The 115,343-nt window shown below is 57.6% G+C and carries 86 protein-coding genes, 1 pseudogene and 1 other annotated feature (2 of these 88 cut by a window edge); of the genes and pseudogenes, 44 read left to right on the forward strand and 43 right to left on the reverse strand.

Annotated features, from left to right (window positions below; genetic code table 11):
- The 3 genes from MKFW12EY_RS08140 to MKFW12EY_RS08150 form a co-directional block, all read right to left on the reverse strand.
- A protein-coding gene (locus MKFW12EY_RS08140) for an endonuclease/exonuclease/phosphatase family protein (protein WP_245006464.1) crosses the window boundary here: on the reverse strand, window positions 1-407 show its 5' end (the start). Its footprint begins 433 nt before the window's first position; only the first 407 of its 840 coding nucleotides appear in the window; it begins with the start codon at window positions 405-407; its stop codon lies beyond the left edge, outside the window.
- Window positions 408-430: 23 nt separating this feature from the next.
- Window positions 431-643 (reverse strand): DUF6447 family protein, encoded by a 213-nt coding sequence (locus MKFW12EY_RS08145; protein ID WP_054763010.1) that lies wholly within the window; start codon window positions 641-643, stop codon window positions 431-433.
- A gap of 705 nt (window positions 644-1,348) precedes the next feature.
- Entirely contained in the window at window positions 1,349-3,571 is a 2,223-nt protein-coding gene (locus tag MKFW12EY_RS08150) for a hypothetical protein (RefSeq protein WP_221054333.1), read from the reverse strand.
- 459 nt (window positions 3,572-4,030) lie between these two features.
- On the opposite strand from MKFW12EY_RS08150, the gene MKFW12EY_RS08155 reads away from it, so the two are divergent.
- The 3 genes from MKFW12EY_RS08155 (at window position 4,031) to MKFW12EY_RS08165 (ending at window position 9,202) form a co-directional block, all read left to right on the forward strand.
- Window positions 4,031-5,815, forward strand: coding sequence for a hypothetical protein (locus MKFW12EY_RS08155; protein WP_221054334.1), 1,785 nt, complete (start codon window positions 4,031-4,033; stop codon window positions 5,813-5,815).
- 2 nt (window positions 5,816-5,817) lie between these two features.
- Window positions 5,818-6,351: a hypothetical protein gene (locus MKFW12EY_RS08160; RefSeq protein ID WP_054763007.1), complete on the forward strand. Its 534-nt coding sequence runs from the start codon at window positions 5,818-5,820 to the stop codon at window positions 6,349-6,351.
- Window positions 6,352-6,535: 184 nt separating this feature from the next.
- Window positions 6,536-9,202: a zinc metalloprotease gene (locus MKFW12EY_RS08165; protein ID WP_221054335.1), complete on the forward strand. Its 2,667-nt coding sequence runs from the start codon at window positions 6,536-6,538 to the stop codon at window positions 9,200-9,202.
- Between the two features lie 298 nt (window positions 9,203-9,500).
- Here the strand turns inward: MKFW12EY_RS08165 and MKFW12EY_RS08170 are convergent.
- Window positions 9,501-10,729 (reverse strand): IS3 family transposase gene (locus tag MKFW12EY_RS08170; protein ID WP_245006465.1). Its coding sequence is split into 2 segments (ribosomal slippage): window positions 9,501-10,438 and window positions 10,438-10,729, totalling 1,230 coding nucleotides; the frame shifts between segments, so codons are not numbered across the junction.
- Window positions 10,329-10,445, reverse strand: a sequence feature (AL1L pseudoknot). (Overlaps the previous gene by 117 nt.)
- Window positions 10,730-10,748: 19 nt before the next feature.
- Here MKFW12EY_RS08170 and eutC point away from each other — a divergent pair.
- Window positions 10,749-11,504, forward strand: coding sequence for an ethanolamine ammonia-lyase subunit EutC (gene eutC, locus MKFW12EY_RS08175; RefSeq protein WP_221054337.1), 756 nt, complete (start codon window positions 10,749-10,751; stop codon window positions 11,502-11,504).
- Window positions 11,505-11,635: 131 nt separating this feature from the next.
- On the opposite strand, the gene MKFW12EY_RS08180 is transcribed toward eutC, so the two are convergent.
- From MKFW12EY_RS08180 to MKFW12EY_RS08190, 3 genes are all read right to left on the reverse strand, one after another.
- Complete coding sequence (locus MKFW12EY_RS08180) at window positions 11,636-12,067, reverse strand: desulfoferrodoxin family protein (RefSeq protein WP_221054338.1); 432 nt, start codon at window positions 12,065-12,067, stop codon at window positions 11,636-11,638.
- A 285-nt stretch (window positions 12,068-12,352) separates the two neighbouring features.
- Window positions 12,353-12,520 carry a hypothetical protein gene (locus MKFW12EY_RS08185; protein WP_172680372.1) on the reverse strand — a complete coding sequence of 56 codons (168 nt, stop codon included), beginning with the start codon at window positions 12,518-12,520 and terminating at the stop codon, window positions 12,353-12,355.
- Window positions 12,517-14,229: a glycoside hydrolase family 17 protein gene (locus MKFW12EY_RS08190; protein WP_054763463.1), complete on the reverse strand. Its 1,713-nt coding sequence runs from the start codon at window positions 14,227-14,229 to the stop codon at window positions 12,517-12,519. Before MKFW12EY_RS08190 ends, MKFW12EY_RS08185 begins: the two co-directional genes overlap by 4 nt.
- Window positions 14,230-14,448: 219 nt before the next feature.
- Here MKFW12EY_RS08190 and MKFW12EY_RS08195 point away from each other — a divergent pair, with 219 nt between their 5' ends.
- Complete coding sequence (locus MKFW12EY_RS08195) at window positions 14,449-18,912, forward strand: PAS domain S-box protein (RefSeq protein ID WP_221054339.1); 4,464 nt, start codon at window positions 14,449-14,451, stop codon at window positions 18,910-18,912.
- A 657-nt stretch (window positions 18,913-19,569) separates the two neighbouring features.
- Here the strand turns inward: MKFW12EY_RS08195 and MKFW12EY_RS08200 are convergent.
- From MKFW12EY_RS08200 to MKFW12EY_RS08235, 8 genes and pseudogenes are all read right to left on the reverse strand, one after another.
- Window positions 19,570-21,156, reverse strand: a complete 1,587-nt coding sequence (locus MKFW12EY_RS08200; RefSeq protein WP_245006466.1) for an Eco57I restriction-modification methylase domain-containing protein — start codon at window positions 21,154-21,156, stop codon at window positions 19,570-19,572.
- Window positions 21,153-21,338 (reverse strand): plasmid-related protein, encoded by a 186-nt coding sequence (locus MKFW12EY_RS08205; RefSeq protein ID WP_082410005.1) that lies wholly within the window; start codon window positions 21,336-21,338, stop codon window positions 21,153-21,155. Before MKFW12EY_RS08205 ends, MKFW12EY_RS08200 begins: the two co-directional genes overlap by 4 nt.
- A gap of 551 nt (window positions 21,339-21,889) precedes the next feature.
- Window positions 21,890-22,969, reverse strand: coding sequence for an SGNH/GDSL hydrolase family protein (locus MKFW12EY_RS08210; RefSeq protein WP_221054340.1), 1,080 nt, complete (start codon window positions 22,967-22,969; stop codon window positions 21,890-21,892).
- A gap of 124 nt (window positions 22,970-23,093) precedes the next feature.
- Window positions 23,094-24,302, reverse strand: coding sequence for a glycolate oxidase subunit GlcF (gene glcF, locus MKFW12EY_RS08215; protein ID WP_221054341.1), 1,209 nt, complete (start codon window positions 24,300-24,302; stop codon window positions 23,094-23,096).
- 4 nt (window positions 24,303-24,306) lie between these two features.
- A complete protein-coding gene (gene glcE, locus MKFW12EY_RS08220) occupies window positions 24,307-25,356 on the reverse strand; it encodes a glycolate oxidase subunit GlcE (protein WP_054763793.1) in 1,050 nt (349 codons plus the stop codon).
- Window positions 25,356-26,813 (reverse strand): FAD-linked oxidase C-terminal domain-containing protein, encoded by a 1,458-nt coding sequence (locus MKFW12EY_RS08225; protein ID WP_221054342.1) that lies wholly within the window; start codon window positions 26,811-26,813, stop codon window positions 25,356-25,358. Before MKFW12EY_RS08225 ends, glcE begins: the two co-directional genes overlap by 1 nt.
- Before the next feature lie 189 nt (window positions 26,814-27,002).
- Window positions 27,003-27,991 (reverse strand): annotated as a pseudogene (locus tag MKFW12EY_RS08230) (response regulator).
- Between the two features lie 3 nt (window positions 27,992-27,994).
- Entirely contained in the window at window positions 27,995-32,914 is a 4,920-nt protein-coding gene (locus MKFW12EY_RS08235; RefSeq protein WP_221054343.1) for a response regulator, read from the reverse strand.
- Window positions 32,915-33,436: 522 nt separating this feature from the next.
- Here MKFW12EY_RS08235 and MKFW12EY_RS08240 point away from each other — a divergent pair.
- Entirely contained in the window at window positions 33,437-33,892 is a 456-nt protein-coding gene (locus MKFW12EY_RS08240; RefSeq protein WP_221054344.1) for a hypothetical protein, read from the forward strand.
- A gap of 147 nt (window positions 33,893-34,039) precedes the next feature.
- Here MKFW12EY_RS08240 and MKFW12EY_RS08245 read toward each other — a convergent pair whose 3' ends face one another.
- A complete protein-coding gene (locus tag MKFW12EY_RS08245; RefSeq protein WP_221054345.1) occupies window positions 34,040-36,286 on the reverse strand; it encodes a bifunctional diguanylate cyclase/phosphodiesterase in 2,247 nt (748 codons plus the stop codon).
- A gap of 337 nt (window positions 36,287-36,623) precedes the next feature.
- Between MKFW12EY_RS08245 and MKFW12EY_RS08250 the strand changes: the two genes are divergently transcribed.
- Together MKFW12EY_RS08250 and MKFW12EY_RS08255 are read left to right on the forward strand one after the other, a co-directional pair.
- A complete protein-coding gene (locus tag MKFW12EY_RS08250) occupies window positions 36,624-37,085 on the forward strand; it encodes a hypothetical protein (RefSeq protein WP_054763126.1) in 462 nt (153 codons plus the stop codon).
- Window positions 37,079-37,702 carry a glutathione S-transferase family protein gene (locus MKFW12EY_RS08255; RefSeq protein ID WP_054763127.1) on the forward strand — a complete coding sequence of 208 codons (624 nt, stop codon included), beginning with the start codon at window positions 37,079-37,081 and terminating at the stop codon, window positions 37,700-37,702. The genes MKFW12EY_RS08250 and MKFW12EY_RS08255 overlap by 7 nt, the downstream gene beginning before the upstream one ends.
- 753 nt (window positions 37,703-38,455) lie before the next feature.
- Here MKFW12EY_RS08255 and MKFW12EY_RS08260 read toward each other — a convergent pair.
- The 4 genes from MKFW12EY_RS08260 to MKFW12EY_RS08275 form a co-directional block, all read right to left on the reverse strand.
- Complete coding sequence (locus tag MKFW12EY_RS08260; protein WP_221054346.1) at window positions 38,456-39,418, reverse strand: GNAT family N-acetyltransferase; 963 nt, start codon at window positions 39,416-39,418, stop codon at window positions 38,456-38,458.
- 76 nt (window positions 39,419-39,494) lie between these two features.
- Complete coding sequence (locus MKFW12EY_RS08265) at window positions 39,495-40,493, reverse strand: HD domain-containing phosphohydrolase (protein WP_245006469.1); 999 nt, start codon at window positions 40,491-40,493, stop codon at window positions 39,495-39,497.
- A 22-nt stretch (window positions 40,494-40,515) separates the two neighbouring features.
- A complete protein-coding gene (locus MKFW12EY_RS08270; protein WP_221054348.1) occupies window positions 40,516-42,291 on the reverse strand; it encodes an ATP-binding protein in 1,776 nt (591 codons plus the stop codon).
- A gap of 216 nt (window positions 42,292-42,507) precedes the next feature.
- Entirely contained in the window at window positions 42,508-43,020 is a 513-nt protein-coding gene (locus MKFW12EY_RS08275; protein ID WP_064026611.1) for a hypothetical protein, read from the reverse strand.
- Window positions 43,021-43,654: 634 nt separating this feature from the next.
- Here MKFW12EY_RS08275 and MKFW12EY_RS08280 point away from each other — a divergent pair.
- The 3 genes from MKFW12EY_RS08280 to MKFW12EY_RS08290 all read left to right on the forward strand — a co-directional run bounded on the left by MKFW12EY_RS08280 (window position 43,655) and on the right by MKFW12EY_RS08290 (window position 48,039).
- Window positions 43,655-45,553, forward strand: coding sequence for a GspE/PulE family protein (locus MKFW12EY_RS08280; RefSeq protein WP_221054349.1), 1,899 nt, complete (start codon window positions 43,655-43,657; stop codon window positions 45,551-45,553).
- Between the two features lie 19 nt (window positions 45,554-45,572).
- Window positions 45,573-46,409: an HDOD domain-containing protein gene (locus MKFW12EY_RS08285; protein WP_064022075.1), complete on the forward strand. Its 837-nt coding sequence runs from the start codon at window positions 45,573-45,575 to the stop codon at window positions 46,407-46,409.
- Window positions 46,410-46,509: 100 nt separating this feature from the next.
- Window positions 46,510-48,039: a hypothetical protein gene (locus MKFW12EY_RS08290; protein WP_054762094.1), complete on the forward strand. Its 1,530-nt coding sequence runs from the start codon at window positions 46,510-46,512 to the stop codon at window positions 48,037-48,039.
- 124 nt (window positions 48,040-48,163) lie between these two features.
- On the opposite strand, the gene gpmI is transcribed toward MKFW12EY_RS08290, so the two are convergent.
- Window positions 48,164-49,807 (reverse strand): 2,3-bisphosphoglycerate-independent phosphoglycerate mutase, encoded by a 1,644-nt coding sequence (gpmI, locus tag MKFW12EY_RS08295; RefSeq protein WP_221054350.1) that lies wholly within the window; start codon window positions 49,805-49,807, stop codon window positions 48,164-48,166.
- Window positions 49,808-50,192: 385 nt separating this feature from the next.
- Here gpmI and MKFW12EY_RS08300 point away from each other — a divergent pair, with 385 nt between their 5' ends.
- Both MKFW12EY_RS08300 and map read left to right on the forward strand, forming a co-directional pair.
- Entirely contained in the window at window positions 50,193-50,621 is a 429-nt protein-coding gene (locus MKFW12EY_RS08300) for a hypothetical protein (protein ID WP_054762105.1), read from the forward strand.
- A gap of 270 nt (window positions 50,622-50,891) precedes the next feature.
- Window positions 50,892-51,638 (forward strand): type I methionyl aminopeptidase, encoded by a 747-nt coding sequence (map, locus tag MKFW12EY_RS08305; RefSeq protein WP_054762096.1) that lies wholly within the window; start codon window positions 50,892-50,894, stop codon window positions 51,636-51,638.
- 517 nt (window positions 51,639-52,155) lie between these two features.
- Here the strand turns inward: map and MKFW12EY_RS08310 are convergent.
- On the reverse strand, window positions 52,156-53,010 hold the full coding sequence (locus tag MKFW12EY_RS08310) for a ribonuclease T2 family protein (RefSeq protein WP_221054351.1): 855 nt from the start codon (window positions 53,008-53,010) through the stop codon (window positions 52,156-52,158).
- A 306-nt stretch (window positions 53,011-53,316) separates the two neighbouring features.
- Between MKFW12EY_RS08310 and MKFW12EY_RS08315 the strand changes: the two genes are divergently transcribed.
- On the forward strand, window positions 53,317-55,725 hold the full coding sequence (locus MKFW12EY_RS08315; RefSeq protein ID WP_221054352.1) for a TonB-dependent siderophore receptor: 2,409 nt from the start codon (window positions 53,317-53,319) through the stop codon (window positions 55,723-55,725).
- Between the two features lie 12 nt (window positions 55,726-55,737).
- Here the strand turns inward: MKFW12EY_RS08315 and MKFW12EY_RS08320 are convergent, their stop codons facing one another.
- Window positions 55,738-57,153, reverse strand: a complete 1,416-nt coding sequence (locus MKFW12EY_RS08320; protein ID WP_172680300.1) for an Nramp family divalent metal transporter — start codon at window positions 57,151-57,153, stop codon at window positions 55,738-55,740.
- Between the two features lie 243 nt (window positions 57,154-57,396).
- On the opposite strand from MKFW12EY_RS08320, the gene nhaD reads away from it, so the two are divergent.
- The 3 genes from nhaD to MKFW12EY_RS08335 are packed head-to-tail and all read left to right on the forward strand — an operon-like array spanning window position 57,397 to window position 61,130.
- The gene (nhaD, locus tag MKFW12EY_RS08325) at window positions 57,397-58,842 is read left to right on the forward strand and encodes a sodium:proton antiporter NhaD (RefSeq protein ID WP_221054583.1); all 1,446 of its coding nucleotides are present in this window, start codon (window positions 57,397-57,399) and stop codon (window positions 58,840-58,842) included.
- 30 nt (window positions 58,843-58,872) lie between these two features.
- Window positions 58,873-60,435: a DUF4118 domain-containing protein gene (locus MKFW12EY_RS08330; RefSeq protein ID WP_082409847.1), complete on the forward strand. Its 1,563-nt coding sequence runs from the start codon at window positions 58,873-58,875 to the stop codon at window positions 60,433-60,435.
- Entirely contained in the window at window positions 60,432-61,130 is a 699-nt protein-coding gene (locus MKFW12EY_RS08335; RefSeq protein ID WP_221054353.1) for a response regulator, read from the forward strand. The genes MKFW12EY_RS08330 and MKFW12EY_RS08335 overlap by 4 nt, the downstream gene beginning before the upstream one ends.
- A gap of 17 nt (window positions 61,131-61,147) precedes the next feature.
- On the opposite strand, the gene MKFW12EY_RS08340 is transcribed toward MKFW12EY_RS08335, so the two are convergent.
- On the reverse strand, window positions 61,148-61,357 hold the full coding sequence (locus tag MKFW12EY_RS08340) for a DUF1289 domain-containing protein (protein ID WP_054762100.1): 210 nt from the start codon (window positions 61,355-61,357) through the stop codon (window positions 61,148-61,150).
- Between the two features lie 328 nt (window positions 61,358-61,685).
- Here MKFW12EY_RS08340 and MKFW12EY_RS08345 point away from each other — a divergent pair, with 328 nt between their 5' ends.
- Both MKFW12EY_RS08345 and MKFW12EY_RS08350 read left to right on the forward strand, forming a co-directional pair.
- Window positions 61,686-64,130 (forward strand): TonB-dependent receptor plug domain-containing protein, encoded by a 2,445-nt coding sequence (locus MKFW12EY_RS08345; protein WP_221054354.1) that lies wholly within the window; start codon window positions 61,686-61,688, stop codon window positions 64,128-64,130.
- 477 nt (window positions 64,131-64,607) lie between these two features.
- Window positions 64,608-65,795, forward strand: coding sequence for a nidogen-like domain-containing protein (locus MKFW12EY_RS08350; RefSeq protein WP_054762102.1), 1,188 nt, complete (start codon window positions 64,608-64,610; stop codon window positions 65,793-65,795).
- Between the two features lie 210 nt (window positions 65,796-66,005).
- On the opposite strand, the gene cysZ is transcribed toward MKFW12EY_RS08350, so the two are convergent.
- The 5 genes from cysZ to MKFW12EY_RS08375 are packed head-to-tail and all read right to left on the reverse strand — an operon-like array spanning window position 66,006 to window position 74,886.
- A complete protein-coding gene (cysZ, locus tag MKFW12EY_RS08355) occupies window positions 66,006-66,740 on the reverse strand; it encodes a sulfate transporter CysZ (protein WP_221054355.1) in 735 nt (244 codons plus the stop codon).
- On the reverse strand, window positions 66,734-67,771 hold the full coding sequence (mtnA, locus tag MKFW12EY_RS08360) for an S-methyl-5-thioribose-1-phosphate isomerase (protein ID WP_221054356.1): 1,038 nt from the start codon (window positions 67,769-67,771) through the stop codon (window positions 66,734-66,736). Before mtnA ends, cysZ begins: the two co-directional genes overlap by 7 nt.
- Before the next feature lie 18 nt (window positions 67,772-67,789).
- A complete protein-coding gene (locus MKFW12EY_RS08365; RefSeq protein WP_221054357.1) occupies window positions 67,790-69,436 on the reverse strand; it encodes a bacteriohemerythrin in 1,647 nt (548 codons plus the stop codon).
- Between the two features lie 17 nt (window positions 69,437-69,453).
- Complete coding sequence (locus MKFW12EY_RS08370; RefSeq protein ID WP_221054358.1) at window positions 69,454-73,749, reverse strand: PAS domain S-box protein; 4,296 nt, start codon at window positions 73,747-73,749, stop codon at window positions 69,454-69,456.
- A gap of 27 nt (window positions 73,750-73,776) precedes the next feature.
- Window positions 73,777-74,886, reverse strand: a complete 1,110-nt coding sequence (locus tag MKFW12EY_RS08375; protein ID WP_221054359.1) for a response regulator — start codon at window positions 74,884-74,886, stop codon at window positions 73,777-73,779.
- 116 nt (window positions 74,887-75,002) lie between these two features.
- Between MKFW12EY_RS08375 and MKFW12EY_RS08380 the strand changes: the two genes are divergently transcribed.
- The 8 genes from MKFW12EY_RS08380 to MKFW12EY_RS08415 all read left to right on the forward strand — a co-directional run bounded on the left by MKFW12EY_RS08380 (window position 75,003) and on the right by MKFW12EY_RS08415 (window position 82,916).
- Window positions 75,003-76,316 carry a TRZ/ATZ family hydrolase gene (locus tag MKFW12EY_RS08380; RefSeq protein WP_221054360.1) on the forward strand — a complete coding sequence of 438 codons (1,314 nt, stop codon included), beginning with the start codon at window positions 75,003-75,005 and terminating at the stop codon, window positions 76,314-76,316.
- A 30-nt stretch (window positions 76,317-76,346) separates the two neighbouring features.
- Window positions 76,347-77,885 (forward strand): MBOAT family O-acyltransferase, encoded by a 1,539-nt coding sequence (locus tag MKFW12EY_RS08385; RefSeq protein ID WP_054758608.1) that lies wholly within the window; start codon window positions 76,347-76,349, stop codon window positions 77,883-77,885.
- Window positions 77,886-77,887: 2 nt separating this feature from the next.
- A complete protein-coding gene (locus MKFW12EY_RS08390) occupies window positions 77,888-79,129 on the forward strand; it encodes a hypothetical protein (protein WP_054758610.1) in 1,242 nt (413 codons plus the stop codon).
- An 88-nt stretch (window positions 79,130-79,217) separates the two neighbouring features.
- Window positions 79,218-79,925: a bifunctional 2-polyprenyl-6-hydroxyphenol methylase/3-demethylubiquinol 3-O-methyltransferase UbiG gene (gene ubiG / locus MKFW12EY_RS08395; RefSeq protein WP_054758611.1), complete on the forward strand. Its 708-nt coding sequence runs from the start codon at window positions 79,218-79,220 to the stop codon at window positions 79,923-79,925.
- 2 nt (window positions 79,926-79,927) lie between these two features.
- Complete coding sequence (locus tag MKFW12EY_RS08400) at window positions 79,928-80,599, forward strand: HAD family hydrolase (protein ID WP_221054361.1); 672 nt, start codon at window positions 79,928-79,930, stop codon at window positions 80,597-80,599.
- Window positions 80,590-81,318 (forward strand): SDR family NAD(P)-dependent oxidoreductase, encoded by a 729-nt coding sequence (locus MKFW12EY_RS08405; protein WP_064022054.1) that lies wholly within the window; start codon window positions 80,590-80,592, stop codon window positions 81,316-81,318. The genes MKFW12EY_RS08400 and MKFW12EY_RS08405 overlap by 10 nt, the downstream gene beginning before the upstream one ends.
- An 8-nt stretch (window positions 81,319-81,326) precedes the next feature.
- Window positions 81,327-81,875: a putative Fe-S cluster assembly protein SufT gene (gene sufT / locus MKFW12EY_RS08410; RefSeq protein WP_054758613.1), complete on the forward strand. Its 549-nt coding sequence runs from the start codon at window positions 81,327-81,329 to the stop codon at window positions 81,873-81,875.
- Between the two features lie 153 nt (window positions 81,876-82,028).
- Window positions 82,029-82,916: a GGDEF domain-containing protein gene (locus MKFW12EY_RS08415; protein ID WP_064022052.1), complete on the forward strand. Its 888-nt coding sequence runs from the start codon at window positions 82,029-82,031 to the stop codon at window positions 82,914-82,916.
- 48 nt (window positions 82,917-82,964) lie between these two features.
- On the opposite strand, the gene MKFW12EY_RS08420 is transcribed toward MKFW12EY_RS08415, so the two are convergent.
- The 3 genes from MKFW12EY_RS08420 to mrcB form a co-directional block, all read right to left on the reverse strand.
- Entirely contained in the window at window positions 82,965-83,438 is a 474-nt protein-coding gene (locus tag MKFW12EY_RS08420; RefSeq protein WP_054758615.1) for a copper resistance protein NlpE, read from the reverse strand.
- 75 nt (window positions 83,439-83,513) lie between these two features.
- A complete protein-coding gene (lolA, locus tag MKFW12EY_RS08425; protein ID WP_054758617.1) occupies window positions 83,514-84,137 on the reverse strand; it encodes an outer membrane lipoprotein periplasmic chaperone LolA in 624 nt (207 codons plus the stop codon).
- Between the two features lies 1 nt (window position 84,138).
- Window positions 84,139-86,466, reverse strand: a complete 2,328-nt coding sequence (mrcB, locus tag MKFW12EY_RS08430; RefSeq protein WP_064025081.1) for a penicillin-binding protein 1B — start codon at window positions 86,464-86,466, stop codon at window positions 84,139-84,141.
- A gap of 160 nt (window positions 86,467-86,626) precedes the next feature.
- On the opposite strand from mrcB, the gene MKFW12EY_RS08435 reads away from it, so the two are divergent.
- Window positions 86,627-87,853: a glutaredoxin family protein gene (locus MKFW12EY_RS08435; RefSeq protein ID WP_221054362.1), complete on the forward strand. Its 1,227-nt coding sequence runs from the start codon at window positions 86,627-86,629 to the stop codon at window positions 87,851-87,853.
- 63 nt (window positions 87,854-87,916) lie between these two features.
- Window positions 87,917-88,186, forward strand: coding sequence for a PilZ domain-containing protein (locus tag MKFW12EY_RS08440; RefSeq protein ID WP_054758732.1), 270 nt, complete (start codon window positions 87,917-87,919; stop codon window positions 88,184-88,186).
- A gap of 65 nt (window positions 88,187-88,251) precedes the next feature.
- Here the strand turns inward: MKFW12EY_RS08440 and MKFW12EY_RS08445 are convergent, their stop codons facing one another.
- Both MKFW12EY_RS08445 and queG read right to left on the reverse strand, forming a co-directional pair.
- Entirely contained in the window at window positions 88,252-88,755 is a 504-nt protein-coding gene (locus MKFW12EY_RS08445; RefSeq protein WP_054758625.1) for a putative metalloprotease CJM1_0395 family protein, read from the reverse strand.
- Between the two features lie 55 nt (window positions 88,756-88,810).
- On the reverse strand, window positions 88,811-89,878 hold the full coding sequence (gene queG, locus MKFW12EY_RS08450; RefSeq protein ID WP_054758627.1) for a tRNA epoxyqueuosine(34) reductase QueG: 1,068 nt from the start codon (window positions 89,876-89,878) through the stop codon (window positions 88,811-88,813).
- Between the two features lie 156 nt (window positions 89,879-90,034).
- Here queG and MKFW12EY_RS08455 point away from each other — a divergent pair, with 156 nt between their 5' ends.
- The 7 genes from MKFW12EY_RS08455 to MKFW12EY_RS08485 all read left to right on the forward strand — a co-directional run bounded on the left by MKFW12EY_RS08455 (window position 90,035) and on the right by MKFW12EY_RS08485 (window position 98,194).
- The gene (locus tag MKFW12EY_RS08455) at window positions 90,035-91,498 is read left to right on the forward strand and encodes a bifunctional ADP-dependent NAD(P)H-hydrate dehydratase/NAD(P)H-hydrate epimerase (RefSeq protein ID WP_054758629.1); all 1,464 of its coding nucleotides are present in this window, start codon (window positions 90,035-90,037) and stop codon (window positions 91,496-91,498) included.
- Window positions 91,495-91,965, forward strand: a complete 471-nt coding sequence (gene tsaE, locus MKFW12EY_RS08460; protein WP_054758632.1) for a tRNA (adenosine(37)-N6)-threonylcarbamoyltransferase complex ATPase subunit type 1 TsaE — start codon at window positions 91,495-91,497, stop codon at window positions 91,963-91,965. Before MKFW12EY_RS08455 ends, tsaE begins: the two co-directional genes overlap by 4 nt.
- Before the next feature lie 35 nt (window positions 91,966-92,000).
- A complete protein-coding gene (locus tag MKFW12EY_RS08465; protein ID WP_221054363.1) occupies window positions 92,001-93,536 on the forward strand; it encodes an N-acetylmuramoyl-L-alanine amidase in 1,536 nt (511 codons plus the stop codon).
- 98 nt (window positions 93,537-93,634) lie between these two features.
- Window positions 93,635-95,527: a DNA mismatch repair endonuclease MutL gene (gene mutL, locus MKFW12EY_RS08470; protein ID WP_221054364.1), complete on the forward strand. Its 1,893-nt coding sequence runs from the start codon at window positions 93,635-93,637 to the stop codon at window positions 95,525-95,527.
- Window positions 95,528-96,466, forward strand: a complete 939-nt coding sequence (gene miaA, locus MKFW12EY_RS08475; protein ID WP_221054365.1) for a tRNA (adenosine(37)-N6)-dimethylallyltransferase MiaA — start codon at window positions 95,528-95,530, stop codon at window positions 96,464-96,466.
- Entirely contained in the window at window positions 96,459-97,058 is a 600-nt protein-coding gene (locus tag MKFW12EY_RS08480) for a 5-formyltetrahydrofolate cyclo-ligase (protein ID WP_054758638.1), read from the forward strand. Before miaA ends, MKFW12EY_RS08480 begins: the two co-directional genes overlap by 8 nt.
- The gene (locus MKFW12EY_RS08485; protein WP_342394034.1) at window positions 97,052-98,194 is read left to right on the forward strand and encodes a type III PLP-dependent enzyme domain-containing protein; all 1,143 of its coding nucleotides are present in this window, start codon (window positions 97,052-97,054) and stop codon (window positions 98,192-98,194) included. The genes MKFW12EY_RS08480 and MKFW12EY_RS08485 overlap by 7 nt, the downstream gene beginning before the upstream one ends.
- Before the next feature lie 9 nt (window positions 98,195-98,203).
- Here the strand turns inward: MKFW12EY_RS08485 and MKFW12EY_RS08490 are convergent, their stop codons facing one another.
- Genes MKFW12EY_RS08490 through MKFW12EY_RS08510 form a run of 5 tightly spaced genes read right to left on the reverse strand, consistent with a single transcriptional unit; the run spans window position 98,204 to window position 101,414 of the window.
- Window positions 98,204-98,596 carry a hypothetical protein gene (locus MKFW12EY_RS08490; RefSeq protein WP_054758734.1) on the reverse strand — a complete coding sequence of 131 codons (393 nt, stop codon included), beginning with the start codon at window positions 98,594-98,596 and terminating at the stop codon, window positions 98,204-98,206.
- Window positions 98,597-98,607: 11 nt separating this feature from the next.
- Entirely contained in the window at window positions 98,608-99,537 is a 930-nt protein-coding gene (locus tag MKFW12EY_RS08495) for a class I SAM-dependent methyltransferase (RefSeq protein ID WP_245006470.1), read from the reverse strand.
- 41 nt (window positions 99,538-99,578) lie between these two features.
- Entirely contained in the window at window positions 99,579-99,983 is a 405-nt protein-coding gene (locus tag MKFW12EY_RS08500) for a hypothetical protein (RefSeq protein ID WP_054758641.1), read from the reverse strand.
- Window positions 99,980-100,732 (reverse strand): tRNA threonylcarbamoyladenosine dehydratase, encoded by a 753-nt coding sequence (locus tag MKFW12EY_RS08505; RefSeq protein WP_054758642.1) that lies wholly within the window; start codon window positions 100,730-100,732, stop codon window positions 99,980-99,982. Before MKFW12EY_RS08505 ends, MKFW12EY_RS08500 begins: the two co-directional genes overlap by 4 nt.
- Window positions 100,725-101,414, reverse strand: coding sequence for a TatD family hydrolase (locus tag MKFW12EY_RS08510; RefSeq protein ID WP_054758643.1), 690 nt, complete (start codon window positions 101,412-101,414; stop codon window positions 100,725-100,727). The genes MKFW12EY_RS08505 and MKFW12EY_RS08510 overlap by 8 nt, the downstream gene beginning before the upstream one ends.
- Window positions 101,415-101,564: 150 nt before the next feature.
- On the opposite strand from MKFW12EY_RS08510, the gene ettA reads away from it, so the two are divergent.
- From ettA to MKFW12EY_RS08545, 7 genes are all read left to right on the forward strand, one after another.
- Window positions 101,565-103,229, forward strand: coding sequence for an energy-dependent translational throttle protein EttA (gene ettA, locus MKFW12EY_RS08515; protein ID WP_054758644.1), 1,665 nt, complete (start codon window positions 101,565-101,567; stop codon window positions 103,227-103,229).
- A 196-nt stretch (window positions 103,230-103,425) separates the two neighbouring features.
- Window positions 103,426-103,668: an RNA chaperone Hfq gene (hfq, locus tag MKFW12EY_RS08520; RefSeq protein ID WP_054758645.1), complete on the forward strand. Its 243-nt coding sequence runs from the start codon at window positions 103,426-103,428 to the stop codon at window positions 103,666-103,668.
- 11 nt (window positions 103,669-103,679) lie between these two features.
- Window positions 103,680-104,945, forward strand: a complete 1,266-nt coding sequence (hflX, locus tag MKFW12EY_RS08525) for a ribosome rescue GTPase HflX (RefSeq protein ID WP_064022035.1) — start codon at window positions 103,680-103,682, stop codon at window positions 104,943-104,945.
- 167 nt (window positions 104,946-105,112) lie between these two features.
- Window positions 105,113-106,306, forward strand: a complete 1,194-nt coding sequence (gene hflK, locus MKFW12EY_RS08530) for an FtsH protease activity modulator HflK (RefSeq protein WP_221054366.1) — start codon at window positions 105,113-105,115, stop codon at window positions 106,304-106,306.
- 1 nt (window position 106,307) lies between these two features.
- Window positions 106,308-107,162, forward strand: a complete 855-nt coding sequence (gene hflC / locus MKFW12EY_RS08535; protein WP_064025109.1) for a protease modulator HflC — start codon at window positions 106,308-106,310, stop codon at window positions 107,160-107,162.
- A 73-nt stretch (window positions 107,163-107,235) separates the two neighbouring features.
- A complete protein-coding gene (locus tag MKFW12EY_RS08540) occupies window positions 107,236-108,426 on the forward strand; it encodes an ATP phosphoribosyltransferase regulatory subunit (protein ID WP_054758649.1) in 1,191 nt (396 codons plus the stop codon).
- Window positions 108,427-108,437: 11 nt separating this feature from the next.
- Complete coding sequence (locus tag MKFW12EY_RS08545; RefSeq protein ID WP_054758735.1) at window positions 108,438-109,733, forward strand: adenylosuccinate synthase; 1,296 nt, start codon at window positions 108,438-108,440, stop codon at window positions 109,731-109,733.
- A 78-nt stretch (window positions 109,734-109,811) separates the two neighbouring features.
- Here the strand turns inward: MKFW12EY_RS08545 and MKFW12EY_RS08550 are convergent, their stop codons facing one another.
- A complete protein-coding gene (locus MKFW12EY_RS08550; RefSeq protein ID WP_221054367.1) occupies window positions 109,812-110,681 on the reverse strand; it encodes a sulfurtransferase in 870 nt (289 codons plus the stop codon).
- A gap of 2 nt (window positions 110,682-110,683) precedes the next feature.
- The gene (locus MKFW12EY_RS08555) at window positions 110,684-111,661 is read right to left on the reverse strand and encodes an NAD(P)H-quinone oxidoreductase (RefSeq protein WP_221054368.1); all 978 of its coding nucleotides are present in this window, start codon (window positions 111,659-111,661) and stop codon (window positions 110,684-110,686) included.
- A 77-nt stretch (window positions 111,662-111,738) separates the two neighbouring features.
- Between MKFW12EY_RS08555 and argC the strand changes: the two genes are divergently transcribed.
- Entirely contained in the window at window positions 111,739-112,770 is a 1,032-nt protein-coding gene (gene argC / locus MKFW12EY_RS08560) for an N-acetyl-gamma-glutamyl-phosphate reductase (RefSeq protein WP_054758652.1), read from the forward strand.
- 80 nt (window positions 112,771-112,850) lie between these two features.
- Here the strand turns inward: argC and xdp1 are convergent, their stop codons facing one another.
- Both xdp1 and prsT read right to left on the reverse strand, forming a co-directional pair.
- Window positions 112,851-113,606: an exosortase-dependent surface protein XDP1 gene (xdp1, locus tag MKFW12EY_RS08565; RefSeq protein WP_082409611.1), complete on the reverse strand. Its 756-nt coding sequence runs from the start codon at window positions 113,604-113,606 to the stop codon at window positions 112,851-112,853.
- A gap of 220 nt (window positions 113,607-113,826) precedes the next feature.
- Window positions 113,827-115,343, reverse strand: partial view of an XrtA/PEP-CTERM system TPR-repeat protein PrsT gene (gene prsT, locus MKFW12EY_RS08570; protein ID WP_221054369.1) — the 3' portion only. The gene runs 1,297 nt beyond the window's last position; the window shows 1,517 of its 2,814 coding nt (coding positions 1,298-2,814); its start codon lies off the right edge, out of view; its stop codon occupies window positions 113,827-113,829.

Here is a 115,343-nt window from a genome sequence, read left to right on the forward strand (position 1 = left end):
CTGACGGTGACGTTGCGCGACATGTAGTGGTCTTTACTGCAATTGTGCGAGACGTAAGCGGAATAATTGTGTCGTAGCGGATGCCGGCTCAATATCGCCGTGCCTTCCCGCCACCGTTGAAAGCCGATGTGGCTCCAGTCCTGATGAATGTGGAACCAATGTCCCCATTCCCGCAAGCGCCGGCAAATCCGAAACGCCATGTTCGACGGCACCTCGCCGTAAGGCTGGGCGATGGGGTCGTGCCGGTATTCGCCGACCTCCTGAAAGCAAATCGCGTCTATGCCTTGCTGGGCCACCGCCTCGGCGATGATGTGCACCTCGCGTTCGTGCAGGTGCATGGTTTCGAAACCATTGTGGCGCGGGTGCTGCTGGTAAGTATGCAGATTCAGCGTCAACAGCGAAAACACCGGCGCTCCGACAGCCGTGCGGCTTAACCCAATTTGGCGAATTCGGTTTGCAGCGTGGCCAAAAAAGTCTCCCGCGCTACCTGGGCGATGCCTAATTGTTGTTGCAAGCGCTGGATTTCGGCATCGACGATTTGCAGATTGGCCAGTTGGGCTTTGGCCAAGTCGCTGAGGCTATCGATAGGATGGGTTTTGTCGCCTATGGTCAGGGTCGGAGTTGCGGTGTTTGCGTCGGTCATCGAAGTTTTACTGAAAGTAGTCGAAAATGCCGGTTCGGGCGCTGCGCCGAACCGCATTCCAGTCTAACCGCAAAATGTTACAGCTTCGTTATTACCTATTCCGATCAAGCCAGCCACTGATCCCAAGCCAAAGCCGGTCCAGGGATTCCAAGCGCAGAGCCAATAACCATTTCGATATGGTTGCGCAAGTACGACGTAAGGTTTTTAGCGGCTGAGAATTGTCGTAATCGACCCATAACTTCCGGTCGCCTATGATTTTACGCTTCCCTAAACCGGTCATTCGAGACGTATCGAAAACAAATGTCTGATCATTAAAGAAAAGCAGTCTGTCAGTTTCAGAAAATAATCTTCAGTTATCGCCCTCCTTCAAAGTTTGTACTGTTATTTAGAGCTATAGGCTTTCTTGCACGTTTTATACTGTGCGTTAACGTTTCCCATGCAATGCTGGCCCAGCGCTTTTTAGCGGTAGTTATCTTTGCTCGCTCGATATTGCCATCCCAATCAAAAATGGTAACGGAAATGTTGCATCTGTTGAAAGCAGCGACTTCCGTAATGCTCGGTACTTCCTGATGTAGTAGCAATCGGAATCACTGCACGGAATTGACACCTCGAATAACTCAGTCTTACTCTGATAGGATAGCCGGATGCCTACGGTTTCCTCACTGCCGACCACCTGTGATGAATGGTCCTGCCGGACGTATGTTTTTATGCACGAGGTAACCGCAGTTCTCCAAGCGCCTTGACTCCCGCGTGGGTAAATTGGTCAACAGCGAACCCTGTTACGAATGCGGTCAGATAAGCCTGCCAGCCTCCCCATGAGGGATTGTCAATCCATACGCCCTGGACAATGACAATAGATGCCACGACAAGAACAATCAAGCTGATGACAAAGTCCATGATGCCGATCTTCTGCGCAATATCCGTTGGGGAACTGAGGCTTAACGATTCCAATGGAGGCAAATAATCAATTACGCCGATGATATCGAATGCAGTTGCAGGTCTGGATGTCATGTCGCCAACAAGATCCACGGGCGCGCCAAGATCCATAGCCGCTCCAGCAGGATGGATGACTGCATCGTTGAAAAGTTTTCGTGCTTCGTCAAGCTTTGCCCACGCCGTCTTGTAGTCTTTGCTTTCGCTCGCCACCTCCATCTCATTTAAAGCATTCTCAATTTTGACTTCTGAACTACCGGCGGGAAGGCTATCTCTTGACGCCCGCCTGATAGCCGCACCGAATGTGTTGAGGTAATTTTGTGTTGCCTCAACCAACAGATCCATCGCCTTTTCCGGCTTCGACGCAAGCCTGATTTTTTCACCGAGCTCAGAGGTGGAGGCCAGCAGTTTCTTCCAGTCTTCCGGATCAAGGCCTGGTGGCTGCTGAATGGGAGGCTGACCGGCAGGCGTTTCGACACGGGCACGGAGGTCTGCTGCCATGATGTTGATGTAACGAAGATGAACCACGTCGAATGCACCTACTGCGGCATCCAGTTCTCCGGAGTTCACTTTCGCCAACACCGGTTGCAGGGAGTTACGAAGATCGACAAGGATTTGACGTGGGTCTTTCGCCAGTTCCGCGTCCAGCGTATCTACAGCAAGAGTGAGCGCGTCGATGACCTTTGTCCGTAGGGTCTTTGGGAGTTTATTTATTTTATCGATTGCATCCTTGACTGTCGCAGCGTCGGGTTCATCCGCTATGAATGCATCGCGCGCAGTATCGAGATCCTTCATCAGAACATCCCGGACCGATACCGGCCGCACAGCTAAGAGTTGATTATGGAGTCCGGTCCATTTCGTGAGCGAGGGGATGATGCTCTCATAGACATCAAATTCATTGGTGATCGGAATTCGGCTCGATCTGGCCTTCTCCCATTTGTCCTGCATGCTCTGCTTGACCTTGGCAATGATGTCGACCGCTTCCATATTACCTTTAGCTCTCTCGGCAGCTTCGGCAAGCTGCACAAGCAGACTGGCGACCCGTTGCTGTACGAGGAGGCGTGGGCGGATCTTACCAGCATAGTCCTGAACGATCAGGGATAGGAATACCCCTAGGAAAACCAGCAAAAATGCGACCCAAACAGACCTTCGCGCGTATATCTTTATCGGTATGTCAATTGGAGAATAATCAGTCGATTGAAAACGAAGCTTTGCCTCATAAAACCCTGGCTTACCAAGATTGACCAGCTTTGCCTCGAACTTCTTTGTTTCATTGGCTGACACCTGAATATTCTTGCCGTCCCCGTAGGATTTTAAGGCCATCGTAGAAGATATGCTGGAAGGCGAATCGGCTTTTGTTGTCCATGTTGGATAGATGAGTTGCGGACTGCTGATGGTTGTTTGCCTTCCTGTACCATAGATGCTTATTGTTAATGGGACTGTATCGATATCGTCGAACCAAAAGTTTTCAATTTGCATTGCAAATGGTCCAAGAACTTCTATCGGTGGCGGCGTTAGTTTCCGTGTAACAGTTATCACTACCGTCAAAAGCGGTTTCTTTGGCTCTGAGTCAAGCGATGCATGAACAAGGGCTCTGTAAGTGCCAGCAGCAGTGAACCTCGCCTTTAGGAAAATGCGCTTGGGGGTTTTTGAAACAAGCTCAAACTGGCACGGAGTTTTGTCCTTGTCTGTTTCTACTGTGGAACACCCTTCAAATTCCGGTTTAATCAAATCGACAATTCCGAGGGAAAACTCTGTTGCGTTAATTTGCAGGCTCACGGGATCCTTAGAGTCGGTCTTAAACGTGAGAGGAATGGCGACGTCTGAAACCGTGTCAGCAGTTAGGGAAATCTCATTTTTGCCATCCATCTCTGAAATACTGATAGATGGCTTTGCCGGGTTCTGATCTCCGTTAGCTGTAGCTACTGTGAGTACTGCCTCAACCGAATAAACGACGATGAGCAACGCAAAAATGGACAGAGAATGTTTGAGCATAAATCAATCTCCTGATTATCAGATAAGTCACTGCTTATAAAAGGCTACCAGATTTTGTTCTTGCCCCCGGTTTACTGATTTCAGACTCCGATTCAAGCCATTTTCAGACACGTGTAAATCGAATCGGCTTTTCAACTACAAACTGCCGTAAAGTAAGATCCCTCTTTTTAGAATCTTCCTTGAGATGTCATGCCAACGACCTTATCAGACTCAAAGTTTCGTAGGACTAGCTTAGGACACGTGACAAGTTCATTTCCTGGAGTTTATGACGTCGCTGCAAAGCCAATTAGGTCGGCTCATTTAGTTCAGCAAGGTTTTAGCATCGAATCTTAACAGGCAGATTGATTCGCTGAAACCAGTACGTTTGTACTGGTACGATTATGTTATGGAAAGAAACGTTTGAAATTCATAAAATCAAATCAAAATGAAATCAGATGCAACAAGAGCGCGTGTTGTCTTATGCAAATTAGCACTTGTTCCAATTCTTCAACCCATATCCAGATTATTGGTGGCTACGTGATAACACTATTTATACCGGAATCTTCGCGGCTTCATACTGACTCAGGAATTCCCGGAATTATTACGATATACCGGGCCGCAAATCGGAAAGGGATTTCGAAGTGCTTGGCTTTGAGTGTTCTGTGCATCGGATTATGCGGTTGCAGTTCGCTGTACTTTCATAGCGATGGCGATCAAAAACTGATAGATGAAGCGCAGAAGGGATTTGCTGCCGCCAAGACAGCGCAAATTGCCGCTCTGGATACGCGCTCGGGCTTAGTTGCAACGGAGATTGCCCGACAGCGACAAGCCGTGATAGAAGATCAATTGGCGCTTCGCGACAATCAAATAGCTTTGCTTCTAGACAGCAAAGATGCTCAAAATGAAGTGCGCAATAACCTTGTTATGCGGATGGAAGGCATTGTTGGGAAAAATAATGTGAATGTTGTTTTTAAGGATAAAAAAAACATTAGAGTCGCCTTAAACACCAGGGAGAAAATGCATCAGCATGTACAAGCTTCCAGGGAAAATGTCCTACTTAATGCCATAAAAGAAAATATTTCGATACCTAAAGATGATGTTGAAGGCTATTGCAATCAATCTCAGGGGTCTATCGATTCTAAGTTGTCAACTTGGTGTGATATTTTTAATGACGATGTCCAAAATTACGAGACGCAAGTCCAAAAGTTGGAAAGCTCTGATCCAGTTGTTTTTGCAAAAGGAGCGCAAGGTGAATTAGGAACGGTGAGTAACTTGCTTCTTCAAGCAACAAATGTGGCGAAGGCTCAGGAAAAAGTTATTAAGTCGACCAAAGCATCTCTCGAGGATGCGAAGAGTTATTATGAGTGTCAGTTAGAGGCCGATAAAAAGTCGGGGATTGATGACAACTTGCAAAAGGCTGCGGCCGTTATCACCCGGTTTGCCAATCCTACCGGGCAGAAGGCCGATCCGGCTTCAGGAAATGCTCCGGCGACGGCCCAAAATGCATCAAATTGTCCGCAGGCTGACAGCCTTTGGAAAACCGCTTTTGAAAATAATGGATTAACACCAGAGGTTGTCAATCTTATTAACAAAGTTGCTCCGCAAATACTTGCGGCAACAATGGAGCATACCCAAGCAAAATTCACCCAAAGCGTACTGGGTAGAAGCATTATGGCTGTCGCTGATTCCCAGGCGCAGACTCAAGATACTTCAGCGCAAGCGGATACCCGTGCGGCCAATAAAACAAAAACCGAGGTCATCGCGGTTGAAACCGTCAAACTACTTGGTTACATAGAAGATTACGAAAACGCGGCGGAGGGAAAACTCCCCGATATTCCGGTTGCGCTGATTGGCTTATCCCGAGCCCAACTCGCATCCGATTTGGCATCCATCGCATTAACCCGTTTTGAGCGCGAGAAGGAGCTGCTAACAGCACAACGCATTGGACTTCTTAATGAAATCGATTTGCTTAAAAAGGCCAACGAAACGTTGATAGCCAAGCACACTAATCGAGCAATCCTTCTACGCGGAGATGCTTGGAGTAACGGTGAACTACCGGCCCGTGTCGCAGAATGGGATCGCAAAAACCTGCTCTACGAAGATTGGGCTGCCCAGCAGCGTGCCATCGCAAAAGCTAATTACGAGACACTAGAACCGATGGTTTCCTTGCTACAAGAGTATGGTGCAGGAGGCGTTTCAGGCAAAGATATTGCCAATTGGGTGGGTGCCTTAGCGGCTGTCGCAATCGCCTTTGGAGTGAACTAACAATGAACAAATCATACTTATACGGCAGCCTCCTCACCAGCATATGCCTGGCCGGGTGTATGAGACCTCAACCCGTTGTGACCGCCGCGAACCTCACCGCTAATCAACTCGCGTTGATGAAAGTCGATGCCACTAACCAGATGGACATTCTCGCTATCCAGAGATCGACGCTTGAACAAGAAACCAATTCATTGAAATCAAATGCTAGGGCGGTTTCCTCGCCGGAATCCGTCATTGAAAGGGATTGGCGGGCTAGCGGTTCTAAAGAAAAGCTAGAGATTTTATCGGGCATTCGTCAAAACGATGTGGCCATTCGCGCCGATCCCTTCACCGCAGTTCGCATTAATGCAAACCTTTTACCAGCGCCTTCGGCGGTTGATTTGTCTGGACTCGACAAAGCGCTTGCCGGAATCTCTAGACTTAGCGGGTCTCGTCCCTTCGACATTGAGGACATAAAGCCGTTTGCCATAGAGATTGTAAAAGCTTATCAGGATCTTAAAAAACAACAGGACGCAGAAAATGCCAAAGCAAATTAATAGGTTCTTAGTCACGTGGTGAAATCAAAATAACCCATAAGGCAACTCGAAAATTTTGGGGATTTACGACATCTGTCAGATAGCAGGCAAACTTGTTATATAGTTTTTCCCATTCTTAGTCTTGGGTTTTGAGTGCCCCGATTAAAACACTTTTTTGTTCAATCACGAATAGCAGGTAGGAAACATGGCAAGCGACTTTCAGCTCAGACTATTAGAACTCAAGATTCGAAATAAATCGCTTAGTGATTCCCAAGGTTATCTCAGTCTTGGATCGCTCTCAGGGCAGGATGAGCAAGATTTCTATTATCAGGAAAGGCAATGGCGGTTGGTACGAGCCGAGTTGGACGCTCTCGCCAGAACGGGATATACCAGTTATGCGATGTCGCCAAGCGCAATTGATGCTCTCAAGGAGTCGGCCAGGCAACTGAATCAACTGATCAAGGCGGATGCTGCAGCTCGGAATATCCTCAACTCCGTTGCATCAATAATGCAATCATTTGTCGCAAACCAGTCACAGGGGGCTGCGGCCTCTATCGGATCAGTCTCCGCCCAGCCGTTGGTGCAATCTACAATACTGGAGACACGCCGGAAAATTCCAGTACTCGATAATAACCGATCAGTTGATAATGCCTTTCAGCTTAGGTTATCAGAGCTCGGAATTCGGAATGACGCACTTAGTGATTCCCAAGGTTATCTCAGTCTTGTTTCGCTCTCAGGGCAGGATGAGCAAGATTTCTATTATCAGGAAAACCAATGGCAATTAGTACGAGCCGAGTTGAAAGCTCTCGCTACTACGGGGCACTATGGAGGTGCTACGATGTCGCCACCAGAAATTGATGCACTCAAGGTGGCAGCTAGGGGGCTTAATCAACTTATTAATGCGAATGCCGCCGCTCGAAATATTCTTAATTCCGTCATGGTGATTATGAAGTCATACGTTCCATCACAATCTTTGTCAGCATTGGCTGAACCCAAAGAATTGCCACCCAAACAGCTATTGAATACTGACTCGATCGCCGCTGGGTGCGATTTCACTGCGAATATCAGGCGTGCAAGTTTATCTGCTTTCGCGAAAGGACGATATGGCGGGAATACACCAGAACTGGCAGTGGAACTACGAGTCGATACTTCTGACAGCATTATCAGCGCCGACCTTTCTCGTCTCGATCCTGCGAACCAAAAGACTTGGGTTGCCGCCTTCAGGACAGTCCCCGACGGGCTTTCAGGCAATGGCGGGCCACTTGTAGCGACTGACCGCTACGGTGCCGTCTCGAATGGGTATATAACGATTGTCCCTGTTGATGAAACCAATATTCAGGTGACGTTGTGGTTCGATCATCCTCTCGACGGCCTGCCGTTTGGCCGTAATATCGTCTTTATCGCCCGTTTCGCCGGCACCGCGTTGCGCGAATTGGGGATCGAGATGGAAACCGAAAAGGATGTTCCACTGCCACCGACAACCTCGTTCGCCGGGGAACCTGTAAATATCGAGACAGCTCTTCTCAATACGGGTATTGCCGTCATTAGTGCCGGGCGCCAAACTGAGCTCGAGAAAGCGCCAGCCGAAGGATGGAGTGAAAAGGATCTCGAAGAGTTAATGTATAAGTCTGCCCAAAGCCCGCTGGATCGTCCTGAATTTGCAGTTCACCTGCTCTGGCTCTCGAAATCGAATCGGCCTGGTCTTCTAGGTGTGATGTTTGATATCGGCGATGATCTGCCTCGGCAGGGATTGGCAGTTTTCGCCGATGAGATCGCTAATAACGTCGCGCCTGATGCCTTGCCGCGTAAGTTGATTCAAACGGCAGTCCATGAGATCGGCCATGCGCTTAATCTCGCCCATCGCTTCGAGCGGGAAGTCGGGCGTGCTGATTCCACTTCGTTTATGAACTACGACTGGCGATACGCGGGTGGTGGTCGAACATCGGCTTTCTGGCAAAACTTTGCCTATCAATTTGATTCCGACGAGATTGCCTTTCTGCGTCATGCGCCCTTGCCTCAAATCGTTCCTGGTGGAGCCCCATTTAGATCGGTTCGCTATTGGGCCGATGGCAATGGCGGCTATTCACCCTACGTACCAGAACAACCCTTGCCTGGCTATAAATTGGAACTGTTGGGGCCACCCCAGTTCATCTTTGAGTTCGGACAGCCGGTCCTGCTCGGAATCAGCCTCACCAACCAAACCCGCCGCAGGCTAGACTTACCAACATCGGTGCTCGATCCAAAAGCTGGCCTGCTGGAGATTCTGATCCGCCGGGTGCAACCCGGAAGACCGCCGGAAGGCCCGCCGGCCAGTTTTGTTCCCATCACGACCCGCTGTTTCGATATTAGCGGTGACGGTCTTCAACGGTTGGAGCCGGGTGAGTCGATTGAAGACAATCTCCAACTCACTTTTGGCGCTGCGGGATTTCCTTTTGCTGAACCCGGGTTATATGACGTTACGGCCGTACTGGTCTTTTATGACTCGAGTAGAGGGATTGACTTCCTTGCGCCGTCAAACACCTTGCGACTGCGTGTAGCCTATCCTGCCAATAGTAAGGCGGAGCGAGTTGCTCATGATGTGCTGCTACGGCCAGATGTGGGTCGCTGGTTTACGCTCGGCGCACCAACTCGCCTGAAAGAAGTGGGAAAGGAATTGACTGAGTTGGTTGCACAATCAAAGGCGCAAGATGCAGTCGCCGCAAATATTGAAAGAACTGCTATGTTTGGTTTTGCTCGCGGGAAAACGACTCAAAAGCAGGTCATAGGCCATGCCCAAAAAGTCAGTTCAACGTTGAGCCAAGTATTTGATGTAATAACTGCCAAACAAACAGAAGAATTCATCAAGGGACTTCTGCCAAAAACGAAGCAATAGCATTTTTAATCTGCAGGACGTTCAGGAAAAATTGCTCCATTCTTCAAGTCTCCGAACGATTTACGGAATAATCGAAGCGTATACAATAAATCGGAAGTAAGTCTTTCAGAGCTTCTAGATACTGATGATCCCTGACTTCATAGGAGATCGTTATATGGGAAATCGTCTGGCATTACGCCCCCGCGTGAATCGGATTGCTGAATCAGCCATTCGTTTTTACCCAAGACAAGATTTCATGATGGATGCAGATGGCGGATAGTGAATCGCCCCGGGAATCTCGGAGGCCATAGGTTGTGAGTCACGCTGCCATGACGGACTCGGGAAGTTGCCGATAATAGTTAGCCTCCGCTTCGGCTGGTGGGATATTACCAATCGACCCAAACAGCCGTCGATGATTAAACCAATCCACCCAAGTCAATGTAGCGAGTTCAACGGCTTCGCGGCTCTTCCAGGATTGCTTGTGAATCAGCTCGGTTTTGTACAAACCATTGATGGTTTCAGCCAAGGCATTGTCATAAGAGTCACCCACACTGCCTACCGAAGCTTCAACGCCGGCCTCGGCTAAACGCTCGGTATAGCGGATCGAAACGTACTGAACGCCTCGATCGCTATGGTGAATCAAGCCGCCATCGCGCTGGGGTTGCCGGTCATGAAGCGCCTGCTCCAGTGCGTCCAGCACAAAGTCGGTATGCGCCGATGACGATACCTTCCAACCGACGATGTAGCGGGCAAACACATCGATCACGAAGGCCACGTAAACGAAGCCCTGCCAGGTTTTGACATAGGTGAAGTCCGCCACCCACAAGGCATTCGGTCGTACGGCGCTGAACTGCCGATTCACCCGATCCAGAGGACACTCCGCGTTGGCATCGCTGAAGGTGGTCTTAATGGTCTTGCCACGCCTGATGCCTTTCAGTTCCAGGCTTCGCATGAGGCGTTCCACCGTACAACGGGCCACGGTTAAGCCCTCGCGTTTCAATTGAATCCAGACTTTACGCGCGCCGTAGTTTTGGAAGCTATCATTCCAAACCCGACGAATTTGCTGACTGAGGGCCTCGTCCTGCTTGGCGCGATTCGACCGCAGCTCAGGCTTGGCTTTGCGCGCCGCATGCAGGTAATACGTCGATGGGGCAATCGGCGGAACTTTGCAGATTGGCTCGACCCCATAGCCATCGCGATGATCGTCGATGAACGCTTTCATGGCTTGAACCGGCGGTCGAGCTCCGCCTGCGCAAAATACGCCGAGGCCTTACGCAGGATCTCGTTGGCCTGGCGTAACTCCCGGACTTCCCGCTCCAGCGCCTTGATGCGTTCCGCGTCGTTGCCGGACACTTCTTTGCCCGAGCTAGTGATCGGTTGTGTTTGCCTCAGCCAGCGACGTAACGTCTCCGCCGTGCAGCCAAACTTGGCCGAAATTGATTGGATAGCGGCCCATTCCGACGGGTATTCACCTTGATGCTCTCGCACCATGCGAACCGCTCGTTCTCGAATTTCCGATGAATAATGCTTGCTCGTTTTCTCGTTCATTGCTCCATTCTCTCAAAGGTTGGAGCCTCCGAGAAAACCAGGGCGATTCAGCCAGGGCCGAGCCGGCTGCGCCACGCCGAGCAAAGCGCAACTGGAATTCCAATTGGCGCATGCGCTGGCGCGGGATGCGGTGCACCAGCCCTGGCAGGTCGGCGCGTTTGCCGAGGCGTTGGCGGAGAAAGGTTGGCCTAGCTTGCAATTGGCAACGCCGATCCACAGCCGCCAGCATTATTTGCAGCGGCCCGACCTGGGTCGCCGGTTGGACCAAGCCAGCCGCGCTACCCTGCAAACGCTGGCCTTGCCGGCGGCCGACGTGGCGCTGGTGGTCAGCGACGGTCTGTCGTCCACCGCGGTCGAACAGCACGGCTTGCCGTTATTGGCTGCGGTTATCGCAGCCTACGCGGAGCGCTCGTTAAGCATCGGCCCAATCTGCTTGGTGCCGAACGCCCGCGTCGCCGTCGCCGACGAAATCGGCGCGTTGTTGGGGGCGAAAACGGCTGCGATTATCGTCGGCGAACGGCCGGGACTGAGTGCGGCCGACAGCCTGGGCATTTACTTGACCTACGCTCCGCAACCGGGCCGCACCGACGCCGAACGCAATTGCTTGTCCAATATCCGCCCGCCGGCCGGAATGGTGTATTCGGCGGCAGCGGCCAAATTGGCCTATTTGACTGGCCAGGCCCTGCAACGGCAACTGTCCGGGGTGGGCTTGAAAGACGACCTTAACCAAGCCGTTATCGGCACAGACGCGGGCTTGGCTTGGGATAAGCCTTAACCGCAGCGTTGGGCTAACAAGGTGCGGCTACACATTGGGGGGAGCGGCCGCAGAACAGTCAGGCCGGAGCTGAGCGGGAATGGACCCCGGATATCGGTCTCGATATCCGGGGCGAGTCGGTGCGAACGGTTTTAGGCTATTTCTGCGCTGCTAACCCACAAATCGTGCTTGTTGCAAAAGCTCAGCGCATACAGCGTGCCGCTGTAGCTATCCAAGGTAAACGTCGATACCGGCACCGGCTCTTTGGCCGGGTCGAACATGTGTTCGGCCAGGAATTTGTAATCCTTGTCCAGCAGCACGTGTTTGACGATGTAATGCTCGTAGCCTTTCATTTCGTGCGGCGTCGTGACTTTCACCGTGGTTTTGCCGCCTTCTTTATTAGCCTCGATTACCGGCAAATGAGTGGCGGCTTTGCCGGCCCAGCGGCCTTGGGCGTCCTTGGTGTAGTACAGGTCGCCGGGCGGCGTCGGCACCGGGCCGGCAGCCGCCGGCGCGGTGTGGGAGAGGGCCAAACCGGCGACCGCGCCGGCCGCGCTGAATTTAATAAAATCGCGACGTTCCATAGTAATGTTCCTGAGTTGATGGTGGCTGGATGCGGGCGCTTAGGCCAATGCCGTTAAGTTAACAGATTCAATTTTCACACCCCTCTTCAAAAAAGTACCTATAGGGCGGAAGAGGTTCGGAGGGATTTTTCAAATAAATCTCCCTCTATCCCCCTTTGCTAAAGGGGGAGGCAGGCTGGCTCAACTTTAACGGCATTGGCGCTTGAGCCCGGCGGCTAACGATAAAGGATAAACCCGGCCGGGTAAACCGCTGATCCGGGCCGGATGCGGCGAGCAAAGCAGAGCTCAGTCGTCGGCGTAGACTTTGGCCACCAGTTCCTTGAACCAGCGCGGCCGAAAAATAACCACGTACAAGCCCAGCGCGCTGGTGATCGGAATCGGTCCGATGCTGAAAATAATGAATACCACGAATACCGCCGCGCATTTGAGCCGGGCGCCGGTCGATGTTTTCACCGATTTTCTCCGCCGATCCGGATACCGCCGTTCTGCGCCTGCTGCTTGGCGTCCGGTCTGCGCCAGAACGGTAGCGCCAGAATCAGGATGCACAGCAGCCAGCTCAGCAATTGCCGGTTTTGCACCACGTAACCGAGCGCGACCGGCAGGCCCTCGCCGAAGCTGGGGTGGGCCTGGATGAAGTCGTAGGCCGACATAAACGAATAGGTTTCGCCGGCGACGACGCCGAAGCTGCCGATACCCAGCAACAACGCCAGGCGGCTGCTGTGTTTGCCGGCAACGGCGTCCGAATCGGCGGCCGCTACCAGATGGTTCAAGCGCCGGCAAAACGCCAATTGGAAAATGCCCAGCGCCGGAATCGCGAATTGTTCGACCGGAAAGCTCAAATAACGGCCGTCGAACGCCAGCAAATAGGTCTTAACCACGGCCAAGGCCATGAAAAACAGGTAAGCGGTCTGCAGTGCTTTGCGGTAAGGGCCGGCAACGGCGCTGCCGGCCGCCGCCGCGTGGGCCTGGACCAACAGTAACCCGGCCAGCGCCGCATTGGCGGCAACCAAGGCCAGTGAATACGCCTGCTGCCATGGGCTGTAACTGGTTTCCCAGGACAGGTCGGCCAGATGCACCAGACCCGCGCCGAATAGCTGGCCCAGCGCCAGATAGGCCGCCAGTTTGGCCGCCGGCAGGCGTTGCAGGCTGCGCCAAGCGCAAGCGGCCGCCGCCAGGTTCAGCGCCGCCGCCCAGCCGAACTGCACCAGCCAGTCCGGATTTTCCCGTACCGGCCCGGTCAGCGGAAATACCGGCTCGCGGTCGATGTCGAGCAAGCCCCAATTGGCGCCGACCACGCCTTCGTTATGGCTTTTCCAGGGCTGATTGAAGGCCTCGACGATGTTGTAATCGAAGCCGTGGCGGTTGGCGACCTGGATCAAATCGCGGATGTATCGCGCCGAATTGACCACGCCGGGCACCGCCGCGCCACGTTGCCTGCCGACCGAAGGCCAGCCGGATTCGCCGATCAGAATCGGTTTATCCACGCCCATGCTGTGCGCTTTGTCTTCGATCTGGCGCACGATTTTCTCGACGTGCTCCGCCGCGTGTTCTATCGCAACCGGCTCGTCTTCCCAGTAGGGCAGGATGTGGATGGTAATGAAATCCACTTCCCGGAACAGTTGCGGATATTGCAGGTAACTGGACCAAACGTCGGCATAGGTCACCGGCTGCTGCACCGCTTGTTTGACCTGGCGGATGTAGCCGATCAGCGTGTCGATGTCCATGTCCTTGCGCAGCAACACTTCGTTGCCGACGATCACCCGTTTCACCACGTCCGCATGTTGGTTGGCGGCCTGGATCAGGGTCTGGATTTCCACTCGGTTTTCCGGATGTCCGTCGCCCAGCCAGGCGCCCATCATCATGTCCAAGCCGTATTGGCGGGCGTAATCCGGTGTCGGTTGCATGCCGCCGCGCACCGAATAGGTGCGGATCGTATACGTTTTGTCGGCGATCAGCCGGGCGTCGTGCTCGATATGCTCCGGCAACGGAAATTTCTGGGCGATAGGACTGAAGCCGGCATGGTAGGGCGCGAACGACAGGCTGCGCAACTTGCCGGACGGTACGTCCGGGCCGGCGGCTTGCGGTTGGTTTTGGTACCAGGCCAGCGCGGCGTGGGCGAGAAACACGAATAACAGGCAGAACGGAATTTTCAGCAGCGACATGCGGCAAATGCGGGTAATCAAGGGCGAAGCCGCATTATACACCGGCCGGCGCGCGGCCTGGCTTCGCCGGCAGGCGGCCAACCCGTCGGCCGCTTTGGTTGGGCTTAATCCTTACGGCCGCTGCCGGTATTGCAAACTGTGCCAAAATACCGGTATTCGAAGGGCCCGGGCGCGCCCGGAGAAGGCGACCCACGTTCCGCAACCTTTCTATCATTTGCCATGGCACGAAACCCCTTTATTTTATTGGCGACAGCGGCTTATCTGCTGTTCGGCCTGGCGTGGATATTTCTGTCAGACCGCTTGTTGGCGTATATCCCGGATATCGAGTCGCTGGTCTGGTTATCGACCGCGAAAGGGGCGTTGTTCGTCGTCGCCACCGCCGGTTTTCTGTTTTTCGCGTTGAACGCAGTGCCGCCGGCGGCGCTACCCGGTCAAACCGAAACCCAAGCCGGTCTGGCTGCCGCGGCCGGCCGGTTTCTGGATAAACCGCGGCGCTGGCCGATGTATCTGTTTGCCGTCGGCGTGACCTTGGCGACGTTGTGGGTCAGGCAGGCGTTGGTTGTGCCGTTCGGCGAGCGGCCGATGTTGGTGTTATTCATGCTACCGGTGGTGTTCAGCGCCTTGCTCGGCGGCAGCGGTCCCGGATTCGCCGCGACCTTACTGTCGGCCGCCTGCGTCGATTACTGGGGCACCGCGCCGTTCAATAACCTGGCGGTGGTATCGGCCGTCGACGGTTTGCAACTGGCTATTTTCCTGGTGTCCGGCCTTACCGTATCCTGGCTCTGCGGCCGGCTACAGCGCTCGTTGCAGGAGGCGCAATCCACCCGTTACATGCTGCAAGCCATCGTCGAAGGCACTTCGGACGCGGTGTTCGCCAAAGATGCCCAAGGCCGCTACCTACTGGCCAACGCCGCCACCTGCGACTTGGTCGGCAGACCGCGGGAGGAGATCGTCGGCAACGACGATCTGGCGTTGTTTCCGCCGGAGATCGGTCAGGCCTTCATGGCGAACGACCGCGCCGCGATGCTGAGCGGCAAAACCATCATGGTCGACGAGCATTTGGAGAACCGGAACGGGCTGGTGTTGGAATTCCAGACCATTAAGGGACCGATCTTCGGCCGCAATGGCCTGCCGGTCGGCATGTTCGCCGTCGGCCGCGACGTCACCGAGCGCAAGCGCTTGATCGATACCATCGAGCAACAGCGTGCGGCGTTGGCGGCCAGCGAAGCCCGCTTCCGCCAGTTATACGAACAATCGCCGATTGCCTTCGCTACCAGCAACCGCAATGGCGAATTCCTGTCGATGAACCGCGAATTCGTCAAGCTATTCGGCTATGCGGCGGACGAATTGGCCACGGTCCAGGCTTGGCGGGACAAAACCATTGCCGATCCGGAACAGCGCGTGCGCCAATTCGAAATTTGCGAACGAAACTGGAACGATCCGGCCTCAACCGAACCGGTTCAGCCCGAATTGCCGGTGCGTTGTAAGGACGGTAGCCTGAAAACGGTATTGCTGAGCCGGGTCCGCTTGGGCGACGAAATGTTGTTGGCGGTGTTGGACATCAGCGAGCGCAAGCGGGCCGAAGATGCTTTGGCGGACAGCGAAGAGCGCTTGCGGGTGCTGATCGAGCATGCGCCGGCGGCGTTGGCGATGTTCGACCGCGACATGCGTTATCTGGCCGCCAGCAAGCGTTGGCGCGACGATTATCGCTTGGGCGAACGCCAACTTTACGGCGAGTCGCACTATGCCGTGTTTCCCGAGATCAACGCAGATTTGAAAGCCGTGCACCGGCGCGGCCTGTCCGGCGAGGTTGTGCGTGACGACGAAGCCTATTTCCCACGGAGCGACGGCAGCGGTCAATGGCAGAAATGGGAGGTCAGGCCCTGGCCGGCGCGCGATGGCTCGGTCGGTGGCATCGTCATCTTCACCGAGGACATCAGCGAACGCAAAGCCGCCGAAAGCGAACGCTACCGCTTGTCGGAAGCGTTGCGCCAATCCGCCGCGCCGAGCGTGATTACTGCCGCCGACGGCACCATCGAGTTTGTCAACCCGGCCTTTTTGCAATTGTTCGGTTACACGGAGGACGAAGTCCGCGGCCGCCATCCGAGTTTTTTGGCGCCGGACGACCCCGAGGTTCAAGCCGAACAACGGGATATCTTGCGCCAGGCCTTTGCCCAGGGCGGCTACGCCCGCGAAGTCGTGCGTCGGACCAAGGACGGCAGCTTGGTGCCGGTGTTCTTGACGGTAACCAGCATTCGGGACAGGCACGGCGTGTTTCTCGGGCTGATGACGACGCTGTTCGATTTGCGCGAGATCAAAGCCAAGGAGGCGGAATTAGCGGCGCGGGAAATTTTTTACCGAGCCATTCTCGACAATGTCCCGGCGCTGATCGGCTATTGGGACCGGGAGCTGGTCAACGGATTCGGCAATGCCGCCTATGCCGATTGGTTTGGTATCGATACCGCCGGCATGGCCGGCAAACATGTCAGGGAAATCCTGGCGGACGAGCTGTACCAGGATAATTTGCCGCATATCGAGGCCGTGCTGCGCGGCGAAAAACAAGTGTTCGACAAGCAATATCCGGCCCGCAACGGCCGCCCCGGCCGCCACGCCCTGGTGCAATACCTGCCCGATATCCGCGACGGCCGGGTGCGCGGATTCTATGCCATCGTTTCCGACGTGACCCATTTGAAGCGGGCCGAAGCCGAACTGGAGAAACACCGCTTCCATTTGGAGCGCTTGGTCGAGGCCCGCACCGAGGAAGTCAGGCAGGCGGAACAGCGCTACCGGCAAGTGGTCGAGTCCAGTGCGGAAGGCATATTGGAACTCGACGCCCAAGGCGCGGTGCGGATGGCGAATCCGGCCGCAGTGCGCTTGCTCGGCTACCGCGCCGAGGATTTCCTCGGCCGCAACGTGCACGACCTGATCCATTACCGCCGGGCCGACCGCTCGCCTTGCGTCGCTGCCGATTGCCAATTATTCAATGCCGTGGTCGGCGGCAAGGTGTTGCGGCTGGACAGCGAAGTATTCTGGCATGCGCAAGCGCGCGCGATTCCGGTATCGGTCGCGACTCACCCGATCTGGGAGGGCGGCCGGTTGTCCGGCGCGGTGATGAGTTTTTACGACAACACCGAGCGTTACCTGGCCGACCAGGCCCGGGAGGAAGCCCGGCGCGCGGCGGAACAGTTGGCGCGGATGAAAAGCGAGTTCCTGGCCAATATGTCGCACGAGATTCGCACGCCGCTGAACGGCGTACTCGGACTGGCGCAAATCGGTTACCGCGATAGCGTCGGCCGCGGCGAAACCCAGCAGATCTTTTCCCGCATTCTCGATTCCGGCAAGCTGTTGCTGACCATCATCAACGACATTCTGGATCTTTCCAAAATCGAAGCCGGCAAACTCGAAATCGAAAGCGTGCCGCTCGACCCCGGCTATCTGGTCGACGAATTGTTGCAAAATTTTGCCGCAGCCAGCGCCGCCAAGGGCTTGAAACTGTACGCCCGCAAAGATGCGCTGCCCAAGGCCTGCCTCGGCGATCCGGTCCGGGTTTCCCAAATCCTGATCAACCTGGTGTCCAATGCCGTCAAATTCACCGAATCCGGCGAAATTTGCCTAGCCGCCGGCCGCGAACACGGCGAATTGGTGTTCAGCGTCCGCGACACCGGGATAGGCATCGCCGCACAGGATCAGGCACGTTTGTTCGAAGCCTTCGAGCAGGCCGACAGTGCCACCACCCGCAAGTTCGGCGGCACCGGCCTGGGCCTGGCGATCAGCCGGCGTCTGGCGAATTTGATGGGCGGCACGCTCAGCGTGGCGAGTGCGTTGGGCCGGGGCAGCACCTTTACCTTACGCTTGCCGCTTCCGGAAAGCGACCAAACGGCCAGTCCGGCCGCGCTGCCGCGTACCTCCGGCGACCGGCGTCTCCGCGGGCTGCGGATTCTGGCGGCCGAGGATAATCCGATCAACCAAATGGTATTGGCAGACTTTTTGCGCCAGGAAGGCGCCGAGGTGCATATGGTCGGCAACGGCCTTTTGGCGGTGGCGGCCTTGGAACAAGCTCCGCAGGATTTCGATCTGGTATTGATGGACGTGCAGATGCCGGAGCTCGACGGTTACGAGGCCACCCGCCGCATCAAACGCATTGCGCCGGCGTTGCCGGTAGTCGGCCAGACCGCCCATGCCCTGAAGGAAGAACATATGCGTTGTCTGGCGGCGGGCATGGCGGCGACGTTGATCAAGCCGCTCGATATCGAAATGCTGGTGGCGGCCGTGCTCGAATACGCCGGAAAAACCGGCGGCCAGCAGGCACTGCCGGCGTTGGCGCCGGCTTTGGCCGAGCCGGTGCCGGTTGCGACCGTCGATTGGCCGGCGCTGCTGAAAAAGTTTCCCAACCAAACCGAATTCGTCGATCGGCTGGTACGGATGGCGGTCGATTGCCACGCCGGCGATGCCGAACCGTTGCGCGATGCGGCGGCAAACGGCGATTTAAAGGCGCTGGAGCGGATTGCGCATAACCTGAAAGGCATGGCCGGCAATATTTGTGCGCCGGAGCTGGAAGCGGTTTCGATGCGGGTGTTGCGCTCGGCCCGGCTTGGCGACGAACATGCGTTGCGCCAGACCGGCGAGTTGATCGACGCCTTGCAGCGGGCTTTGGCCGAATTGGCGCGGGGCCGTCCGGGTTGATGCCCTCCGGCCGACGGCTCGGCGCCGGCGAGTACCCGGCTAGCCGAGAAAGCTGCGCATCGCGCCGATCACCTGTTGCGCCGCGCTGAGGTGGGGGAAGTGGCCGTCGGCGTCGATAAGCTGCTACACGCTGTGCTGGATTTGGCTTTGCAGATATTCGGCGGTCGCCGGCGGCACCAATAGGTCGTTGCGGGATTGCAGGATCAGGGTGGGGATGTCGAGTTGGCCGATTTCCTGCCGGTAATCGGTACTGCAGTACCGAATACAGCACGGTCAGCAACCGCTCCGGCGGGTAAGCGTTCAGGCAATCGGTGAAATAACGGCCGAGTTCGGGCCGGTCCGGATTGGCCATCGCGGCGGAAGCGAAGCTTGCCCGCCAGCCTGGGTAACTTTGCGTGGCGGCGGCGTAAATCTCGTCGATGTCTTTTTGGGCGAAACCGCCGATGTAACCGTCGCCGTTCAAATAGCGCGGGCTGGCGCCGAGCAGGACTAATTTCGCAATTCGCTGAGGCGCTTGCAGCGCGGCCAGCACGCCGACGATGGCTCACATCGAATGGCCGACCAGGACGGCTTCTGTAACGTCGAGATGCGCTAATACGCCGGCAATGGAAGAGTCTTCGGCAAGCTCTTCCTCTGTCCATTGTGGCGGTGCATTCGTCATGCAAAAAACGTTTCCAGGTTTGGGATGCGTAGGCGCTCGATTTCTTTCGGTTCGAACTTGGTTAAGCCACCGGCATATGTTCTACCGCTACCGGTATGGATGTTGTTATTGAGCCAAACAACCAGATTTGCAATCACGTTTTCCGGCAGTGGCTCGCGCGGATACAAGCCATGCGCAATGTTGATATGTCTGGCTTCGCACAAGTTAATAGTGAACTGTGGCGGTCGCCGGGCCATATAAGTGCAGAGGATGGGTGCCGGGGCCTTAAGGCCGACCGACCACCACGCTTTGCGGTGTTGGGCAATATAACCTTGGTCTGCACCCTGGGTTTTTGCCCAGGAAAGAAATTGATCGATGCGCCGACGCTCTTCTTCGGTGAAATCGTCCAGTTCGGCCGGTAAATCAATGACGCGACGCAGTTGGGCGGTGGACTGTAAACGTTGGCCGGCATCGATTAAATCCTTGGCTTTAGTGACTGCGGCGAGTTTAACGCGCTCCGGCAAACGTTCCGCGCGTTCGCCGGCAATCCAGATGCCGTTTGCGCCGGTGACCTGGCCGCGATGCACCCTAAACAGTTCGCCGAGTTCGCTCCCGCCAGTCTGAGAATGACCGGTCGGTCGAACGACGATTGACCAACGCGGCGCCGCTCTCAATTGCTCGCGCTCGACATCCTCGCCTTTGTTCAAGCCATTCAAACTGGCGAGTTCGTCGACCGAACGAACCCTTACCGGTATCTCTTTTTCGCCAACACGAAAACAAGTAATTGCGGCTGTTGTTGCTGTTCCAGGAAATGCCTCGACCTTGGGCTCCAAAACATGAATTGCGACACCACCCAATTCGCTAAGCAGAAGCCGGCGCAAAGCCGAGCCGTAATTCACATCTAACCACTCGGCAGAAGTAATCAATGCACCCAGATCACCGGGCTTAGCCAATAAGCGCGTTTGCAAGAAAAAGTGTAAATGTAATCCCGCCAGGGCGCTGGCCTTAATGCCGAATTCCGCGAAACGCGATGTGTACCAAGACTTCCAGTCCTCGGCAATCTGGTGGTGGCGAACGTAAGGAGGATTACCGATAAAAGCCGTTACACCGGCACAACGGGGAAGTTTGACGGTACGGTAGTCTTTAACCAATACGGTGGCTCTTGCCGTCCAGCCGCGCACCGCTAAATTAGCCCTTAGCATTAACGCCGCCAGAGGGTCTATTTCAATGGCGATGAGTTGGGCATTTGGAAACGTTTCACCCGATGCAATGATGAAGCGGCCGGACCCGGCCCCAGGGTCGACGATACGAGTGGGTATTCCTTGTTCTTTTAACCACGCCATCATGGAGTGGATGATGGGCGAGGGGGTATAGACGGCACCGATACTGCGACGATGGTGCGCCGGCCGGATTATTGAAAAGGCTTCGCCGAGGGGATCGTTTCCTTGCCAAATCGACTCGCGAATCGAGTCAATATCATGCGCAGGTAAACTTTTGGCCGAAACAAGCCGTATTATTTTTCGCTCTACGCCAGATAGATTGGTGCGGTCATCAAGTAGCCCGACACAGGCAGCGATTAATTCCAATTCAGTCAGAATTTTCACTTTGGTCTTCGCGCCACTTCTACGAATAAATCCACTTGGCCTTGTTGTTTGTCAACGAACGCTCTCATAAATTCGCGCAGAACATCGGCCGCAACGCGATCTTGTTCGCGGCAAGCGGTTACGAACGCATCGCGTAGTTCCTTTTCCACCCGTATGCGCATTCCTGAATCTTTAATAGACATGTCGAAATCTTAAGAGATGGATACACGTTTGTGTATCCATACTACCTAACCAAATTTTTCATAATTTGTGTCATTAGGTTTTCACTAACGTGGCACCTATTTCATTAATAGGTCATCCGACATTTCGGACCGACAGCCGAGTTTCTTGCTTTTGTCCGGCCTCGGCAATCGCTCCTGCATTGCTCTACCTCCCGCATCCATGCAGTCGAAAAGCAAGAAGCCGAAGAAAAGGCCGCCCCACATCGCCTTGATCCTGCGCTTCTAGAAAACCATCCCTGGTTTTCGTCCCGCGGGCCAGCCTTTTGGCTGTTCAAATTTGCTCCAGGCAAATTTCTCGGTTTTGGCGAGGGTTTTGGGAAGGGCTGTCTTAGCCCTCCGAAAACGCGCGGCCTCCTTGCCGCGCCCCATGCGGGCTTATCTCGCCAAAGGCTGCGATGCTCGGAGCGGCGTAAGGAGACAAAAGCCATGCCTGCGGCATTTTTCGCTACGCGTTTTTCCTGCCACAGGCTGGAACACGCGATAAGTCCAAAGCGAGCAACTAAAACCGCAATTTACGCAGCCCGGATTGAGGTTGCCGAGGCGGCAAACGGTCTGCGTCCGAACAGCGTCAACAAGCCGGCGGCGAACAGCCAGACCGCTGCCGGTAACGGCACCTGGCTGACCATGGCGTCGGCGACTAGCGCGTGCATTGCCGCCGTCGGATGGAAGTCGTCCCAGAACACGTGATTATCCGGATCGGCGCAAGCGCCGGGCAGGGCAACGCAGGCGCTGACCGCATCGCCGAAACCGAATCCGGCCGGATTGGCGACGATAGCGTTGAATAAACCGAACGAGTCGAATTCGACAATATCGGTGGCGGCGAACTTGTTGTCGACCAGACCCAAAAGACTGGCCAGGGTTTGGTTGAAGGTCAGCGAATATTCCCGCGCCGGGTCGATCACGTCCTGGCCTTGGCCGACAACGAACGGCGTCAAGCCCAAATCGGGCAGGTTAGGCACCAGAATGGTTTCCGCGCCGAATCCGGCTAAAGCGCCGACGTAACCGGCAATATTGGTTGCGGCGGTTTGCGCCGCACTTCTGGCAACCGCGCTGGCATCGAGGCTCGGTTGCAGTGCCAACGGGATGTAGACGTCGGTCAGATAGTCGTTGGCGCCGCCCCAGACGAAATACAGTGCATTCGCGGTTGGCGTGGCGCTATTCAGATAAAAACCGATTTGCTGGGCCATGCCGGGTAGCGCGAAACCGCCGGGGGCCGACTGCGAGCCGCCGTCGCCGAAGTTGCCGATGCCGCTGGTGGCGCCGGCTACCGAGTAATTGAAAAAATTGCCGGCGTTGGCGCCGCCGGGCAACAGCGCATTCGCAACCCGCTCCACGGTAGCCGGGCCGTTGGAATAGCGGCCTTCGAAATAGGGCGGGCAAGGATGGCTGGCGTCGCAATTGCCGTTCGGGTTGACCGGCCCCGGATAACCGTTCAGAAAATTGTAAATGCTCCAAACCGACGAGCTGCTTTTACCGCTGTCGGACAACGAATCGCCGAAGGCGTAAACGCTGGAAAAATTGGCGGCTTCGGTGCGGCCTACGCCGACTGCGGCAAGCAGCAACAGGGCGGCGACGGATAGTTTGTTGTTCATGGGATTCTCCCTTTTTGGCAGTTTAGGTTAGGCCTTCCCGGCGGGTATTGCTCCTGAGTTGGTGCGATTTATCTGCCGAAAGCGCTGCGCGGCTATCGGCGGCAAACCTTCGTAAACGCCGGCGTTACCGATTCGGGCCGTCCAGCAATTCAATCCAATGCAGTACCGGCACTTGTCCGGTTTCCCGCAGATGCAGCAGGCAGCCGATGTTGGCGGTGGCGATCAACTCCGGTTGCTCTGCTTGCAGCGCCAGCAATTTGGCCTGGCGCAGGCGGTTGGACAGTTCCGGTTGCAACAGCGAGTAGCTGCCGGCCGAACCGCAGCATAAACCGGCATCGGCTACAGGCGCCAGTTCGAAACCCAGGCCGGCCAGCAGGCTTTCGACTACGCCGGCCAACGGCTGGCCGTGTTGCAGGCTGCAAGGCGCCTGAAACGCGATTTTGCGCGGCGTGGCCGCCAATTTGGCTGTGTCCTCGGCTTGGACAATTTCGGCAATATCCTTGGCCGCGGCTGAAACTCGCGCGGCCTTGTCGGCATAGTCCGGGTCGTCGCGCAAAAGATAAGCGTAGTCTTTGACCATGGTCCCGCAGCCGCTGGCGGTGATAACGATGGCTTCCGCCCCGGCCTGCAACGCCGGCCACCAAGCGTCGATCCGGCGCCGAATCGCGTCCAGCGCCGTGTCGCGCTGGTCCAGATGGTGGGCCAACGCGCCGCAACACCCGCTTTGGCCTTGAATAACGCTGATGCCGAGCCGGTCCAGCACCCGCGCCGCCGCGGCGTTGATGCCCGGCGCCAGCGCCGGCTGCACACAGCCTTGCAACATCAGCATCCGCCGCCGGTGGCGTAACGGCGGCCAGGTTTCCGGTGCCGGCTTGGCCGGTACTTTGGCCTGCAATACGGCAGGTAACAGCGGCTTCGCCAGCCGCGCCAGTGCGGCCAGCGGCGCCAGCCGGCGCGGGTAGGGCAGTATCGTCAGCAAGGCCCGGCGTAGCCAGCGTTGCCGCCACGGCCGGCGCAGTTGGCCGGCGGCGACTGCCCGGCCTGCGTCGAGCAAGCGGCCGTATTCGACGCCGGAGGGGCAGGCCGATTCGCAGGCGCGGCAGCTTAGGCAACGGTCCAGATGGTGTTGGGTGGATGCGGTGGCGGCTTGGCCCTCCAGCAGTTGTTTGATCAGATAAATCCGGCCGCGCGGCCCGTCCAATTCGTCGCCTTGCAAACGGTAAGTCGGGCAGGCGGCATTGCAAAAACCGCAATGCACGCAGCGCTGCAGCGCGGCTTGGGCGGAGGCGATGTCGGGATGGCCGGCCAGGCTCGGATCGATTTGGGTTTGCATCGGCTTAGTCCGGATAAGTGGCGAACACGCCGAGCGGATCGAAGGCATCGCGCACCCGCTGTTGCAACGCGGCCAATTCCGGCGTTAGCGGCGTTCGGGTGGGGCTGCCGTCGCCGCGAAACAGCGTCGCTCGCGCCGCGGATGCGGTGCAGGCGCGATGCACCGATTCGGCCGATTCGGCAGTTTTCAGCCAACGTTGGGCGCCGCCCCAATCGATCAGCCAAGCGCCGGCTAGCTCGGGCTGCGTCGCGGCCGGCGCGGTCGCAACCCGCCACAAATCTCCACGCTGCTGAAAAAACGGCAAGCGTTGTTCGCGCAGGTCTTGCCAGAATGAGTCGCCGCCAAGGTCGAACTCGCCGCCGATGTTGGCGGCCGCAGCGCGTACCGCCGTTGCGGCACCGGACAATCTGGCCCTGACCGATACGCCGTCGTAGGCCAGCGCCGACAACGGCCAGGGCCGGCCGGCCAGACGGTTCATGAATTCGATGGCGGCGGCCGGTTCGGCAATCGGGAAAGCGACGGTCGCTTCGGTTTCCGGCCTGGGCAATACCCGCAGCGAACACTGCAACAACAGGCCCAGACTACCGCGGGCGCCGACCATCAACCGCGACACGTCGAAACCGGCCACGTTCTTGATGACTTGGCCGCCGAAATTCAACTCCTCGCCCAGACCGTTGACGATTTTGCAGCCCAGCACGAAATCGCGGGCGCTGCCGGCGAAGGGCCGGCGCGGGCCGGAAAATGCGCAAGCCAGCGTACCGCCGACGCTAGCCGTAGCGCCGAAATGCGGCGGCTCGAAGCCGAGCATTTGGCCGTGTTCGGCCAGCACGGCTTCCAGTTCGGCCAGACGGGTGCCGGCGCGGACCGTGACTACCAATTCGCTGGGTTCGTAATCGACGATGCCGGCGTGTTCGGCAACTGCCAGCGTTTCGGCGTCTGCCGCCGGCTGGGAATAAAAGGCTTTGCTATTGCCGCCGACGATGCGCAGCGGTGTGCGGGACGCTGCCGCCTGGCCGATACGTTCCCGCAACTCGGCACTCAAGTCGGCGGCCATCAGAACCGCTCCAGTTCCGGGTGCGGCAGCTCGCCGCGGTGGACATGCATCCGGCCCAGCTCGGCGCAGCGGTGCAAGGTCGGTACCGCCTTGCCCGGATTGAGCAGGCCGTCAGGATCGAAAGCCTGTTTCAATCGCAGGAATTGCTGCAACTCGCCGGCGCCGAACTGCACGCACATATACGGGATTTTTTCGCTGCCGACGCCGTGTTCGCCGGTAATGGTGCCGCCGACCGCGACGCACAGTTCCAGAATTTTGCCGCCGAAGGCCTCGGCTTTGGCAAATTCGCCGTCGCTGCCGCTGTCGTACAAAATCAACGGATGCAAATTGCCGTCGCCGGCGTGGAATACGTTGACCACCGCCAGGCCGAATTCGGCCGACATCTCGGAAATTCGGCGCAATACCTGGGCCAAGTGTTTGCGCGGAATCGTGCCGTCCATGCAGTAGTAATCGCTGGCGATGCGGCCGACCGCCGGAAACGCGGCCTTGCGTCCGGCCCAGAAGCGTTTGCGCTGGTCTGCGTCGTCGGCGACCCGGATTTCGCTGGCGCCGGCAGCGGCCAATACGGCGACGGCGCGCTCGCTGTCGGCCGCCACTTGTTCCGGCAAACCGTCCAGTTCGCACAGCAGCAACGCCGCGGCGTCGAGCGGGTAACCGGCGTGGACGAAGGCGTCGGTGGCGCGGATGGCCGGATTGTCCATCAGTTCCAGCCCGGCCGGCAGCAGGCCGGAGCTGATCACGGCCGCCACTGCGGCACCGGCCTGTTCGACGCTGGGAAACGCCGCCAGCAGCACCCGCGTTGCCGGCGGCAACGGCAGCAGCCGGACCGTGGCCTCGACCACGATACCCAGCAAACCTTCCGAACCGATTGCCAGCGCCAACAGGTCGTAGCCCGGCGCGTCGAGGCCGGGGCCGCCCAGCGTCAGCAGCTCGCCGTCTATCGTCGCCAATTTCACCTGCAACACGTTGTGCACGGTCAGGCCGTATTTCAGGCAGTGCACGCCGCCGGCATTTTCGGCGATGTTGCCGCCGATGCTACAGGCGATTTGCGACGACGGGTCCGGCGCGTAAAACAGGCCGTGCGCTTTGGCGGCTTCGGAAATGGCTAGGTTTCTGACGCCGGGTTGTACGGTGGCGGTGCGGTTCAGCGGATCCAGCGCCAGGATGCGGCTCATTTTGCTCAGCCCGACCACGATGCCGCCGGTTACCGGCATTGCCCCGGCCGCCAGACCGGTGCCGGCGCCGCGCGGTACCACCGGCACCCGGTGCTCGCGGCATAAGCGCATCAAGCCCAAGACTTGTTCGGCCGTTTCCGGCAAGGCCACCAAGTCCGGCGGCGTTCGGTAGGCCGCCAGGCCGTCGCATTCGTAAACCCGCAAGCGCTCGGGCTCGGTAACGACGTTGGCGGCGCCGAGCAAGTCCAGGCATAGTCGGGTAAAGGTGGCAGATAAAGGCATGGCGGATTATAACCACAACTTGGCGAGCGGCGGCCAGGGTATGAATACGGAGGTTAGCTTCCACCTGTTTTTTGACCGATGCTGAATAGTTACGCTTGGATTTCCTTATTTGCGGTTATCGGAGGGGGCGCAGTGGCGGCGCCGATTCGGCCGATTAGCAAACACGCAAATTCGACCTTGGCGGCGGCATCAGGCGCCTTGCTGCGCTTCGCGACTGTCCCAACCGGCCTTGATTTCCAGAATACGCGGCAGGCAGGTTTCGAATGCCGCGACCATTGTAGGGTCGAAATGGCGTCCCGCGCCGTTGCGCAGGGTTTCCAGGGCTTGTTCCAGCGGCCAAGCATCCTTGTAAGGACGTTTCATGGTCAATGCGTCGAACACGTCGACTAGCGCGACGATTCGGGAATGGCTTCGCCAATCAAGCCATCCGGATAACCGCTGCCGTCCCACTTCTCGTGATGGCGCAGCGCAACCTCGGCGGCCAATACGAATATCGGTGCGTCGCTGGTGGACAGGATTTCGTAGCCTATCCGGCAATGGGTGCGCATAATCGCCCATTCGTCGGCATCCAGTTGGCCGGGTTTACGCAACACCGAGTCGGGAATGCCGATTTTTCCGGTGTCGTGCATGGGAGCGGCTTGTTCCAGCAGAACGCAATCCTCTTTGGACCAACCGATCGTCTCGGCCAGATGCCGGGCGTAGGCGGCGATGCGCCAGATATGGAGGCCGGTATCGCTGTCGTTGTAATGGCCGGCTTTACCGAGCATGGCGATGGCTTCGCCGTACGTTCTCTCCAACAGTTTGGTCTGCACCAGCGATAGGTGGGTCCGCACCCGCGCCCGCACGATTCGGGGGTAAACCGGTTTGATCAAATAATCGACGCAGCCTGCGTCGAAGCCGGCTTCTTCTTTTTCCAATTCGGACAGTGTGGTGATGAAAATCACCGGGATGGCTTCGGTGGCCGGATTGGCTTTTAGGGCGCGGCAGACCGCATAGCCGTCCATGTCCGGCATCTGGATATCGAGCAGGACCAGACTGGGATGGTGCTTGCCCGCCAACTCCAGCGCTTCTAACCCGTTTCGGGCCAGCATCAGCCTATGCTCGTCTTTGAGTATTTGGTGCAGAATCGCCAAATTGGTGGGCTCATCGTCTACGATGAGGATGGGACCGTAAGGCATGGCTTACTCCGGTATCGAGAAATTCAGGCGCTGCATCAGGCTACGCACGGCAGCTTCCGCCCCGCGGAAATCGAAATCGGCCAGTAGCGCGTCCAACTCGGCCAAATGGATAGGATTCGAATGCCGCCGCAGCCGGCCCAGCCAGATTTCGGCGTCATCGGGATCGTTACGGTCCAGCGCTTCCAGCATGCCCGCGAACAACGCAGGCAAGCTGTCCCCGAGTGGCGCGGCAACCGGCTCCGGCGCTGCGCCGGGATGGTCGGCTTCTTGCCAGGCGTCGACCGCCGCACATACCCGGTCGATCGCGGTTTGCAGGTCTGCCGCCAGTTTAAAGCCCGCTTCGCCCGCATTCAAGCGCATTTCTAGTTTGCATGCCAATTCCGCAACCTGGTGCAGCCGTAAGGTTCCGGCCAAGCCGCTCAATTTATGCGCCAGAGCTGCGGCGGCTTTCAGGTCGCCTTCGCCGCAGGCGTCGGCAATGGCCGATCCGCACTGCGCATAAGCGGCGACGAATTTATCCAGATAAGTGCGGTAGACGTCGAGCTGGCCCCATAGGCCGCGTGCGGCCGGCAGATCGATAGCCGGCAACTCGGGTTCGCCAGCACCGGCCGCCGGCACCGGCGGCGATGCGCTTGCTGAGCCTATGGCTGCGCTTGCGCCGCTAGCGTCCGAATTGGCCTTCTCGGCTACGCATCCGGTCCAGCGCTGGATGGTTTCCATCATCTGCGCCACGTTGAACGGCTTGGCGATAAAATCGCTCATGCCGGATTCCTGCGCCGCATCGCGCAATTCCTGGAAGGCGCCGGCGGTCAGCGCAACGATGGGTAGCTCCCGCCAGCGTTCATCCTCGCGGATAAAGCGCGTGGCGGCATAGCCGTCCAGGCGCGGCATTTGCAGGTCCATCAATACGATATCCACCGCATCGGGATGGGCTTGTAGCCATTCCAGCGCGTCCTGGCCGTCGCAGGCCGTATCGACCAGCGCGCCATCCGCTTCCAGGACGCCTTTGGCTACTTCCCGGTTAATATCGCTATCGTCCACCACCAGCACGCGTACGCCTGGAATGCGGCGCTTGCCGGCGGCGATAGGCGTCGGGGCCGGCAGCAAACCTCGCGGCCCAGCTTGGTGCAGCGAGTCGGCGACGGCGGAATACAGCGTTGAGGCGGTGATCGGCTTGCTCAGTACCTTGGCCACTTCCGCGATACCCGGTTGGGCCAATAGGTCTTCGCGCAAATGAGCGGCGACCATGAGCAGTATCGGCGGGTCGATGTCCCGGCGTTTGTCCTTCAGCGCTTGCCGTATGGCCTTGGCGGCGTTCAGCCCGCCCAGCCCCGGCATTTTCCAATCCAACACGATAACATCGTAAAAACGTTTGCCGTCCAGTCTGGTTAGCGCTTGCATCAGGGCGGCCTCGCCGGAAGCTGCGGTATCGGCCAGCCAACCCAGAGAGCTGGCGACAACGGCCAGCGCCTCGCGCACGCTGGCGCAGTCATCTGCGATCAGCAGTTCGAGCCGAGCCAGTTCGGTAGGCCGGCGTTCCACGCGTTGGTCGCGCTGCAACGGCAGCACGAACCAGAATTCGCTGCCCTGGCCGACTTCGCTGCTTACTTGCAGGTGGCCGCCCATCAGTTCCACCAATTGCAAGCTGATGCTCAAGCCCAAGCCGGTGCCGCCGAATCGGCGGCTGATTCTGCTATCGGCTTGGCCGAAAGCCGAGAAAATCAGTTGCTGCTGTGCGCTGGAAATGCCGATGCCGGTATCGCGCACCCCAAAACGCAGCTTACATTGTTGTTTGTCCGTGGATTCCACGCTAACGCGCAACTCGACTTCGCCGCGTTCGGTAAATTTGATCGCGTTACTGAGCAAGTTGATCAAGATTTGCTGGAGGCGCAAGGCATCGCCAACCAAGGCGTCGATGTCGGCGGGTGGAGTGATGATCAATTCCAAGTCTTTATTATCGGCAGCAGCCGTCATGATAGAGGCTAGGTTGTCCAACAGTTCCGTCAGCCTGAACGGCGCCCGCTCGATTTCGAGTCGGCCGGCCTCGATCTTGGAAAAGTCGAGGATATCGTTGATCAGGGCGAGCAGCGTATGCCCGGCCTTGTGGATTTTGCGCACCAAGGCCAGCGATTCGGCGTCCAAATGGCGCTGTTCCAATAGATAGCAAAAACCCAGCATGGCATTCATCGGCGTGCGGATTTCATGGCTCATATTGGCCAGAAAGGCGCTCTTGGCCCGGTTGGCGGCGTCCGTCAACGCCATGGCTTGTTCCAGTTCGGCGGTTCGGCTGGCGACCAGCGTTTCCAGTTGGTCGCGGTGCTGCTTGAGCTCGTCCTGGGCGCGCTTGGTTTCGGTAATGTCTTGAATAACGCCTACGGCGACCTGGCTTTTGCCGTCGGTTCTGGTGACGCGATAGCGGCCTGCGACCATGATCCAGCGGATTTCGCCATCCGTGCGGCGAATCCGGCATTCGAATTGTTTTTCGCCGCCGCCGGCAAACGCCTCCCGCAGTAATGCCGCGACCTTGGGCCGGTCTGCGTCCAGCACATGTTCCAAAAAGTTGTCGGTCGACCATGCCGACTCGGTGTCGGTATAGCCGAAGATGCGGGCGTGTTCGATAGAGCGATAAACCGCCTGCGTTTCCAAATCGACTTCCCAGGCGCCGGTATTCGATATCTCCAACGCAAAATGCAGCCTTGCTTCGCTTTCCCGAATAGCGGTTTCGGCTTCTTTTAAATCTTGGATGTCGGTACAGGTGCCGTACCATTTTTGAATCCGGCCTTGCTCGTTTAGCAGCGGCACGCCCCGGATCAGCCACCAGCGGTAAACGCCGTCCGCCCGGCGCATGCGGCATTCAATGGAATAGCTGTCGTTATTCTGGGTCGCGCGTTGCCAGGCTTCCCACGCGTAGGGCCTATCCTGCGGGTGCAACACGGAGATCCAGGCGTGGCCGTAACTTTCTTCGACTGTAAGCCCGGTATATTCCACCCAGCGTTGGTTGTGGTAGATATTCCAGCCGTCAGGCCGGGTGGCCCAGACCATTTGCGGCATCGTCTCCGCCAGCGAACGGAATTCGCGGTCGGCCTCTTGGTTGCGCAACCGCGAGATTTCAAGGCAGGCTCCTACATGCGCAAGCAAATCGCGCGCGCCGAACGGCTTGGTCAGATAACCGTCGGCATTGTGACGCAAGCCTTGTATGCGTTCTTCTTCTCCGGCCCGGGCCGACAGCAAAATGACCGGAATGGTGCTGGTATCCCGATTTTCGCGCAGCGCGCTCAGCAAACCGATGCCATCCAGGCCCGGCATCATGATGTCGGTCAATACCAGATCGGGCCGGCGTTGGCGTACCGCGGCCAGCGCCGCTAGGCCGTCGCGAACCGCCGTGACGGCGTAGCCCTGTTTTCGTAACAGCCGGGCGACATAGCCGCGCATGTCGGCGTTATCGTCGGCAACCACGATGTGTGCGCTTATCGCGGAATTGAACTCTGGCGAGTTGTCCGTTCCGGTTTGTTGGCCGTTGTCATGTTCGTGTTCCGTTCCCAGCTCCCATCGCAATGCTTCCTCGGCAAAAAAATCGGCGCCCAGCGGATGAGCGTGCGCCGTTTGCGACGGACGGAGCTGTTCCGCCGGCAAATGTGCGGTGCCGGTAAGAATGGTTACAGAAAAAATGCTGCCGACGCCCGGCGTACTCGTTACACCGACTTCGCCGCCGTGCAAGTGGACCAGTTCCTGCACTAAAGCCAGACCGATGCCGCTGCCCTCGTGGCTGCGCGAGCGCACGTTCGGCACCCGATGGAAGCGGTCGAATATCTGGCCTAGCTGATCCGGCGCAATGCCGACGCCGGTGTCGCGCACGGTCAGTTCGACCGCTGTTCCGCGCCAGCGCAGCGCCACCTCGATTTCGCCGGCAAAGGTATGTTTGTAGGCATTGCTCAAAAGATTGAGTACGATCTTTTCCCACATTTGCCGATCCACATACACCGGTTCCGGCAAGGCGGGGCAGGAGATGGTAAGCCGCAGACCCGCCTTGTCGGCGGCCGATCGAAATACGCTGGCGAGCTCGGCGGTATAGGCGGCCAGATCGGTCGCCTCGTAAGCCGCTTCCATCCGCCCGGCTTCGATGCGGGAAAAGTCGAGCAGCGAATTGACTAATTTCAGCAGACGCAAGGCGTTTCTATGCACCAGGCTGAGTTGCTCGTATTCGCTTGCCGCGGGATTCTGGCCTTGCGGGGCAAAGCGGGCCAATAGCTCTTCCAGCGGACCCAGCATCAAGCTTAGCGGCGTACGAAATTCGTGGCTGACGTTGGCAAAAAATCGGGTCTTCAACTCGTCCAGTTCCAAGGTTTTGGCATACAGGCGCGACAATTCCTGGTTAGCCGCCTTCAACTCGGCGCTGGCGGATGCGACCTCTTTGTTGCGGGCGAACAGCTCGACTTCCATTCTGACGGCCTGGGCGCGCAAGGTATCGTTGAGCTGGCTTTGTTCTACGCCCAGTTGTTTGACGCGGATAAACTCGGTCAAATCTTCCGCCCGATGCAGCAGGTAGGCCACCTTGCCGTCCTTGCCGAAAATTGGAATATTGATCGGACTCCAATAGCGCTCCTCGAACCCCACGCCGTCGGGTTTGGGTATGTCGTATTTTTGCACCGGCATCGTATCGGGTTTGCCGGACAGCAACACCCGCTGCAAGGACGTGCGTAAATTGCGTTGGCCTTCCGCCGTCGGGTCGTCGGGGTTGTCGGGAAACACTTGGAACAACGTTTTTCCCAATATGTCTTCCCGGCGGGTCAACGTGGCGCGGGTATACGCATCGCTGACGGCGACGATTTCCAGATTGGTATTTAAAACCAGATAGAGGTCGGGCGACGATTCGAACAGTAAGCGAAAATCCAAATCGTCATGGGTTGGGATGGAAGCATTCATTATTCGTAACGCCTGTCGGATTATTCCTACCTTTATCGGAAGAACAGAATTTTAGCGGGTTATCGAAATTGTTTTATCGGAGGCTGGCCTAGACATGGTCGAAAACCAGCCGTAGCGACCGCCGCCTTGTTTAAGGTTTCGTTGCCCATCCGCCGCTGTTGGATTCGACCCGAATACGCCGCCGGCCCAAGGAATTCGGGGCGCGCAGCGATTGGACCTGCTTGTGCCGGCCGGCGCGGCGTAACGCCCGGTACCGGATCGGCGCGTAATGCAAAGCCGACAAATTGTCGGAACCGCACGCGCAAAACGGGGTTAGGTGCGGGTTATTATGGGTCGGTTAATACCTTTATTATATTGCGGATAGTCGCTAAATATTTGTTTTTAAACATGTCGCGGCAGCGTTGATTGCGCTGCAGGCGGCATCGAGAATTGGCCGCGAATTTGCTTGCAGTGTCGATGTTCGGGAATGCCGCTACGCGCCTTCCCGTGGGTTTCGTTCAACTGTAAGTGGAGAAAGGCAATATGTTCGAGCACAACGCATTAGATGGCCAATGGAACCGGGTGCTGCCGGCGGCCGACAGTTTCGTTAACGGCGAGGTTTTGGAATGCCGCGATACCGTCGGCGAAGAGCCGGGGAAAATCAGCCGCCGCCAGTACGCGGTGGTCGGCGACCGCTTGGTGGAACGCTGCCTGCCGCCGGAAGCGGTCGGCGATTTCTGGAGTCACGACGTCGCCCAATTGCCGTGGTGGAGCTCGGTGATGAATCCACCGCACGCCGGGATTCTGGCCGATTTCAACAGCCAGTTCGGCGGTTTGCACCGCAGGCAGCTGGACACGGCCCATAATGTCGTCGGTTATGCCGGCGCCGGCGAAGAGATCACGCTGGGCAAGGCCGGCTATGCGCTAAAACGCGCCAGCGACGGCGCCGAACTGGTTGCCAAGTCGATGCTGGAATTGCGCAAACTGTATTACGCCTGATACGGCGGTTTTGGCGAAGTTGCCCGAACCGGTTTAAAACGCGTGACAAATAGTTTCCCGGTTTGAAACAGGGGCAGGTGGATTGCTTTAGCGAATCCGCCTTAGCCTTTCGGCAACTATCGGATACAGCTAGCTTTAAGCGGGAGTTTATTGATGATCGAATTCTTGGCGGTAACCGGCCAACAGCTTGGCAAATTCTGCGGCCGGTAACGGTTTGGCAAACAGATAGCCTTGGGCTTCGTCGCAGTGGCAGTCCAGCAGATGGGCGCGCATGGCTGCGGTTTCGACGCCTTCGGCAATTACGCGTTGGCCCAGGGCGTGGCCCATTTGCACGATGGCGTGGATGATGGCGTCGTTGGCCGGGTTGCCGATTTGGCCGACAAAGGAACGGTCTATCTTCAAGCGGTCGACGTTGAATTTGTTCAAATACGCCAAGCTCGAATAGCCGGTGCCGAAATCGTCTATCGCCAATTTGATGCCGAGCTGCTTCAGTTGGTTTAACTGGGCCAAGGTTTGCTCGACGTTTTCGATCAGAATCGACTCGGTCAGCTCCAGTTCCAGGCAGTGCGGCGGCAGGCCGGTTTGGCGCAGCACGTTTTCGACGATGCCGACCATATCGCCGCGGCGCAGTTGCAGCGCGGAGACGTTGACCGCGGTCACGATCGGGCCGAAGCCGAGCGTACGCCAAACGGCGGCTTGGGTGCAGGCTTCCCGCAGTACCCAATTGCCCAACTCGGCGACCAGGCCGGTCTGCTCGGCAATGTCTATGAACCTGCCGGGGTACACCAGGCCGTCGCGTGGGTGGTTCCAGCGCACCAGCGCTTCGGCACCCACCAACTGGCCGCTAGCCAGATCGATTTGCGGCTGAAAGTGCAGCACGAACTGTTTCAGCGACACCGCGTCGCGCAATTCGTGCGCCAGGCGTAAGAATTCGAAGCTGTTGGTGTTTAACTGCTCGGTGCAGTAGCGGTAGCCGTTGCCGCCGTCTTTTTTGGCCTTGCGCCTGGCCTCGCTGGCGCGCATCACCAGGCTGTCGTAATGGCTGCCGTCGTCCGGGTAAACGGCAATGCCGACCGAACACGACAGCGATAAGGTTTGCTCGGCAATCCGGATCGGTTGCCGCACCTTTTCTATGATGGTATCGACCACGGTACTGATGGTTTCGGTATCGTTACAGCCGGGCAGTGCCAGCAGAAATTCGTCGCTGCCGATCCGGCACAGGCTATCGGTGTCGGCGATGCAGCTTTTCAGCACGGTCGCCACCCGTCTGAGCAATTCGTCGCCGGCATGCAAACCCAGCGAGTCGTTCAGCAATTTGAAGTTGTCCAGATCCAGGCTCAGTACCGCGACTTTGCCGGGGCGGTTGGCCGCCAGGGCGATGGCTTGTTGCAGCCGGTCCTTGAAGGCGGTTTGATTCGGCAAGCCGGTCAAGATGTCGTGGGTGGACAGGTATTGGATCTGTTCCTCGGCATTTTTCAGTTCGCTGATGTCGCTGAAGATGCCGATGTAATGGGTCAGTTGCTCCGACTGGTCGTAAACGGCGGAAATCGACAACCATTCCGGGAATATTTCGCCGTTCTTGCGCCGATTCCAAATTTCGCCGCGCCAATGGCGTTTGGCCTCGATCTGTTTCCACATCGCCCGGTAAAAATCGGCGCCGTGTTGGCCGGAGGAAAATACTCTCGGCGTATTGCCGCGCAACTCGTCCTGGGTATAGCCGAGAATTTTGGTGAAGGTTTTGTTGACCGACAGAATCCGGGCGTTGGCGTCGGTAATCATGATGCCTTCCTCGGCGCCTTCGAACACTTGTTCGAACAGGCGCAGCGTTTCCTGCGACCGGTTGCGGTCCAGCATGATGCTGATAATCGAAGCGCCGATTTCCAGTAGCCGTAAATGAAAAGGGCTGGGGGAGCGGTGCTCGAAACTGGACAGGGCAAAGGTGCCGATGACTTTGCGTTGCCGCGAATACACCGGAACCGACCAGCACGAGCACAAGTTGAAGTTGTAGGCCAGATGCCGCAAATTGCACCAGCGCGGATCGGTAAAGGTATTGCTGACGAATTGCGGTTGCTGCGTGTAAATCACGTTGCCGCAGGAACCGCCGCCGGGGCCGGGCCGCAAACCGTTCAGTTGGGAGATGCCTTCCGGCGGCACGCTGGGCGCGGCCAGCACGTTGAGCATTTCGCCGCTCTGGTCCAGCAGCATGACCGAGCCTACCGAATTCGGCAGCAGTTGCTCTTCCAGTTTGCAGACTTGGCGGATCACGTCCAAATAGCTGTCGCCATGGGTAACCGATTCCAATATCGATTGTTGCAAGCGGAGAATTTTCTCCTGCTCTTCGCCGGTCAGCGTGCAAAATTCGGCGTTCGCCGCGGATAATCCATCATTCAGCATAATTGGCGCAATACGGGGCTAAAAGAATCGCGAACGCGCTAACGCGATCGCCGGCAACAAGTATATGCAATGTTCCGCGCTGCGGCACCGGCTTTTTCCCCGGCCGGTCGCTTGTCGTAAACCCTGCAATCCCGGCCGCATTGTCGGGCGGAGCTTGTCGCTTGTCGCCGGACGGCGGCGGTCGTAGGCGGCCAAGGTGCAGCAGTCTTGATTTTAACGGATTGATTTTACTGCTCTATTTTCGGCGGTCGGCAGTTGCCGTAGCGGTCTGGCGGCCGGCCGGAAAACTGGTCCGTATCTTGATTGGCGTTCGGTATCGCCACCAACGGACCCAACCATGAAGGCTCCAGACAACGCCGGGCTTTTGCTCGGCTTCAGTCGTTTCGTCGCCGCCGCCAAACCGATATTGCACCGCGAATACCAACAGCGCCTGGCCGCCGATTTGGCGCGGCAACAATGGCAGGGCTGCTTTCAGCGCAATCTGTTGGCGGTATTGGCAGGGTTTTACCGGCAGGCTTTACAGCAGGTTAAAGCCATGCCGTTCGACGCCGGCCAAGCGCCGGTCGTGAACGGTATGAGCGGTTTGACCGCAGAGCTGTTGGCCGCCTTTGCCGGCTTCAGCGACGAGCTGATACTGTTTGCGGTCGATAAGCACCGCACCTCCTGCGCCTTGTCCAATTTTCCCGAAGAACACAAGCCGGACCGGGATTATCTGCAGGCGACGCGCCGGGAAATAGCCGAGTTATGGCAGAACTTCGCGCTCGATTTGAACCGGCATTTGCTGGAGGAACGATGCTGAAACTGTACATGACGCCGGGTTCTTGTTCGACCGGTATCCATATTTTGCTGGAGGAATTGGAGCTGGTGTTCGAAGCCCATATCGTCAATCTGTTGGCCGGCGACCAGCACCGGCCGGAGTTTTTGGCGATCAATCCGAAGGCGACGATACCGGTTTTGGTCAAAGACGACGGTTCCGCGCTGACCGAATTTCAGGCCATCGCCTATTGGTTGGCGCGCAAGTATCCCAAGGCCGGCCTGTTGGCGGCCGATGCGGACGCGGCCGCCGCCGCGTTGGAATTGACCGGTTTTGTGGTCGGCACCCTGCACGGACAGGGTTTCCAACGCCTGTTCGTGCCGGAAAAGTACGCTGCCGGCCCGGCCGAATACGACCGGGTCAAACGGCAGGGGACGGACATCGTCAACCAGGCTTTGGCAGTGGTGGCGCGGAGCTTGCCGGAGCGGGGCTATGCCTTGGGCGGTTTCGGTATTGCCGATGCCGCGTTGTTTTACGTGGAATTCTGGGCGGATAAGTCGGGCATCGCTTTACCGGAAACTTGCCGGAAACACTACCGACTGATGTTGTCTCGCCCGGCGGTCAGGCGGGTGTTAATGGAGGAGGGGTATCGTCCGGATTGATCGGCCGGGTTTTCGCGGGCGTTTGCCGCGGCCGGCGCAAAAAGAGCCTCTATCAGGCAGCGATAGAGGCTGTAGAGTGCGCGGTGCAGGAGTTCACCGCTGTGAGCGACGGGAAGGTACGCGGATCGGTACGGCGGCGGGCGGATAGCCGGTTGGAAAATAGCCGTCGAAAACCGAGATCGCTTGCCTGAACCGGTTGGATAACAAGTTCCATAATTCGGCCATCGGGTTTGGTTGGCGTCGATGCGAAGGGTTCATGGCAAGCTCCTTATCGAACTGGGGCTGAGGTGGGTACGGCTTCACTATAGCGCGGTTGGATTAATTCACAATACCGCCTGGAATTCATTGTTTGTTTCTTTTTATAGAACAATATCGGGTGGTATTTGCCGAAGTTTATTGCTTTAATGCCGGGATTTAGCGTTTGCGTCGCGTGCGGCGGTCCGGAAGGCAATGGCCGGGTTTGCAGCAGCATAGGCGTTGCGTTGAGCGTCGGCGGAGCCGAGCTCGATCGAATTCACGCAGCCTGGTTAGTTTAAAGCAACCGCCCATGGCACCAATGTCGTTAAGTTAAGCAACAAACCGGCTGGTGCAAATCCTGTAGGAACGGGCCATGCCTGCGGCCGTAGGCGCTTGGTCGCGGGCATGGCCCGCTCCTACCATCCTTAACTCAACGTCATTGCCCGTGGCAATCAGCCGTACCGGTCGTCGCGGTTGGAATCGGCAGGGCGGAGAGGACCGGTTAGGGGTTCGCGTTCACAAGCCCAGGGCGCGGAATTCGCTGCATATCCGTGCCCGTTGCCAACTCCGCTCGAATTCTTCCGCCAATTGCCGGTTTTGCGGCGGCGAATTCGGGCTCCAATGGCCTTCGTAGCGGTCGCCCTGCAATTGGAATAAATAACCGCCGCTGTCGTTGGCGATGAATGCCGGCCGAAAATTCAAATCCTCGGCCTCGACCGGCGCCCGGATCGAAATATAAGACGGCAAGCGTTGCGCCAAATCGATCAGCGGGTGTTGTTGGCCGCGGAGCGTTTCCGGCTCCTGGACGATGATGCGCACTTCGGCGCCGCGCTGGTTGCGCAGCGCAAATTGTTTGACCGCTTCGACCGTTGCCGCGTCGCCGAACAACCGGTAGTCCAGGTTGCGGCTGTAGACGCACAGCAGGCGTCTGGCCTGCCGGATCAACGTTAAGGTTGCATCCGTCGCGGCTTCCACTGTTTGCAGCCGGCTGGCGGCTATGCTAGCTCCCGCCGCGGCCGGGCCGTGACGCGGCAACGCTGCCGGCGCGGCGATGGTCAGGCGTATCGCGATATGCGGAATGCCGGCTTCGGTAAACTCCGACCCCACCGTCTCGAAGCCGCAGCGGCGGTAAAACCCCAACGCGGCGGTCTGCGCATGGGCGCTGACTTCGCTCAAGCCCAAGTTGGCGGCCTGCTCGATCAGGCCGCGCAACAGCGATGCTCCGACCTTTTGCCGGCGCCATGCCGGCAGTACCGCCATCCGGCCGATTCTGCCCGCCGGCGACAGGCGGCCGCAGCCGATAGGCCGCCGCTCGGCATCGCGGGCAATGATATGCCGGCAATCCGGGTCCAACGCGTCGAATTCGATTTCCGGCGGAATGCCTTGTTCGATGACGAAAACCTCGGTTCTGAGGTATTGCAGATCGGCAAAGTCCGCCGCGTAATTGGCGGGTTCCAGATAAAAACTCGGGATGTTCATGGTGCAATCGATCTCGTGGGGCGGATGGAGCCAACGCCGCCGGCGGCCAAGCCGGGGTATACGCTATGCCGCGGCCTCAAACCGGTAGCCGGTAGTGCTTGTCGCGGAACAGCGCCAGACAAGCGTCGACCGCGGCGCCATCGTATAGCGTGTTGCGCTGCGTGGCAATTTCCTGCAGTGCGGCGTCTATGCCCAGGCCCGGCCGGTAAGGGCGGTGGGAAATCATGGCTTCGACCACGTCGGCGATGGCCAGAATCTTGGCTTCCGGCAGAATCTCGGCGGTCGCCAGACCTTGCGGATAGCCCGATCCGTCGAGCCGTTCGTGGTGCTGCAATACGGTCTGGGCGATAGGCCACGGAAAGTCGATCGATTTTAGGATTTCGTAGCCGGTTTGCGGGTGGCGTTTGATCAAGCCGTACTCCAAATCGTCCAGCCGCCCCGGTTTACACAGAATTTCGGCCGGTACTTTGATCTTGCCGATGTCGTGCACTACACCGGCCAGGCTGAGGCCTTCGATCAAATCGCTGCCGAGCCCCAATTCCTTTGCAATCGCTGCCGCCAGGTGCGCGGTGCGGCGTTGGTGGCCGGCGGTGTAAGGGTCGCGCATTTCCACCGTGGACGCGATGGCGGTAACGAATTTCAGCATGTTGGCTTTCAATTCGGCGGTGCGTTCGGCAACCAAACATTCCAGTCCGTGGCGCAGGCGAGCCATCTCCAGATGGGTCGCGACCCGGATCAGTAATTCTTCGCGTTGGTAGGGTTTGGTAATGAAGTCGACCGCGCCCAATTTGAAACCGTCGACTTTTTCGTTGGTTTCAGACAGGGCGGTGACGAAAATAACCGGCACGTCGCGGGTTTGCGGATGCTGTTTCAGACGGCGGCAGACTTCGAAGCCGTCCATTTCCGGCATGCGCACGTCGAGCAAGATCAATTCGGGCGGGTTGTGCTGCGCCGATTGCAAGGCCAATTCGCCGTTGATGGCCGAGCGTACCTCGTAGCCCTCCGCTTGCAGGAGTTGGGTCAATAACTTCAGCGAGGCCGGGGTATCGTCGACGGCGAGGATTTTTCCGTTCACGGGTAGCAATATCCGGTGCGGTTTACAATTGTTTAAGGATAGTCGGATAGTCGAAGTTTTCGACCAGTTGCGCCAGGATTTTTTGTAACGGCCGATCTAATTCGCCGATCCGATCCAGGGTTTGGGCTATTCGCGGATGTTCCAGGCTTTCCAATGCCGTGCGCAGTTGCTGGCGCAATTCCGCCGGCAAGCCGGCCAACATTTCTGCGGTCAGGGTGTCATCCTGTGCCGGGCCGGGAGTTTCGTTTCGGTAAACGAATTCGAGTCCGAGCTGTTCGGCCAGGCAGGCATAAATTTCCTCGGCCCGGTAGGGTTTGCGGATGAAGCCGTCCATGCCGGCGTGCAGCATTTCCTCGCGCTGTTCCATAAACGCCGACGCCGTGACCGCGACGATCTTGACCCGGTCGCCGCCGGGCAGCTGCCTGATGGCTTGAGCGGCCTGCATGCCGTCCATTTTCGGCATGCGCCGGTCCATCCAAATCAAATGCGGCTGCCAGCTTTGGAACAGTGCCAGCCCTTGCGCGCCGTCCTTGGCCACTTCGACCTGCATGCCGATATCGGCCATCAACTGGCCGAGCAAAAGTTGGTTTTCCAATTGGTCCTCGACGATCAAAATCCGGTATTGCGGCTGTCCGGGCGCCAGTCCCACGATTTCGCCGCTCCGGTCCGCTGCGGGAACCAGGGTTTGCGGCTCGGCCGTATCCTGTAACGGCAAGTCGATACGAAATAACGAACCCTTGCCAACGCTGCTTTCCAGCGTCAGTTGCCCGCCCATCAGTTGCACGAACTGGCGGGTGATGGTCAGCCCCAAACCGGTACCCTTGCTGTCGCCTTGTTCGCCGAGCTGGACGAAGGGCTCGAAGACATGTTCCCGCTCGCTTTCGGCGATGCCGGGGCCGGTATCTTCCACTTCGATCATCAAGTGGGTATGGCTGTTGCGATGGCTGCCCAGGCGCAGCGTGACGCCGCCTTGTTGGGTGAATTTCAGCGCATTGCCGAGCAGGTTGATCAAAATTTGCCGCAGACGGGCTTCGTCGCCGTAAATGAAACGCGGAAACTCCGACGATTGGTCGACCAACAGCCGCAACCCTTTGTCTTGCGCCCGCACCGACATCATGTCGCCGACGTCGCGGATCAGCGCGCCGAGATCGAAGCGGGTCTGCTCCAATTGCAGCCGCCCGGACTCGATTTTTGCCATTTCCAGCACGTCGTTGATCAGATTCAGTAAATGTTCGCCGCTGCGGTTGATGATGGCCAAATTCCGCTGCTGGCTTTCCGGGAATTGCGGATCTTTTTGCACCAGGCTGGAGAAGCCGAGGATGGCATTCAGCGGCGTGCGCAGTTCGTGGCTCATGTTCGCCAAAAAAATGCTTTTGGCTTTGTTGGCGGCTTCGGCCTGATCGCGGGCGCGTTGCAGTTCGGCCGGACTCGGCAGTTTCAACGCGCGCGGGATTACCCACCAGATCGCAAATGAAGTGGCGACGGCAACCAGCGCCGATAGCGCTTTGACGTAGGCGTCCAGCCAATACAGCGGGAGCCAGATGGTCACCACCGATAGCAGGTGGGTCGCGGCGCAGGTCAGGATGAAGGTAATAAAAAATCCGAGGTACAACCAGCGGTAGAGCAGATCCTTACGTTTCCAGACGAAATAGGCGATGCCGACCGGGTAAGTCACGTAGGCCAACGTCATCAATGCGTCCGAACTTACGGTCAACCAGAGCAGACCGGGACTCCAGGCCAGACAGTAGCCGTGCGGCATGAAGCCCTTGATCCCGAATAAATCCACCAAGCCTTGCATGCTGCTTACCTCCCAAGTTAACAGCGGGTTGGTTTCCGAGTCCGTCTGTCGGCAGACTCGCCTGGGTGAATATTACCTTAATCGAGTTAAGGTTAGCGAGCGGCCGCCGGTTGCCATGCCCGCCAATGCGGAAATGCCGGTGCGCGAGCGGGATTGCGGCGCGGCTATCGCCCAGCCAAGTCGAGAGTGGACCGGGCCCGGCCGCGCCCGCTGCGATCAGGGTTTGGCCGGCTTGTTTTGCTTTTTGACGTAATCGAAATATTTCTGCGCGGTATTGGCCGATTCGGTGCCGGCGCCGATGACCAGGCCGGTTACCAGAAAACCGAACAGGCTGCCGCCTGGGTGTTGCAGAAATCCGACCGATAGCAAATCGATTTGGCCCAGCATCGCGAACAGCGTGCCGACCACCGACGAGAAGCAAAAAATCACGGTTTTCTTGGTGACCCAGGGCCGTTTTTGGCCCCATTTCTCGGCCACGGACTCGAACCACAAATTAAACGGCTCGATTAACTGTTGGATGGCAAAGCTGAGTAAATAAATCAAGCCGATGGCGCCGGAAAAACCGTCGATTTCGTTTTTGTTGCCGCTCGCTGCCGCTGCGGCAGGCGCAGTGCCCGGAGCCGCAGCCGACACAGCGCTGCCGGCGCCGGTGTCGCTGGCGGCGAAGACTTGGCTCGGCGCCCATGCCAGCAATAAAACCAAAATGAAACCCAATAAATATTTGTCCATAACAAACTCCGAATTCAAAGCGTTAACAGGAATTGGCGAAACGGAACTGCGCAGCCATTCAAACGCAGAAAGGCGCGCGCTGTCCAATTAAATCGACGCCAGTTCGGTAGAGTCCGGATTTAGTGGCTAACTCCGGGTTAAATAAAGCGATGTTCGGGTTAACGGTCGATGTCGTCCCGGCATTTCCATCGGGCAGGACTGCCCGGACCCGGATGCCACGGCGGGCTAAGGCCTTTTCATACCTTATGTGCGCTGGGTTGCGGCCCGTAACGGCGCAAAAGCGAATCCATGCCAATCGGCTATGACGTTCTTTCGACTGCTAACGCAAACCCACCCTTAAAAAAGGCTTTGTCTGCAATGTGTGCAACGGCCGATGCGAACATAGCCTTTGCAAACGGCGAGTTATTTGTCACGAGATTGTCGGGGCCGGCGTTGGGACAGTAGCGAGCCGCGCGCTCGGCCCCGGCAAGCAGCCGCGGCGGTATTGGCCGCGCTAGCTGGGAACAACATAACGTTGTATTGCGTGGCATAAATTAGTACCTTAGTGCTAATTTCCCGGCCGCCGACTTGCCGGCACATTCCAACCCGTGTCCAATCCGTTACGATCCCGACCGATCGCCAGCTCGAAACAATCATGAAACTCAACGACGGCAGTTCGCCCGGTTCCGGCACTAACTTCACCGAATCCTTTTTAGAGCTTTTGGTCGCCCAAGGCGCGGTCGATGCCGACAAGCTCAAATACGCCCGCCGCGTGCAAGCCAAGCTGGAATCGCCCAAGCCGATTCTGGTGGTGCTGTGCGATCTGGGTTACGTCACGCACGAGCAGTTGGTCGAGGTGTTCCGCAACCATCCGGTAAAAGTCAAATTGGGCCTGTTTCTGGTCGAATTCGGTTTTATCGGCAACACCGATTTGCAATTGGCGCTGGCGCAGCAGCAACAGGACGCCGGCCGCAAGCGTCTGGGCGAAATCCTGGTCGAACGCAACCTGATTTCCGAAGCGAAAATGCTGGAGGTGCTGGCCGATTTGATGGGGATATCGGTGATCGACCTCAGCGTCGCCAACATCGATCAAAGCCTGATGAACAAACCGATGCTGAAAGCGGCTAACAAGCATTGTTTCCTGCCGGTCGAAAAACAAGTCGACGGCGTGTTGGTGGCCTTCGGCGACCCGCTGGACCAGGCTGCAATCGAAACGGCGCGGCACGTGCTCGGCGCCGAGGTGATTCCGGCAGTCGGCCGCTATTCGCAGATCATGCGCTTTCTGCTGAATTACGAACGCAATAGCCGGTCCGACAAAGCCGCCGTCGGCGAGCAGTCCGCCGTCAGCTTGGTCAACCAGATTTTCGAGGATGCGATCCGCCAATCGGCCAGCGATATCCATATCGAACCGTTGGAGCACAAGCTGCGCATCCGCTTCCGCATCGACGGCATGATGGTGCACTTCCGGGATTTTCCGATAGAGATGGCCCAGGCTTTGATCAGCCGGATCAAGGTCATGGCCGGCGCCGATATCGCCGAAAAGCGCCGGCACCAGGACGGCCGGGTGTTGTTCGAGCAGGTCGCCACCAACCACGTGGTCGACATGCGGGCGTCGTTCTTCAGCACGATCAACGGCGAGAAAATCGTGCTGCGTTTGTTGAACCGCAAGACCGAATTGCTGGATATCCACGAAGTGGGGATGGCGCCGCTGATGTTGGAGCGGTTTGTGCAGGATTCGCTGGACGTACCGACCGGCGTCGTCATCATCACCGGGCCGACCGGTTCCGGCAAAACCACGACGCTGTACAGTGCGGTCGATTATTTGAACGGTCCGGAAGTCAGTATCGTTTCGGCCGAGGACCCGGTCGAATACGTGATCGACGGCGTGGCCCAGTGTTCGATCAATCCGAAGATCAATCTGACTTACGAGGAGACCTTGCGCCATATCGTGCGCCAGGACCCGGACATCATCGTGCTCGGCGAAATCCGCGACCGTTTCTCGGCCGATACGGCGATCCAGGCGGCGTTGACCGGCCACAAGGTGCTGACCACGTTTCATACCGAAGACAGCATCGGCGGCCTGTTAAGGCTGCTGAATATGGAAATCGAGGCTTTTCTGATCTCGTCGACCGTGGTATCGGTGGTCGCCCAACGCCTGTTGCGCCGGGTCTGCCGCCATTGCGCGGAGCCGTTCCAACCCGATCCGGCCTTGCTGCGGCGCTTGAATCTGACGGCGGACGATATGGTCGGCGCCCATTTCATGTTCGGCAAGGGTTGCGACAAATGCCGCTTCACCGGTTACTCGGGACGGGTCTGCGTGTTCGAATTGCTGTCGATGAACGAGTTGGTCAAAGACGCGATCCTGCAGCGCAAGACTTCCTACGAAATCCGCCGGGTCAGCCTGGAAACCGCCGGCTTGGTGACCCTGGTCGAAGACGGTTTGGTCAAGGCCGCCGCCGGTATGACCTCTTTGCAAGAGGTGGTGCGCAATCTGCCGCGTTTCGGCAAACCCCGCCCGCTGTACGAGCTGCGCCGTTTGTTGGGCAGCCGATGAACTCTGTTAATGGAATGCCATGAGCGAAAAATCACTGACCGTTTTAATCGACGAATCCATCGCCAGCGGCGCCGGCGCATTGCCGGTGTTTCCGCGTGCCGTCACCGAGCTGCGCCAAGCCTTGCAAGACGAAAACCGTTCGCTGGATGCCATCGCCAAACAACTGGCGATGGACGCCAGCCTGGCCAGCCAGATTTTGCGGGTGGCCAATTCCTCGTTTTATGCCGGCTTGAGTACGGTCAACACGGTCAAGGATGCCGTCGTCCGTCTCGGGCTGCCGCGTATCGTCCAGATCGCGACGTTGGTGATGCAGAAGGGCATGTTTACCGCCAAAGACGCCGCTACCCAGCAATATATGCTCAAACTGTGGCAGCACAGCGTCGCAGTCGCATTGGGGGCGGAGTGGCTGGCAAAACGCTTGTCGTTCCATGCGATTGCCGAGGAAGCATTCATGGCCGGCCTGTTTCACGACATCGGCGAACTGCTGCTGTTGCGTTGTCTGGACGATTTGCGGGCCAAGGACCCGACACTGAATTTGCCGGAGGATTTGCAGCGTGAAGTGTTGATTCGCCAGCACGAAGCCAAGGGCGCCTGGCTGCTGCGTTCCTGGAATTTGCCGGAAGTGTATTGCCGCGTTGCCGAATCGCACCACCAGCCGGTCAGCGAGGAAACCGGTACCGTCGAGTTGGTGGTGCGGGTGGCCGATATGGTGGCTTACAAGTTGGGTATCGCCGCCCGGCCGCAGCCGGATTTGGTGGTATCGAGCAGCGAGGAAGCGGCCCGGCTCGGTTTGTCGGAAATCGCGCTGGCCGAATTGGAAATCGCGCTGGAAGATTCGTTGGCCCTGTCGGCCTGAAACGCCGACACGGTCGCTAACCAAGGCGGCTTTGCATTAGAATGCGCGATAGCCCGCGGATGAGGCCGCGGCTCCATCTCTCTACCAACCCGTAGGAACAATGACCATCGAATTTCTGATTAATTTTGCGATTCAGTTGCTGGGTGCCGCCGCCGCTGCGGTACTGGCCTATCGCTCGTTTCAAAAGCGGCGGATCCAGCTCGGTGCGGAACCGACCCTGCCGCAATATTTCATCCGCCGCAGCACGTACTGGACCGGAATCGGCTTGTACTGTGCGTTGATGGCGGCTTTGTTTTGTTTGCTGACTTGGCAATGGCTGCCGCTGGAGCCGTTGGTGACCTTGATTGTCAGCCATTTGCGGGCCGGCAGCCTGGTCGAACTGCTGTCCGGTTTGGACGGCAATAAGCTGCTGCCGCTGATCGCCGCCGGCACCATCCTGTTTTTGATCGGGTGGGAAAGTGCGTTCAACCCGCTGCTGATTTTGCGCGATAGCATTCACGACGCGTTTGCGATTCCGACCAAGGCCGTCGAGGTCTACAACGCCTTGATCAAATCCCGCTTGTCGGCGGTGGACGACAAAATCAAGGGCCAAATCGCCGACCGCCTGCTGGTACAAAGCGTAGACGCCGGCGATTTCGACAAGGCCGGCGCCACGGTCGAATACAAATGGGCCCATAACAGCCTGTTGTTCGACCGGATCCAGCATTACGCCGACCAGTCGTCGTACCGGCGGCTGTTCAGCGAACCGTCGTTGAAATGGGGCGAAATCTGCATTTCCTACAACGCAATGTCGGAAAAAGTTGCAGTGTGGAAGGAAGCCGAGCCGCACTACACCAAGACCGTCAATCTATTGAAGGATCTGGACCGGCTCAGCGGCTTGCTGTGCCGATTGCTGGCCGCGCTGGTGGTATTCGGCAGCGCCAACGAGAACGAGATCTGGGCCACCGTCAAGGAATTGGGCGGAAACGTGCACGAGGCGCGGCTGAAGCATACCTACAAGTACCTGCTGATTTTCGCGGCGGCGACGGCGTTCGGCGTGATTTTGGGGCGCGAGGTGTCGGTGGCGCTGCACAATGTGTTTCTGTTTCCAGACAAGCCGTTGCCGCATTTCAGTTACACCACGTTGCGCTGGATTGCCTATTCGATTGCGATTTACGTGCTGCCCATCGTGTTGGTGTTCGTGTTGCGTAGCGTCGCCTTCCGCCACCAGCAGGAGCCGGCCGACCGCTACTACGGTTTTTACATGGCGATGATGTTCGTCGGCTTCGTGGTCAGTACCTCGATTTCGACCTTCATCCTGGAATTGACCTTTTACCACCGCGACGATTTCAAGTTTCTGGACAGCTTCCTCGACCATGCCCGCTGGGGCATCATGCCGGCGCTGATCAGCGGTTTCGTCGCGTACCGGATGGATGCGCCGGCCAGCGATGCGGAAACCCTGAGCCAAACCACCATCGCCGCCGCCTTGCGCTTTCTGGCCTGGGGCGGGATCGCCGTGATTTTCATGCTATATGCGACCGACGATCTGGCGCTGGAGAAACTGAATCTGCGCTTTACTCTGGTCGGTACGGCGTTCCTCGTCACCGGCTTGTTGGGGGCTGCGGCTCGGTTCAAGACAGCAAACGACTAATCGAAAAAAAGGGCCGGATTTCCGGCCCTTTTCATTTGCGCGTGGCTAAGCTCGGCAGCTTATCCAACGCTATGGCTGCCGCTGCGGCGCACAGCGGCTGGCCCGCAGCGGTTGGCGCCGAGGCTTATGCCGGCTCGATCAGACTCGGATCGTAATCTTCCGGCGCCTCGTAGCCCAACAAATTCAACACCGTCGCGGCAATGTTGGACAAACCCGGCGCCGCCAGATCGCTGCGCAGTTTGTAGGCCGGATCGGCCTCGCCGGACACCAAAACGAACGGCACCGGATTCAGCGTGTGCGAGGTCTTGGCCTTGGTGCGGCCTTCGGCGTCGCGGGTGACGTTGCCTTTCTTGTCCAGCTCGTACATTTCGTCGGCATTGCCGTGGTCGGCGGTGATCAAGGCCACGCCGCCGGCTTCGATAATCGCCGGAATCAAGCGTGCCAATTGCAAATCCAGACCCTGCATTGCGGTGACCGCCGCTTCGAAATTGCCGGTGTGGCCGACCATGTCGCCGTTGGCGTAGTTGACCCGCAGGTATTGGTATTGGCCGCTACGGATCGCAGCGATCAGCGCGTCGGTGATTTCGGCGCATTTCATCCATGGCCGTTGCTCGAACGGCACCACGTCGCTGGGGATTTCGACGTAGGTTTCCAACGCGTCGTCGAATTTGCCGGAGCGGTTGCCGTTCCAGAAATAAGTGACGTGGCCGTATTTTTGGGTTTCGCTGATCGCGTATTGCGCCACGCCGTTTTTGGCCAGATATTCGCCCATGGTCCGACTGATTGCCGGCGGTTCCACCAAAAAGCGCGGCGGCAATTTGGTGTCGCCGTCGTATTGCATCATGCCGGCGTAGGTGACTTTCGGCAGCGGGCCGCGGTGGAACGGACAGAAGGTTTCTTCGGTGAAGGCGCGGGAAATCTCGATGGCGCGGTCGCCGCGGAAATTAAAAAACACCACGGCATCGCCGTCGCCGATTTTACCCAGCGGCTGGCCGTCTTTGGAAACGACGAAGCCGGGCAAGTCCTGGTCGATCACGCCCAGTTCGTTGCGGTAGGTCTCGATGGCTTCGTGCGCGCTGGCAAACTGGCGGCCTTCGCCTTTGACGTGGATGTCCCAGCCGCGCTGCACCATGCTCCAATCCGCTTCGTAGCGGTCCATCGTGATTTTCATGCGGCCGCCGCCGGAAGCGATGGCCACGTCGAAATCGGCGCTGCGCAGGCCGTCCAGATAGGTTTCGAACGGATCGACGTAATCCAAAGCCGAGGTTTCGCCGACGTCGCGGCCGTCGAGCAGGATGTGCAGCCGAACCTTGCCGACGCCTTCCTGTTTGGCGCGTTCGATCATCGCTTTCAGATGGTCGATATGGGAATGCACGTTGCCGTCGGAAAACAACCCCAAAAAGTGCAGCGTGCCGCCCTGTTTGGCGGTGGCGACCACTTCCTGCCAAGCGTGGCCTTGCCACAGATGGCCGCTGGCGATGGATTCGGCGACCAGTTTCGCGCCCTGGGCGAACACGCGGCCGGCGCCGATGGCGTTGTGGCCGACCTCGCTATTGCCCATGTCTTCGTCGCTGGGCATGCCGACGGCCTTACCGTGCGCCAATAATTTCGTCATCGGAAAGTTTGTCATCAGCTTGTCCAGCATCGGCGTGCGCGCGGCTTTTACCGCATCGCCGTCGTCGCGCGGCGAAATGCCGACGCCGTCCAGCACGATAGTGACGACCGGGCCGGGGCAAGGGGAGAATCGGGAAGATTTTACTAATTTCATACTGTTGTCGGATCGATGGAAAAAAGAAACCGGTTGGAATAGGGCGCCCGGCGTCATGCCGGGCCAGCCGTTTGCCGAACGATACCACTCTAGCAAACAAGCCGGATATGGTAACTCCGATAGAGCTATCAAGGAAATCGGGAAGGGGATGACAATAGCTTGCGGGTTGGTGCGAGTGTCGGTTTAGGCAGCGAATGGCGAAACTGGACCCGTTGCGGACTATCGCTCGATCTGATTGAATGGCAACAGTTCGGCCGTTACCGGCCATCATTGCTCCGCCGAATGGTATACAGAAAGGAAGACCATATGCTGATCGATAAATTATCGTGTCGAAGATTATTTTTCGGTGGATATATGGAAACTGTCTAGTTCCTTGTTAGCAACTATGAATCAAGAGAAGCGTTGGGAAATGCTTATTGCGCTTGACGAAGAATTGCTCAAGGGTGGCGTCGTTCTTTCGGAATGGTGTAGCTTCATTGTGCGTGAAGCAGACATGGCCTTTGTTAATGGTGCGCATTTGGCATCAATTCTCACGGCGGTTTCCGGAATCGAAACATACCTACGGTCTGAGTATTCCCAAACAGGAAAAGAGCGCCTGGTTGATCTCATCAATGAAGCTTCGCTTCATAGCTCGCTCAGGGACGACCTCCACAAGCTGCGGAAATATCGGAACCGTTGGGTGCATGTTGACGATCCATGGAACGACACTCGCCTTCTTGAAACACCAGAGGACACAGAGCAAGAACTAGAGGACATGGCACTTTTCGCCACTCGTGCCCTGCGCAGGACCATCTTTGAGAATCAATGGGTCTAAGCCGTTGCTAACAATTGTTTCGTGCCTCCGCGCCATCCGTCAAACCCGTGCCCGCGCGGCACAAACAAAGCGTTATGCATAGCTCGTTGACCGAGGTAAATAGGACAAATACAGAATGTTTTCTGGTTCCCACGTGCTACGTGGGAACCCTCGGCTTGCCCGCGCTGCGGTGCAATTCGCCGCAGCGCGGCGAATCTGAATTACCACGCGCCGCGTGGTAACTAGGGAGCCAAAATCCTCCCTTACTTTTCTTTCTTAGCAAGGCTCCACATGACTATCCAAACCCAGCACGACATCGTCGGCCTAAAACGTATCGGCCGAATAGTTTCATTGGTACTTCAGCGCATGCTTGATGCCGCAGAACCCGGAATTACCACTCGGGAACTCGACATGCTTGGCGAACGGTTGCTAGGAGAGCATGGCGCCCGGTCGGCTCCCAAGCTGACATATAACTTCCCCGGAACGACCTGCATCAGCATTAACGAACAGGCCGCGCACGGAATTCCCGGCGATCGAATAGTTAGAGCTGGCGATGTTGTGAACATCGATGTTTCCGCGGAGTTGGACGGATACTTCGCGGATACCGGAGGAACCACTATCGTTCCCCCTACAACTCCTCAGAAGACCCGCCTATGCCACGCTACTCGCGTAGCCCTGGCCGAAGCGATGAAAAGAGCAAGAGCCGGTCAACCGATCAACGGGATCGGTGCCGCCATAGAGCGTACGGCGAAGGCTTATGGCTTCAAGGTCATTGAGAATCTCGGCAGCCATGGGGTCGGCCGTGCGCTGCACGAGGAGCCCGAGCACATTGCGGGCTACTTCGACCCGGCTGACAAGCGTATTCTTCAGGAAGGAATGGTCATTACGATTGAACCGTTCCTGTCGACGAAGAGCCGCGTCGTAACTGAAACTGCAGATGGCTGGACGCTCGCTGGCGTACGCGGAAATCTTTCTGCGCAGTACGAGCACACAATGGTCATTACGAAGGGAGCGCCCATAGTTGTCACGCAGCACTAGATGTTTGGGGCCTAATCCTTCGTCCCAGCCGACCGCCGCAAGCGGCGTCGGTTGCTACTGGTTTTCTGGTTTTTCTGGTTCCCACGTGCTACGTGGGAACCCTCGGCTTGCCCGCGCTGCGGTGCAATTCGCCGCAGCGCGGCGAATCTGAATTACCACGCGGCGCGTGGTAACTAGGAACACTAGGAAACGACATGTATAGCGAAGCGTAAGCCAACATGTCGGCTGGAGTGCCGTAGGCCGGAATAAGTGACAGCGTTTCCGGCAAACCTCGGCTCGCCGGAAACGCCAAAAGCCCGTATATTTCTGGTTCCCACGTGCTACGTGGGAACTCTCGGCTTGCCCGCAGCGCGGCGAATCTGAATTACCACGCGGCGCGTGGTAACTAGGAAAACTAGGAAACGACACTGTAAGCGAAGCGTAAGCCAACATGTCGGCTGGAGTGCCGTAGGCCGGAATAAGCGACAGCGTTTCCGGCAAACCTGGACTCGCCGGAAACGCCAAAAACCCGTAAATATCAAGGCGCCTTTTTCCAGCCGGCGGCAAGCGCTTGTTGGGCCGTGTCGAAGCAGCGTTCGCCCTTGCTGAAGTCGATTACCACGCCGGCATAGCCAGGATGCAAGCGGTCGAAGTAGAGTTTGCGGTTCTTGCCGGAGATGTTGCCTTTGATCGGACAGGCGCCGCTATCGCCGTTCGAATCGCCGCCGCCGTTTTGGCCGCCGGGACGGGGGCAGGCGAAGGCGGCGAAATTGCGGTCGTAGCAGACCCGCCATTCCTTAGTTTTGTTGTCGAAGTAGACGCTGTCCTCAGGCAGTTGCGGATTGTTCTGCGCGAACCAGGCTTTGCCTTTGGTTTCGTTGGTGATTTGTTGGTTAGGCAGGTGCAGCGCACTGTGCAGCGCCAGCGCTTTGTCGAAATAAGCCTGCGGCGTGCGCAAATTTTGGTCGATCATGCAGGTGCCGTGGTTCTCGTATTCGTGTTGCAACAGCCAGGCGCTGGGGGTCATGCACAAATATTTCGCCATTAACGCACGGTCGATTTTGGGCTGGTCGCCGGCGCAGGCCCGCGGGTAGTCGTTGGGTTTGGCCAGGGTGCCTTGCGGCCACAAGCCGTGCAGGATGTAACCGAAACGGGCTTTGCTGCCGCATTGCAGATAGTCTTTTTGGCCGGGGCCGCGTTTTTCGCCTTTCTCGGCGCAGTAGCGCGGCGCCCAGGAATAGGACAACACGTAAAATTCCGACGGCCGGTCTTGTGCGGCGTCGGCGACCTCGTTGTAGGCCTGGTAAGTGTCTTTCGGGTCGACGCAGTCGGCACGGGCAGTGAGGGCCGCGAGCGTCAGGCAAATACAGGTAAACAGATTGGTTCCGGACATGGGGGCGCTCCTGATTATGGTTTTAGGTATAAGCCGTCAGCGCAGCACGACGCGCGCTAGGTCGATTATGCCGTAGAGGTCGCGACAATTTGAAGACTTTTCTCCGCCCAAAGGTTGGGCTGAAGTGATTTACCCGGACCTATCTAGCCGGGCGTTCCGTGCGGGGCAAGCTGTCGAAGCCCGATACGGCTAGCCGCTTGGCAGCAGGATTTAACGCCGGGCCAATGTGGATTTTTGCGCCGATTCCGTCTTTACCGTTACCAGCCGCAGTGCGGCCCCGTAACCGAGACGAAATCAGGAGTGTTCATGTCCCACGCAACGTATTGCCGTTCGCTTATTATCTGCCGTTCGCTAGTCGCGTCGGCGGCCCTGGCATTGGCCCCGGCGGCGCAGGCGGAAAACGTCGGCGCCAAACATTATTTCGACATTCCGGCCCAAGCTTTAAACCAGGCGTTGTTGCAGTTCGGCAAGCAGAGCCGGCAGCCCTTGATTTACGGCACCGACGTCGCCGAGCATTGGCGCAGCCGGGCGGTGCAAGGCGACTATACCGACGCCGAAGCGCTGAATCTGCTGTTGGCCGATTCGCCGCTGCGGGCGCAGACCACCGGCGACGGCACCGTGACGATCCAGCCGCGGCCGGCGGAATTGCACAACCAAACCCGCCCGGAGCTGATGCCGGCGATGACCGTGGTCGGCAAGCCCGTCTATGCCTGGAATGCGCCGGACAATCCGGATTACAACCGGCCCAACGCGACCACGGCCACCAAGACCGACACGCCGGTGATGGAAACGCCGATCTCGATCCAGATCGTGCCGAAAGCGGTGTTGGCCGACAAACAGACCATGACCTTGCCGGACGCCGTCAACGGCCACGTCAGCGGCGTGTTGGGGCGTACCGGCGGCGGTTACCTGTACGACAACTTCGTGATCCGCGGTCTGGCCGGCTCCGGTTTCGGCGACGCCTACCGCAACGGTTTGTACAACCGGCAGGACATTTACGATATCGCCAACATCGAGCAGATCGAGATTCTGAAAGGGCCGGCGGCGATGTTGTACGGCCGGGTCGAGCCGGGCGGTTTGGTCAATTACGTGACCAAGAAACCGCTGGATACCGCGTATTACTCGTTGCAGCAGCAGTTCGGTTCCTTCGACCAGTACCGTACCTTGCTCGACGCCACCGGCCCGCTCGATGCCGGCAAGACCTTGCTGTACCGGTTGAACGGTTCGTATACCGACCAACAATCGTTTCGCGATTTCGTCGGCAACCAGCGCTTTTTCGTCGCCCCCAGCTTGACCTGGCGGCCGAATGCCCGTTTCGAAACCAACGTCGATCTGGAATACAAACATGACCAATTCAATGCCGATTACGGCATTCCGGCCATCAACGGCCGGCCGGCGCCGATTCCGATCACCCGCAATCTGAAGGACGGCTTCCACCGCCAAACCCTGGAAAGCACCTCGGTTGCGGTGGATTGGACCTACCGTTTCAACGACGACTGGAAAATTACCCAGCGCTATTTGTTCAAGGACTGGAGCTTGAGCGGGCCGACCTTGTTCAACTTCGCCGGACTGCGCGCCGATTTGCGCACGCTGGACCGAGTGGCGTCGAAAGGGGTGCAGGACGTCATGACCCATTCCGGCAATATCGACCTGAACGGCAAGTTCGAAATATTCGGCAGCAAACATAATCTGCTGGTCGGCTTCGACGGCTTCCATGCCTTGACTAACGCCCATTCCGCGCAAGCGCCGACCGCGCCGATCGACATTTACGCGCCGGTCTACGGCCAAGTCGATTTCGATGCGTTGGCCAGAGAGAACGCCTTCTTTTACCGGCGCGAATCCTGGGCCGGCGCCTATCTACAGGACCAGATCACCTTGTTCGACCGGTTGCAAATTTTACTGGGCGGCCGTTACGACAGCGTTACCACCGGCTCGAATTTTTCGCCGGTTTCGTTGCCAGCGGCGGAATTGGGGCGCAGACCCGCCAACGACGACGCCTTCAGCCCGCGGGCCGGACTGTTGTATCGGGCGCAGGATTGGCTGTCGCTGTACGGCAGTTACAGCGAATCGTTCAGCGCCAACAACGGCGTCAGCGCCGGCGGCGAGAAATTCGACCCGCAACGCGGCAAGCAATACGAGTTGGGGATTAAAACCGAGTCGGCGGACCAGCGTTTTTCGTCGACGTTGGCGTTCTTCTATTTGACCAAGAGCAATATGTTGACCGACGACCCGAACCGGGCCGATCCCAATTTCCAAATCCTGGCCGGGCAAATCCGTAGCCGCGGGATCGAGTTCGATCTGGCCGGGCAGGTCACCGATCGTCTGCATTTGTTGGGGACCTACGCTTATACCCAAGTCAATTACACCCAGGATTTCGACGGGCTGCAAGGCCACAGGGTGGAGAACGTGCCGCGCCACCAGGGTAGCCTGTGGGGCACTTGGCAGTTTAACCAGGCCTTCAAGGCCGGGCTAGGCGCGGTTGCGGTCGGGCCGCGGCCGGGAGATTCCGACAACAGCTACATGCTGCCCGGTTATGTGCGCTTGGATGCGATGGCGGCGTATACCCACAAAGTTGGCGAACACCGTTTGACCGCCCAGTTGAACATCAACAACCTGTTGGACAAGGAATACTACGCCAACTCGGCCGGCAGCAATCTCGGCGTGATCCCCGGCGCGCCGATCAATGTATTGGGCTCGTTGAAATACGAGTTTTAAACTGATTGGCCGTTACCAGCTGGCGCGCAGATACAGCAGAGCCAGCAGCAGATACACGACAAAGCTCAATGCCAGCAGCCAGGGCCGGCCCTTGGGTTGGGCCCAGGCCGGCAGGTGCGGAGGCAGTAGCCGGTAATTCAACAGATATAAAGCCAGCGGAAACATGATGGTGCCGGCGAAGCCGATCACGGCGCTGGTCAGGATCAACGGCCCCGGCGCGTCGAGCAGCATCGTAAACGAGGTGATTACGGTCAGCAGCGCCAGAAACAGGTAATACCAGCGCCGGGCCGGCCAACGCTGGGCCTTGGGAAACAGCGTCAATACGATATCGGCTTGAATCCGGCTGACCGCGTCGGCCGTTGCCAGCCAGGTATCGGTCAAAAACGCCGCGGCCACCACCAGAAACAATAGCCGGCCGATTTCGCCCCAACTGACGGCAAAGAACTGGCTTTGCACGACGGCCAATTCGTATTCCTGCGGCAGCAAGCCCTTCGGGAACAGCAGCGCGTAGGCCAGCAGGCAGGTCATCAACGTCGTCAATAAATTACCAATGATGCCGACCAGGATGTCCGCGCTCAAAAACCGGCGCCAGGACTTCCAGTTTTGCGCGCTGCGTTCGGCATCTGCCGGCAGAAAACCGTCGCTGAGCACCGCTTCCTCGGCGCCGCCCAGGCCGGTGATGCGGCCGACCAGGCCGGCCATGCCGGCGCCTTTGTCGCGCAGCCAGTACGAGTAAAACAAGATCCAGAAGCCGCCGAGGCCGGCGAAGGTGATGGCGGTCAGCAATTTGCTGGCGTCTTTATTGTCCCAGGGCCTGGGCATGTCGCCGACCGGGCCGAACAGGCCCTGGCCGAATTCCGGCAAGGCCTTCAATACATCGGCTTGCAGGCAGGCCGACAGCAGGCCGACCACGGTGACGACGGCGACCAGCTTCATGAAGCGTTCGATCAGGGTATACACCACGCCGCTGGCCAGAATCGCCGTAACGAATACCGCAATCGAGGCATAGCCCCAGAACAGGCTTTGCCCGCGCTGGCTCCAGCCCTGCGGCCAATGGGTCAGCTCGGCCATCGCCGTGCCGCCGGCCGAGGCGAAGGCGCCGAACCATAAAAACGACACGGTCATCAGCAGCCATAAAAACACGCCGAAGCCGCGGTTCAAGCGGATGAAGCCGTGGAAAATGCTTTCGCCGGTCAACAGCGTGTAGCGGCCGATTTCCAGGTTCAACGGGTATTGCAGCAAACAGGCCGGCGCCAACAGCCACAGAAAAGTCAGGCCGTATTTGGCGACCATATACGGCCACCAGATCAGTTCGCCGCTGCCCTGGGCCAGCGCCATCCACACCACGCCGGGCCCCAAGGCGGCCCACCAGCCGGGAAACGCCGGGACGTTGTGGCGGGGCAGGTCGGCAAGGGCTTTGTTTTTCATGGTGTTGACTATCGGTGCGGGCTAAAAACCGCCCATTTCCGCAAATTTGCCGGGATTTGGCAAATCTCGCATACCGCGCCGGCTTGCCGGGCTCGGTCTTTACGCCTTTTTTACGCCCGCCTGCTTAGAATTCGTCGGCGATAGCCGCGGAAAAATTAAGGCGGATGGCGCGCCGGGGTTAGCGGAACGGTCCGCTTGTTCGGATCGGTTGCAAAGCAGCGTAAGGAGAAATGAGTGCGGATAATGATATCGGGCCTGCTGGGACTGGCGGCCTTGGCGATGCCGGCATTGGCCGCCGCCGCGGATACCGGCCAGGCGGCGCAAAGTCTACAACCTTTGGATTTGACCGGCCATTGGGCGGGTTACATTTCGCTGGTGGTTATGGTGGCCGCTTATGTCGCGGCGATGCTGGAAGAAGTGACCGAGCTGCGCAAATCCAAGCCGATGCTGCTGGCGGCGGCCTTGATCTGGTTCGTCATCGTGCTGGCTTACCGGGAACAGGGCCGCGACGAGCTGGCGGTCGCCGCGTTTCGCGGCAATCTGCAAACTTACATCGAGCTGTTGCTGTTCATCATGGTATCGATGACCTATCTGAATGCGATGGAAGACATGCGTATATTCGATGCGTTGAAAGTCTGGCTGGTCACCAAGCATTTGAGTTACCGGCAATTGTTCTGGATTACCGGGTTTTTGGTGTTCTTCCTGTCTTGCGTCGTCAACGGCCTGACCGCCGGCCTACTGATGGGCGCGGTGGCGGTGGCGGTCGGTAAAGACAACCCGCGCTTCGTGTCGTTGGCGTGCATCAACATCGTCATCGCGACCAATGCCGGCGGTTCGTTCAGCCCATTGGGCGGGATCTCGACCTTGTTCGTCTGGCAGCACGGCATCCTCGGTTTCACCGAATTCTTCAAGTTGTTCCTGCCGTGCCTGGCCAATTTCCTGGTGCCGGCACTGGCGATGCATTTTGCGCTGCCCAAGGAAATTCCCAGCATCGAAATGGCCCAGGTCGAGCTGCCGCGCGGCGCCAAGCGCTTGCTGGTTCTGTTCGGCGTGACGATCGCGTTGGCCGTGGTGTTCGATATGCAACTGCATTTGCCGGCCGCCGCCGGCATGATGGCCGGTTTGTCGTTATTGCAGTTCTTTTATTTCTACCTGCGTAAAACCGAAAAAGCGCAAGCGTTGAGCCAGTCGGAGTTCTCGCTGTTTTTCGGCGGCGGCGATATCCACGCCGCTACGGCGAATGCGGTCCGCTTCGATATTTTCGAAAAGGTCGGCCGCCTGGAATGGGACACGCTATTGTTTTTTTACGGGGCAATGATGGGTATCGGCGGTTTGGGTTACATCGGTTATCTGGATGCCGTTTCCCACCAGCTTTACGGCCAACTCAGCCCGACCCTGGCCAATATCGCGATCGGCTTGTGCTCGGCCTTCGTCGATAACGGCACGCTGATGTTCGCGATCCTGACCATGCACCCGGACATTACCCAAGGCCAATGGCTGTTGTTGACGTTGACGCTGGGCGTCGGCGGCAGCCTGTTGGCGATCGGTTCGGCACCGGGGATTGGCTTGTTGGGCCAGGCCAAGGGACAATATACCTTCAGCAACCACATGAAATGGTGTCCGGTGATTCTGCTCGGTTATTTCGCCAGTATCGGCGTGCATTTTCTGGTCAACGCCCATTCTTTCTGACGCAGATGGCCGGTGGCAAGGGTGAGGGCGATGTTCGCTAGCGGTAACAGGCGGTGGCCGGGCAAATTCGGCCCGGACGCGCAATTGCCGGCCAGAACCCGGCGCGAGCGTGTCACCGGTTACGCTTGCGGTGTCGCCGCGCCGTTTGTCTGCACGCTGGCCGCGTGGCCGTTCCGTAGCGTGTTGGAACCGGCCAGCATCCTGATGAGCTACATGCTGGGCGTGTTCCTGGTCGCCAGCCGTTACGGCCGCGGCCCGTCGCTGACCGCTTCGCTGATGAGTCCGCCGGTGTTTGCCTATTATTTCGCGCCGCCGATTTTTTCGTTTGCGATTTCCGATCTGGAGAACATTGTCGGTCTGGCGGTGATGATCGTCGTCGCCAGTCTGACCAGCAACTTGTTGGACCGCGCCCGCAGCCAAGCCGAAATTGCCCGGCAACGGGAAAACCGGGCCAACGCCTTGTACCGGTTAAGCCGGGCTCTGGCCGATGCCCACAGCCGCGAGGCGATTGCGGCGTTGGCCGCCGCGCGGATTCGCGACGAATTCGCTACCGCAGCGGCCATCCTGGCGGTCGACGATAACCGCAACCTGCCGCTGTCGCCATCTGCGGCATGGCCGGATTTCGATCCGGAATCGGCCCGGCAGGCATTCGCGGCGAACGCGCTGCGCCAGTGCCGGGACACAGCCTATTACCCGCTGGCCGGATCGCAGGCCGTATTCGGCGTGTTGCTGGTCAAGGCGGAGCCCTTCACCCGTTCGGCGCATCCGGAGGCGCTGGCCTTGTTCGAAACCTTCCGCAATCTGATCGGCCAGGCTTTGGAGCGGCTGTATCTGGCCGAACGCGCCCGCGAAGCCGGCTTGCAGGTGCAGGCCGAGGCGTTGCGCAATGCCTTGCTCAGTGCGATTTCCCATGACCTACGTACGCCGCTGACCCGAATCAGCGGCGCCGCCGGCGCGTTGATCGACAATGCCGACCGCTTAAGCGCGGTCGAGCGCCAGGAGTTTTACCGAGCGGTATTGGACGAGGCGCAACGGATGGCCGAATTGACCAGCAAGATTCTGGACATGGCCCGGCTCAGCAGCGGCGAAATTACGCTGCATTGCGAATGGAATGCGCTGGAGGAAATCGTCGGCAGCGCGTTGACCCGGCTCGATAAGGCGTTGCGGGAACGGCCGGTGCGCATCCAAATTCCGGACAGCCTGCCGTTGCTTTGGGTCGATGCGGTATTGTTCGAGCAGGTGTTGGCCAATCTGATCGAAAATGCCATCAAATATACGCCGCCCGGCAGTCCGATCGATATCGGCGCGGAACTGGCGGCGGACGGCCTGCAACTGGCGGTCACCGATTACGGCGCCGGTATTCCGGACGGCATGCAGGACAAAATCTTCGACAAATTTTACCGACTGGGCGGTGAAACCGAAACCGGCGGCGTCGGATTGGGTCTGGCTTTGTGCCGGACTATCGTCGCCGCCCACGGCGGCCGGATTCGGGCATGCAATGTTGCCGGAAAAGGTGCGTCGCTGGTCATCGAATTGCCGTTGCGCGAGCCGCCGGCTTTGGATTGGAGCGAGCCGGAGGAGCGTGGCGGATGAACCAGGCGGCGCCGTTGATTTTACTGGTGGAGGACGACAGCCAGACCCGGCGTTTTTTGAAAACCAGCCTGGCCAACCGCGGCTGGCGCATCGCCGAAGCCGATTGCGGCAAAACCGGGCTGGCGCTGCTGAAAAGCGAGCAACCCGATTGCGTGATCGTAGATTTGGGTTTGCCGGACATGGACGGTATCGCTCTGGTTCGCCGTTTGCGGCAATTGTCCGATTTGCCGGTGCTGGTGTTGTCGGCGCGCAGCCAGGAACAGAATAAGATCATGGCGTTGGACGCCGGCGCCGACGATTATCTGACCAAACCGTTCGGCAGCGGCGAATTGCACGCCCGCTTGCAGGCCTTGTTGCGCCGGGTTGCGCGCAGTGCGGCGGCCAGCGAAAGCTTTGAAACCGGGCAATTAAAAATCGATTTGGCGCGGCGTAAAGTATTCATCGCCGGTAACGAAGTGCGGATTACGCCGATCGAATTCCGCCTGCTCGGCATTCTGGTGCGCCATGCCGGCCTGGTCGTGACCCACCGCCAATTGCTCGGCGAAGTCTGGGGTGCCGAGCATGTTCACGACCAGCACTATCTACGCATCTACATGGGCCAGTTGCGGCACAAGCTAGAAGTCAATCCGGCCCGGCCGCGCTACCTGTTGACCGAAGTCGGCGTCGGTTACCGTCTGGCTGCCGACGGCGGCTGACGCTGGCGGGCAGCCGCTCAGCCGTTGGCTTTTTGCAGCTTCTTCAGAATGCTTTTGCCGATGCGGTCGACAAACTGTTCCGGGTTGTCGTAACCCTGTTTTTGGATGAAATCCACTACCGATTTGACCAACTGTTTGGTTTCGGCGATTTCCTGGTGCGAACGGCCGCAGCCTGAGCAATGAGTGCCGTCGGTGGTGCATTGGTCGACGCAAGGGCTGTATTTCATAGTGTTTTTCCGAAAAGTTAGGTGGTTGAAGGCGCGCTATTGTAAGTCTGCGTCGCCGCTTCCGCCAAAGTCGGCGTCGAGGCGGCCGGCGTTGCCGTATTTGCGATTGCACGGGCAGGGCCGCAAGGCAGCCGAAATTTTCGGCTGGAGTTGCGGCATATCACCTATTTTGCGTGTGGCAAATAACATAGTTCCGGATAATTCATAAAGCATTAAATTAGAAATTTATAATATTACAAAGCCTTACAATTTGGTGCGTTTGTTGCTTGACTTAATTTTGGCCGAACCCTGGCGTTCGCCCCGATTTCAGACTTTCGAAAGGCAAGCAATGAACAATTTCAATTCAAATTTCCCGGCGGATTTACCGCACCCTCCCACGGCTACCCCATCCGGCAGCCGGCTGCGTTGCGAAACGTGGCTCGGCACGGTATCGCTGTGTTTTGCCGCATCGGCCTTGGCGGCCGATGCGTTGCCGGAGCAAACCGCGGCCGAAGCCGACGTGGTTTTGGAAAAAGTGATCGTGACCGACAAGTTTCCCAGCGTTAAGAACCTGGGCGCATCGGAAATGGAAGCCGATATTCTGGAAAGCAAGCGTGCCGCGGTCAGCGATACCGCCAAGTTACTGGAGGACACGCCGGGCGTCAGTTTGTACGGGGCGGGCGGCGTCTCCAGTCTGCCGGTCATTCACGGGTTGAACGACGACCGGGTCAAAATCGACATCAACGGCATGACCTTGACCTCGGCCTGCGCCAACCACATGAATCCGCCGTTGTCGTATATCGACCGCAGCAACATCGGCAAAATCACGATTCTGACCGGGGTGACGCCGGTCAGCCTGGGCGGCGACAGCATCGGCGGCACGATTTCGGTACAAACCCCGGAGCCGGTGTTCGCCGAACCGGGCAAGGATATTTTGCTGGACGGTGCGGTGTCGTCGTTTTACCGCAGCAACGGCGACGCCTTCGGCGGCAGTATCGCGACCGGGGTGGCTACGCAGAACGTGCGGCTGGATTACACCGGCTCGCATACCGAAAGCATGAATTACAACGACGGCAACGGCCAGATCGTCAACTCCACCGCTTACGTCAACCAGAACCATTCCGCCGCGTTGTCCTTCAAATCCGACAACCATCTGGTTGTGATCCGGGGCGGCCAGCAGCACATGCCGTACCAGTTGTTTCCCAACCAGCGCATGGATTTGACCAATAACGACAGCATCTTCGGCAACATCATGCACAAGGGCAGTTTCGATTGGGGCACGCTGGAAAGTAAGTTCTACTTCGAATCGACCCAGCACAGCATGGACATCGGCGACGACAAGCACAACCGCTATTTGGACGGCACCCCGGCCGGCGGCGGTTTTGCTTTTCCGAACGACAGGATGCCGATGGAAACCCGCGGCCGCAACCTGGGCTACAAGATTTTGGCGGAAATCCCCTACGGCAAGCGCGATACCTTCAGAATCGGCAACGAATACCACGCCAACAAGCTGAACGATTACTGGCCGGCGGTGCATAACGACCCCGGACCGGCCAACCCCACACCGAATCCGGCATACTGGATGATGGCGCCGCAGAATTACATCAATTTAAACAATGCGGAGAAGGAGCGCGTTGCCTTTTTCGGCGAATGGGAAGCGCGCTGGAACGAACAATGGAAAAGCTTGCTGGGTTTGCGCTACGAACACACCAGCACCGATACCGGTAACGTCAGCCCCTACAACCCGAATCTGCTCGGAACCAATGGCAATCTGGCGAACAATCCCGATCCGGCGGGGGCGAAGTTAGCCTTGACGGCGGCCAACGCGTTCAACGCCCGCGATAAAGGGCGGACCAACGACACTTTCGACGTGACGGCTCTGGTGCAGTTTACGCCTAACGACATGAGCCAGTATGAATTGGGTTATGCCCGCAAGAACCGCACACCGAACTTATACGAGCGTTACGTGTGGGGCGCGCGGAAAATGGATATGGCGATGATAGGCTGGTTCGGCGACGGCAACGGCTATGTCGGCAATATGGATTTGACCGAGGAAACCGCCCATACCGTCAGTTTGACCGCAGCCTTTCACGAGCCGCAAAACAATTTGTGGGAAGTCAACGTCACGCCTTATTTCACTTACGTCAATAATTTCATCGATGCGGATCGCTGTCTGGTAAACACCAATCCGGCTCGCGATGCCAACGGCTGCCGCACCGCGGCAACGTCATATACCGGCGGGCCCACCATCAATAACTTGACGGTGGACAATCAGTACGTCTATTTACAATACGCCAACCACGATGCGCGGCTATGGGGTATGGACGTGTCGGGCCGCACCCGCCTGTATAAAGACCAAACGCTCGGCGAATTTGCTGCCCATACCACGATGAGCTATGTCCGCGGCGAACGCATGGACGGCGGCAACCTGTACCACATGATGCCGTTCAACATGAAACTGAGCCTGGACCATCGCTTGAGTAGTTGGCAGAGTGCGCTGGAAATGCAGTTCGTCGACGGTAAATCCCATGTTCAGCAAATCCGCAACGAAGTTCAGACGCCGTCCTACATTCTGCTCAACGCCAGAACCGGCTACGAATGGGGCAATTTCAGGCTGGACGTTGGCTTGGACAACGTGTTGGATAAGCAATATTTCCATCCGTTGGCCGGCTCGTATCTCGGCGACCGTTACGGCATGAATCCGACCGCAGCCCCCAACGTCACGGTGCCTTGGGGCCGAAACGTGCCGGGCATGGGCCGCTCGGCCTTCGTTGGTCTGACCGTTAAATTTTGAGCCGAATAAAATGACTCGACTATAGACTCTCAGCCGCCGATCCTCCCAGGGTCGGCGGTTTTTTAGCCGGAATCTTTCCTTGACCTAAGCGTCTAGCTGCGGGCGCTCTACTCTGCAACTCAGGGTGGTTTATAGAGTGATCGGGGGGCATGGGAGAGTTTATTTGATCTGAGCTGGACTCATGTATTTTTTCTTTGTGGTCGCCATCTTGTTTATGTCAGGCGTTTCAGCATGCCGCTGCTTTCGGAAGCGACAGGTGTCCTATCGCTCTGGCTCAGATGTCGTTCGACAAAGCGGCTCGTTGACTGCCAAACTTTTCTAGCATTAAAATTGATTCGCACCGGTTCTAAATCACTATATTCCAGGAACTGACTGCGAAATTTCTAGCTTGCGGAGTCTTTAGTTTTTCGAACATTCAAGCGAAAACACTGGGAGGCAATCTTCGCTCATTCAATCAATCTCAAACGGGAGAACTCTATGAAAAGACCGTTCCTTGCCGGAATCTTGACCTTACCGCTGTTGCTGCCGATGACTGCAAATGCGGTTCCGTTGCTAACGTTGGCTGACGATTCTTTTGGGGATTTGGTGATGGCACCCAATGATGACCAATCTAGTTCAATGTTGGATTTGCCGTTTTCAATAAATTTTTATGGAAACTCTTACAACAGTTTTTATGTAAATAACAATGGAAACGTGACGTTTAACGGTGAGTTGTCGGGATATACGCCGGAAAGGTTTCCGATCAGTTCCAGGCCGATGATTGCACCCTATTGGGCCGATGTGGATACGCGTTGCTCTGGTTGTGGTAGCGTCTATGTAGGGGCATTGAATGCAGATACCACCATTGTTACTTGGAATAACGTTGGGTACTTCTCTCGGCACGATGACAAGTTGAACAATTTCCAATTAGCCCTGCGTAATAAATCCAACGGCAACTTCGATGTAGAGTTTCGTTACGATCGGCTCGAGTGGACTACTGGTGATGCAAGCGATGGTGTAAACGGATTGGGAGGCATTCGGGCGCAGGCCGGTTTCGATGCCGGCGACAATAGGAATTTTTTCGTCTTGCCTGGCTCGTTTACCGACAACATTTTGAACATCGCCAACACGAGCAATGTCGTAAATGGCGATCCCGGCCTGTGGTCTTTTAGCATCGTTAGCGGCGTTACGCCAGGAGCCAGTCCGGAAAACCCCCTGATGCCGGTTGTAGCCGATGGATCTTTTGTTTTTGATTTCAATATTCAAGAAAACCAACAAATCTTTATCGATCCTGAAATTGCTATCGGCTACGACTATGAAGTGTTGTCCGGCCCTAATATAGCGTCGGTTTTGCTGCCGGAAAACTTGGGAGATGGAATGTATGACATTTATCTTTGGGATAGCCTGCAATACGTATTTTTAACGTCCATCACAGGTGGTACCGAATACAGCTTTGGGCCTGACGGTGTAAGCCGTTTCAGAGTTGCCGGTATTGAAGCGGACGCAGGATTGGATCCAAATAATCCTAATGCCTTCGTTACCGGTTTGACCTTTGCCGGTTCAGGTACGGTTAATCTGACTCAAACCCCCATCGTAAGCCAGGTACCGTTACCAGCTGCGGCGTTGTTTATGTTTTCCGGATTGCTTGGCATCGGCGTAACAAAGCGTTTTCGGCCGAATCGTTAATCGATAAGACCGGATTTCGAAACCGAAATCCGGCCATTCCTTTATCCCATTCTCTCCAGCGGTCATTGTGGCGTTTCCGACGGGTTGATGCTTTTGCTATCGGCCCGCTCCTGGTCATGCCGGTCAAGAACTACCGGCAACAGCTTTCTTTAAGGTGTGCGATGCTTTAGCGTTGGTAAAGCAAGCATCGGAAACACCAGCGGACCTGAATCATGGGGTATCCGATGTGTTTGCCGAAAGCCGGTAGACGTAAATCGTCGCGCCAATCACGGCGGCTTGGCCGATTAGCAGATTTACCAGCGGCAGCGTCAGGCCCAGGCTGGTCAGGCCGCCGAAACTCAACGCCCCCCAGCGCACTTGCTGTAAAAACTGCTTTTGCCCGGCAAACGCCAGGCCGCGTTGTTCCAGCGGGTAGGCCATGAATTCCAGCGCCATGCCCCAGGCGGCGAACCCGGCCCATAACAGCGGCGCCAACAAGTTCACAACCGGTATCGCGAACAACAGCAATAACGGCAGCAGCCGCAGCAGCAGGTAGCCGATGCGGTGCAGTTCGCCGAAGAAGACTTTGTCCCAGGCCAATTCCGCCGCCGGCAGCGGCTGGCCGCTGATCAGGGCCAGCGTTTTGGCGGACAGCCGGCTGTAATACGGTGCGGCAATCAGGTTGGCCAGCAGCGCGAAACTGAAAAAGCCGGCCACCAGGAAACTGACGAAAAACAGCGGCCACAGAATCCAGTTTAGCCAGGACAGCCAGTCCGGGATGAATTGGTGGATCAGGGCCGATACCATGTGGTAACCCAGCACGAAGCCACCGGTATAAAGCACCATGTTGATGAACAACGGAATCAGCAGGTAATTGCGCAATTCTGGGCGGGCCAGCATGCGCACGCCTTCCCAGAGGCATTGCACCGCAAACAGCGGACTGTTGCCGTTTTTCAAATTCAACATGGTTGCAGACTCCTGACGCCGTGCTTGCCGGGATCGGTAACGGCGCCGCGTTCGGTGACGATCGCGTCGATCAGCTCGGCCGGCGTCACATCGAACACCGGGTTCCAGGCGCCGACCAGCGAACCTTCGTGCAAATAGCAATCGGCCAGCAATTCGCGCGGATCGCGCTGTTCGATTTCGATGCCGGCGCCGTTTTCCAAGCTGAAATCGAAGGTGGAGGAGGGCGCGGCGACCATGACTTTGACGCCGTGTTGCTTGGCCAGCACCGCCAGCGAATAGGTGCCGATCTTGTTGGCGACGTCGCCGTTGGCGGCGATGCGGTCGGCGCCGACCACGATCCAGTCGATCTGGCCGGACTTCATCAACCAAGCCGCCGCCGAATCGGCGATCAGCGTGGCCGGGATGCCGTCCTGCGCCAATTCCCACGCCGTTAGCCGGGCGCCTTGCAGCCAAGGCCGGGTCTCGTCGGCATAAACCCGCAGCAACTGGCCGCGGCGGTGCAAACTGCGGATTACGCCCAACGCGGTGCCGTAACCGCCGGTGGCCAAGCCGCCGGCATTGCAATGGGTCAACACGGTCGCGGCTTTGCCGATCAGGTCGGCGCCGCGCTCGCCCATGGCTTGGTTGGCGGCCAAATCGTCGGCGTGGATGGTTTGCGCCAGTTCGGTTAAGGCCGCGACCGGGTCGGCCGGGTCGCCCGCCAGCAAGCCGCGCATCCGGTCCAAGGCCCAGAACAGATTGACGGCGGTCGGCCGCGAGGCGGCCAGTTGCTCGATGTCGCGGCCGACCGCAGCTTGCCAATCGGTTTGCGGATAATGTTGTCTGGCCGATAAAACCACGCCGTAGGCGGCGGCGATGCCGATGGCCGGTGCGCCGCGCACCCGCATCGAGGCGATGGCTGCGGCAACGCCGGCGGCGTCGCGGTATTCGTCGTAAGCGATGGTTTGCGGCAGCGCGCGCTGGTCCAGCACTTTCAGGCTGTGTCCGGTCCATTGCAGGGCTTGGACCGATAATTGCGATGTTGGGCTCATGTAGGTCGGTTGGTATGGTTAGGGGGCCGCCGGGCCGTCGGCGGGCGGGGTGGGCCCGAGCGCGGCGGTGATTCGGTTCAAAGTCAGCAAGGCATCGTCGAAAGCGTAGTTATCGATCTGCTGCGCCATGGTTTGCGCGGCTGCGGCATCGAGCGTACTCAGAAAAGGCCGCAAGTCGCCGAAACGTTTGCGGGCGACGATATTGCCCTGGCTCAGCTCCATTTTAAGCTGGTTCAGCACCGTGCTGGTAGCGTCCCAGTCCCGGCCGGCGTCGGAGCCGGCCGGGACGGCCTGTTCGTCGATCGCCGCCAGCCACAGGTTGATGCGGAACACGCTGCCGCCGCCCGACGTGCTGTCCAGCGTCAACTCGCCGCCCAGCAACTTGGCCAGGCGCGAGGCAATCGCCAGACCCAATCCGATGCCTTCGAAGCGGCGGCTGGTCGTGGCGTCGAGTTGCTCGAACGCTCCGAATAGCTGGTGTTGCCGTTCCGGGGCAATGCCGCCGCCGGTATCTTCGACTTCGAAGCCCAGCAGCAGCCGGTTGTTGTTACGGTCCAGCAGCCGTGCCCGCAGTTGCACCGCGCCGGATTCGGTAAATTTGACGGCGTTGTTGGCCAGCGCTTCGAGCGCCAGTCCCAACAGATGCTGGTCGCCGAGCAGCGCCGGCAGGGCCGGGGCGCAGTCGCAGGTCAAGGTCAAGCCTTTCTGGTAGGCCGACTTGGCCAGGCGCTCCCGCAGCCGTGCCAACAGCGTCGCGGCCTGGAACGGCGCATAGTCGATATTGACTTCGCCGGCCTCCAGCCGGGAAAACTGCAACACGTCGCCGAGCAAGGCCTGCAGCCGTTTGCCGGCGGCGCCGATGCGGTTTGCCTGTTCCTTGGCTTTCGGCGGAATCTCGGCTTGTTCCAGCAAATGGGCGAAACCGAGGATCGCGTTCAGCGGCGTCAACAGTTCGTGGCTGACCGTGCCGAGAAAACGGCTTTTGGCGTGGGACGCGGCTTCGGCGGCTTCCTTGGCCTGGCGCAGTTCGGCGGTGCGGATTTCCACCTGTTGTTCCAGCGTGCGGCGGTAGTTGTCCAATTCCCGGTGCGCGGCTTGCAATACGGCGTTCTTTTCGGCCAGCGCCCGGTTCTGTTCGGTCATCTGGCTGAACAGGTTGACCAGGGCATTGACCAGTACGTCGTTGGCGCCTTGCAGGATTTCGGCCTTACTGCCTTCGGTGCTTTCGTAGGCCTCGTTGGCCGCAATGCCGGCGCCGATGGCTTCCAATTCGCGGGCCATGCGCTGGTCTTCGCCCAGAATGTGGAACGCCAGCCAATTGGACAGAAACCTGAGTACTTCGGTGCCGTCGATATCGTCGCCGGATTCCACCCGCCGGCGTAACGCCAGCACTTGCCGGTGGAATTCGCCATGCATCGCTTGATGGTGTTGCAGATGGCGGCTATCGATGCCGGAGCTGGCCATGATCCGCTCCTCGGTCTGAAAATGGCCCGCGACGTAATCCAGCAGACCGTCGAGCAGCGGCAAGGCCACCTCGATGTCCAATGCCGGGCTGGCGGCCAGTTCCGGCGCGGCGTCGTTGATCATGGCGACCAGCGTTTTATGTTGCCGGTCTATCGCTTCGATGCCGGTCAGGTAATTGTCGCTCCAGGTCATGAAGGTCATAAGCGGTCCGTTCGGATTCAGGTGGCGGCAGGCTTGGCGGATTGATTGCCGTTGCCGGACCAGCCGGGATGGGTTTGCAATAGCCGGCGCAAGCTTAGCAGCGCATTCGGCAAGTCGTAATTCTCGATTTGTTCGGACAAGCCGGCAAGGGCGGCTTCGCCGACCGTTGCGGCCAGTGCCGGTTTCAGCCGGCGCCAGGTTGGGGTGGCGGCGAGGTTGTCGGCGGCCAGCAGGTCTTGCAATGCGGCCAAATCGCGTTCGAGTTCGGCGGCGTCCGGCAGCGGGCCGGAGTCGGCCGCCTGCTCTGCGCCGATTTCGATCTCGGCGGCCTGGGCGGCCAGTAGCCGGGCCAGTTTGTCCAGCGCGGCATCCAGCTCGCCCCCGCTGGCGGGCGAATGGCCGATGGCGGTCTCGATCTCGGCGCTTTGGGCTTGGATTCGTTCCAGACCCAGATTCGCCGCGACGCCGCGCAGCGCATGCGCCAGCAGTTTGGCCTGTACCAGGTCGCCGGCGCCGAGTGCGGCGGCTATCTTGCCGGCGTCGGCCGCATGGCGGGTGCGGAAGTGGCGCAGCAGGTGCGCCGCCGGTTGCCGGTGTCCGCTGCTCGGGTTGAGCGGCAGCGGTGCGGCAGCGGCGGCGTCCGGCCATGCGGGGGCGGGAAGCCAGCGCGCCAGCGCGGCCAGCAACAAATCCGGATCGACCGGTTTCGGCAGAAAGTCGTCCATGCCCGCCGCCAGGCAGTTTTCGCGGTCTTCGATAAAGGCGTTGGCGGTCATCGCCAGGATCGGCGTTCCGGTGTAAGCCGGCAGTCGGCGGAGGCGGCGGCAGGCTTCCAGGCCGTCCATGACCGGCATCTGCATGTCCATGAAGATCAAATCGTAGTGCTGGGCTTGGGCCATCTCCAGCGCCTCGCCGCCGTGGTTGGCGACGTCGGTCTGCAATCCGGCCGCTTCCAGCAGGCGGCGGGCGACTTCCTGGTTGATCTCGTTATCTTCCACCAGCAATATCCGGGCGTCGCGGCGATAATCGCCGGCGGCGGCCGCTAACGCCGGTTGCTGCGGGTGCGGGTCGCGTTTCAGCGCCAAGGTCAGCCAGAAGGTGCTGCCGCGGCCCGGTTCGCTGTCGACGCCGACTTCGCCGCCCATCATCTGCGCCAAATGCCGACTGATCGCCAAGCCCAGTCCGGTGCCGCCGTAGCGGCGGGAGGTGGAACTTTGGCCTTGTTCGAAGGCTTCGAAAATGCGCTGTTGCTGTTCCGGATCGATGCCGATGCCGCTGTCTTGCACCGAAAAACGCACCCCGAGCTCGCACTCGGTTTCCCATTCGATGCGGATGCTGAACACGATCCGGCCGCTATCGGCGAATTTGGCGGCATTGCTCAGGTAGTTCAATAAGATTTGGCCGATGCGCAACGGATCGCCCAACAAGGCCAGCTTGTCCAAACCCGGCGCCAAGTCCTTGACCAGCGCCAAATCTTTGCTGTGCAGCTTTTCGTAAACCATGCTGCAGACTCGGTCCTGAATCGCGGCCAGGTTGAGCGGGGTTTCTTCGATCTTCAGGCGTTTGGCCTCGATTTTGGACAGATCCAGAATGTCGTCGATCAAGCCCAGCAGATGTTTGCCGGCAGCCATGATTTTGTCGAGCTTTTCCAATTGCGCCGTATCGTTCAATTCCCGCTGCAACAGCGCGGACAGTCCCAAAATCGCATTCATCGGCGTGCGGATTTCGTGGCTCATGTTGGCCAGAAACGCGCTTTTGGAGAGGTTGGCGGCTTCGGCCTGGTCCTTGGCCTGGCGTAACTCGATTTCCAGTTGCTTGCGGGCGGTCAGGTCGGTGTGGGTGCCGACCGCGCGCAACGGATTGCCGGCTTGGTCGCGCTCGACGACTTTGCCGCGGCTCAGGATCCATTTGTAGCCGCCGTCGCGGGTACGCATTCTGAATTCGAGTTCGTAACCGCCCTGTGCGGCCAGTTTTTGTCTGGCTTGGGCCGGGATCGACTCTTTATCCTCCGGATGCAGCAAACTCAGCCAGCAACTGTCGGCATCCCCGGCCAGTTCGTCGGGCCGGTAGCCGAGCATGGCGAAATAGGCCGGGCTGCAGAAGTTGCTGTTGTCGGCGATATTCCAGTCCCAGATGCCGTCGTTACTGGCAGCGAGCGCGTACCGGTACAATTCCTGGCTGCGTTTGAGCTGGCGGTTGGCGGCATCCAGCGCCTGGGTGCGCTCGGCGACCAGTTCTTCCAAATGTTTCCGGTAGTTGTCCAGCTCGCGCTGCGCGCGTTTTTTTTCGGTGATGTCGCGCCAGACCACGTGCAACAGATTTTTGTCCTGGTGCCGGATCACGGTCAGCAATACTTCGGCATCGAACGGCTTGCCGCGGGCGGTTAGATGTACCCATTCGAACTGGTGGGCGCCGCAGGCCTCGGCGATTCGCATCATTTCCTGGCTTTTAACGCTGGATAATTGGCCGTCGGCTTGGAATTCCGGCGAGATTTGCGCCGGCGCCAGCGGTGCGATCTCGGCAAAATCCTGCATGCCCAACATCTGCAGCGCCGCCCGGTTGGCGTCGACGAAATAACCGTCTTCGATCAGCAGCGCGGCTTCCTTGGTTTCTTCGAACAAGCGGCGGAATCGCTCCTCGCTTTGCCGCAGCCGTTCCTCGGCCCGGTGGCGTTCGGTGATGTCCATATGGGTACCGCTGACCAGCACCGGTTTGCCGTCGGCATCGCGCCGGGTGACCCGGCCGCGGTCGGCAATCCAGACCCAATGGCCTTGTTGGTGGCGCATGCGCAGGTCGCACTCGTAGTAATCGGTCTCGCCGGCCAAATGTCTTTTCAGCAGGGCATTGGCGCGTTTCAAATCGTCCGGATGCACGAATTGCTCCCAGGTACGGGTCGTGAACGGCTGCAATTGCGCCAGACGGTAACCGAAGATTTCGGCCCAGCGCTCGTTGAATAGCGCGGCGCCGGTTTGCAGATTCCATTCCCAGGTGCCGGCATGGGTGCCGTCGATAATGGCTTGCAGGCGTTCGCGCTCGTTGGCCAGCGCGGTTTCGGCATTGCGTAGCTGGGTGATGTCGCGCGCCACGCCCAGCACGCCGATCAAGCCGCCGTCGGCCGCCGCCACCGGCGTTTTGACGGTTTCGTACAGGGCTTGCCGATTGCCGTCGGGATGGTCCAGCCATTGTTCGTTGGCCAGCGGCATGCCGCCGGCGATGGCATCCAGGTCTTGGCGGCGAAAGCGCTCGGCCAGTTCCGCGCCGATCAGTTCGTAATCGGTTTTGCCGACGATTTGCGCGCGCGGCAGTCGGCATAGCCGTTCGAAGCTGCGGTTGCACAGCACAAAGGCGCCGTCGGGATCTTTCAGCCAGACCACGTCCGGCATCGAGTCGAGCAGGGTCCGGAATAATGCTTCTTTTGCGCTCAAGCTTGCCAGCGTTCGTCGGCGCTCGCTGACGTAGCAGTTGAATGCCATGCCGACCAGCGCCAGCGCGGCCATGAATGCCCAATAATCGAGCAGCGGATCGTCGCCTTGGCCGGGAGCGGAAAACGCCCAACGCCGCCAGTGCAAGCTGGCGGCGGCCTGGGCGGCGAGGACGGCCAATACCAGCGTGGTTAGGCGTGGGCCGCCGCGTAGTGCGGACCAGGTGACAAACAGATATGCCGAGTGGCTTATGGCGTAATCGCCGATGCTGCCGTCGAACAAATTCAGGAATACCATTTGTCCGACCAGCGCGTTTGCGCCGAGCAAAAACGCCGCTTCCGCCGCTTGCCGTGGGCTTCGCTGCGGCAGCGGACGGCTCCAAGCCAGAATCAGCGGCGCGATCAACACGACGCCCAACGTGTCGCCCATCCACCATGGTCCGCCGCCGCTGAGGCTGTCAAGAATGTTGGCGCCGCTCGGCGAGAGCGCCAGCGTCCTGCATAAGGCCGATACCAGGCTGGCCAGGCAGCCGCCCAGCGCGACCAACGCAAGGTAGTCGCGTAGGCGCGGTAGATCCGGATTGAACTCGGGATCGGCGCGGATCAGGCGGGCGCCCAGCCAGGCGGCCGCGCTGCTGCCGGCGGCAATCGGCACCGCGAGCAAAATCGAGCCGTATTGCCAGGTATTCAGCGCCAGGGCGCCGGCGAAAACCGCCCACAGGCAGGTCTCGCCGAGTAACAGTACGCACGCCAGCGCTAAACCGCTGGGAATGAAAAACAGGCTGGATGCGCCGGCGGAAGTGAAATAAGACAACGACAAGCTGCCGCCGGCCGCGTACAGCGCGGCAATCAGCGCCAGCTTGGCCGGCCCTACTGCAGGTTGGCCGGCCATGCTGTTTCCGCGCGTCGGCGGCCGATTTCAGTTCTTGTCGGCATAACGTTCGGCGATGGTGGCGAATTGGTCGAGGCGGTTGGCGAATGCGTCGACCACTCTCGGGTCGAAATGGCTGCCCTTGCCGTCGGCGATGATGGCGGCGGCCTGTTCGATTGCCATCGGCGCTTTGTAACAGCGGCGGTTGATAAGGGCGTCGAATACGTCGGCCAGCGCCATCAATCTGGCCGGTAACGGTATCGCATCGCCGCACAGGCCGTCCGGGTAGCCGCTGCCGTCCCATTTTTCGTGGTGGTAATGGGCGATCTCGATTGCGGTATGTAAAAAGTCGAACGAGGATTGGTCGGGTTCGCCGCGAATGGCGCGGCTTATCGCTTCCGCGCCCAGTTTGGCGTGGGTGCGCATCAATTGCCACTCGTCGTCGTTCAACTTGCCCGGCTTAAGCAGGACGTGGTCGGGAATGCCGACCTTGCCGATGTCGTGCAACGGCGCGGCCTTGGTAATCAAGTCCACCGTGCGGGCGTCGAGCCGGCCGGAAAAATGGCTGCCGGCCAGTTCGTCGCAGAGCACGCCGACGTAACCTTGGGTACGCAGGATATGGTTCCCGGTTTCGTTATCGCGGGTTTCCGCCAGACTGGCTAAGGCGCGGATGCTGACATCTTGGATTTTCTGGTTTTGCTGCAGCCGCCGGGCGATTTCGCCTTCCAGCCATTGGTTTTGGTCGCGCAGGCGGTCCCTGGCTTGTTTCAGTTCCAGTTGGGCGCGGACTCTGGCGAGCACAATCGGCGGCCGAATCGGTTTGGTGATGTAATCCGCGGCACCCAGCTCGAGGCCGCGGCTCTCGTCTTCGCTGGCGTCCAGCGCGGTGACGAACACCACCGGGATATCGCGGGTTTCGGCAGCTTCCCGCAGCCGGGCCAGCACTGCGTAGCCGTCCAGCTCCGGCATCATCACGTCGAGCAGTATCAGGTCTGGGTGCGGCGGCTTTATAGCCGAAGCCAGCGCGCGCCGGCCGTCGGTCGCAACTTTCACCGTGTAATAGGGTTGCAGCAGTTCGCCCAGCACGGTGATGTTTTCCGGTGTGTCGTCGACAATCAGGATTACCGGCTGGGCGGGAGTCGGGTAGAGTTGGGTCATGGCTGGTCGGGAGGCGGCCGCGGGCAATAGTGTTACATTGTAGATGGTTTTTTGCCGAACAGGCGAGGACGCCGGCTTAACGGGTATAATCGCCGATTTATCACCCGGAGCAGAATATGCAAGTCGATCTCGTGATTCAGGCGCGCTGGATAATTCCGGTCGAACCCGCGGGCCAAATTTTCGAGCATTCCAGTCTGGTGGTGCACGACGGCAGGATCATCGATTTGCTGCCCGCTGCCGATGCAGCGGCGAAATATAAGCCGCGCCAACTGGAGATTCTGGAAAGGCATGCTTTGATTCCGGGTTTGGTCAACTGCCATACCCATGCCGCGATGTCCTTGTTGCGCGGCATCGCCGACGATTTGCAGTTAATGGATTGGCTGCAAAACCACATCTGGCCGGCCGAGCAAAAATGGGTCGGCGAAGCCTTCGTCCGCGACGGCGTCGAACTGGCGATTGCCGAGATGCTGCGCTGCGGCACGACGTGCTTCAACGACATGTATTTCTTTCCGGAAATTGCTGCGCAACAGGCGGTGCAACACGGTATTCGCGCCAACATCGGCCTGATCGTATTCGACTTTCCGACGGTGTGGGCCGAAAATGCCGACGCCTATCTGGCCAAGGGGCTGGCTTTGCACGAGAAACTGCGCCACGAAAGTCTGCTCAGCCTGTCGTTTGCGCCGCACGCGCCGTATACCGTGTCCGACGCGCCGTTGCGCAGCCTGCTGACCTATGCCGACGAAATGAATTTGACCGTGCATATGCACCTGCACGAAACGGCGCACGAAGTCGAAGAACAGCGGCAAAAGACCGGCCAAACCCCGTTGCAGCGCCTGCGGCAGTTGGGCTTGTTGACGCCGGCGTTCATCGGCGTGCATATGACGCAACTGGCCGCCGCCGATATCGCGGCCTATGCCGAGACCGGCGCCCATATCGTGCACTGTCCGGAATCGAATCTGAAATTGGCCAGCGGCTTTTGCCCGGTTGCGGCATGTCTGGCGGCGGGTATCAACGTGGCTTTGGGTACCGACGGCGCCGCCAGCAATAACGATCTGGACATGGTCTCGGAAATGCGTACGGCGGCGTTATTGGCTAAAGCGGTGGCCGGCGACGCCGGGGCGGTGTCGGCGGCCACCGCTTTGCGGATGGCAACGCTGAACGGCGCCAAAGCGCTGGGTTTGGACGCGGAAATCGGCTCGTTGACCGTCGGTAAGCAAGCCGATGTTGCCGCGATCGATTTGAGCGAACTGGAAACCCAGCCTTTGTTCAATCCGCTGGCGCAAATCGTCTATGCCGCGGACCGCCGCCAAGTCAGCGACGTCTGGGTCGCCGGCCGGCAATTGTTGAAAAAACGGCAGTTGACCACGATGAATCTGGCGGCGCTCAATGAGCGGGTTGCCGTCTGGCAGCAGCGCCTGTCTGTCTGGTAATTAGGCGAACCGTTCGGAAGTCTCGTATCTATGTTGTTCAATTCATTCGGGTTTCTGTTTTTCTTTCTACCGATCGTATTGGCCGGCTTTTTTTGGATTGCCAAACGCAGCGAATTATTTGCCGCAGCCTGGCTGGCGGCAGCGTCTCTATTTTTTTATGCATGGTGGGACTACCGTTATTTACCGTTGCTGCTGATTTCAATCGTTATCAACTATTGCGTGGGGCTGCAAATTGCCGAATCCGCTTCAGCGTGGAAAAAGCGATGGCTGATTGGCGGTGTAGCCTTCGATTTGTCCTTGTTGGCCTACTATAAATATGCCGGTTTTTTCACGTCGATAGTTACTCAGTTTTCGAATTTGGCGTTAGATTTTAAAGATGTGATTTTACCGATAGGTATATCTTTTTTTACTTTTACTCAGATTGCTTATCTGGTCGATACCTATCAGGGAAAGGTAAAAGAATACCGTTTTATTCATTATCTATTGTTCGTTACCTATTTTCCGCATCTGATAGCCGGTCCGGTATTGCATCATAAGGAAATGATGCCGCAATTTGCCGATATTAATAATTATAAGCCTTCTTTCGAGAACTTCTCTGTCGGAGCTTTTGTTTTTATTATCGGATTAGTTAAAAAGGTTTTGATTGCGGATAATTTAGCCCCTTATGCCAACGATCTGTTCTCAAGCTCGGCGGCACCGAGTTTTTTGATCGCTTGGGGTGGAGTCTTCGCCTACGCTTTTCAAATATATTTCGATTTTTCCGGATATTCGGATATGGCGATAGGGCTTTCCCGATTATTCGGTGTCAAACTGCCGCTAAACTTCAATTCACCTTACAAATCGGAAAACATTGTCGAGTTTTGGCGGCGATGGCATATGACGCTATCCCGATTTCTACGGGATTATTTGTATATCGCGCTCGGCGGCAATCGCTACGGACTGTTCAGGCGTTACACCAATCTGATGGTCACTATGCTATTGGGTGGGTTGTGGCATGGTGCCGGCTGGAATTATCTGATCTGGGGCGGCTTACACGGAATCTATCTGATCGTAAATCATGCTTGGCAGGCAGCGGCGAATAGATCCGATTTTTCGCCAGCCGGAAAGGGTTGGAAGTTGGCGTCTTCAATTATCACCTTTTTAGCGGTGTGTTTTGCCTGGGTATTTTTCCGCGCTGTCGACTTGAATTCGGCGGAACAAATCATATTCGGTCTGGTTGGGAAGTTCGGCATTGGTATCCCGAATGCAATTGCAGCTCATCTGGGAGCTTCGGCAGTTTTATTGGAAAATTTTGGAGTTAAGTTCTTTCTTGGCGGCGGAACACGTTTCGTTGAAACTTGGCTTTGGGTAGCTGGCGCGGCTTTTATTGCATTCTTTTTGCCGAATACCCAGCAAATGGCACGAGGTTTTTTTCCGGCATTGGATTTTGTACAAAATGGAAATTCGAATTCTTTAATCAATATAGTTTGGCAACCAAATCGATCATGGGCGCTTATTTTAAGCGTTTTTGCTGTTTTTTGTTTACTGTCTTTGAATAAGCCGAGCGATTTTCTGTATTTCCAATTTTGATCATGGCTAATGAAAATATATATAGGCGGTTTTTAAAATGGCTAGCCTGTTCGCTCGGTTTCGGTATTCTCGCGGTACTGGTTTTTGTTGTGTTTGTCGATCCTTATGACTTATACCGAATATACAATACAAAAGGCGTTAATGCCGTAAAACCGGTATTGCCACGTTATGTCGATGAAATAAAATTGGCAAGAGCAGTCAAGCTACAGCCGGATACCTTGATTTTGGGCAATTCCCGGGCTGAGATTGGTTTGGATCCGGAGTCTCCCGCGTTAAAGAAAAAGGGGTATTCTGCTTACAACTTGGCGATCAGAGGTTCGGCTATTGTTACCGCCCAGCGCCAGTTGGACTATTTGTTCTCAAAGGATATCAAGCCCAAACGAATTCTAATCGGCGTCGATTTCGTAGATTTTGTCAATCCGGACGGGGCTCTTAAATTAGGGGGCGACAGCATAGCTCCGGAGACAGATCATTTCGCGATAGATAACTATTTTTGGCGTTTCGACAGCCTGTTTTCGATGTCTTCGTTGAAAGACAGCATCTCTACCCTGTTTATTCAGAATGATGGAGAGGCCGCAACGATGACGGAGCGTGGGTTTAATCCGCTCAACGAGTACATTCCGTTAGCCCGAAATGAAGGTTACTTCGTATTGTTCAGGCAGCGCGCGGAAGAAAACGCCAAAACCTATTTAAGGAAACGGCGAGGAGGTTTGGACGAATCCGGATTTGCTAATCTGCGGGCGATACTACGTCGGGCGGCGCAAACGGAGGGCGACGTAGTTTTGATCATTTATCCCTATCACGCGCAAATTCTGGCTTTATTCGAAGAAACCGGTCTAATGCCAATTTTTGCGCAGTGGAAGAAGAGATTGGTGGAAGAAGCCGAGAAATTCAGGCAATCGAGTCAAATAGGCCGGATTCGGGTGCTGGATTTCAGCGGATACGCGGAATGGCAATGCGAGAAAATCCCGGCTAAAGGCGATTTGAAAAGTACCACGCAATGGTATTGGGAAGCCGGGCATTTCAAGAAATCGTTGGGTGAAAAAATATTGGAACGCGCTTTGGCAGCGTTGGAAGCCCCCGACGTTCAGGCTGAGAACGGCGCGGATTTCGGCTTCGATTTGCGGATGTCGAATTTCGAGGACAACGCGAGGAGACTGGGTTTGGAAAACCAGCGTTGTCTCGGTTCGTATAGGCAAATGTTCGACGACGTGAAAACATTGGTTCAATCGTTATCCGGATAAGGGGCCGGCATCTCAACGAGACGCAAAGCTCATGACGAATAACCTAGTAATACAGTAAACTATAGGCACTTAGATAAGGTTTGGCATTATGGCGACAGCAGACAACGTTCATCCGCACGAAATTCACAAGTTCGGCTCTTTGGCCGAGCGTTGGTGGGATACCGAGGGCGAATTCAAGACATTGCACCAGGTTAATCCGCTGCGTTTGCAGTTTGTCGGCGAATACGCCGATATCCGCGGCAAGCAGGTGGTCGACGTCGGTTGCGGCGGCGGCATTTTGACCGAAGGTTTGGCCAAGCTGGGCGCCGACGCGCTGGGCATCGATTTAAGCCAGGATTTGCTGGACGTGGCCGATCTGCACGGTCTGGAAACCGGCGTTGCCGCCAGTTATCGCAAGATCAGCGCTGAACAATTGGCCGCAGAGCAACCGGCCGGTTTCGACCACGTGACCTGCATGGAAATGCTGGAGCACGTACCCGACCCGGCTTCGGTCGTCTCGGCCTGTGCCACACTGGTCAAGCCCGGCGGCACGGTGTTTTTTTCGACCTTGAATCGCGAACCGAAAGCTTGGTTGTTAGCCATCGTTGCCGCCGAGCATTTGCTGAAAATGGTGCCGAAAGGAACCCACGATTACAAAACCTTCATCAAGCCGTCGGAGTTGGGGCGGATGGCGCGCGCGGCCGGTCTGGAATTGCAGGGCATGGTCGGCATCGAATACAACCCGTTCAGCAAGGCGTTTTACTTGGGCAAAGACGTTTCGGTCAATTACATCGCCGCTTTCAAACGCGCCGATTAGATATGGCTGGCTTCAAGCTCGATTGCGTATTGTTCGATCTGGACGGCACCCTGGTGGATACCGCGCCGGATCTGATTGCTTGTTTGAACCGGACCTTGGCGGCGCACGGTTTTCCGGAAGCGGCCGCAGACGGCGTGCGGCCGCTGATTTCGCATGGCGCATTGGCGATGATTCGGCACTGCGCCGAGGTGGATCAAGCCGAAGCCGAGCGGATGCTGGAATTCATGTTGAACCAATACGAGGACAACATCGCCGATTACAGCCGGCTGTTCGACGGTTTGGCGGACAGTCTGCAGGCTATCGAGGCCAAGGGTTTGAAATGGGGCGTCGTGACCAACAAAAAACGCCGTTTCACCGAACCCTTGCTGGCGGCTTTGGGGCTGCGCCAACGCGCGGCTTGCGTGATCAGCGGCGACTCGACGCCGAGTAGCAAACCCAATCCCGAGCCGATGTTCGCAGCCTGCCGCGAGGCCGGGGTGGCGCCGGAAAATTGCGTTTACCTGGGCGATGCCGCCCACGACATTACCGCCGGTAAGCGCGCGAATATGAAAACGCTGGCCGCCGTCTACGGTTATCTGAAAACCGACGATGTCCCCGAATCCTGGGGCGCCGATGGCTTGATCGAGCGGCCGCAACAACTGATGGAATGGATACAGGCTCAGATATGCCGTTAAAAGACCACGTCATTTTAATCACCGGCGCCGGCGGCGGCTTGGGCGCGACTGCGGCCTTGGCTTTGGCCCGGCACGGTGCGCAAATTATTTTGCTGGACAAGAATATCCCGAAGCTGGAACGGATCTACGACGCGATCGTCGCGGCCGGTGCGCCGGAACCGGTGATGTATCCGTTCGATCTGGCCGGCGCCAGCGAGGCGCAGTATCAGGAAATGGCCGATGCGATCGAGCAACGATACGGCAGCTTGCAAGGTTTACTGCATTCGGCAGTCGAATTCAGCGCCTTCAGCCCGATCGCCAGTTACAAGACCAAGGATTGGGGGCATGCGCTGAACGTCAACCTGAACGCACCGTTCATTCTGTGCCGGGTGTTGTTGCCGTTGTTGCAACTCAGCCGGCATGCCGCCATCGTCTTCACTAGCGATTCGGCCGCGCGCAAGGCGCAAGCCTATTCCGGCGCTTACGGCGTGTCGAAAATCGCGTTGGAAGGTTTCGCCGCGATCCTGGCAGCCGAGCTGGAGGCGGGGCAAAAAATTAGGGTCAATACCTTGTGTCCCGGACCGGTCGATTCACCGTTGCGGAAGCGGGCGTATCCGGCGGAAGACAAAACCGCGATTCCGCCGATGTCCAGTCTGGAACCGCTATACCTTTACCTATTCGGCGATGCCAGTATCGGCGTGACCGGTCAAATTATTGACGCGCAGACTTTCAAACCTTAAGAATCGTTATGGCAGACAGAGAAGTTGTTTTTCTAACCCGGGACGTCAATATCGTCACGATACCGGACGGCAACCACGGTACCTTGCAAAAGGGCCAGGAAGTGACGATACACCAATCGCTCGGCAGCAATTACACGGTCGTGACCGACTACGGCCACATGGTCCGCATCGCCGGTAGCGATGCCGATGCGTTGGGCAAGGAGCCGCAACATCTGCAAACCCTGGTATCGAAAACCGACCGCCAGGCGGTGGAACAGAATTGCTGGGAAGTGCTGAAAACCGTCTACGACCCGGAAATTCCGGTCAATATCGTCGATTTGGGCCTGGTTTACGGTTGCGACGTCACCGGCAACGCCGAGGGCGGTAACGACGTGCATATCCGGATGACGCTGACTGCGCCCGGTTGCGGCATGGGGCCGGTGATTCAAAGCGATGTCGAGAAATCGATCCGCGCTTTGCCCGGCGTCAGCTCGGTGCAGGTCGAAGTGGTCCTGGATCCGCCCTGGTCGCGGGAAATGATGTCGGAAGTGGCTCAGGTCCAATTGGGCCTGTTTTAGCCGGCCGAAATATACAGCGGCGGAAAATTGCCACTGCGTTTTTTTGAGGTGGATATATTTTGTTTAACTATTTGTTTTAAAAAATATAAATAGTGTTGGCACGGTGTTGGCTTGATTGGTCTCGAACATTGATTCCAGATTCGAGGAAGCGTCATGAAAGAGAAAGCCGCCGAATTAGCCGTTGTCAGCAACAAAACCTTTGCCGCGTCGACAGCCGTTAATCTGCACCACTACGATATCAGTAGCGCGTTGCAGACCACTTTGGAATTCGACGAGCTGATCGCGATATTTTGCAACAAGATTCAGCACACCATACCGCATAACGGCGTCGAATATACCAATCCTGAATTCGACTTGGAATACAAACGCGGCGTATTGGCCCGCCATTCCTGCTCTTATGCGTTAAAAGTGGAAGAACAACAACTGGGCGAGTTGAAGTTGACCCGCAGCCAACGTTTCAGCAAGGATGAGCTGAAACTGCTGGAAAGCCTGTTGTGCTGTTTGATCTACCCGCTGCGCAACGCCACGCTGTTTCAACAAGCGTTGAAAATGGCCTTCACCGACCCGTTGACCAAGGCCAACAACCGTACCGCGTTCAACGACAGTCTACTGCGCGAGATCAAACGCGCTCACCGCAGCGGCAGCCATTTGTCGTTGATCTTCGTCGATGTCGACCATTTCAAATCGATCAACGACCAATACGGCCACGAATGCGGCGACTTGGCCTTGGCCTCGGTGGCCGCTTGGCTGAAAGAGAGCGTGCGCGGCAGCGACGCGGTTTACCGCTACGGCGGCGAGGAATTCGTGATTCTGCTTAGCGATACCGACATCGACGGTGCCATGGTGATCGGCGAGCGGATTCGGGCCGATATCGAGTCACATACCCTGGCCTACGGCATGGACGTGTTGAATTTGACTGCCAGCCTGGGCGTCGCTACCTTGAAAGGCGACGATACGTTCGATAGCCTGTTGAAGCGGGCCGACGCAGCAATGTATCAAGCGAAAAGGCAAGGCCGGAACCGGGTCGAAGCCGGTTTCTAGCCGGGATTTGCCGATGCGGCAAACATTGGCCGCATCGGCGTTAGCCGCTTAGTGGGCGTGAGCCGGTTCTTTTTCGGTAATCTCGTTGCGGCGCAGCACGTAACGTTCGGCCAGTTTGCCGGTGTAGAGGTTACCGGCGCTGTCCAACTGCGTCAGAAAATTGTTGCCGATCAAATACTGGTTACCGGGCACGCCTGCGTTCTTCGGTATTAAGGTGACGGTACGTTTTTTCTCGTCCCAGGTAAATTTGCCTTTCTCGACGAACTCGCGTTCCGAGCGGCCGGAGAACGTCGTCATCAATATATAACTGCCGTTTTTGTTCAAGCCCAGTTGGGTTTTAATGCCGGCGCAATCGGCACAGGGCAGGAAACCGTTATAGACCCCCAGCCAGGGATGTTCTTTCGCGGTGTGGTGGGCATGGGCCGGATCGTGGTCGGCGGCCTCTTCCGCCCGGGCCGGTGCTTGCACAGCGAACATTGCGGCCAACAGAAATAGACTCAGTTGCGGTTTGAAGTGTTGCATGTTTGCTCCTCGGCAAAAAGTGAAGGTCTTGTCGTTATCGGCGATTGCGGCTGCGTCAAGGCGAGGCCATCGCGCTTAATTTTCGAACACGTCGGCGCCTTTGGGCGGCTTAAAGTTGAACAAACTGTCGTCCAGCTTTTGGTTGAGCTGAATGTTGGAAAAATAGATCCGGGTCAGTTGGCCGAAATTGTCGCTGAGTTCCATGCCGCCGAGTTGGTTGCCGTTCATGCCGATCAGGATATATTTGAAACCGCTGTCCTCGTTCTTCGGCGATAACTTGACCCAATTCATGCCTTCGTCCTGGCCTTGTTCCTGCAGCACGAACTTTTCCTCGATATCGACCTGGCCGGTCAATAACAGCGCCGGCGTCGAGCCCAGCGAATCGTCAAGTTGCTTGACTGTGACTTGCTCCAGATCGGCATCGTAAAACCAGACTTTACCGCTGTTGGAAACGATTTCCTGCTCGAACGGTTTTAGATAATTCCAGCGGAATTTCCCCGGCCGACTCAAATAAAATTTGCCGCTGCTGGACTGGGCCGGACGGCCGCTTTTATCGAAACTGACTTGCTTGAAATCCGCAGCCAGCGACGCGCTGGCCGCCAGAAAGCTTTTCAGGCGGTTAATCGGCGCCTCGTCGGCGGCAACGTTGGCGATGGCGGCGATCGATAAAACCAGGGCGAAGCTTAAGTTACGTAGCATATTAAAAAGGGTTCAGATTATTGAGCCAGCTTTCGCCGGATTCCGCATTGGCGCCGCATTCGGCGAATTGGGTCGGCGCCGAACCTTCCACGAACGGCAGCAATTTGGCGCCGGGGCATGTTTCGCTGCTGAGCAGGCCGGTTTCCGGATCGATCCAGGTCATTTGGATGTTATCCGGCGGTACCAGACTGACCGGTTTTTTCGAGACCTGCCGCATCATTTCCGACCAAATTTGCAGCGCGCCGCTGCCGCCGGTCAAGCCGCTGGGTTTGTTGTCGTCGCGTCCAACCCAAACCACCGACAGAAAATCGCCGCTGAAACCGGCGAACCAGCTATCGCGCAATTGGTTGGTCGTGCCGGTTTTGCCGACCAGCGCCATTTCCTTCGGCAGGTAATTATACGCAGAGTGGCCGGTGCCGGCGTACATCACTTCCTGCAAGATGGTGTTGGTGATGAAGGTAGCCGCCGGATCGACCGCCTGCCGTACCGTCAGCGGATAGCTTTGCAGAGCTTTGCCGTCCGCCGCGTTTACGGCGCGGATCGAACGCAACGGCGTGGCGAAACCGTCGCCGGCCAGGGTTTGGTAAAGTTGGGTCACTTCCAGCGGCGTCAAGGGTTGCGCGCCCAACAGGAACGACGGGTACAAGTCCACCGGCCGGCTGACGCCCATATTTTTCAAGGTGTTGGCGACCTTGGCCAAACCGATGTCCATACCGATGCGTACCGTCGCCATGTTGTAGGAATGGGTCAAAGCAGTATGCAGCGGGACGATGCCGTGTTCGCGGTTGTCGTAGTTGTCGGGCGACCAGGATTTGCCGCGCTCGGCTTCGATGCTGATCTGGGTGTCGCTGACCGGAGTAGCGATGGTATAGCGGTCCGGGTATTCCAGCGCGGTCAGATACACCACCGGCTTGATCAGCGAGCCGATCGGCCGGACCGCGTCCAATGCACGATTAAATCCGGTGGACTCGGTTTTGCGGCCGCCGCTCAGCGCGACGATTTCGCCGCTATCGCGGCGGGTGACGATGGCGGCGCTTTCCAGGTCGTTGCTTTTCGGGCTCTTTTCGAGTTGCTTGAGTTTATTGGCGATCGATTGTTCCAGGATGTCCTGGATTCGGGTGTCCAGCGTCGTGACGATACGCAAACCTTCCGAGGTCAGGTCTTCTTCCTTATATTCCTGCTTCAACTGGCGTTTGACCAGATCGATAAAATCCGGGTAACGGTTAGCCGAACGGTGGATCACCGCCGCGACGCCTAGCGGTTGCTTCTTGGCTTCCGTGGCCTGCTGCTCGGTAATGTAGCCTTCGTTCAGCATCGAATCCAACACCAGATTACGCCGTTCCAGGGTATGTTCCGGCTTGCGGCGCGGGTCGTATTCGGACGGGCCGCGCACCAAGGCGACCAGCGTCGCGACTTGGTGCAGCGACAGCGTCTTCAACGACTGGCCGAAGTAAAATTCGCTGGCCAAGCCGAAGCCGTGCACGGCGCTGGCGCCGTCCTGGCCCAGGAAGATTTCGTTCAGATAGGCTTCCAGAATCTCGTCCTTGCTGTAGCGGTATTCCAGGATGAACGACATCAGGGCTTCTTTGAGCTTGCGGCGCAAGGTACGTTTCGGCGTCAGAAAGAAGTTTTTCACCAACTGCTGGGTGATGGTACTACCGCCTTGCACCATGCCGCCGGCCTTCAAGTTCGACCACATGGCGCGGGCGATACTTTTCGGCGACAGGCCGAAGTGGCTGTAGAAGTCGCGGTCTTCGGTCGACAGCAGGCCCTGCACCAGCGTCGGCGGCGCTTCGTCCAGTTTGATCAGAATCCGGTCTTCTTTACGGGTCGGGTAAAAACTGCCGATTTGCACCGGATCCATCCTTACGATCGCCAGGTTGGCGCCGGTGCCGGCGTCGGTCAGGCCGCCGATCGCTGCGCCGGCGAAGGCGACGCTGATTTTGCGGCTTTCCTGCGCGGTGTCGCCGAAATTGAAGGCGCGGGTGCGGACGTTGACGACATTGCCTTTGACGCTGTAAGAGCCTTCGCCGACCAATTGCGGGTCCTGCCGGTAATGCAATTCCAGCAATAAATCCTCGAAATTCTTGGCCGAAATTTCGTAACCGGCATACAGCTCGACCGGGCTGGCATAGACTCGGGCCGGGATCGACCAGCGCTTGCCTTCGAATTGTTGGCGCACGGTGTAATCCAGATAGCCGACGTAAACCGCCAATACGGAACCGGCGATGATCACCAGCGGAACCAGCAGGCGGAATAGCCAGGAGGTCCGGGATTTGGGTTTTCTGCGTCGAACGGTGGAACTGCGGGTTCTGGGTCTTCTGGCCATCAGGTCGGTTTGCTGCTTGCGCTGCGGCGATCGGCGGCGCGGATAATGGACGGGGCGGTCGCGGCGGCTTGCGCCGCGATGCGGTTGGCCTGTTATTATCTAATAAAATTGAAGGGGCTGCGACTTTGGCTGGCAGCCTTACGCTGTCGGAGAACCGTCCATGCTCGCTGCAATCCTCACGTTTCACGCGCACTCGGCCTGGCGCACCTTATGGCTCGGGCTGGGGTTACTGGCCTTGGTTTGCGTCAATTCGGCGCATGCCGCGGCAATTGCCCAAGCCGATATCGAAGCTTTCGTGCGCGATGGCTGCCCGCATTGCGAACGCGCCGAAGCGTTCCTGGCCGAGTTGCAGCGGGAACGGCCGCAGTTGAACATTCTGATCCGCAATGTCAGCCGCGAGCCTGACGCTTTGCGGCGCTTGCAAACCTTGGCAGAAGCGCAGAGTCCGCCAGCCCCGCTGCGGCTGCCCGCCTTCCGGGTCGGCGCCAAGCTGGTGATCGGTTATTCGGCCGAAACCGGCAACCAGTTGTTGCGCGAGGCGTTAGCGGCTACCCGGCCGGCGGACGCCGCCGCGGATGCAGCCGGCAGTTGCGAGGTGCAAACCGAGCAAACCTGCACCGCAGGCGATACCGCCAACCCGCTGGCGCCGGCCGAGCCGTTCGAACTGGCCTTGCTGGGGCAGCGGCTGGTGTTGGACGAGGTGGGGCTGCCGGCATTTACTATCGCGATGGGATTGTTGGACGGATTCAATCCGTGTTCGATGTGGGTGTTGATACTGATGGTATCGATGCTGGCGCCGATGCGGAACCGGCCGCGAATGTTGGCGGTTGCCGGAGCCTTCGTGCTGGTCGAAGGGCTGGCTTACTTCGTATTTATGGCGGCGTGGTTGAATCTGTTTTTATGGATAGGCTTGTCGCGCGCCTCGGAAATTGCGATTGCCGCGATTGCCGTTGCCGCCGGTGCGCTGAACCTGAAAGATTTCTGGGCCTTGGGCGTTGGGCCGTCGTTATCGATCCCGCAAGCGGCCAAGCCCGATATTTATGCGCGGATGCGGCGAATTTTGCAGGCGGACAATCTGTGGGGAGCGTTGGTCGGCGCGGTACTGCTGGCTATATTGGTGCAAATCGTCGAATTGTTCTGTACCTCCGGCTTCCCGGCTTTGTATACGCGAATATTGACCTTGCGCCAGTTGCAAGGCTGGGACTATTACGGCTATTTGCTGCTATATAATCTGGCGTATATGCTAGACGACATTGCGGTGCTGGCAGTGGGCGTCGTAACCTTGAGCCAGCAGCGCTTGCAACGCAACCAGGGCCGCTGGTTGAAATTGGCCAGCGGATTAGTGATGGTGGGCTTGGGCGTTTATCTGTTGGCCCGCGGCGGTTGAGCCGGCCGGGCTCGTGGCCGGATCGGTACCGGCTTAAATTTTAAGCAGAATTCAGGAGAATTCGTGATAGACAATAAGCGCAGGCATCCGCGTTTAAAACATCGCGCCAAAATCAAATTGATCGCGCCCGATGTGGCGGAGAGCATCGTGGAAATGCGGGATTTTTCGGAAACCGGTTTGTTTTTGCAGTGCGACCGGGCGTTGATTCCGCCTATGGGTACGCTATTGGAGGTGCAAACCACCGAATTCGACGACGCGCCGGTGCAGTTGGTCAAGGTGGTTCGCATCGATCCCGATTCCGGTTTTGCCGTCGAGTTCTGTAGCCGGGATTGATTGTATTTTTCGCCTCTGAAAGGCTTGCGCCGATTCGGCGGCCATTCCAATCCGGCAGCGCGGCATCAGGCATTCAAGTCTAGCGTAGCGCCTGGGGTTTCGGCGCGTTGCAGGTTCAGTAATTCGCTGCGGGCTTTGTTGGCCATCGCCGCGGCTCTGGCTGCGACGCTCTGGTCTTGCGCCGACGGATTGGCCGGCGCCAGCGCGGCGCGGCGGATAGTGTCGGCCTTTAGCAGCGTGGCTTGCGGATCGCCGGCCACTTCGGACACGTCGATACCGACATCGCCGCCGCTGGCGTAGCGTTGGCCGTCCGGGCCGGCCACATAATCGTAACGGGCGCCGCTGACGGCCAGATTGCCGGCGGCGCTCAGATGCGCCTGCTCGTGAGCTCGAACTTCGCGGTCGCGGGCTTTCAACTTCTCGACCAATTGGCGTTGTTCTTGGCTTAATTCGCCGCTGGCTGTTCCGTTGCCGGACGACTGTGGTGGTGTTTTCGGCGCGACCGGCCTTGACAGGCTTTGCGAGCCGTACAGGTTGAATGGATTATTCGACGCGGCGGTTATCAACATGCTCGTCACCGAAAACTTTAACTGGTTCGCAAATATACGCTTTACGCGTTAAAACTCAAGCGCCAGTCAAGCGGCGCAGCGCCCAATGGATGTGCTCAGCGACCAAATCGGAAGCCTGGTGCAGGCGCCGGTTTAGCGCCGCTATTACCTCCGGATCAGGCCGGCCGTTACCCAGCGCGGTGGCGATGTTGCGCAGCCAGCGCTGATGGCCGATGCGGCGAATTGCCGAGCCCTCGGTTTTCTGCAGAAATTCTGCCTCGTCCCAGGCGAACAATTCCAGCAAGGTGGCGTTATCCAAACGTTGGCGCGGCCGAAAGTCGGCTTCCGCGCTGAGTTTGGCAAACCGGTTCCACGGGCAGGCCAATTGGCAGTCGTCGCAGCCGTAAATCCGGTTGCCAAGCAAAGGCCGTAAATCTTCCGGAATCGGGCCGTGCAATTCGATGGTCAAATAGGATACGCAGCGGCGGGCATCGACCTGGTAAGGGCCGATGATGGCCTGAGTCGGACAGATATCGATGCAGGCCCGGCATAGTCCGCAATGGTTGTTTGCCGCTTGGTCTGCCGGCAGTTCCAGGTCGGTATAGATTTCGCCCAAGAAAAACCAGGAACCGGCACGGCGGTTGATCAGATTGCTGTGTTTGCCGATCCAGCCCAGCCCGGCCTTCTCGGCTATGGCTTTTTCCAATACCGGAGCACTGTCGACGAAAGCGCGGTAGCCGAACGGGCCGATGGCTGCCGCGATGTTGTCGGCCAGTTTTTGCAGCCGGTTACGCAGCAGTTTGTGGTAATCCCGGCCCAACGCGTAGCGCGAGACGAAGGCGGCGGCCGGATCGGCCAATAACACCTGGCTGCGGGCCGAGGGCTCCGGCAAGTAATCCATCCGGGCCGAGATAATGCTGCGGGTGCCTTCCTGCAACAGCGCCGGGCGGCTGCGTTTCAAGCCGTGCGCGGCCATGTAATGCATTTCGCCGTGGAAATCCTGATCCAGCCAGTTTTGCAGATGGGATTCGGCCTGGTGCAGGTCGGTGTCGCTGATGCCGATTTGTTGAAAGCCCAGCTCCAGGCCCCATTGTTTGATGCGGCAAGCTAATTGTTCGGGATCGAGAGAAACGGTCGGTGGCATATTGGTTAATATCGATGCGAGTCCGGTGCCGGCGCTATGTCGCGGTGCCGGCCCGAGCCTGAATGCAAAAAGCCATTTTGGCATAACTTCGCCGATTTCCGCCGGCCGAGGCCGGTTTGGCGATAAAATGGCGGGCTATCGCCTTCGGAATCGATTATGCAGCTTTCAACCGCCGCTCTTTACTCAACCGCGCAAATTCGTGCAGCCGAACGCCAAGCCATCGACCGGCTCGGCATACCGGGGCGGGAGTTGATGCGGCGGGCCGGCGCGGCGTTATTCCGGCATATCCGGCAGCGTTGGCCCGAAGCGGGAGAATTGACGGTATTTTGCGGCGCCGGCAATAACGGCGGCGACGGTTACGAAGTTGCCCGCCTGGCAATCGAGGCAGGTTGCCGGGTGACAGTATACGGATTGGCCGACCCCGAGCGCTTGCCGGAGGATGCGCTCAGCGCTTACCGGGACTTTTTGCAGGCCGGCGGTTGCGTTTCCGGGTTCGAACCGGGCCGCTCGACGATACCTGGTATCGTTGTCGACGCCTTGTTCGGGATCGGTTTAAGTAGGCCGGTCGCGGCGGCTTACTTGCCGGCGATAGCAGAGATCAACGCCGCGGCCGGTCCGGTGGTGGCGGTGGACGTACCGTCCGGCTTGCAAGCCGACACCGGCTGCATAATGGGCGAAGCGGTCGCGGCCGATCTGACCGTGACCTTCATCGGCCTCAAGCAAGGTTTGTTCACCGGCGCGGCGGCCGATTGCCGCGGCGAAGTGGTTTGCGACGATCTCCAGATTGGCGAAGTGTTGGAAGAGCTCGACCCGGCCTGCCGGTTGTTGACAGGCGTAGCCTTGCCCAAGCGCCAACGCAGCGCGCACAAAGGCCAGTTCGGCCACGTGTTATTGATCGGCGGCAACCACGGCTATAGCGGCGCGATTCGCTTGGCCGCAGAAGCGGCATTGCGCGCCGGCGCCGGTTTGGTCAGCGTTGCCACCCGAGCCGCGCACAGCGGCTTGGTCAATATCGCCCGGCCGGAACTGATGTGCCGGGCGGCGGAACAGGCCGGCGATCTGAATGATTTGCTGGAAAAAGCCACGGTTGTCGTGATAGGTCCGGGCTTGGGCCGCGACGCCTGGGCCCAAGCCATGTTCGACCGTGCCTTGGCTGCCGGCAAGCCCAGCGTGGTCGACGCCGACGGCTTGAATCTGCTGGCGCTGCGCAATTGCAGGCGCGACGATTGGGTGTTGACGCCGCATCCCGGCGAAGCGGCGCGCTTGTTGAACTGCGATACCCGGCAAATCGGCGGCGACCGCTTTGCGGCCGTTTCAGCACTGCAGCAACGTTACGGCGGGGTCGCGTTGTTAAAAGGCGCCGGGACGTTAATCGACGACGGCTTTAAGAATCATGTCGTCGTTGCCGGAAATCCGGGCATGGCCAGCGGCGGCATGGGAGACGTGCTGGCCGGGCTGATCGGCGGCTTGGTCGCCCAAGGTTTTACGTTAGGTCAGGCAGCGCTGGCCGGCGCACAGCTGCATGCCGCCGCGGCCGACAGCCTGGCCGCAGAATTCGGCGAACGCGGCCTGTTGGCCGGCGATTTGCCGCTCCGCATCAGAGAATTATTGAACCGATGAACATTACCCTGGAAAGCAGCGAAGACACCGAAGCCTTGGGCGCGGCATTGTGGCAAGCCTTACCCGAAAAATGCCTGCTGTATTTGCGCGGCGAATTGGGGGCCGGCAAAACCACGCTGATGCGCGGATTGCTGCGTGCGGCGGGCCATCGCGGCGCCGTGAAAAGTCCGACGTATACGCTGGTCGAAGAATACGCGGTTGCTGACCGGCGGGTGTTCCATTTCGACTTATACCGTTTAAAGGACCCGGAAGAATTGGAATGGATAGGCATGGACGATTATCTGAATACGGACGCTTTGTGTTGCATCGAGTGGCCGGAAATGGGGCAGGGGGTATTGCCGCCCGCCGATATCGAGATCGGTTTGCAGTACGCGCAACAGCAACGTGTCGCACAAATCAATGTGTTAGCTGAAAATTGTAGCGGAAAGATAAAACTAAACTGGAAAAACAAAGACCTACTGCTATAATCTCAACAATCTTGTCACTAGCGGTCGTGTCGGTTATGCAGCGAATTTATCGAATTTTCTGGATTTGGGGCTTATTGTTTCCCGCTTTTACGGCGGCGGCCCCAGCCGAATTAGGCGCGGTCAGCTATGCCTCGGCGGACCGTTTGGTATTCAACTTGTCCGGCCCGGTACGCCACCACGCTTTCGTTTTGAAAAGCCCGAGCCGTTTGGTGGTCGATTTCGCCGGCGCAAAAATGGCGCAAGCCATCAACCAGCCGCCGGCCGAACATCCGTTATTTGCCGGCGCCCGTAGCGCGATGCGCGCTGGCGGCGATTTGCGGGTGGTTGTCGAATTGAAAGCCGATGCGGATGCCAAAGTCACGGCGCAAGGCAATGCCCTGCAGATCGAGTTGGCGGCGAAGCCGCTGCCGGCTGCCGGCGAACCTGTGGCTGCTGCTCCTGGTAAAACCGTTGCGGTAGCCGCGGCACCGGCACAACCGGCGCCGGAAAAGTCGCCGAAACGATCCGAAGCGGCAATCAAACCGGTGGCATTGAAAACCGCCAATAAAGCCAAAGGCCGCAACATTGTCGTCGCAATCGATGCCGGCCACGGCGGCAAAGACGTCGGCGCGCAAGGTCCGAACGGCACCCAGGAAAAAGACGTGGTGTTCGCAATTGCCAAAAATCTGGAAAATCTGGTCAACGCTCAGCCCGGCATGAAGGCGGTGATGATTCGGAACGGCGATTATTTCGTCAAATTGAACGAACGCCGTCAGATTGCCCGCTCCGCCAAAGCCGATTTGTTCGTGTCCATCCATGCCGATGCCTTTAGCGACAGCCAGGCCCACGGCGCCTCGGTCTATACCTTGGCGACCAAAGGCGCTTCCAGTGCCGGTGCCGGTTGGTTGGCCGCCAGCGAGAACGCGGTCGACGGTTCTGGCGGCGGCGAAGACCGCGATGAAACCTTGGCTTCGGTGTTGATGGATTTGTCCAGCAAGGCCGCCAAAGAGGCCAGCCAGAATGTCGGCAATAAAGTCTTGAGAAGCGTCAAGGGCGTCGGCCATTTGCACCGCAGCGCCGTGCAGAAAGCCGGATTCGTCGTGTTGAAATCGCAAGAAATTCCGTCGATTCTGGTCGAAACGGCGTTTATCTCGAATCCGGAAGAAGAGCGGCGCCTGACCAGCAGGGCCTATCAATATAAAATGGCGGCGGCGGTGTTCAACGGTATTGTCGGCCACTTCAAACAATACGCGCCGGCCGATACGCTGATGGCGCAATTGAACCGTTCCGCCAAAGTGCCGCGTATGGTCGCGCTCAATAAGGTACCGGATGAGCGGCCGCTTCCGGCGGCGGCCAAGCCGAGAAGCGAACCGAAAGCCTTGTTGGCTGACAACGACGCGGTACCGGCCGAGTCAAATTCGCCGGTGGCCAGCGCCAGTGCCGCTACTCAGCATGTGATCAACCGCGGCGAGACCTTGTCCGGCATCGCCCAGCAGTATGGCGTTTCGATGCGGGCATTGCGTCTGGCCAATTCGATGAACGACGGTAACGTCCGCGTCGGCCAGGTGTTGCAAATTCCGCACGATAGCTGACGCTCGGTTGTCGATTTTCTGATCCGCTACGGGGCGAATCATTTCGCCCCGTTTCATTTCGATCCGCTAAAATACGCGCTTTTTTGCGGGCGCCACCGATGCGGATTCACGCTTTACCCACCCAATTGGTCAATCAAATCGCCGCCGGCGAGGTGGTCGAGCGGCCGGCGTCGGTGGTCAAGGAATTGGTGGAAAACTGCTTCGACGCCGGCGCCAGCCAAATTCAAATCGACGTCGAACAGGGCGGCATTCGCCAAATCAAGATTCGCGACAACGGTTGCGGCATCGTCAAGGACGATCTGGCGTTGGCTCTGTCGCGGCATGCCACCAGCAAGATCGCCTCGCTCGACGATTTGGAGCATGTCGCCAGCATGGGTTTTCGCGGCGAGGCCTTGCCCAGCATCAGTTCGGTGGCGCGCTTGACTTTGATTTCCCGTACCGCCGACGCCGACTGCGCTTGGCAAGTCAGCGCCGACGGCACCGAAAAAAATTTCGATCCGCAACCCGACCCGCATCCGCCCGGCACCACCGTCGATGTGCGCGACCTGTTTTACAACACGCCGGCCCGGCGCAAGTTTTTAAAAGCCGAAAAAACCGAATTCGGCCATATCGAGAGCCTGATTCAGAAACTGGCCTTGGCCCGCTTCGATGTTGGTTTTGTGTTAAGCCACAACCAGCGCGAAGTGCTGAATCTGAAACCGGCCGACACCCAAGCCGCTCAAGAAAAACGCATCGCCGCGATTTGCGGTGCGGCCTTTGTCGACAACAGCGTCAAGATCGATTTTGCCGCCTCCGGCCTGCGTCTGTATGGTTGGGTCGGCTTGCCGACCTTCTCCCGCAGCCAGCAAGACATGCAGTTTTTTTACGTCAACGGCCGCCTGATCAAGGACCGCCTGGTGGCGCATGCCGTGAAGCAGGCCTATCAGGATGTGCTGTACCACGGCCGGCATCCGGTGTTTGTGCTGTACCTGGAACTCGATCCGGCTTTGGTCGATGTCAACGCCCATCCGACCAAATTGGAAGTGCGGTTTCGGGAAGGGCGGATGGTGCACGATTTTCTGTTTCAGGCCTTGCACCGTAGTCTGGCCGAGCAACGGCCCGGAGCCCAGCCGTTGCCGCAGCGGATCGAGACGGTTCCGGAGCTTGCGGAACTGCCGCCATCGACCGCACCGCATAGAGCGCCGTTAAACCAACAAACGTTGTTACCGTTGACATTGCCGGAGCGAGAATCGGAGGAAAGCACTGCGCCGCGAACCGCCACGCCGGCGCAAGCTTTCGGCGCCTATCGTTATCCGCCCGAACGCGCGGTGATGCCGGATGTGGCCGAGCAAATCAAAGCCTACGGCAAGCTCTATCCGCAAGCTGGAGGCGATAGCGTCTCGGCAAAGCCGGCTGCCGATCCGGCGATGCCGCCCTTGGGTTTTGCCCTGGCCCACATCCACAATATCTACATCCTGGCCGAGACCGCCAACGGCATCATTTTGGTCGATGCCCACGCCGCCCACGAGCGGGTGACTTACGAGCGCCTGAAACAGCACTACCATAACCGGGCCATCGTCTCACAGCCGCTGCTGTTGCCGATCAAATTGCAAGTCACGGCCGCCGAGGCCGATCTGGCGGAGCAGGAGCACGAATTTTTTATGAACCTGGGTTTCGAAATCAACCGTTCCGGGCTGGAAACTGTGGTACTCAGAGCCACGCCGGCCTTGCTGGCTAAAACCGACGTCGACCAATTGGTAAGAGACATTTTGGCCGATTTGGCGACTCACGGCGTCAGCCATAAAGCCCAGGAAAGCATCAATCAAGTTCTGGCGACGATGGCTTGCCACGGTTCGGTGCGGGCCAAACGCAAGCTCAGCATCGAAGAGATGAACGCCTTGCTGCGCGATATGGAGCAAACCGAGCGTATCGGCCAATGCAATCACGGCCGACCGACCTGGGTGGCGCTGAGCCATCAGGATTTGGACCGGTTTTTCATGCGCGGCCAATAAATGAACGAATTGCAAAAACCGGCCGCCATCTTGTTGATGGGGCCGACCGCCTCCGGCAAGACCGCGCTCGGCGTGGCACTGGCGCAAGCCTTGGACACCGAAATCATCAGCGTCGATTCGGCGCTGGTCTATCGCGGCATGGACATCGGTACCGCCAAACCGACCCTGGCCGAGCGCGGCGGCGTGCCGCACCATTTAATCGATATTCTTGATCCCAGCGAAAGTTTTTCCACCGGCCAATTCCGCGATCGCGCTTTGGCACTGATGGCGGACATCACCGCGCGCGGCAAGCTGCCGTTACTGGTTGGTGGCACGATGCTGTATTTCAGCGCGCTGACCCAGGGTTTGGCGCAATTGCCGGCAGCCGATGCCGAGATTCGCCAGCGGCTGGATGACGAGTTGCAGACCTTGGGCAAGGAAGTGCTGCATGACCGCTTGGCGCAAGTCGATCCGCAAGCCGCGGCGCGGATACATGTCAACGACCCGCAGCGGGTACAACGGGCGTTGGAAGTCTATGAAATCAGCGGCCGGCCGTTGTCGAGTTTTTTTGACGCCGATCAACCGGCCGAGCATCCGTACCGGTTTATTAAAATCATCGTCGCACCGGAGCAGCGTAAAACCCTGCACGACAAAATTGCCGAGCGTTTCGATCTGATGTTGAAGCAAGGTTTTCTCGACGAGGTCCGGGTCCTATGGCAACGCGGCGATCTGGACGAAACCATGCCGTCGATCCGCTGCGTCGGTTACCGGCAAGCCTGGTCGTATCTGAACGGCGAATACGATCTGGCGACGATGCGCGACAAAGCCATCGTCGCCACCCGGCAATTGGCCAAACGCCAATTTACCTGGTTGCGTAAAGAACAGGATGCCCGGCATTTGCTTAGCGGTTCTGACGATTTACTCGACCAAGCTCTGAGTTATTGCCGCGAGTATGACTAAAGCCGAACAACGCCAAATTGCCTATGCGGCTCGCAACGCCCAAGCCGACAAGGATGCGGTCAGTGCCGAAATCTGCCGGCGTGTTTTGGAACAGTCCTGGTATCAAGCGGCGCGGACTGTGATGTGGTATCTGCATTGCCGTTCGGAAGTGCGGACGCTGGCGACCGTCATCGCCGAATTGGCCGGCGGCAAGCGCATTGTTGTGCCTTATTGCACGGTCGATGCCGAGGGGCAAAAACAGCTGGGTTTATGGCATCTGCAAGCCATCGACGAGTTGCAGCCGGGAATGTGGAATATTCTCGAACCGCCGCGCCAGCGCTGGCTGGATCCGGCAAAACAGGTGGGCGCCGAGGAACTAGATGTGGTCATCGTTCCCGGCGTGGCCTTTGACCGGCAAGGCGGACGCTTGGGTAACGGCGCCGGCTATTACGACAGGCTGTTGCAAAAAGTGCGTCCTGACGCGGTGCTGGCGGCAGTCTGCTACGAAGCGCAGTTGCTGCCGCACGTTGCGATGGAACGGCACGATATCTACATGGATCGGGTAATTACCGAGCGGGCGATTTATCCGGGCAAAGGTCGAGCCGGATGCTGAACGCTGCCGAATTGAAACAACGCATTTCCAGTTCCCCGGCCTTTGTGGTGGATGAACGTCAGGTGTTGGCCAATTTGCAGGCGTTGGCGGCATTGCGCGAGACAACCGGCTGTAAGGTTTTGTATGCAATTAAAGCCTTGCCGTTGGCAAGTTTACTGGAATCGATCAAATACCGAGTCGACGGTTTTTCGGTTAGCTCGTTGTTCGAAGCCAAGTTGGCGCAAGAAGTGTTGGCAGGTCTAGGCAGTATCCACTTGACCACGCCGGGGATACGTCCGGACGAATTCGGCGAACTGGTCGAATTATGCAGCCATATCAGTTTCAATTCCTTGCCGCAGTACCAGCGTTTACAGGGGGCGGACCATGGTTATTCGCCGGGTTTGCGGGTCAATCCTAAGCTGTCGTTTGCGGCGGATCGGCGGTTCGATCCGTGCCGGCCGCATTCCAAGCTCGGGGTCGATATCGAGTTGCTGCGAAACGGCCTGCCGGACGGTGTCGCAGGTTTGCAGTTTCATACCGTGTTTTCGTGTCGGGATTTGGCGCCGCTGCAAACTACCGTACTAGCCTTGCGGCCGTTGCTGGAGCGCAACCGGCAACTGCAATGGCTGAATCTGGGCGGCGGCTATCTGTACCAGGATATTGCCGATCTTGAGCCGCTGGCCGAATTGATCGGTGGGTTGCGCGCGGAGTTTGCCATCGACGTCTATCTGGAGCCGGGCAAGGCCATAGTCGGCAATGCCGGATATTTGCTGGCGACGGTGCTGGACCGCTTCGTCAGCGACGGTAAGGTCGTGTTGGTGCTGGATACTTCGGTCAACCACCATCCGGAGGTATTCGAATACCAAATCAGGCCGCGTTTGTTGGAGGAAGTTGCCGAGGGCGGTCAGTCCTCGATTTTGGCCGGTTCGACCTGCCTGGCCGGCGACGTATTTGGCGAATACCGTTTCGACCGCATTCCGGAAGTCGGCGAAAAACTGGTGTTTGCCGAGGTGGGCGCTTATAGCTTGATCAAGGCCAATCGCTTCAACGGATACAATTTGCCGGATGTGTACGCCGTGGATCAAACGGGGCTGGCGTTGCAGAAACGTTACGATTATTCCGATTACCGCCGGCAGTGGGGAGCAGGTTCCGTATAGCTTCGGCGCTTAGCGCTGGCCGTGCGGCGGGGTCGGCACCGGGTCGATATTGGATAACAGTCCTTCCATTTTCTGCACGCTGGCGTCGCAACCTTCGATGCTGGATCGCACCTTGGCCTTGAATCTTAAGCCCATGCTCTCGCCGTCGGCCTCGTGTTCCGCATATTCGTTCAGCAGATGGCAGGCGTCGTGCATTTCTTGTTCGGTATCTTCGAAATTATCGGTGTCCGGCAGCAAGTCGGAGTCGCTCAGCATCATCAACCGGCTGATGATGGCGTTTTGATGGCGGAATACCGATTCGGCGTAGTCGGCGAAACTGTCCATCCCGCTGTTGGCCGGCGCACCGGCGCAGCCGGCCAACGTAGCCAACAACGGCACCCATTTCAAACGCGGTAACAACATGAACGGCTCTTTTAGTTTTTGTGCGCGGTAAAAATGCAATACTCGGTCAGTTTTTCCGTGAACAGGCGATATTGCGCCAGGCCGACCAAATAATTGGCGGTTTGGGCTTTGGAACGTAGCCCTAGCCATTGGCTGATAGTTTGGACCGGTTTCAGGCGTTTGGCTACCTTGTACATATGCTCGACGGAAGCTCGGGTTTGCACGGTAATGTCGTGGCAGACGATATCGGAAAAGCCTTGCTGTTGCAGCAGGCCGTTGAATTCGTCGCGGCTGCACAAGTTGGGTACGGCCCAGCCGTTCAGGCAGGTTACCACCGCTTGCCATTGCTCGGCGCTGAACTGGCGCTGCAACACAAAGCCGTCGCAAACCACGATGCGGCCGCCCGGTTTCAATAGCCGCCATGCTTCCTTTAAAAAATCGCCCTTATTTAGCGCATGGCAGGAACTCTCCAAAGCCCAAACCACATCGAACGATGCATCGGCAAACGGCGTCGCGCAAAAATCCGCCACTTGAAAGTCCACTAATTCCGACACGCCATGGCGCTTGGCGTGGTTGCGGGCGTAAGCGGCCTGTTTGGCGCTGATCGTAATGCCGGTGACCCGATTGCCGTGTTGCTTGGCCATCCAGATGGTACTGCCGCCGATGCCGCAGCCGGCATCCAAAACCTGATCGCCGGGCTGGATGCCGGCTTTTTGGTACAGCACCTGATTTTTATTGAGCAGAGCCTGATGCTGGTCGTAAGGGAGGGCTGCGTCCCAATAGCCGTAATGCAAAGCCAGGTTGTCGCGGTTGCACCAGGCGAACAGATAATCGTTATAACAATCGTCGTAGTGCTTGGCGGCGTCGGCTTGCAGTTCGGCGGTGGATAGCTCGGCGCCGTGGCGTAGGCTCTGGTCGCGGTAATCCTGGTTCGGTTCTAGCGTGTAAATCGTGGCTGGCATCAATGGTTGGGCGGGCTGAAAAGCAACACGGTGGCGCGGCCTCAGCCGCAAGGCTTGCCATTATAATTCAGATCGCCGATGCGCTTCATCGCCGGCGAGTGGGGCGGCAACTGCGGATCGGCGATTTTCAATCGGCTGAACACTTGTCGAATCGGCAAGTCTTTGATCCGATTCAGCTCAATGCCAAAGCGGATGCGAAACAGGCTGTGTTGTTTGCCGGACGGCAAGGTTGCTAACAGTTCGGACAGGCGCCGGTCTATCAAACGTCGGGCCAACAGCAATTCCGGGCTGAGTTTGGTATCGCCGGCACTGGTTTCTGCAATCGCCGGTGTTACGGCAGGTGCAGGCGTAGCGGCGCCTAGCGCTTTTTCGCGCATTTCCCGCAGCCGGCTGCTTTGGGCAAAGCCGACCGTCAAGCCACCCCCGCTTGGTTTGTTGCTATTCATACTTGGTGTTTGTGGCTGTGGGCCGGATCGTGGATCAGATTGCGGATGACGACGGAAGCGCAGACCCCTCCGAACGCCGCCGGTAAATACGAGATCGTGCCGTAGGCCGATTTTTTGTAATTGCTGCCGTCGGTGAACATCAACGAATCTTTATTGACCACTTCCGGCGAGAACACCACTTTCACGCCGCGGCTGATGCCGTGTTTGCGCAAGCGGATGCGAATGAATTGGGCGAACGGGCAGTTGTAGGTTTTGGAAATATCCACCACCTTGAGATGGGTCGGATCCATCTTCCCGCCGGCGCCCATCGAACTGACGATTTTCAATTTTCGGGTCTTGGCGGCGCGGATCAAATGGATCTTCGGCGTCAGGCTGTCGATGGCATCGACGACGTAGTCGTAATGGGTCTCGTCGAGCAATGCGGCGGCGGTGTCCGGGGTGATGAATTCGTGCTTGATGGTGAGCTGCAAATCCGGATTGATCTCCAGCAAGCGTGCGCCCATCACGTCGGCCTTGGCTTGGCCGATGGTGGTGGCCAAGGCCGGCAACTGCCGGTTGCGGTTGCTGGTTTCGACCACGTCGCCGTCGACGATGGTCATTTTGCCGACTCCGGCGCGGCAGATGAATTCGGCGGCAAACGAACCGACGCCGCCCATGCCGACGACCAACACGTGGGATTGCTGGAGTTTGTCCAGCTTGGGGCTGCCGATCAGCAATTCGGTACGGGACAGCCAGCTTAAATCAGTCATGCAGGAATACTCTTTGAAAATTGGCAACGATACGGCGCTGCAGGGTTTGGATGTCCAAACCGAGGATTTTAGCCGCTTCACTATAGATTTCACTAATCGAAAGCTGCGTGGCGGCGTCGGTTTCCAGGAATAAACGTTCCGGCGGCGTGTGCAATAGCGCCAGTCGCGACGGATGTTCCGGTTTTAACAAGAATTTGCCGAACGAAAGGTAACAACCGTGATTCAGCAGTTGTTCGGCCAGTGCGGGTTTGCCGCTAAAACCGTGGACGATCCAGGCTTGAGTCGGTTTGGCCGATTTTTTTACCGCGATCAGCTCGTTGTGGGCGCGCACGCAATGAACGATCAACGGTTTGCCGAGCTGCTCGGCCAATTCGATCTGGCCGCGGAACACTGCCGTCTGCCGCTGCAGAGGCGCAGCTATGCATTTATCCAGGCCGGATTCGCCGACGGCAAGCACACGCGGGCCGGCACAAAGGCTGCGCTGGAGGAGCCAGTCGTGTTCCGGGTCCTGCAGGCCAATATGCCAAGGGTGGGCGCCGATACTGGCATAGCGGTGGTTGCCGGCACAGAGTAGCGCCGGCAGTTCGGCAATTTCCGACATGTCCAGGCTGCGGATTAGCCAATCCGCGTCACCCGGACTGCCGTGGCAATGAATGTCGATGAATGGCGCGGATACGGGCATGGAGCAGCTAATCTACCGATGCGAAGCGACATCGCTATCGGCAACGGCGGTTTCGGTTGCGGGGCGGCAAGCTGGCTGAGTTGAAATGGCCGGCTTGAATTTCCATGGGGCAAGGTATAATAGCCGTTTATTTTTTGCAACAGAGCAACAATGGCGCAATATATTTTCTCCATGAACCGGGTCGGCAAGGTGGTGCCGCCTAAAAAATACATCTTGAAGGACATCTCGCTGTCGTTTTTTCCCGGCGCGAAGATCGGTGTGTTGGGTCTGAACGGCTCGGGTAAATCGACGCTGCTGCGCATTATGGCCGGCGTGGATAAGGAAATCGAAGGCGAGGCGATTCCGCTGAAAGGCATCAACATCGGCTATTTGCCGCAGGAGCCGCAGTTGGATCCGAGCAAAAACGTGCGCGGCATCATCGAAGAATCGGTGCAGCACATCAAGGATGCCTTGGCGAAACTGGATGCGGTTTATGCAGCTTATGCCGAACCGGATGCCGATTTCGACAAGCTGGCTGCCGAGCAAGCCAAACTGGAGGACATCATCAACGCCTGCGACGGCCATAATCTGGACCGGCAATTGGAAATCGCCGCCGATGCGCTGCGCTTGCCGGATTGGGATGCCGATGTAAACAAGCTCTCCGGCGGCGAGAAGCGGCGGGTGGCGTTGTGCCGCTTATTGTTGTCCAAACCGGATATGCTGTTGCTGGACGAGCCAACCAATCACTTGGACGCCGAATCGGTCGCCTGGTTGGAGCGCTTCCTGCACGATTATACCGGCACCGTCGTTGCCGTGACTCACGACCGCTACTTCCTGGATAACGTCGCCGGCTGGATTCTGGAGCTGGACCGCGGCATGGGTATTCCATGGGAAGGCAATTATTCGTCCTGGCTGGAGCAGAAGGAAAAACGGCTGGAGCTGGAGGAAAAGCAGGAGACTTCCCGCCAGAAAGCCATGAAGGCCGAGTTGGAGTGGGTGCGGCAGAATCCGAAAGGTCGCCACGCCAAAAGCAAGGCGCGTCTGGCGCGTTTCGAGGAGTTGTCGTCGGTCGAAGTGCAACAGCGCAACGAGACCCAGGAAATTTATATTCCGCCCGGACCGCGCTTGGGCGACGTCGTCATCGAAGCCGACAACATCAGTAAGGGCTTCGGCGACCGCTTGTTGATCAACAATTTAAGTTTCAAACTGCCGCCGGGCGGCATTGTCGGCATCATTGGTCCGAACGGCGCCGGTAAGACCACACTGTTCAAAATGATGGCCGGCATGGAGCAGCCGGATTCCGGTTCGTTCAATTTCGGCCAAACCGTGCAGTTGTCCTACGTCGAACAGTTCCGCGACGATATGGATAACAATAAAACGGTTTGGGAAGAGATTTCGGACGGCTTGGACATGATCACGGTCGGCAAGTACGAAACGCCTTCGCGTGCCTATTGCGGCCGGTTCAATTTCAAAGGCTCGGATCAGCAAAAGCGTATCGGCGAATTGTCCGGCGGCGAGCGTAACCGGGTGCACTTGGCCAAGTTGCTGAAAAGCGGCGGCAACGTGTTGCTGCTCGACGAGCCGACCAACGATTTGGACGTAGAAACCTTGCGGGCGTTGGAAGAGGCGCTGCTGGGCTTCCCCGGTTGTGCCGTAGTGATCTCGCACGACCGTTGGTTCCTGGATCGGATCGCCACCCATATGTTGGCGTTCGAAGGCGACAGCGAGGTGGTCTGGTTCGAAGGCAACTACGCCGATTACGAAGCCGATCGCCATCGCCGGTTGGGAACTGACGCCGATAATCCGCGCCGTATCAAATACAAAAAAATCGGCTAAGCCGGGGTTAAGGGTTCGCCGCCGACAATGGCGGCGGACCCGGCGGCTAATAAAGTTGGCTTTGAACTTGAAATAGCGCGGCTTTGTCCCAAACTTGAATTTAGTTTTTTATGAGGCCGCGGCTGTCCTGTTGAAATCGGCAGATGTAGCGGTTAATGTATTAATAGCGCACCGAACAATAATAAGGAGAAATAGGATGTCGAAAGCACAAAACTTGCAGGACAATTTTTTGAACGCCCTGAGAAAAGAACATACCCCGGTGTCGATTTTCTTGGTGAACGGTATCAAGCTGCAAGGTCGCGTCGATTCTTTCGATCAGTACGTTGTGATGCTGAAAAATACCGTCAACCAAATGGTTTACAAACACGCCATTTCCACCATCGTTCCCGGCAAAAACGTCAATATGCACCGTGATGCCGAGCCCAGCGACGAGAGCTAAGAGGCCTTTTTTTGTTTGAACGTCCCGATGCGGGCGAACGGGCGATACTCGTTCACCTGAATTTGCAAGTCGGACAAGAAGATCTCGACGAGCTGAAAGAACTCACCAAATCCGCCGGTGCCCAGCCGATTCATGTGGTCACCGGCAGTCGCCACCGCCCGGACCCCAAGTATTTCGTCGGCATCGGCAAGCTCGACGAAATCAAGGCTGCCGTGGTCGAACACCAAGCCGACATCATCATCGTCAACCATCCGTTGTCGCCCAGCCAGGAACGCAATCTGGAAAGGGCATTGGAGGTGAGGGTGGTTGACCGTAACGGTTTGATTCTGGATATATTCGCTCAGCGCGCGCAGACCTTCGAAGGTAAGTTGCAAGTCGAATTGGCGCAGTTGAAGCATCTTTCGACTCGATTGATTCGCGGTTGGACCCACTTGGAGCGGCAAAAAGGCGGTATCGGCTTGCGCGGCCCCGGCGAGACCCAGTTGGAAACCGACCGGCGTTTGTTGGCGGTAAGGATCAAACAAATCCAACAGCGCTTGGAAAAAGTCGAAAAACAACGCCATCAAAGCCGCAGCAAACGGAAAAAGGCGGAAATTCCGACTGTTTCGCTGGTCGGCTATACCAATGCCGGTAAATCGACTTTGTTCAACACGTTGACCGGGGCCGGGATTTACGCCGCCGACCAGTTATTCGCGACCTTGGATCCGACTTTGCGCCAGTTGCCGCTGCCTGATGGCGGCGAAATTATCCTGGCCGATACGGTCGGTTTCATCCGGCATTTGCCGCACGAACTGGTCGCGGCTTTCCGTTCTACGTTGCAGGAAGCGGCCGAGGCCGATCTGTTGCTGCACGTGATCGATTCGGCTGCTGAAGATAGAGATGACACCATCATCCAGGTCAACCAGGTGTTGGAGGATATCGGTGCCGGCAAGATAGCGCAGTTGAAAGTATTCAATAAAATCGATTTGCTAGGCGATCTCGAACCCCATATCGATTATGACGCCGAAGGGCGCCCGGTTTGCGTCTGGATCTCGGCGCAAAGCGGGGCGGGGTGCGATTTGTTGCAACAGGCATTAGGCGAATTGTTCGCCAGCAGCAAAGTGATTCGGAAATGTTATCTGCCGGCAGGGCAGGCCGGCCTGAAAGCCAAACTGTTTGCCTTCGTCAGAATAATAAGCGATGTCACCGACGATCACGGCGATTGCGAGTTGACGATAGAAATCGATAAAAAGCATTTGGGCCTGCTGAAACATATCCGGGTCGAAGCGGTAGCCTGATCCCGATAGCGTTTTTCTATACCTAGTTATTTTCTCGGTTAATGGTAATTTGAGATAGAATGGCGCGCTTTCGAAAGCGGCGTGCCGTTCTCGAAACATAATTCCGGCTTTGCGCTTGTTGGCCAGCCGAATTTTGAGTTTGCAAATCCAATTTTGGAGCGTTTGGTATGTCTTGGAATGAGCCCGGCGGTGATAAAAAAGACCCCTGGAGTGGTCGCAACGAAAAGGATAATCCTCCCGATCTGGATGAAGTGATCCGGTCCTTGCAGGACAAACTGGGCGGCATTTTCGGCGGCGGCAAGCGCGGCGATAGTTCTAACGGCCCTTCGATGCAAAGCATCGGATTTTTGGCGGCCGGCGCGCTGGTGCTGTGGGGTTTGAGCGGATTTTATACCGTGGACGAGGGAACCCGCGGTATCGTCACGCGTTTCGGCGCTTACGTGGCGACCACGCAACCCGGTCTGAACTGGCATATCCCGGCGCCGATCGAGCAAGTGCAGGTGATCAACGTCGAACAGCAACGTTTTATCGAGGTCGGCTACCGTTCCGGAGGCGGCCAGGCGATGGGCTCGGTTCCCAAAGAAGCGATGATGTTGACTAAAGACGAAAATATCGTCGACGTGCGTCTGGCTGTGCAGTACCAGGTCAAAGACGCCAAGGATTACGCCTTTAACGTGCTGGATCCGGCTTCTACGTTGAAGCAAGTCACCGAGAGCGTCCAACGCGGCGTGATCGGCCGGAGCGACATGGATTTTGTGTTGACCGAAGGCCGTAGCGAAATCGTTGCCGCAATCAAAACCGAAATCCAGTCGGTGATGGATGCCTATAAAACCGGGATACTGATCACCAGCGTGAATTTGCAGGATGCGCAGCCGCCGGAACAAGTGCAGGGTTCGTTCGAAGACGCCATCAAGGCGCGCGAGGACAAGCAACGCTTGATCAATGAGGCTGAAGCTTATTCCAACGATGTCGTGCCGAAAGCTCGCGGTGCCGCTTCCCGGATCGTACAGGAATCCGAAGCGTATAAAGAAAAAGTGATTGCGCAAGCTAACGGCGACGTCAGCCGCTTCTCGCAACTGCTTGCCGAGTATAAGAAGGCTCCAGCGGTCACCAAACAGCGCATGTATATCGAGGCAATGGAACAAGTATTGGGTAAATCGAATAACGTGTTGGTCGATGTCAAATCCGGTGGCAGCATTATGTATTTGCCGCTGGACAAATTGGTGAATAAGGTCGCAGAAGACGCGGTTTCGGCGCCGGTTCCCACGCACGAACCGGTTGTCGCGCCCGCGCCTCAAGCCAAAGAGATCAGAAACGATATACGCGCATCGAGCCGCGAACGCGATGTGAGAGGACGCTAACATGGGAAACAAGATACTAGTAGCCTTGGGCGCTTTGGCGGTTATATTGTCGATGTCGGTGTTTACCGTCGGCGAGACCGAAAGAGTCATCAAGTTTCAATTGGGCGAAATCGTCGGGGCCGACTTTCAGCCCGGCATGCACTTGAAAATTCCGTTCATCAATAATGTAAAAAAATTCGACGCCCGTATCCTGACTATGGATGCGACGCCGGAACGTTTCCTGACTGCGGAAAAGAAAAACGTTATCGTCGATTCTTTCGTCAAATGGCGAATCGGCGACGTGAAAACCTTTTACACCACAGTGGGCGGCGATGTCGGCCAGGCCAATATCCGCCTGGACCAGATTATCAAGGACGCGGCGCGTAGCGAATTCAGTAAACGCGAAATCAGGCAACTGGTTTCGACTGACCGTAGCGCGATCCGCGATTCGTTGATCACCAACGTTTCGCCGCACGCTTCGCGATTGGGTATCAATATTGTCGACGTGCAGGTCAAACGCATCGATTTGCCGAACGAAGTCAGTACCTCGGTATACCAGCGGATGGAAGCCGAGCGGGCGCGGGTGGCACGCGAGTTTCGTTCCCAAGGTTCCGAAGCCGCGGAGCGGATTCGTGCCGATGCCGATAAACAGCGCGAAATCATTTTGGCCAACGCTTACCGCGATTCCGAAGTATTGCGCGGCGAGGGCGATGCTAGAGCTGCGGATATTTTCGCTAAAGCTTACGGCGAAGACAGCGACTTCTTTGCCTTTTACCGCAGTTTGATCGCCTATAAAGAGGCACTCGGCAAATCCGGCAATATCATGGTGTTGGAACCGAACTCCGATTTCTTCAAGTTTTTCAAAAACCAGAAATAAACCATCAATCTAACGCTGCACGACCGGACGCCCCGCTCTGCGGGGCGTTTGCTGTGATTGGGATAGACAAATAATGCAAAGAAAAGACAACTGGCTGTTGCCCGAAGGCATCGGCGAGGTATTGCCGGAGCAAGCCGCGCATTTGGAAAATTTGCGCAGAAAGCTGCTCGATACTTTTGCCTGTTGGGGTTATCAGCTAGTGATACCGCCCTTCGTGGATTTTCTGGATTCTCTGCTGACGGGTTCCGGCCACGACTTGGATCTGCAGACCTTCAAACTGACCGACCAGCTTAGCGGCGAAATGCTTGGCGTGCGTGCGGATATGACGCCGCAGGTGGCCCGTATCGACGCTCACCATTTGCAGCATGACGGCCCCACCCGCTTGTGCTATGCCGGTACCGTGCTTCACGCCGTGGGCGACCCCTTGGAAAAGAGCCGCAGCCCGATGCAAATAGGCGCCGAACTATACGGCCACGCCGGATTGGAGAGCGATTACGAAGTGATCCGCTTGATGCTGGAGATGCTGGCGATCAGCGGCCTGCAAAACGTGCATTTGGATTTGGGCCATGTCGCGATCTACCGGGCGCTGGCCGAGCAAGCCGGCTTGAACCAGCAACAGGAGTCGGAATTGTTCGACGTGTTGCAACGTAAAGCCAGAACCGAGCTGGTCGAATTGTTGGCCGGTTTTGCCATCGACGAACGCTTTCAGGCCATCTTTAACGCTTTGCCGAAGCTGAACGGCGGTCGGGAAGTGCTGGACAAAGCCGACGCTGTGCTGGCGGGTTTGCCGTGTAGCGGTATGATCGGCGCTGCACTGGCCGATTTGCGCGGCATCGCCGACAAACTACGCCGCGATTTTCCCGGCTTGAGCGTCAGTTTCGATCTGGCGGAATTGCGTGGCTACCACTACCACACCGGCATGGTGTTCGCGGCATTCGTGCCGGCGTTGGGTAAGGAAATCGCCCGCGGCGGCCGTTACGACAATATTGGCGCGCGCTTCGGCCGGGCTCGGGCGGCCACCGGGTTCAGTGCCGATTTGAAAGTATTGGCGGCCATGTTCGAAGACGCCGATAGCGCACGGCAAATCGTTTATGCGCCTCACGGCGAAGATGCCGACCTGCTGGAGGCCATCAGAGATTTACGCGCCCAGGGCGAAATGGTAATCCAACAGTTGCCGGGACAGGCGGAGGCCGCCGCGCAAATCGGCTGTAACGCAATTTTAGAAAATCAGAATCAACGCTGGGTCGTTAAACCATTAGTTTAAGGTTGGAAAATATGGGAAAGAATGTAGTTGTTATCGGCACGCAATGGGGCGATGAAGGTAAGGGCAAGCTGGTCGATCTGTTAACCGAACAGGCTGCGGCTGTCGTACGCTTTCAGGGCGGCCATAATGCCGGCCACACCTTGGTGATTAACGGCGAAAAAACCGTTCTGCACCTGATTCCCTCCGGCGTGCTGCGCGAGGGCGTGCAATGCATGATCGGCAACGGCGTGGTGTTGTGCCCGGAGGCTTTGCTCAAGGAAATCGAGATTCTGGAAAAGTCGGGCGTACCGGTCAGGAACCGGTTACAAGTCAGCGAAGCCTGCGCATTGATTCTGCCGGTCCACGTTGCGATCGACCAGGCCCGGGAAAAGGCGCGCGGCAGCAAGGCAATCGGCACGACCGGCCGCGGTATCGGGCCGGCCTACGAGGACAAAGTCGCCCGCCGCGGTTTGCGTGCCGGCGACTTGCGTAACCGGGACGAGTTTGCTGCCAGGCTGAAGGAGTTGGTCGATTACCATAATTTCATGCTGGTCAATTACTACGCAGCGGAGCCGGTCAACTACGAAGAAATTCTGGCTAACACCTTGCGTTTGGGTGAAATCATCAAGCCTATGTTAACCGATGTCGGCGAGGCTCTATATAGCCACCAACAACAGGGCAACAACGTATTATTCGAAGGTGCGCAGGGCGCGTTGCTGGATATCGACCACGGCACTTATCCGTATGTAACCTCTTCCAATACCACGGCGGGCGGAGCGGCAACCGGCAGCGGCGTTGGGCCGTTAGCGTTGGATTATGTTCTGGGTATTACCAAGGCCTATTCGACCCGAGTCGGCAACGGCCCGTTTCCGACCGAGTTGATGGACAGCTACGGCGAACATCTGGGCGTGAAAGGCCACGAATTCGGCGCTACGACCGGGCGCAAGCGCCGCTGCGGTTGGTTCGATGCGGTGTCGATGCGCAAATCCGCTCAATTGAATAGCTTGACCGGCATTTGCTTGACCAAGCTGGACGTGTTGGACGGTCTGGATAAAATCGGCATTTGTACCGCCTATAAAATCGATGGCCAAATCACTGAAACGGCGCCGTTGGGCGCTGACCAATACGCCGTCTGCGAGGCCGTCATTGAGGAAATGCCGGGTTGGAGCGGTAGTACCGCCGGGATTACCGATTTCACGCAATTACCGGAAAATGCCAAGGCTTACATTGCCCGTATCGAGCAATTGGTCGGCGTCAAAGTCACGATATTGTCGACCGGGCCCGACCGCAACGAAACCATCGTCCTGGAAAATCCGTTCTCGGCCTGATACAGGGACGCTGACCAACTCCGAAAGCCGTCGGCCGGGTTTCTCCGAGACCAGGCCGGCGCATCTGCCAAGCCCTATTCAAGTCAGTGACTTTGCCGTCCTTTCATAGCCGGCAATAGGCCGATTTTTGTTGCGGATCCACTCGCTCCAGGAGCCGGCGTACAATTTCGATCCGCTGAGTCCGGCGATTTCCATCGCCAGCAAATTGTGGCATGCGGTCACGCCCGAGCCGCACATATGTACCACGCGTTCCGCCGGCCACGGCGCAATCAAATCGCTAAATTGCCGGCGTAAGTGGTCGGGGCTCAGGAACAGGCCGTTTCGATCGAGATTGGATTGCAATGGCCGGTTAAGCGCTCCGGGTATGTGGCCGGCCACCGGGTCGATCGGCTCGGCTTTGCCGAAGAAGCGCTCCTGGGTTCTGGCATCGATCAATCTGATGCTGCGGCTGGCCAGACCTGCTTCAATCTGGTTAGCGCTGAGCCATTGCCGGTCATCGAGATAGCTGCGAAACCCGCTGGCGGCGATTTTGGGCAATATTGCTGTGGTAGGCAGGCCTCGTTTGCGCCAGTGGCCGTAGCCGCCGTCGAGCACGGCAACCTGGGTATGGCCCATGCTGCGCAGTAGCCACCACATGCGGCCGGCAAAGGCGCCACCGGCATCGTCGTAGACGACCACCTGGCAGCGGTTGTTAACTCTCCAGTCTCCCAGTTTTGCAGCGAGCAACTCGAAGTTCGGTAGCGGGTGGCGGCCGGTGTAGGCTTGAACCGGGGACGACAAGTCTTTATTCAAATCGGCATAGACCGCGCCGGGTATGTGGCTCTGCCGATAGGATTTATAGCCGGCTGCGGTATCGGCCAGCGAGAAGCGGCAATCGAATATGCGCCAATGCGGATGGTCGAGGTTGGCTGCCAAGGCGGCGGCGGAAACCAGCGTGGTATAAGTCATGCTCATAGCTCCAAAATAATTTTTCCAATGTGTTGGCTGCTTTCCATCAGCCGGTGGGCCCGGTCGGCCTCGGCCAGCGGAAACACAGAATCTATCACGGGTTTGACTTGGCCGGATTCCAACAATGGCCAGACTTTCTCGCGTAACTGCCGGGCAATTTTAGTTTTGAACTCGTCGCCCCTCGGGCGCAAGGTGGAGCCGGCCAGCGTCAGGCGTTTCATCAGTAGTGCGGCCAAATTGATTTCGGCCTTGCTGCCTTGCTGAATCCCGATTTGCATCAGCCGGCCGTCGCTTGCCAGCGATTTTAAATTACGTGACAGATAATCCCCGCCTACCATATCCAGAATCACGTCGACGCCATTGCTCCCGGTGAATGCAGAAACCGCCTCGACGAAATCCTGTTGCCGGTAATTCACGGCAAGGTCGGCGCCCAACTCCAGGCATCGCCGGCATTTCTCGTCGCTGGCTGCCGTCGTGATGGCACGGGCGCCGAAGGCTTTGGCAAGCTGGATTGCGGTGGTGCCGATGCCGCTGCTGCCGCCATGCACCAACAGGGATTCGCCGGCTTGCAATCCGGCTCGGTCGAAAACGTTACTCCACACGGTAAAAAATGCCTCCGGGAGCGCTGCGGCCTGGGTAAAGCTGAATCCCCGTGGAATCGGTAAACAGCAGCAGGCGCTGGCCAGGCAATATTCGGCATAGCCGCCGCCGGTGACCAGCGCGCACACCGAATCGCCGACCTCAACTTTCGTTACCGCGCTGCCGATTTCGGCGACGGTACCGGCGACTTCCAAGCCAAGAATGGGCGATGCACCCGGCGGCGGCGGATACAGGCCTCGGCGTTGCACGAGGTCGGGGCGGTTGACGCCGGCGGCGTGGGTTTGGATCAGAACCTGATTGGGCCCCGGCGTCGGTTTCGGCCAGTCGGTCACGACGAGTTGGTCGAGGTCGGCGTTAGTTTGAATCTGAACGGCACGCATGATGTTAAGCTTTGCGGGAGGACTGTGTATTATATGCGGCCCAATTTAGCAGAAGTCTAGTTTCCACGAGAGAGTCCATGGTACGAGTAGGTATTGTCGGCGGCACGGGATACACCGGTGTCGAATTATTGAGAATTCTGGTTTTGCATCCGCAAGTTGAAGTCAGCGTCGTCACCTCCCGCGCCGACGCCGGGTCGAGGGTGGACCAGTTGTATCCCAGTTTGCGCGGCTATTGCGATTTGCAATTCAGTCCGCCGGAGCTGAAGTATTTGCAAGGCTGCGACGTGGTGTTCTTCGCCACGCCGAACGGCACGGCAATGCTGATGGCCGAAGCGTTGTTGGCGCTGGGTGTCAAAGTCATCGATCTGTCCGCCGATTTTCGTATCAAAGACCCGGCCGAATGGCAGAAATGGTACGGCATGCAGCACGCCAGCCCGGGCCTGATTGATGAGGCCGTGTACGGTTTGCCGGAGCTGAACCGGGAACAGATCAAACAGGCGCGCTTGATCGCATGCCCAGGTTGTTATCCGACTGCCGTGCAATTGGGCTTCCTGCCTTTGCTGGAGGCCGGTATGGTGGATACGAACGGCTTGGTGGCGGATGTCAAATCCGGCGTCAGCGGTGCCGGACGCAAAGCGGAAATAGCGTCGCTAATGAGCGAAGCCGGCGAAAGTTTCAAAGCCTACGCGGTTGCCGGCCATCGCCATTTGCCGGAAATCAAGCAGGGATTGGCGCGCGTTGCGGGCGACGAGGTGGGATTGACCTTTGTGCCGCATTTGACGCCGATGATACGCGGCATACACGCCACGCTTTATGCGCGTTTAAACAGCCGCGGTAAAGATTTACAGGCACTTTTCGAGCAACGTTATCGGGAACAGCGCTTCGTCGACGTATTGCCTGCCGGTAGCCATGCCGACACCCACAACGTGCGCGGCAGCAACCGCTGCCAAATTGCGGTGCATCAACCGCAGGGCGGCGATACGGTGGTGGTTTTGTCGGTGATCGACAATCTGGTGAAGGGCGCTTCGGGACAGGCGGTGCAGAATATGAACTTGATGTTTGGTTTGGCTGAGGCGGCAGGCCTTGAAACGGTTGCGCTTTATCCTTGAGGTTTAGATAAGTTCGAGCAATAAAAAACCGCCTGCCGGTTTTACCGGCAGGCGGTTCGCTCGATCTTTAGTTTTCTGAATTAAGCAGCGAAAGCCTGATTTTTACGATTCAGTCTCCAACCCAGCATTCCGCTTGCCAAAAGCAATAAGCTGGTGGGTTCCGGAACGCTAGTGCCAGGGGGGGTGGTGCTTGCAGTCGTGCCAACCAGAGAAACCAGTTTGAAATAATCTGAAGTTGTATCGGTAATAACATCCCCCAGGCCTGAACCCCATCTGCTGCTGTAGGCGCTTATTAACCAAAGGCTTGACGACTTGTTGCTCGGATTGATGTCCTCTTGGACGTCTCCGACAGTACTATAACTGCCTACGAATTCCCAGCCATTGGTAAGAAGGGTTGAAATGGATTTTCCGCTAATATCTGCATTACCGCTAAGGGCGCCGGTGGTGGGCACTGCACCAGTATATCTGACAATCGAGATATCAGAATCGTAGCCGGTGGTAGCGTCCGGCCAGCCTACCGTTAGTTTATCCAAGATGGTACTGTCGTCAAATCGAAACAGTACCGCTTCTATGCGACCATTGTTGTCGATGGCATGGTCGGGATAACTGTACGTTGTCTCGGAGCCGCTCAACACGCCCAGGCCGTTAGAGCTTCCATACCACTGAAGGGTGGCGGTAGAAAATGTTGAGTAGCTCAAAGTACCGACCGAGTAAGCAGTCATGCTTTGTACTCCACCCGGTGTCACCGTGTTTGTGCCGCCTATGGTCCACAATGTGGCGTTTGCCGTTAACGGTGCCAACAACAGAGCTGCAACAGCCAAATATTTCCGGGTCATAAAATCCTCGCTATTTTTTATTCATTTCCATCATTGTCTTTGCCGGTCTGAAAATAACTATTGTACTATCGGCCAAAGGACAAAACGCTCTTATCGATAATTGAAAAGCATTTATTGGGCCATGATTGTTTTTTGTTAAAAAACAAATGGTTGCGTTTTGTTTTTTGTCGAATGGCTGCGATGTTGTAAAAAAATACGACAGATGCTGTGTATTCGATTATCAGCGTAACTTTTCCAATAGTACCTTCGCTTGGTCGCGGCCGTTGAACAGCGTATTGGCTTTTAACGCTTGTTCGAGTTCTTGCCTGGCTTCGTCGTTGCGTTGCATTTTGCTCAACGCCACACCGATATGGTAGCGAATTTCCGGATCTTGCGATTGCAGCGAATGGGCGTTACGCAAGTAATGCAGGCCTTGTTCCGCTTGGCCCGAGTTAACCAGAATCCAACCCAGCGTATCGTTGGTTGCCGCCTGGCCGGGGGCCAGTTTATGGGCTTGTTCGGCTAACGAGAGTGCTTTGTTGTTGCCAAGATTCAAATAGGTATAAGCCAGATTGTTCAAGAATTGCGGTTCGTTGGGGTATTGTTTGAGTAATAGATCGTAATATTTTTCCGCTTCTTTGAAGTTTCCGCTCTTCAATAATTCGTTAGCGAATGCAGCCATTGGTACGTAGTCTTGCGAATGTTTTTTTACCCATTGTTCCAGCAAGGTAAATGCCTTATCCGGTTGGTTAGTTTTGTACAAGCTGTCGTAGAGCTGCATTAACGATGTCGTGTTCGGTTCCAGTTCGAATGCGGCTTGGTAGTGGCTGTTGGCCAAGCTGAAGTTTTGGTCATGCAGGGCAACGTCGCCCAGCAGTTGGCGCGGGAAAGCCCGTTTTGGGTAGCGTTTCATTAAGCTTTCGGCACGGCTTGCGGCAAATACCGGCTTGCCATGATTAAGTTCCATCTCGACCAACGCAATTTGCGACGGGATATGACCTTCGTCCACCAATACGGCTTTTTTTAGGGTTTTGATGGCTTCGTAATAGTCGCCGGCGTCGATTTGGTATCGGGCTGCTTTGTAGAGTTGTTTTACGTTAAAGCGCGCTTGGTCGGCCATTCGGACGAACACGCCCAGGGCCTTTTCTCGATTGTTGCTGGCCAAGTAGCTGCGCGCCAACGCATCGATAACATGCAGGTTGTTCTTATCGAGGGCTTCTGCGGCTTGTGCGGCCGCAGTCGCTTCACTAACCTTACCCATCTTTAAATTCAAATCTACCGATGCCAAAAGCACGGGTAATGATTTTAAATCCAGCTTTTTTGCCCGCTCCAGCCAATCGCTGGCAGCGTCGAGGCGTCCGGCGCTTTGCTCGACTTTGGCCAATTCCACCAAAATATCCAGATTGTTCGGGTCCTTTTGATTCAAGGCTTGCAGGCGTTGTCGAGCTTGATCGAATTTATTTTCGCCAACGTCGAGTTTGCTTAGGTTAATTTGCGCGGCGAGAAAATTCGGATCTAATTCGATCGCTTTCTCGAAACTTTGCCTGGCTTGTTTGTATTGGCCGTGGCTGACCTGGGCTGTACCCAATAAATTAAGAAGTGTTAAATTTTTCGACGCTTTCTTATAAAGCGTTTGAGCGATTTGTAACGCGCTTTCCGAGTCGCCTTGGCTCATTTTTAGGGCTACCAGCGGAATGCCGGCTTGTAATGAGTCGGGGTTTTGCTTGTAAGCTGCTTCCAAGTCTTGAGTCGCGGCTT

Source organism: Methylomonas koyamae (assembly GCF_019669905.1).
GTDB classification, from domain to species: domain Bacteria; phylum Pseudomonadota; class Gammaproteobacteria; order Methylococcales; family Methylomonadaceae; genus Methylomonas; species Methylomonas koyamae.

Bases quoted from the DNA above. Each gene is read 5' to 3' on its own strand.
- MKFW12EY_RS08165 (WP_221054335.1), top strand. From the start codon at position 6,536: ATGGCAAGCGACTTTCAGCTCAGACTATTAGAACTCAAGATTCGAAAT.
- MKFW12EY_RS08320 (WP_172680300.1), bottom strand. From the start codon at position 57,153: ATGAAAAACAAAGCCCTTGCCGACCTGCCCCGCCACAACGTCCCGGCG.
- lolA (WP_054758617.1), bottom strand. From the start codon at position 84,137: ATGCTACGTAACTTAAGCTTCGCCCTGGTTTTATCGATCGCCGCCATC.
- MKFW12EY_RS08555 (WP_221054368.1), bottom strand. From the start codon at position 111,661: ATGCGTGCCGTTCAGATTCAAACTAACGCCGACCTCGACCAACTCGTC.
- MKFW12EY_RS08340 (WP_054762100.1), bottom strand. From the start codon at position 61,357: ATGAAATACAGCCCTTGCGTCGACCAATGCACCACCGACGGCACTCAT.
- MKFW12EY_RS08505 (WP_054758642.1), bottom strand. From the start codon at position 100,732: ATGACTGATTTAAGCTGGCTGTCCCGTACCGAATTGCTGATCGGCAGC.
- MKFW12EY_RS08345 (WP_221054354.1), top strand. From the start codon at position 61,686: ATGAACAATTTCAATTCAAATTTCCCGGCGGATTTACCGCACCCTCCC.
- MKFW12EY_RS08155 (WP_221054334.1), top strand. From the start codon at position 4,031: ATGCAAATTAGCACTTGTTCCAATTCTTCAACCCATATCCAGATTATT.
- MKFW12EY_RS08465 (WP_221054363.1), top strand. From the start codon at position 92,001: ATGCAGCGAATTTATCGAATTTTCTGGATTTGGGGCTTATTGTTTCCC.
- MKFW12EY_RS08365 (WP_221054357.1), bottom strand. From the start codon at position 69,436: ATGACCTTCATGACCTGGAGCGACAATTACCTGACCGGCATCGAAGCG.
- MKFW12EY_RS08335 (WP_221054353.1), top strand. From the start codon at position 60,432: ATGAACCAGGCGGCGCCGTTGATTTTACTGGTGGAGGACGACAGCCAG.
- hflK (WP_221054366.1), top strand. From the start codon at position 105,113: ATGTCTTGGAATGAGCCCGGCGGTGATAAAAAAGACCCCTGGAGTGGT.
- MKFW12EY_RS08310 (WP_221054351.1), bottom strand. From the start codon at position 53,010: ATGTCCGGAACCAATCTGTTTACCTGTATTTGCCTGACGCTCGCGGCC.
- MKFW12EY_RS08445 (WP_054758625.1), bottom strand. From the start codon at position 88,755: ATGTTGATAACCGCCGCGTCGAATAATCCATTCAACCTGTACGGCTCG.
- argC (WP_054758652.1), top strand. From the start codon at position 111,739: ATGGTACGAGTAGGTATTGTCGGCGGCACGGGATACACCGGTGTCGAA.
- MKFW12EY_RS08370 (WP_221054358.1), bottom strand. From the start codon at position 73,749: ATGGCCGGCCAACCTGCAGTAGGGCCGGCCAAGCTGGCGCTGATTGCC.
- MKFW12EY_RS08260 (WP_221054346.1), bottom strand. From the start codon at position 39,418: ATGAACATCCCGAGTTTTTATCTGGAACCCGCCAATTACGCGGCGGAC.
- MKFW12EY_RS08495 (WP_245006470.1), bottom strand. From the start codon at position 99,537: ATGCCAGCCACGATTTACACGCTAGAACCGAACCAGGATTACCGCGAC.
- glcF (WP_221054341.1), bottom strand. From the start codon at position 24,302: ATGCAAACCCAAATCGATCCGAGCCTGGCCGGCCATCCCGACATCGCC.
- queG (WP_054758627.1), bottom strand. From the start codon at position 89,878: ATGCCACCGACCGTTTCTCTCGATCCCGAACAATTAGCTTGCCGCATC.
- map (WP_054762096.1), top strand. From the start codon at position 50,892: ATGACTATCCAAACCCAGCACGACATCGTCGGCCTAAAACGTATCGGC.
- MKFW12EY_RS08350 (WP_054762102.1), top strand. From the start codon at position 64,608: ATGAAAAGACCGTTCCTTGCCGGAATCTTGACCTTACCGCTGTTGCTG.
- MKFW12EY_RS08315 (WP_221054352.1), top strand. From the start codon at position 53,317: ATGTCCCACGCAACGTATTGCCGTTCGCTTATTATCTGCCGTTCGCTA.
- mutL (WP_221054364.1), top strand. From the start codon at position 93,635: ATGCGGATTCACGCTTTACCCACCCAATTGGTCAATCAAATCGCCGCC.
- MKFW12EY_RS08455 (WP_054758629.1), top strand. From the start codon at position 90,035: ATGCAGCTTTCAACCGCCGCTCTTTACTCAACCGCGCAAATTCGTGCA.
- ettA (WP_054758644.1), top strand. From the start codon at position 101,565: ATGGCGCAATATATTTTCTCCATGAACCGGGTCGGCAAGGTGGTGCCG.
- MKFW12EY_RS08180 (WP_221054338.1), bottom strand. From the start codon at position 12,067: ATGGAACGTCGCGATTTTATTAAATTCAGCGCGGCCGGCGCGGTCGCC.
- MKFW12EY_RS08245 (WP_221054345.1), bottom strand. From the start codon at position 36,286: ATGCTGAATGATGGATTATCCGCGGCGAACGCCGAATTTTGCACGCTG.
- MKFW12EY_RS08435 (WP_221054362.1), top strand. From the start codon at position 86,627: ATGCTCGCTGCAATCCTCACGTTTCACGCGCACTCGGCCTGGCGCACC.
- MKFW12EY_RS08385 (WP_054758608.1), top strand. From the start codon at position 76,347: ATGTTGTTCAATTCATTCGGGTTTCTGTTTTTCTTTCTACCGATCGTA.
- MKFW12EY_RS08480 (WP_054758638.1), top strand. From the start codon at position 96,459: ATGACTAAAGCCGAACAACGCCAAATTGCCTATGCGGCTCGCAACGCC.
- MKFW12EY_RS08160 (WP_054763007.1), top strand. From the start codon at position 5,818: ATGAACAAATCATACTTATACGGCAGCCTCCTCACCAGCATATGCCTG.
- mrcB (WP_064025081.1), bottom strand. From the start codon at position 86,466: ATGGCCAGAAGACCCAGAACCCGCAGTTCCACCGTTCGACGCAGAAAA.
- MKFW12EY_RS08375 (WP_221054359.1), bottom strand. From the start codon at position 74,886: ATGACCCAACTCTACCCGACTCCCGCCCAGCCGGTAATCCTGATTGTC.
- MKFW12EY_RS08195 (WP_221054339.1), top strand. From the start codon at position 14,449: ATGGCACGAAACCCCTTTATTTTATTGGCGACAGCGGCTTATCTGCTG.
- MKFW12EY_RS08270 (WP_221054348.1), bottom strand. From the start codon at position 42,291: ATGCAAGGCTTGGTGGATTTATTCGGGATCAAGGGCTTCATGCCGCAC.
- MKFW12EY_RS08405 (WP_064022054.1), top strand. From the start codon at position 80,590: ATGCCGTTAAAAGACCACGTCATTTTAATCACCGGCGCCGGCGGCGGC.
- ubiG (WP_054758611.1), top strand. From the start codon at position 79,218: ATGGCGACAGCAGACAACGTTCATCCGCACGAAATTCACAAGTTCGGC.
- MKFW12EY_RS08485 (WP_342394034.1), top strand. From the start codon at position 97,052: ATGCTGAACGCTGCCGAATTGAAACAACGCATTTCCAGTTCCCCGGCC.
- MKFW12EY_RS08280 (WP_221054349.1), top strand. From the start codon at position 43,655: ATGAAACTCAACGACGGCAGTTCGCCCGGTTCCGGCACTAACTTCACC.
- miaA (WP_221054365.1), top strand. From the start codon at position 95,528: ATGAACGAATTGCAAAAACCGGCCGCCATCTTGTTGATGGGGCCGACC.
- MKFW12EY_RS08415 (WP_064022052.1), top strand. From the start codon at position 82,029: ATGAAAGAGAAAGCCGCCGAATTAGCCGTTGTCAGCAACAAAACCTTT.
- MKFW12EY_RS08390 (WP_054758610.1), top strand. From the start codon at position 77,888: ATGGCTAATGAAAATATATATAGGCGGTTTTTAAAATGGCTAGCCTGT.
- MKFW12EY_RS08545 (WP_054758735.1), top strand. From the start codon at position 108,438: ATGGGAAAGAATGTAGTTGTTATCGGCACGCAATGGGGCGATGAAGGT.
- MKFW12EY_RS08400 (WP_221054361.1), top strand. From the start codon at position 79,928: ATGGCTGGCTTCAAGCTCGATTGCGTATTGTTCGATCTGGACGGCACC.
- hfq (WP_054758645.1), top strand. From the start codon at position 103,426: ATGTCGAAAGCACAAAACTTGCAGGACAATTTTTTGAACGCCCTGAGA.
- MKFW12EY_RS08235 (WP_221054343.1), bottom strand. From the start codon at position 32,914: ATGAATGCTTCCATCCCAACCCATGACGATTTGGATTTTCGCTTACTG.
- MKFW12EY_RS08300 (WP_054762105.1), top strand. From the start codon at position 50,193: ATGAATCAAGAGAAGCGTTGGGAAATGCTTATTGCGCTTGACGAAGAA.
- MKFW12EY_RS08510 (WP_054758643.1), bottom strand. From the start codon at position 101,414: ATGCCCGTATCCGCGCCATTCATCGACATTCATTGCCACGGCAGTCCG.
- MKFW12EY_RS08150 (WP_221054333.1), bottom strand. From the start codon at position 3,571: ATGCTCAAACATTCTCTGTCCATTTTTGCGTTGCTCATCGTCGTTTAT.
- sufT (WP_054758613.1), top strand. From the start codon at position 81,327: ATGGCAGACAGAGAAGTTGTTTTTCTAACCCGGGACGTCAATATCGTC.
- xdp1 (WP_082409611.1), bottom strand. From the start codon at position 113,606: ATGACCCGGAAATATTTGGCTGTTGCAGCTCTGTTGTTGGCACCGTTA.
- glcE (WP_054763793.1), bottom strand. From the start codon at position 25,356: ATGGCCGCCGACTTGAGTGCCGAGTTGCGGGAACGTATCGGCCAGGCG.
- cysZ (WP_221054355.1), bottom strand. From the start codon at position 66,740: ATGTTGAATTTGAAAAACGGCAACAGTCCGCTGTTTGCGGTGCAATGC.
- MKFW12EY_RS08205 (WP_082410005.1), bottom strand. From the start codon at position 21,338: ATGTCTATTAAAGATTCAGGAATGCGCATACGGGTGGAAAAGGAACTA.
- MKFW12EY_RS08420 (WP_054758615.1), bottom strand. From the start codon at position 83,438: ATGCAACACTTCAAACCGCAACTGAGTCTATTTCTGTTGGCCGCAATG.
- MKFW12EY_RS08190 (WP_054763463.1), bottom strand. From the start codon at position 14,229: ATGTCGCTGCTGAAAATTCCGTTCTGCCTGTTATTCGTGTTTCTCGCC.
- MKFW12EY_RS08225 (WP_221054342.1), bottom strand. From the start codon at position 26,813: ATGCCTTTATCTGCCACCTTTACCCGACTATGCCTGGACTTGCTCGGC.
- MKFW12EY_RS08330 (WP_082409847.1), top strand. From the start codon at position 58,873: ATGTTCGCTAGCGGTAACAGGCGGTGGCCGGGCAAATTCGGCCCGGAC.
- MKFW12EY_RS08275 (WP_064026611.1), bottom strand. From the start codon at position 43,020: ATGGACAAATATTTATTGGGTTTCATTTTGGTTTTATTGCTGGCATGG.
- MKFW12EY_RS08540 (WP_054758649.1), top strand. From the start codon at position 107,236: ATGCAAAGAAAAGACAACTGGCTGTTGCCCGAAGGCATCGGCGAGGTA.
- gpmI (WP_221054350.1), bottom strand. From the start codon at position 49,807: ATGAAATTAGTAAAATCTTCCCGATTCTCCCCTTGCCCCGGCCCGGTC.
- MKFW12EY_RS08290 (WP_054762094.1), top strand. From the start codon at position 46,510: ATGACCATCGAATTTCTGATTAATTTTGCGATTCAGTTGCTGGGTGCC.
- MKFW12EY_RS08145 (WP_054763010.1), bottom strand. From the start codon at position 643: ATGACCGACGCAAACACCGCAACTCCGACCCTGACCATAGGCGACAAA.
- nhaD (WP_221054583.1), top strand. From the start codon at position 57,397: ATGATATCGGGCCTGCTGGGACTGGCGGCCTTGGCGATGCCGGCATTG.
- MKFW12EY_RS08380 (WP_221054360.1), top strand. From the start codon at position 75,003: ATGCAAGTCGATCTCGTGATTCAGGCGCGCTGGATAATTCCGGTCGAA.
- MKFW12EY_RS08240 (WP_221054344.1), top strand. From the start codon at position 33,437: ATGTTCGAGCACAACGCATTAGATGGCCAATGGAACCGGGTGCTGCCG.
- hflC (WP_064025109.1), top strand. From the start codon at position 106,308: ATGGGAAACAAGATACTAGTAGCCTTGGGCGCTTTGGCGGTTATATTG.
- MKFW12EY_RS08255 (WP_054763127.1), top strand. From the start codon at position 37,079: ATGCTGAAACTGTACATGACGCCGGGTTCTTGTTCGACCGGTATCCAT.
- tsaE (WP_054758632.1), top strand. From the start codon at position 91,495: ATGAACATTACCCTGGAAAGCAGCGAAGACACCGAAGCCTTGGGCGCG.
- MKFW12EY_RS08250 (WP_054763126.1), top strand. From the start codon at position 36,624: ATGAAGGCTCCAGACAACGCCGGGCTTTTGCTCGGCTTCAGTCGTTTC.
- MKFW12EY_RS08210 (WP_221054340.1), bottom strand. From the start codon at position 22,969: ATGAACAACAAACTATCCGTCGCCGCCCTGTTGCTGCTTGCCGCAGTC.
- MKFW12EY_RS08490 (WP_054758734.1), bottom strand. From the start codon at position 98,596: ATGTTGTTACCGCGTTTGAAATGGGTGCCGTTGTTGGCTACGTTGGCC.
- MKFW12EY_RS08285 (WP_064022075.1), top strand. From the start codon at position 45,573: ATGAGCGAAAAATCACTGACCGTTTTAATCGACGAATCCATCGCCAGC.
- mtnA (WP_221054356.1), bottom strand. From the start codon at position 67,771: ATGAGCCCAACATCGCAATTATCGGTCCAAGCCCTGCAATGGACCGGA.
- MKFW12EY_RS08550 (WP_221054367.1), bottom strand. From the start codon at position 110,681: ATGACTTATACCACGCTGGTTTCCGCCGCCGCCTTGGCAGCCAACCTC.
- MKFW12EY_RS08500 (WP_054758641.1), bottom strand. From the start codon at position 99,983: ATGAATAGCAACAAACCAAGCGGGGGTGGCTTGACGGTCGGCTTTGCC.